The 113,909-nt window shown below is 59.6% G+C and carries 103 protein-coding genes, 1 tRNA gene, 1 other RNA gene and 1 pseudogene (1 of these 106 cut by a window edge); 45 read left to right on the top strand and 61 right to left on the bottom strand.

The annotated features are described in order from the left end of the window. The 6 genes from AC6I6X_RS15530 to AC6I6X_RS15555 all read right to left on the bottom strand — a co-directional run. Positions 1–44 carry the start of a precorrin-3B C(17)-methyltransferase gene (locus AC6I6X_RS15530; protein WP_497931457.1) on the bottom strand. It extends 844 nt beyond the left edge of the window, so 44 of the gene's 888 nt are visible here — the first part of the coding sequence; the start codon lies at positions 42–44; the stop codon falls past the left edge of the window. Then, positions 41–1,039 (bottom strand): cobalt-precorrin 5A hydrolase, encoded by a 999-nt coding sequence (gene cbiG, locus AC6I6X_RS15535; protein WP_497931458.1) that lies wholly within the window; start codon positions 1,037–1,039, stop codon positions 41–43. The genes AC6I6X_RS15530 and cbiG overlap by 4 nt, the downstream gene beginning before the upstream one ends. Positions 1,040–1,156: 117 nt before the next feature. Beyond that, positions 1,157–2,053 carry a cobalt-precorrin-4/precorrin-4 C(11)-methyltransferase gene (locus AC6I6X_RS15540; RefSeq protein ID WP_497931459.1) on the bottom strand — a complete coding sequence of 299 codons (897 nt, stop codon included), beginning with the start codon at positions 2,051–2,053 and terminating at the stop codon, positions 1,157–1,159. After that, positions 2,050–2,868, bottom strand: coding sequence for a cobalt-factor II C(20)-methyltransferase (locus AC6I6X_RS15545; protein WP_497931460.1), 819 nt, complete (start codon positions 2,866–2,868; stop codon positions 2,050–2,052). The genes AC6I6X_RS15540 and AC6I6X_RS15545 overlap by 4 nt, the downstream gene beginning before the upstream one ends. Then, entirely contained in the window at positions 2,865–3,488 is a 624-nt protein-coding gene (gene cbiT / locus AC6I6X_RS15550; protein WP_497931461.1) for a precorrin-6Y C5,15-methyltransferase (decarboxylating) subunit CbiT, read from the bottom strand. The genes AC6I6X_RS15545 and cbiT overlap by 4 nt, the downstream gene beginning before the upstream one ends. A 124-nt stretch (positions 3,489–3,612) precedes the next feature. Then, positions 3,613–4,920, bottom strand: coding sequence for a cobyrinic acid a,c-diamide synthase (locus AC6I6X_RS15555; protein ID WP_497931462.1), 1,308 nt, complete (start codon positions 4,918–4,920; stop codon positions 3,613–3,615). A gap of 182 nt (positions 4,921–5,102) precedes the next feature. On the opposite strand from AC6I6X_RS15555, the gene AC6I6X_RS15560 reads away from it, so the two are divergent. After that, positions 5,103–5,273: a hypothetical protein gene (locus tag AC6I6X_RS15560; protein WP_497931463.1), complete on the top strand. Its 171-nt coding sequence runs from the start codon at positions 5,103–5,105 to the stop codon at positions 5,271–5,273. A gap of 109 nt (positions 5,274–5,382) precedes the next feature. Here the strand turns inward: AC6I6X_RS15560 and AC6I6X_RS15565 are convergent, their stop codons facing one another. Genes AC6I6X_RS15565 through cobN form a run of 3 tightly spaced genes read right to left on the bottom strand, consistent with a single transcriptional unit; the run spans position 5,383 to position 10,845 of the window. Further along, positions 5,383–6,174 carry a cobalt-precorrin-7 (C(5))-methyltransferase gene (locus tag AC6I6X_RS15565; RefSeq protein ID WP_497931464.1) on the bottom strand — a complete coding sequence of 264 codons (792 nt, stop codon included), beginning with the start codon at positions 6,172–6,174 and terminating at the stop codon, positions 5,383–5,385. Then, positions 6,171–6,914, bottom strand: a complete 744-nt coding sequence (locus tag AC6I6X_RS15570) for a precorrin-8X methylmutase (protein ID WP_497931465.1) — start codon at positions 6,912–6,914, stop codon at positions 6,171–6,173. Before AC6I6X_RS15570 ends, AC6I6X_RS15565 begins: the two co-directional genes overlap by 4 nt. Further along, complete coding sequence (gene cobN / locus AC6I6X_RS15575; protein ID WP_497931466.1) at positions 6,907–10,845, bottom strand: cobaltochelatase subunit CobN; 3,939 nt, start codon at positions 10,843–10,845, stop codon at positions 6,907–6,909. The genes AC6I6X_RS15570 and cobN overlap by 8 nt, the downstream gene beginning before the upstream one ends. 34 nt (positions 10,846–10,879) lie before the next feature. On the opposite strand from cobN, the gene AC6I6X_RS15580 reads away from it, so the two are divergent. From AC6I6X_RS15580 to AC6I6X_RS15605, 6 genes are all read left to right on the top strand, one after another. Next, on the top strand, positions 10,880–13,051 hold the full coding sequence (locus AC6I6X_RS15580; RefSeq protein WP_497931467.1) for a VWA domain-containing protein: 2,172 nt from the start codon (positions 10,880–10,882) through the stop codon (positions 13,049–13,051). A gap of 52 nt (positions 13,052–13,103) precedes the next feature. Beyond that, a complete protein-coding gene (locus tag AC6I6X_RS15585) occupies positions 13,104–13,265 on the top strand; it encodes a hypothetical protein (RefSeq protein WP_497931468.1) in 162 nt (53 codons plus the stop codon). Positions 13,266–13,423: 158 nt separating this feature from the next. Then, the gene (locus tag AC6I6X_RS15590; RefSeq protein ID WP_497931469.1) at positions 13,424–15,034 is read left to right on the top strand and encodes a uracil-xanthine permease family protein; all 1,611 of its coding nucleotides are present in this window, start codon (positions 13,424–13,426) and stop codon (positions 15,032–15,034) included. An 89-nt stretch (positions 15,035–15,123) separates the two neighbouring features. Next, complete coding sequence (locus AC6I6X_RS15595) at positions 15,124–15,951, top strand: alpha/beta fold hydrolase (RefSeq protein WP_497931470.1); 828 nt, start codon at positions 15,124–15,126, stop codon at positions 15,949–15,951. A 171-nt stretch (positions 15,952–16,122) separates the two neighbouring features. Continuing rightward, on the top strand, positions 16,123–16,782 hold the full coding sequence (locus AC6I6X_RS15600; RefSeq protein WP_497931471.1) for a MaoC family dehydratase: 660 nt from the start codon (positions 16,123–16,125) through the stop codon (positions 16,780–16,782). Between the two features lie 81 nt (positions 16,783–16,863). Beyond that, positions 16,864–17,013 (top strand): hypothetical protein, encoded by a 150-nt coding sequence (locus AC6I6X_RS15605; RefSeq protein ID WP_497931472.1) that lies wholly within the window; start codon positions 16,864–16,866, stop codon positions 17,011–17,013. A 137-nt stretch (positions 17,014–17,150) separates the two neighbouring features. Here AC6I6X_RS15605 and AC6I6X_RS15610 read toward each other — a convergent pair whose 3' ends face one another. Further along, positions 17,151–18,470 (bottom strand): TIGR00341 family protein, encoded by a 1,320-nt coding sequence (locus AC6I6X_RS15610; RefSeq protein ID WP_497931473.1) that lies wholly within the window; start codon positions 18,468–18,470, stop codon positions 17,151–17,153. A gap of 181 nt (positions 18,471–18,651) precedes the next feature. Continuing rightward, positions 18,652–20,055 (bottom strand): FAD-dependent oxidoreductase, encoded by a 1,404-nt coding sequence (locus tag AC6I6X_RS15615; RefSeq protein WP_497931474.1) that lies wholly within the window; start codon positions 20,053–20,055, stop codon positions 18,652–18,654. 259 nt (positions 20,056–20,314) lie between these two features. Between AC6I6X_RS15615 and AC6I6X_RS15620 the strand changes: the two genes are divergently transcribed. Continuing rightward, on the top strand, positions 20,315–21,046 hold the full coding sequence (locus tag AC6I6X_RS15620; RefSeq protein WP_497931475.1) for a hypothetical protein: 732 nt from the start codon (positions 20,315–20,317) through the stop codon (positions 21,044–21,046). 71 nt (positions 21,047–21,117) lie between these two features. On the opposite strand, the gene AC6I6X_RS15625 is transcribed toward AC6I6X_RS15620, so the two are convergent. Both AC6I6X_RS15625 and AC6I6X_RS15630 read right to left on the bottom strand, forming a co-directional pair. After that, on the bottom strand, positions 21,118–21,951 hold the full coding sequence (locus AC6I6X_RS15625; protein WP_497931476.1) for a ZIP family metal transporter: 834 nt from the start codon (positions 21,949–21,951) through the stop codon (positions 21,118–21,120). 215 nt (positions 21,952–22,166) lie between these two features. Then, on the bottom strand, positions 22,167–22,901 hold the full coding sequence (locus AC6I6X_RS15630; RefSeq protein ID WP_497931477.1) for a helix-turn-helix domain-containing protein: 735 nt from the start codon (positions 22,899–22,901) through the stop codon (positions 22,167–22,169). Between the two features lie 89 nt (positions 22,902–22,990). Here AC6I6X_RS15630 and AC6I6X_RS15635 point away from each other — a divergent pair, with 89 nt between their 5' ends. Together AC6I6X_RS15635 and AC6I6X_RS15640 are read left to right on the top strand one after the other, a co-directional pair. Further along, entirely contained in the window at positions 22,991–24,103 is a 1,113-nt protein-coding gene (locus AC6I6X_RS15635; protein WP_497931478.1) for an MBL fold metallo-hydrolase, read from the top strand. A 3-nt stretch (positions 24,104–24,106) separates the two neighbouring features. Further along, the gene (locus AC6I6X_RS15640) at positions 24,107–25,396 is read left to right on the top strand and encodes an MFS transporter (RefSeq protein WP_497931479.1); all 1,290 of its coding nucleotides are present in this window, start codon (positions 24,107–24,109) and stop codon (positions 25,394–25,396) included. Positions 25,397–25,624: 228 nt separating this feature from the next. Here AC6I6X_RS15640 and AC6I6X_RS15645 read toward each other — a convergent pair whose 3' ends face one another. From AC6I6X_RS15645 to AC6I6X_RS15660, 4 genes are all read right to left on the bottom strand, one after another. Beyond that, positions 25,625–26,257, bottom strand: a complete 633-nt coding sequence (locus tag AC6I6X_RS15645; protein WP_497931480.1) for a putative quinol monooxygenase — start codon at positions 26,255–26,257, stop codon at positions 25,625–25,627. 65 nt (positions 26,258–26,322) lie between these two features. Then, on the bottom strand, positions 26,323–27,312 hold the full coding sequence (locus tag AC6I6X_RS15650; protein ID WP_497931481.1) for a sulfite exporter TauE/SafE family protein: 990 nt from the start codon (positions 27,310–27,312) through the stop codon (positions 26,323–26,325). Between the two features lie 2 nt (positions 27,313–27,314). After that, a complete protein-coding gene (locus AC6I6X_RS15655) occupies positions 27,315–27,560 on the bottom strand; it encodes a DUF7512 family protein (protein WP_497931482.1) in 246 nt (81 codons plus the stop codon). Beyond that, complete coding sequence (locus tag AC6I6X_RS15660) at positions 27,553–28,986, bottom strand: FAD-binding oxidoreductase (protein ID WP_497931483.1); 1,434 nt, start codon at positions 28,984–28,986, stop codon at positions 27,553–27,555. The genes AC6I6X_RS15655 and AC6I6X_RS15660 overlap by 8 nt, the downstream gene beginning before the upstream one ends. Positions 28,987–29,135: 149 nt before the next feature. On the opposite strand from AC6I6X_RS15660, the gene AC6I6X_RS15665 reads away from it, so the two are divergent. Together AC6I6X_RS15665 and AC6I6X_RS15670 are read left to right on the top strand one after the other, a co-directional pair. After that, a complete protein-coding gene (locus AC6I6X_RS15665) occupies positions 29,136–30,047 on the top strand; it encodes a helix-turn-helix transcriptional regulator (RefSeq protein ID WP_497931484.1) in 912 nt (303 codons plus the stop codon). A gap of 374 nt (positions 30,048–30,421) precedes the next feature. Next, entirely contained in the window at positions 30,422–31,432 is a 1,011-nt protein-coding gene (locus AC6I6X_RS15670) for a tyrosine-type recombinase/integrase (RefSeq protein WP_497931485.1), read from the top strand. Here AC6I6X_RS15670 and AC6I6X_RS15675 read toward each other — a convergent pair. Next, on the bottom strand, positions 31,429–32,583 hold the full coding sequence (locus AC6I6X_RS15675) for a tyrosine-type recombinase/integrase (protein ID WP_497931486.1): 1,155 nt from the start codon (positions 32,581–32,583) through the stop codon (positions 31,429–31,431). The two genes, AC6I6X_RS15670 and AC6I6X_RS15675, sit on opposite strands and share 4 nt — an antisense overlap. 183 nt (positions 32,584–32,766) lie before the next feature. On the opposite strand from AC6I6X_RS15675, the gene AC6I6X_RS15680 reads away from it, so the two are divergent. Next, positions 32,767–33,018 (top strand): hypothetical protein, encoded by a 252-nt coding sequence (locus AC6I6X_RS15680; RefSeq protein ID WP_497931487.1) that lies wholly within the window; start codon positions 32,767–32,769, stop codon positions 33,016–33,018. 305 nt (positions 33,019–33,323) lie between these two features. After that, a complete protein-coding gene (locus tag AC6I6X_RS15685) occupies positions 33,324–33,515 on the top strand; it encodes a hypothetical protein (RefSeq protein WP_497931488.1) in 192 nt (63 codons plus the stop codon). Positions 33,516–34,028: 513 nt separating this feature from the next. Here AC6I6X_RS15685 and AC6I6X_RS15690 read toward each other — a convergent pair. After that, the gene (locus AC6I6X_RS15690) at positions 34,029–34,409 is read right to left on the bottom strand and encodes a hypothetical protein (protein WP_497931489.1); all 381 of its coding nucleotides are present in this window, start codon (positions 34,407–34,409) and stop codon (positions 34,029–34,031) included. 183 nt (positions 34,410–34,592) lie between these two features. On the opposite strand from AC6I6X_RS15690, the gene dcm reads away from it, so the two are divergent. Next, positions 34,593–35,789, top strand: a complete 1,197-nt coding sequence (gene dcm / locus AC6I6X_RS15695) for a DNA (cytosine-5-)-methyltransferase (RefSeq protein ID WP_497931490.1) — start codon at positions 34,593–34,595, stop codon at positions 35,787–35,789. Here dcm and AC6I6X_RS15700 read toward each other — a convergent pair. The 8 genes from AC6I6X_RS15700 to AC6I6X_RS15735 all read right to left on the bottom strand — a co-directional run bounded on the left by AC6I6X_RS15700 (position 35,776) and on the right by AC6I6X_RS15735 (position 40,084). After that, entirely contained in the window at positions 35,776–36,213 is a 438-nt protein-coding gene (locus tag AC6I6X_RS15700; protein ID WP_497931491.1) for a hypothetical protein, read from the bottom strand. The two genes, dcm and AC6I6X_RS15700, sit on opposite strands and share 14 nt — an antisense overlap. A 130-nt stretch (positions 36,214–36,343) precedes the next feature. Then, positions 36,344–36,697, bottom strand: coding sequence for a hypothetical protein (locus tag AC6I6X_RS15705; protein WP_497931492.1), 354 nt, complete (start codon positions 36,695–36,697; stop codon positions 36,344–36,346). Further along, entirely contained in the window at positions 36,694–36,945 is a 252-nt protein-coding gene (locus tag AC6I6X_RS15710) for a hypothetical protein (RefSeq protein ID WP_497931493.1), read from the bottom strand. Before AC6I6X_RS15710 ends, AC6I6X_RS15705 begins: the two co-directional genes overlap by 4 nt. Next, on the bottom strand, positions 36,942–37,199 hold the full coding sequence (locus tag AC6I6X_RS15715) for a hypothetical protein (RefSeq protein ID WP_497931494.1): 258 nt from the start codon (positions 37,197–37,199) through the stop codon (positions 36,942–36,944). The genes AC6I6X_RS15710 and AC6I6X_RS15715 overlap by 4 nt, the downstream gene beginning before the upstream one ends. Positions 37,200–37,201: 2 nt before the next feature. After that, positions 37,202–37,567, bottom strand: coding sequence for a hypothetical protein (locus tag AC6I6X_RS15720; RefSeq protein ID WP_497931495.1), 366 nt, complete (start codon positions 37,565–37,567; stop codon positions 37,202–37,204). Continuing rightward, on the bottom strand, positions 37,568–37,735 hold the full coding sequence (locus AC6I6X_RS15725) for a hypothetical protein (RefSeq protein WP_497931496.1): 168 nt from the start codon (positions 37,733–37,735) through the stop codon (positions 37,568–37,570). It abuts the gene before it with no gap. A gap of 202 nt (positions 37,736–37,937) precedes the next feature. Next, positions 37,938–39,434, bottom strand: coding sequence for a carboxypeptidase M32 (locus AC6I6X_RS15730; protein WP_497931497.1), 1,497 nt, complete (start codon positions 39,432–39,434; stop codon positions 37,938–37,940). A 170-nt stretch (positions 39,435–39,604) separates the two neighbouring features. After that, positions 39,605–40,084 (bottom strand): hypothetical protein, encoded by a 480-nt coding sequence (locus AC6I6X_RS15735; RefSeq protein ID WP_497931498.1) that lies wholly within the window; start codon positions 40,082–40,084, stop codon positions 39,605–39,607. A gap of 643 nt (positions 40,085–40,727) precedes the next feature. Between AC6I6X_RS15735 and AC6I6X_RS15740 the strand changes: the two genes are divergently transcribed. The 3 genes from AC6I6X_RS15740 (at position 40,728) to AC6I6X_RS15750 (ending at position 44,137) form a co-directional block, all read left to right on the top strand. After that, positions 40,728–41,738 (top strand): tyrosine-type recombinase/integrase, encoded by a 1,011-nt coding sequence (locus tag AC6I6X_RS15740; protein WP_207287778.1) that lies wholly within the window; start codon positions 40,728–40,730, stop codon positions 41,736–41,738. 119 nt (positions 41,739–41,857) lie between these two features. After that, positions 41,858–43,387 carry a hypothetical protein gene (locus tag AC6I6X_RS15745; protein WP_497931499.1) on the top strand — a complete coding sequence of 510 codons (1,530 nt, stop codon included), beginning with the start codon at positions 41,858–41,860 and terminating at the stop codon, positions 43,385–43,387. Between the two features lie 219 nt (positions 43,388–43,606). Continuing rightward, complete coding sequence (locus AC6I6X_RS15750; protein ID WP_497931500.1) at positions 43,607–44,137, top strand: hypothetical protein; 531 nt, start codon at positions 43,607–43,609, stop codon at positions 44,135–44,137. 132 nt (positions 44,138–44,269) lie between these two features. Here the strand turns inward: AC6I6X_RS15750 and AC6I6X_RS15755 are convergent, their stop codons facing one another. The 5 genes from AC6I6X_RS15755 to AC6I6X_RS15775 form a co-directional block, all read right to left on the bottom strand. Then, positions 44,270–44,740 (bottom strand): hypothetical protein, encoded by a 471-nt coding sequence (locus AC6I6X_RS15755; protein ID WP_497931501.1) that lies wholly within the window; start codon positions 44,738–44,740, stop codon positions 44,270–44,272. Positions 44,741–44,766: 26 nt separating this feature from the next. Then, positions 44,767–44,997, bottom strand: a complete 231-nt coding sequence (locus AC6I6X_RS15760) for a hypothetical protein (RefSeq protein ID WP_497931502.1) — start codon at positions 44,995–44,997, stop codon at positions 44,767–44,769. Positions 44,998–45,143: 146 nt separating this feature from the next. Continuing rightward, on the bottom strand, positions 45,144–46,331 hold the full coding sequence (locus AC6I6X_RS15765) for a tyrosine-type recombinase/integrase (protein WP_497931503.1): 1,188 nt from the start codon (positions 46,329–46,331) through the stop codon (positions 45,144–45,146). Continuing rightward, positions 46,328–46,945 carry a hypothetical protein gene (locus tag AC6I6X_RS15770; RefSeq protein ID WP_497931504.1) on the bottom strand — a complete coding sequence of 206 codons (618 nt, stop codon included), beginning with the start codon at positions 46,943–46,945 and terminating at the stop codon, positions 46,328–46,330. The genes AC6I6X_RS15765 and AC6I6X_RS15770 overlap by 4 nt, the downstream gene beginning before the upstream one ends. Before the next feature lie 585 nt (positions 46,946–47,530). Continuing rightward, the gene (locus AC6I6X_RS15775; RefSeq protein ID WP_497931505.1) at positions 47,531–49,549 is read right to left on the bottom strand and encodes a hypothetical protein; all 2,019 of its coding nucleotides are present in this window, start codon (positions 49,547–49,549) and stop codon (positions 47,531–47,533) included. Positions 49,550–50,026: 477 nt separating this feature from the next. Here AC6I6X_RS15775 and AC6I6X_RS15780 point away from each other — a divergent pair, with 477 nt between their 5' ends. Both AC6I6X_RS15780 and AC6I6X_RS15785 read left to right on the top strand, forming a co-directional pair. Continuing rightward, positions 50,027–50,377: a DUF7344 domain-containing protein gene (locus tag AC6I6X_RS15780; RefSeq protein ID WP_497931506.1), complete on the top strand. Its 351-nt coding sequence runs from the start codon at positions 50,027–50,029 to the stop codon at positions 50,375–50,377. Between the two features lie 117 nt (positions 50,378–50,494). Next, positions 50,495–51,364 (top strand): hypothetical protein, encoded by an 870-nt coding sequence (locus AC6I6X_RS15785; RefSeq protein WP_497931507.1) that lies wholly within the window; start codon positions 50,495–50,497, stop codon positions 51,362–51,364. A 124-nt stretch (positions 51,365–51,488) separates the two neighbouring features. Here AC6I6X_RS15785 and AC6I6X_RS15790 read toward each other — a convergent pair whose 3' ends face one another. After that, positions 51,489–51,821 carry a DUF5789 family protein gene (locus AC6I6X_RS15790; RefSeq protein ID WP_497931508.1) on the bottom strand — a complete coding sequence of 111 codons (333 nt, stop codon included), beginning with the start codon at positions 51,819–51,821 and terminating at the stop codon, positions 51,489–51,491. A 1,250-nt stretch (positions 51,822–53,071) separates the two neighbouring features. Here AC6I6X_RS15790 and AC6I6X_RS15795 point away from each other — a divergent pair. Then, entirely contained in the window at positions 53,072–53,791 is a 720-nt protein-coding gene (locus AC6I6X_RS15795; RefSeq protein ID WP_497931509.1) for a DUF2270 domain-containing protein, read from the top strand. 389 nt (positions 53,792–54,180) lie between these two features. Here the strand turns inward: AC6I6X_RS15795 and AC6I6X_RS15800 are convergent, their stop codons facing one another. The 5 genes from AC6I6X_RS15800 to AC6I6X_RS15820 form a co-directional block, all read right to left on the bottom strand. Continuing rightward, complete coding sequence (locus AC6I6X_RS15800) at positions 54,181–55,197, bottom strand: DUF7972 family membrane protein (protein WP_497931510.1); 1,017 nt, start codon at positions 55,195–55,197, stop codon at positions 54,181–54,183. After that, the gene (sp36, locus tag AC6I6X_RS15805) at positions 55,194–55,400 is read right to left on the bottom strand and encodes a Sp36 family protein (protein WP_012945603.1); all 207 of its coding nucleotides are present in this window, start codon (positions 55,398–55,400) and stop codon (positions 55,194–55,196) included. Before sp36 ends, AC6I6X_RS15800 begins: the two co-directional genes overlap by 4 nt. Before the next feature lie 650 nt (positions 55,401–56,050). After that, positions 56,051–57,310, bottom strand: a complete 1,260-nt coding sequence (locus AC6I6X_RS15810) for an inorganic phosphate transporter (protein ID WP_497931512.1) — start codon at positions 57,308–57,310, stop codon at positions 56,051–56,053. Positions 57,311–57,978: 668 nt separating this feature from the next. Beyond that, positions 57,979–58,767: a serine integrase family protein gene (locus AC6I6X_RS15815; protein WP_497931513.1), complete on the bottom strand. Its 789-nt coding sequence runs from the start codon at positions 58,765–58,767 to the stop codon at positions 57,979–57,981. Next, entirely contained in the window at positions 58,760–58,948 is a 189-nt protein-coding gene (locus tag AC6I6X_RS15820) for an AbrB/MazE/SpoVT family DNA-binding domain-containing protein (RefSeq protein WP_207287792.1), read from the bottom strand. Before AC6I6X_RS15820 ends, AC6I6X_RS15815 begins: the two co-directional genes overlap by 8 nt. Positions 58,949–59,204: 256 nt before the next feature. On the opposite strand from AC6I6X_RS15820, the gene AC6I6X_RS15825 reads away from it, so the two are divergent. Continuing rightward, entirely contained in the window at positions 59,205–59,960 is a 756-nt protein-coding gene (locus AC6I6X_RS15825; RefSeq protein ID WP_497931514.1) for a rhomboid family intramembrane serine protease, read from the top strand. A 20-nt stretch (positions 59,961–59,980) separates the two neighbouring features. On the opposite strand, the gene AC6I6X_RS15830 is transcribed toward AC6I6X_RS15825, so the two are convergent. Continuing rightward, complete coding sequence (locus AC6I6X_RS15830) at positions 59,981–60,175, bottom strand: hypothetical protein (protein WP_497931515.1); 195 nt, start codon at positions 60,173–60,175, stop codon at positions 59,981–59,983. 376 nt (positions 60,176–60,551) lie between these two features. Between AC6I6X_RS15830 and AC6I6X_RS15835 the strand changes: the two genes are divergently transcribed. The 4 genes from AC6I6X_RS15835 (at position 60,552) to AC6I6X_RS15850 (ending at position 63,764) form a co-directional block, all read left to right on the top strand. Next, complete coding sequence (locus AC6I6X_RS15835; protein ID WP_497931516.1) at positions 60,552–61,463, top strand: hypothetical protein; 912 nt, start codon at positions 60,552–60,554, stop codon at positions 61,461–61,463. Between the two features lie 132 nt (positions 61,464–61,595). Next, entirely contained in the window at positions 61,596–62,447 is an 852-nt protein-coding gene (locus AC6I6X_RS15840; RefSeq protein ID WP_497931517.1) for a ParA family protein, read from the top strand. A gap of 2 nt (positions 62,448–62,449) precedes the next feature. Next, positions 62,450–62,830, top strand: coding sequence for a DUF8115 family protein (locus tag AC6I6X_RS15845; protein ID WP_497931518.1), 381 nt, complete (start codon positions 62,450–62,452; stop codon positions 62,828–62,830). A gap of 154 nt (positions 62,831–62,984) precedes the next feature. After that, a complete protein-coding gene (locus AC6I6X_RS15850) occupies positions 62,985–63,764 on the top strand; it encodes a hypothetical protein (RefSeq protein ID WP_497931519.1) in 780 nt (259 codons plus the stop codon). Between the two features lie 264 nt (positions 63,765–64,028). Here AC6I6X_RS15850 and AC6I6X_RS15855 read toward each other — a convergent pair whose 3' ends face one another. The 4 genes from AC6I6X_RS15855 to AC6I6X_RS15870 form a co-directional block, all read right to left on the bottom strand. Beyond that, positions 64,029–65,186, bottom strand: a complete 1,158-nt coding sequence (locus AC6I6X_RS15855; protein WP_497931520.1) for a BREX system ATP-binding domain-containing protein — start codon at positions 65,184–65,186, stop codon at positions 64,029–64,031. Next, positions 65,186–66,082 carry a hypothetical protein gene (locus AC6I6X_RS15860; protein ID WP_497931521.1) on the bottom strand — a complete coding sequence of 299 codons (897 nt, stop codon included), beginning with the start codon at positions 66,080–66,082 and terminating at the stop codon, positions 65,186–65,188. The genes AC6I6X_RS15855 and AC6I6X_RS15860 overlap by 1 nt, the downstream gene beginning before the upstream one ends. Continuing rightward, complete coding sequence (locus tag AC6I6X_RS15865; protein WP_497931522.1) at positions 66,079–67,113, bottom strand: tRNA-guanine transglycosylase; 1,035 nt, start codon at positions 67,111–67,113, stop codon at positions 66,079–66,081. Before AC6I6X_RS15865 ends, AC6I6X_RS15860 begins: the two co-directional genes overlap by 4 nt. Before the next feature lie 97 nt (positions 67,114–67,210). Then, the gene (locus tag AC6I6X_RS15870) at positions 67,211–70,108 is read right to left on the bottom strand and encodes a DUF6884 domain-containing protein (protein WP_497931523.1); all 2,898 of its coding nucleotides are present in this window, start codon (positions 70,106–70,108) and stop codon (positions 67,211–67,213) included. A 161-nt stretch (positions 70,109–70,269) separates the two neighbouring features. Here AC6I6X_RS15870 and AC6I6X_RS15875 point away from each other — a divergent pair, with 161 nt between their 5' ends. The 3 genes from AC6I6X_RS15875 (at position 70,270) to AC6I6X_RS15885 (ending at position 72,468) form a co-directional block, all read left to right on the top strand. After that, positions 70,270–71,262 (top strand): endonuclease/exonuclease/phosphatase family protein, encoded by a 993-nt coding sequence (locus AC6I6X_RS15875; RefSeq protein ID WP_497931864.1) that lies wholly within the window; start codon positions 70,270–70,272, stop codon positions 71,260–71,262. 331 nt (positions 71,263–71,593) lie between these two features. After that, entirely contained in the window at positions 71,594–71,947 is a 354-nt protein-coding gene (locus AC6I6X_RS15880; protein ID WP_097007352.1) for a DUF7344 domain-containing protein, read from the top strand. A 233-nt stretch (positions 71,948–72,180) separates the two neighbouring features. Next, the gene (locus AC6I6X_RS15885; RefSeq protein WP_497931524.1) at positions 72,181–72,468 is read left to right on the top strand and encodes a hypothetical protein; all 288 of its coding nucleotides are present in this window, start codon (positions 72,181–72,183) and stop codon (positions 72,466–72,468) included. A gap of 1,086 nt (positions 72,469–73,554) precedes the next feature. Here AC6I6X_RS15885 and AC6I6X_RS15890 read toward each other — a convergent pair. Genes AC6I6X_RS15890 through AC6I6X_RS15920 form a run of 7 tightly spaced genes read right to left on the bottom strand, consistent with a single transcriptional unit; the run spans position 73,555 to position 92,236 of the window. Then, on the bottom strand, positions 73,555–75,531 hold the full coding sequence (locus AC6I6X_RS15890) for a hypothetical protein (RefSeq protein WP_497931525.1): 1,977 nt from the start codon (positions 75,529–75,531) through the stop codon (positions 73,555–73,557). Next, entirely contained in the window at positions 75,524–80,974 is a 5,451-nt protein-coding gene (locus tag AC6I6X_RS15895) for a DEAD/DEAH box helicase (RefSeq protein WP_497931526.1), read from the bottom strand. Before AC6I6X_RS15895 ends, AC6I6X_RS15890 begins: the two co-directional genes overlap by 8 nt. Before the next feature lie 26 nt (positions 80,975–81,000). Then, positions 81,001–86,529, bottom strand: coding sequence for a DEAD/DEAH box helicase (locus AC6I6X_RS15900; RefSeq protein ID WP_497931527.1), 5,529 nt, complete (start codon positions 86,527–86,529; stop codon positions 81,001–81,003). Positions 86,530–86,531: 2 nt separating this feature from the next. Beyond that, complete coding sequence (locus AC6I6X_RS15905) at positions 86,532–87,368, bottom strand: hypothetical protein (protein ID WP_497931528.1); 837 nt, start codon at positions 87,366–87,368, stop codon at positions 86,532–86,534. 1 nt (position 87,369) lies between these two features. Then, entirely contained in the window at positions 87,370–90,447 is a 3,078-nt protein-coding gene (locus AC6I6X_RS15910) for a hypothetical protein (RefSeq protein ID WP_497931529.1), read from the bottom strand. After that, the gene (locus AC6I6X_RS15915; RefSeq protein ID WP_497931530.1) at positions 90,444–91,373 is read right to left on the bottom strand and encodes a hypothetical protein; all 930 of its coding nucleotides are present in this window, start codon (positions 91,371–91,373) and stop codon (positions 90,444–90,446) included. Before AC6I6X_RS15915 ends, AC6I6X_RS15910 begins: the two co-directional genes overlap by 4 nt. Further along, positions 91,370–92,236 carry a hypothetical protein gene (locus AC6I6X_RS15920; RefSeq protein ID WP_497931531.1) on the bottom strand — a complete coding sequence of 289 codons (867 nt, stop codon included), beginning with the start codon at positions 92,234–92,236 and terminating at the stop codon, positions 91,370–91,372. Before AC6I6X_RS15920 ends, AC6I6X_RS15915 begins: the two co-directional genes overlap by 4 nt. 436 nt (positions 92,237–92,672) lie before the next feature. On the opposite strand from AC6I6X_RS15920, the gene csa3 reads away from it, so the two are divergent. Then, the gene (gene csa3, locus AC6I6X_RS15925) at positions 92,673–93,326 is read left to right on the top strand and encodes a CRISPR-associated CARF protein Csa3 (protein ID WP_497931532.1); all 654 of its coding nucleotides are present in this window, start codon (positions 92,673–92,675) and stop codon (positions 93,324–93,326) included. A 270-nt stretch (positions 93,327–93,596) separates the two neighbouring features. On the opposite strand, the gene AC6I6X_RS15930 is transcribed toward csa3, so the two are convergent. Beyond that, positions 93,597–93,671, bottom strand: a tRNA-Arg gene (locus tag AC6I6X_RS15930). A 152-nt stretch (positions 93,672–93,823) separates the two neighbouring features. On the opposite strand from AC6I6X_RS15930, the gene AC6I6X_RS15935 reads away from it, so the two are divergent. The 4 genes from AC6I6X_RS15935 to AC6I6X_RS15950 all read left to right on the top strand — a co-directional run bounded on the left by AC6I6X_RS15935 (position 93,824) and on the right by AC6I6X_RS15950 (position 96,355). After that, positions 93,824–94,009, top strand: coding sequence for a DUF7511 domain-containing protein (locus AC6I6X_RS15935; protein ID WP_497931533.1), 186 nt, complete (start codon positions 93,824–93,826; stop codon positions 94,007–94,009). Positions 94,010–94,116: 107 nt separating this feature from the next. Further along, positions 94,117–94,980 carry a geranylgeranylglycerol-phosphate geranylgeranyltransferase gene (locus AC6I6X_RS15940; protein ID WP_497931534.1) on the top strand — a complete coding sequence of 288 codons (864 nt, stop codon included), beginning with the start codon at positions 94,117–94,119 and terminating at the stop codon, positions 94,978–94,980. Positions 94,981–95,160: 180 nt separating this feature from the next. Beyond that, the gene (locus AC6I6X_RS15945; RefSeq protein ID WP_497931535.1) at positions 95,161–95,790 is read left to right on the top strand and encodes an RAD55 family ATPase; all 630 of its coding nucleotides are present in this window, start codon (positions 95,161–95,163) and stop codon (positions 95,788–95,790) included. Between the two features lie 148 nt (positions 95,791–95,938). Then, the gene (locus AC6I6X_RS15950) at positions 95,939–96,355 is read left to right on the top strand and encodes a CoA-binding protein (RefSeq protein ID WP_497931536.1); all 417 of its coding nucleotides are present in this window, start codon (positions 95,939–95,941) and stop codon (positions 96,353–96,355) included. An 81-nt stretch (positions 96,356–96,436) separates the two neighbouring features. Here the strand turns inward: AC6I6X_RS15950 and AC6I6X_RS15955 are convergent, their stop codons facing one another. Next, positions 96,437–96,613 carry a hypothetical protein gene (locus AC6I6X_RS15955; RefSeq protein ID WP_497931537.1) on the bottom strand — a complete coding sequence of 59 codons (177 nt, stop codon included), beginning with the start codon at positions 96,611–96,613 and terminating at the stop codon, positions 96,437–96,439. Positions 96,614–96,777: 164 nt separating this feature from the next. On the opposite strand from AC6I6X_RS15955, the gene AC6I6X_RS15960 reads away from it, so the two are divergent. Then, positions 96,778–97,305: a hypothetical protein gene (locus AC6I6X_RS15960; RefSeq protein WP_497931538.1), complete on the top strand. Its 528-nt coding sequence runs from the start codon at positions 96,778–96,780 to the stop codon at positions 97,303–97,305. A 134-nt stretch (positions 97,306–97,439) separates the two neighbouring features. On the opposite strand, the gene AC6I6X_RS15965 is transcribed toward AC6I6X_RS15960, so the two are convergent. Beyond that, positions 97,440–97,724, bottom strand: a complete 285-nt coding sequence (locus AC6I6X_RS15965) for a HalOD1 output domain-containing protein (protein WP_497931539.1) — start codon at positions 97,722–97,724, stop codon at positions 97,440–97,442. Positions 97,725–97,783: 59 nt separating this feature from the next. Then, positions 97,784–98,431 carry a helix-turn-helix domain-containing protein gene (locus tag AC6I6X_RS15970; protein WP_497931540.1) on the bottom strand — a complete coding sequence of 216 codons (648 nt, stop codon included), beginning with the start codon at positions 98,429–98,431 and terminating at the stop codon, positions 97,784–97,786. A 127-nt stretch (positions 98,432–98,558) separates the two neighbouring features. Between AC6I6X_RS15970 and AC6I6X_RS15975 the strand changes: the two genes are divergently transcribed. Then, complete coding sequence (locus AC6I6X_RS15975) at positions 98,559–99,221, top strand: bacterio-opsin activator domain-containing protein (protein ID WP_497931541.1); 663 nt, start codon at positions 98,559–98,561, stop codon at positions 99,219–99,221. A gap of 81 nt (positions 99,222–99,302) precedes the next feature. Then, entirely contained in the window at positions 99,303–99,644 is a 342-nt protein-coding gene (locus tag AC6I6X_RS15980) for a DUF7344 domain-containing protein (RefSeq protein WP_497931542.1), read from the top strand. A gap of 24 nt (positions 99,645–99,668) precedes the next feature. Here AC6I6X_RS15980 and AC6I6X_RS15985 read toward each other — a convergent pair whose 3' ends face one another. After that, complete coding sequence (locus AC6I6X_RS15985; RefSeq protein ID WP_497931543.1) at positions 99,669–100,649, bottom strand: PLP-dependent cysteine synthase family protein; 981 nt, start codon at positions 100,647–100,649, stop codon at positions 99,669–99,671. 106 nt (positions 100,650–100,755) lie between these two features. Then, the gene (locus AC6I6X_RS15990; protein ID WP_497931544.1) at positions 100,756–101,112 is read right to left on the bottom strand and encodes a DUF5798 family protein; all 357 of its coding nucleotides are present in this window, start codon (positions 101,110–101,112) and stop codon (positions 100,756–100,758) included. 208 nt (positions 101,113–101,320) lie between these two features. Here AC6I6X_RS15990 and AC6I6X_RS15995 point away from each other — a divergent pair, with 208 nt between their 5' ends. The 4 genes and pseudogenes from AC6I6X_RS15995 (at position 101,321) to AC6I6X_RS16010 (ending at position 104,766) form a co-directional block, all read left to right on the top strand. After that, a complete protein-coding gene (locus AC6I6X_RS15995; RefSeq protein ID WP_497931545.1) occupies positions 101,321–101,692 on the top strand; it encodes an Hsp20/alpha crystallin family protein in 372 nt (123 codons plus the stop codon). A gap of 141 nt (positions 101,693–101,833) precedes the next feature. After that, positions 101,834–103,378, top strand: a pseudogene (locus AC6I6X_RS16000) (AAA family ATPase); the annotation flags it as partial. A 77-nt stretch (positions 103,379–103,455) separates the two neighbouring features. Then, positions 103,456–103,767: signal recognition particle sRNA (gene ffs / locus AC6I6X_RS16005), an RNA gene on the top strand. 159 nt (positions 103,768–103,926) lie between these two features. Then, positions 103,927–104,766, top strand: coding sequence for a universal stress protein (locus AC6I6X_RS16010; protein ID WP_497931546.1), 840 nt, complete (start codon positions 103,927–103,929; stop codon positions 104,764–104,766). 180 nt (positions 104,767–104,946) lie between these two features. On the opposite strand, the gene AC6I6X_RS16015 is transcribed toward AC6I6X_RS16010, so the two are convergent. The 3 genes from AC6I6X_RS16015 to AC6I6X_RS16025 form a co-directional block, all read right to left on the bottom strand. After that, entirely contained in the window at positions 104,947–105,861 is a 915-nt protein-coding gene (locus AC6I6X_RS16015) for a mechanosensitive ion channel family protein (protein ID WP_497931547.1), read from the bottom strand. Continuing rightward, a complete protein-coding gene (locus AC6I6X_RS16020; protein ID WP_497931548.1) occupies positions 105,858–106,106 on the bottom strand; it encodes a YhbY family RNA-binding protein in 249 nt (82 codons plus the stop codon). The genes AC6I6X_RS16015 and AC6I6X_RS16020 overlap by 4 nt, the downstream gene beginning before the upstream one ends. Positions 106,107–106,212: 106 nt before the next feature. Further along, positions 106,213–106,491 (bottom strand): ribonuclease P protein component 4, encoded by a 279-nt coding sequence (locus AC6I6X_RS16025; protein WP_497931549.1) that lies wholly within the window; start codon positions 106,489–106,491, stop codon positions 106,213–106,215. A gap of 595 nt (positions 106,492–107,086) precedes the next feature. Here AC6I6X_RS16025 and AC6I6X_RS16030 point away from each other — a divergent pair. The 4 genes from AC6I6X_RS16030 to AC6I6X_RS16045 all read left to right on the top strand — a co-directional run bounded on the left by AC6I6X_RS16030 (position 107,087) and on the right by AC6I6X_RS16045 (position 112,491). Next, entirely contained in the window at positions 107,087–108,940 is a 1,854-nt protein-coding gene (locus tag AC6I6X_RS16030; RefSeq protein WP_497931550.1) for an ABC transporter substrate-binding protein, read from the top strand. Continuing rightward, the gene (locus AC6I6X_RS16035; RefSeq protein ID WP_497931551.1) at positions 108,940–109,803 is read left to right on the top strand and encodes a phosphatase PAP2 family protein; all 864 of its coding nucleotides are present in this window, start codon (positions 108,940–108,942) and stop codon (positions 109,801–109,803) included. Before AC6I6X_RS16030 ends, AC6I6X_RS16035 begins: the two co-directional genes overlap by 1 nt. Positions 109,804–109,894: 91 nt before the next feature. Beyond that, a complete protein-coding gene (locus tag AC6I6X_RS16040) occupies positions 109,895–111,649 on the top strand; it encodes an ABC transporter substrate-binding protein (RefSeq protein WP_497931552.1) in 1,755 nt (584 codons plus the stop codon). After that, positions 111,649–112,491: a phosphatase PAP2 family protein gene (locus tag AC6I6X_RS16045; protein ID WP_497931554.1), complete on the top strand. Its 843-nt coding sequence runs from the start codon at positions 111,649–111,651 to the stop codon at positions 112,489–112,491. The genes AC6I6X_RS16040 and AC6I6X_RS16045 overlap by 1 nt, the downstream gene beginning before the upstream one ends. Before the next feature lie 76 nt (positions 112,492–112,567). On the opposite strand, the gene AC6I6X_RS16050 is transcribed toward AC6I6X_RS16045, so the two are convergent. Both AC6I6X_RS16050 and AC6I6X_RS16055 read right to left on the bottom strand, forming a co-directional pair. Continuing rightward, entirely contained in the window at positions 112,568–112,975 is a 408-nt protein-coding gene (locus AC6I6X_RS16050; RefSeq protein ID WP_497931555.1) for a hypothetical protein, read from the bottom strand. 36 nt (positions 112,976–113,011) lie between these two features. Then, positions 113,012–113,764, bottom strand: a complete 753-nt coding sequence (locus tag AC6I6X_RS16055; RefSeq protein ID WP_497931556.1) for a DUF2797 domain-containing protein — start codon at positions 113,762–113,764, stop codon at positions 113,012–113,014. Between the last annotated feature and the right edge of the window lie 145 nt (positions 113,765–113,909).

Raw genomic sequence — 113,909 nt, forward strand, 5'->3', positions numbered from 1 at the left:
GCCGTCACGCCCGTCGACTCGGCGTCGGTCTCGCTCCCGCTCATCGGCCGATCGCCACCGTGACCTCGTTCTCGTAGCTGAACTTCTCGAGGACGAGTTCCTGCTCGGCCCCGCCGGCGATCGCCGAGGCCTCGGAGACGCCGGGCCAGCCGATCAGTTCCTTCGATCTGGAGGGGGTCGGCCCCTCGTGGTCGAGCAGCGTCTCCTTGTCGAAGGTGACCACGCCCAGATCGAGTTCCCGGGCGGCCTCGAGCAGCCCTTCCTCGTCTTCCTTTCGGGTCGCTGTCGCGACGAACTCGACGTCCTCGAGGTCGTACTCCGTTCGATCGAGTGCTTCGTCCCACGCGGCGAGGAACGCGTCCTTGCTCGCGCCGGAGACGCTCCCCGTGCCGAGGACGCACCCCTCCTGCTCGTTGCGCTTGAGGACCGTCACGTCGTCGCCGACGAGGACGGCTCGCGGGCCGTCGAGTCGCGCCACGGGACCGAGATCGTCGTCCAGCACGGCGAGGTTCGTCTTGACCGTCGAGTCGCCGTTGACGACGTGGGCGTCCATCGCCTTCGCGCGGGACTCGACGCCCTGCTTGCCCGCGGCTTCCGAGGCGGTGGTCATCGCCGGGACGGCACCCATCGTCGCCAGGTCCTGTGCGACCTGGTTCGCGCCGTGGTGGCCGCCCGTGATCGGGATCGCCCAGGTGAGTTCCTCGTCGACGACGCAGATCGCGGGATCCTCCCACTTGTCGTCTAACAGGTGGGCCGTCTTGCGCATCGCGATCCCCGAGGCCATCAGGCCGACGAAGCAGTCGTACTCGCCCCAGTGGTCCTCGAAGACGTCGCCGTGGTACTCGAGGATCTCGATCGCCTCGTAGCGATCCGCGAGTTCCGCTTTGATCTCCTCGGCGGTGTCCATCTTCCGGCCGAAGGAGACGATCGCGATCTCCTCCGCGACTTCGCCGTCCGAATCCGGCGTCGAACAGTGGCCACCGTCGGAATCCGATCCAGTATCGTCCGTCGTGTCCGTGTTCTCGGTATCTGAACTCATTGTTCGACCTCCATCGCATCGAAATTGTCCCGTCCACGTTCCACGGCCCCGTCCAGTCCACCGACTCGACCGAAGTGGGGGCTCTCGCCGTGTTCGCGGTGACTACGCCGGCGCATGCTAGTCGTCACCTGCCTCACTCTCGCTCGCGTTCTCCGGCGAACCTCGATTCGCCCAGTCGCCGTAGAGATAGGAGCGTTCGTAGCCCGCTCCCGTGACCGCGTCGCCGATGACGACCAGCGCCGAGGCGCGATAGCCCGCCTCCTCGACCCTGTCCGCGATGTCCCCGATCGAGCCGACGATGACGTCCTCGTCCGGCCAGGAGGCGTGGTAGATCACCGCGACCGGCGTCTCGGGGTCGTGGCCGTCCGCGAGCAGTCGATCCATCGTGTCCCGGACCGCGTGGGTCCCGAGGTAGATGCAGGTCGTCACGTCACCCATCTCGACGAAGTCGGAGATGTGGTCTTCCTCCGGACTCAGGGTCTTGCCCTGCGGCCGGGTGAATGCGACGTGATTCGACACTTCGTTGAGCGTCAACTGGGTCCGCAGCGTCGCGCTCGCGGCGAACGCGGACGTGACGCCGGGGACGAAGTAGGTCGGGACGCCCTCGTGTTCCAGCGCATCCATCTGCTCGAGTGCGGCCCCGTAGATGGCCGGATCGCCGCTGTGCAATCGAACGACGTCGTCGCCGTCCTCGTAGGCGTCCCGCATCAGCGGGACCAGTTCCTCGAGGTCCTTGCCGACCGAGTTGACGAGTTCCGCGTGGCCGCAGTACTCCTCTATGAGTTCGCTGTTCACCAGCGATCCCGCGTGGACGACGAGGTCGGCGTCCTCGAGAAGTTCTTTTCCCGCGACGGTCAGCAAGCGCGGGTTCCCGGGGCCGGCACCGACGAAGGGGACTCCCTCCTGGTCGTCGCCGGCGCTGTGCTCGAAGATCCGATCGTCGAGTTCCTGGCGCCGGCGATCGCCCTGGGAGTCGATCGCGTCCTGCGGATCGGTCCCCGTGTCGTCGGTCATCGGTGGCCCCCACAGTCGCCGCCTTCGCAGCCCTCGGCCCGCTCGAGGTCGATCAGCGTCCCGCCGTCGGTGACCGGTTCACCGCTCGCCGTCGACTGGTCCTCGCTCGAGGAGTCGGCGTCGTCGGCCTCCCGCTGGAAGGCGGCCGTCGCCTGTTCGACTTCGAGATCCGCCTTCTCGGCGTAGGCCAGCGTGTAGTAGTCGCGCTCGTCGATTTCCTCGGGGTCATCGGTGACGATCGTCTCGCCCTGCTCCATGAACAGGCGGCGGCCGTATGTCACCTCGTAGCCGGCCTCGACGAGTCCCTCGTGGGTCGCCGGCGCGTCGGTGACCTTGAACAGGATCAGCCGATCGGGTCCCGTGGGACTCGCCCCGTTCGCGGCCTCGCGGAGGGAGAGCCCCGCACCGGCCTCGATCTCGACGCCGAGCGCGGTCGCGAAGGCGGTGACGGCGCTGACCCCGGGGACGATCTCCAGGTCGACGTCGGGATGGAAGGCGTCGATCGTCCGGCGCAGGTGACCGAACGTCGAGTAGACGTTCGGATCGCCGAGCGTGACGAAGGCGACGTCGCCCTCGCGCGCGTTCGGGGCGATCTCGGCGGCGGCCTCCTTCCACGCCGATCGCAGCTTCTCCTCGTCTTTCGTCATCGGGAAATCGAGGTCGCCGATCGCCGACTCGTCGACGTGTTCGAGCGCCACGGTCCGCGAGAGGCGACCCGGCGAGTAGACCACGTCCGCGTTTTCCAGCACCTCCTTCCCGCGAACCGTCACGAGATCGGCCTCTCCGGGGCCGAGTCCGACGCCGTAGAGGGTCATCTCCGGCTCACCTCGCTCGCGTCGCCGCTCACGTTACCGCCATCGGTTGCGACTTTCTCGCTGTCTTCGTCCGTGGTCGCGCTCCCGACAAGCATGTACACCGGATTGTCCGAGTCGAAGCTCGTCGCGCCGGCCAGTTCGTAGCCGTGGCTCACCTGAAACTGGACGACTTCCTCGAGAATCCCGCGCTCACGGAAGGCCTCGGTCGCCTTGCCGGCGACCTCGAGCCGCGAAACGTTCATCACGACCCGATCGATCCCGGTCTCGACCGCGTGGTCGAGCACGGCCTCGAAGTTGCGACTTCCGCCGAGAAAGAGCGCGTCGGCGTCGTCGGGGAGGCCGGCGGGCGCTTCCGCGTTCCGCAACTCGACGTCGGCTCGCACCGACTCCGCGTTCGCCGCGAGGTTTCGCTCGGTCGTCTCGAGGCGCTCCGCCTTTCGTTCGAGCGCGGTCACCCGCCCCGCTCGCCGTGCGGATTCGATCGTGATGGCCCCCGTACAGGAGCCGACCTCCGCGAGGTGATCGTCGGCCGCGAGCGCGAGTTTCGACTGCACGACGGCGCGGACCTCCGGCTTGGTCGGCCCGGCCTTCGCGTCGTGTGGAAGCGCGATGGGTCGCATCACCCGGTGGAACAGAGTCCTGGCCTAAAACAATTTTGGTTGAGGTAGAACAACTACGATTGCCAAGTTGAGATTGGAGTAGGACAAGTGTCGTTGTCCAGCGCCGGCGATCCGGGACCCGCGTTCAGCGTGCGATCGTTTCGAGGAAGCGATCGAACGCGCCGCTCTCCGGATGGACGTGGGCGTAGGTGCCGAGCGACGCGTACTCGGTCAGGCCGTCGTGATCGCCGTCGATGCCGTCGCCGCGGACCGTCTCGAAGGCGAACCGGGCGTCGCCGTCCACGTCGGCACTCGAGTAGTGGAACTCGTGGCCGCGGATCGACTCCCCGGCGCGGGCGGTCAGCGTTCCGCGGGTCGCCTCGAGTTCGACGTGATCGAGCGCCCGGTACCGATCGTGCATCCGTACGTCGGCCGGCAGAATGGCGGCCATCTCGCGCCGATCGCCCGCCGCGGTCGTCAGCGACTGGCTCATGGCCATCAGGCCACCGCACTCGCCGAGAACGGGGAGTCCCTCGCTGGCCCGGTCGCCGAGTTCCGCGAGCGTTCCCGCCGCTTCGAGGCGCTCGGCGTGCAGTTCGGGATACCCGCCGGGCAGGTAGACGCCGTCACAGTCGGGAACGGGGTCGCCCGCGACCGGCGAGAACGTGACCAGTTCGGCCCGCTCGCGAACGCGCTCGATCGTCGCCGGATACCGGAAGCAGAAGGCGGCGTCGCTGGCGACTGCGACCGTGGCGTCGACGGAATCGGGATCGGCCGCCGACGCCGCGGACTGTTCGGCCTCGCTCGCCGCCTCGACGAACCGTTCTGTCGCGAGCGAGTCGGCAGCCTCCCGAAGTGCCTCCCGGGGCAACGCCGCCTCGTCGCCCATCTCGAGACCGAGGTGGCGATCGGGAATCTCGAGGTCGTCGTTCGGCGGAATCCTCCCGAAGTACTCGATTTCGGACGGCAACGCCTCGCGGATCCCCTCCTGGTGGCGGCCGCCGTGGGCGCGCTGGGCGACGACGCCCGCAACGTCGACCTCGCGGCCGATCCGGGCGGCGTACTCCCGGAACCCGAGGGCCGTCGCGGCGACGCTCTCCATCCCCGCCGCGGCGTCGACGATCAGCACCACGGGGAGGTCGAGCGCCTCGGCGACCATCGCGGTGCTCGAGCCGTCGCCGTCGTAGAGGCCCATGACGCCTTCGACGACACAGATATCGCCCTCGCCGCGGGCGTAGTTGCGCCGCAGGCCGTCTTCGCCCTCGAGCCACAGGTCGAGCGTACGGGAAGGCCGCCCGGCGATCGCCTCGTGGTGGCTGGGATCGATGAAGTCCGGCCCCGCTTTGGCGGGCTGGATCTCGTAGCCGGCGTCCTGAAGGGCCTGGATAACCGCGAGCGTCGCGACGGTCTTGCCGACGCCGGAACTGACGCCGCCGAGGACGAACCCTCTCATCGGTCCCACCGCGGGAACCGTTCGAGTCCCGCGATCCGTTCGAACAGGGAGGTCCTGCTGGGATCAACCATTACACTTGAGTTACGACAAGTAGACTTGAATCCACCGGTGCCACCGATCGCCGGCGCCGCGACCACCACCGAGTCGCTTACCCGTTCGAATCGGTTACGTGCATCTCGGCAATGACCGAGGAAACCGACCACGACACCGAGTACCACCTTCGGGAAGCGTTGCGGCACCTCGGAGCGGCACAGGACCGGAACGAACTCCGGAAGACCAACGCCGTCGCGATCGAAGAGGTCTCGCAGACCATCGCGACCGTCCTCAGCGAACACAGCCAGGACGAGGCCTGACGACAGTTTTTTGCGACGCCGCTCGAGCGCCCCAGAGACGTCTCGGGGACGTCTGCGTCCCGATCAGTCACACCGATCGCGACCGGTCCCCGATCGTCGCGTCGACGCACTACGGCCGTACAGGCTGTCGAACCGCGAGCACGACTAGATCGGAAAACGGCGTCTCCTCCGGCCCGTCTCCGCCGGCGTGTGCGGCCAGTTCCGCCAGCGTGAACCGGTGGATCTCCTCGTCGTCGTGGGTCAGCTTCTCGAGCACCAGCGCCTCGAGATCGGGGTCCGCGCCGTTGTCGAGCAGGAACGCCGCGATGTCGCCCGGCATCCGATCGTACGGCCGCGGGAGGACGAGCAGGTGTCGATCGTCCACCGCCCCTGCGAGCCTGTCCATGTCGGCCTCCAGGTCGCCGCTCTTGTGGAGCGTGACGAACTCGGTGTCCTCCATCGGCGTCCGGGCGCGGCTGGCAGCCACCTGAAGCGAGGAGATGCCGGGGACGACGCGAACGGGAATCTCGGGATTCTCACGTTCGACTGCGTCCTGGACCTTCCCGACGAACTGGTAGCCCGAGTGGTTGGGGTCGCCCATCGCGACCGCGGTCCCCGACTCGCCAGCGGCGACGCGGTCGCCGAACTCCGCCAGCGCCTCGGCCTCGTCCCTGTACCCGCAGGTCAGCAGGTCGGCGTCCGTCCGATCCTCGACGAACTCCACGACGGTCGTGAAGCCGACGACGACGTCCGCCTCGCGGATCGCCCGCTCGCCGCGAGGGGTGAGGTACTCCGGATTCCCGGGCCCGACGCCGACGACGGAGACCGGATCGTCGATCTCGGCGACGACGTCGGGTTCCGGTTCGGCGGCTGCGAACGTCGCCGGATCCGGCCCGCTGTCGAGGTCGTAGTCGTCGCTCATTCGTCCGCCCCACCGCGTTCGAAAGCGAGGTCGTCTGCGAGTTCGCCGGTACGGAGATCTTTCGCGACGTGGATCAGCTCGTTCGTCAGCGCGGCGGCGAGACCGCTCCCGCCGCGGCGGCCGACGTGGGTGATCGCCGGGACGCTGTACTCCTCGCTGACCTCGCGGATCCGCTGACGACTCTCCTCGGCCTTGACGAAGCCGACCGGGTTCGCGACGACGACCGCCGGTCGCGTGCCCTGTTCGATGCAGTCCGCCAGCGCCAGCGCCGCCGTCGGCGCGTTCCCGATCGTCACGATCGCACCCTCGAAAGCGTCCTCGCGGTCGAGTTCGAGCATCGCCGCGGCGGTCCGGGTCATTCCGGTTTCCGCGGCGAGTTCTTTCCCGTGGCCGATCGCCTTCGAGACGTCGCAGGTATGTCCCCGGCCCGTGACGCCGGCTTTCACCATCGTGATGTCGGTGATGATGGCCGCCTCGTCGAGGACGGCCCGCGCGCCGGCACGGACGGGGGCGTCATCGTCGTCGCCGCGGTCGTCCGCGCCCGTAAAACGGATCAGGTGCTGGAACTCGATGTCGCCCATCGAGTGGACCGACTTCTGGCGGATCCGATCCGCGAGCGTCTCGTCGGGGACGAACTGTCTGACGATGTCCATGCTCGTCTCGGCGATGTCCATCGCGTTCTGCGTCGTCGCGCCGAGGTCGGCGTACTCGCTGTCGAACTCCTGGTCGCCGTCAGTCATCGGTCGTCACCTCCGCGCCGACGGCCTCGTTGGTCGTCCGCGCCTCCAGATCGCCCTCGACCTCGAGGTTCAGGTCCCGCAACCGGTCAACGGTCTCGTCGTCGGCCTCCCACAGGTCGCGCTCGATCGCCTCGAGCAGGGCGTCCGTGATGGACTCGAGCGCCCACGGGTTGACGTCGCGCATCCAGTCCTGCCGGTCCTCGTCGAAGGCGAACTTCTCTGCGACGTCCTCCCAGAGGGTGTTGCTCACGACGCCGGTCGTCGCGTCCCAGCCGAGCGTCACGTCGACCGTCGTCGAGAGGTCGCCGGCGCCCTTGTAGCCGTGTTCTTCCATCGATTCGAGCCAGTCGGGATTGAGCACTCGGGCGCGCATCGCCTTGCGGACCTTCTCCTCGTTCGTGTAGACGTCGACGCTGTCTGGGTCAGACGAGTCGCCGACGTAGGAGGCGGGTTCCGCGCCCGAAATCTCGCTCACGGCGGAGATGAACCCGCCGTGGAAGGCGTACCAGTCCGAGGAGTCGAACTCGTCCTGTTCCATCGTATCCTCGATCTTGACCGTCGCGTCGACGTTCGAGAGGCGGCGCTCGAAGGCGTCGTGGGCCGCCGAAACTCGCCCCCTGGAGCCCATCGCGTAGCCGCCCCACTGGACGTAGACCGACGCGAGGTCGGAGCGATCGTCCCAGTTGCCTTCATCTACGGCCTTGTTGGTCCCGGCGCCGTACCCGCCGGGTTTCGTCGTGAAGACGCGGTGTGTCGCGGCGTCGCGGGCGTCGGATTCGTCGAGTCCCGCCTCGTCCTGCAGTTCCTCGGTCGCTTCCTCGACGTGCTTCTTCACGTAGTTCACCTCGTGCGGTTCGTCGAGATCGACCACGGCGTCGACCGCGTCGTGGATGACGCCCGCCGCGGCCGGGAACGCGTCCCGGAAGAGCCCGGAGACGCGGGTCGTCACGTCGACTCGTGGTCGGCCGAGTTCCTCGATCGGAATCGGCTCGACGTCGTCGATCCGCCCGGCGTCAGTCCAGACCGGTTCGACGCCCATCGTCGCGAGCACCTGGGCGATCGTCTCCCCGCGGGTGCGGACCGTCGGGGTCCCCCACGCGACGACGCCGATCTCTTCGGGGTACTCGTCGGTCTCGGACAGGTGGCGATCGAGCACCCCTTCCGCGACCTCGCTCCCGACCTGCCAGGCGGCCTTCGCCGGCACCTTTCGCGGGTCGAGCGTGTAGAAGTTCCGCGCGGTCGGCAGGAGGTCGACGCCGCCGCGGGTCGGCGCGCCGGACCCGCCCGGCGGCACGTACGCGCCCGAGAGGGCGTCCGCCGTTCTGGGGATCTCGTCTTCGGCTCCCTGGACGCGGGGCTGGGCCTCCTCGCAGATGTACGCGAGGACCTCCCGCAGGTCGTCGTGAGCGCCCGATCTCGCCCTAGCGTCGCCGATCGTCTCGAGGTCGACGACGAGCAGGTTCATGTTGACCTCGTCGTCTGGACCGGCCTCGCGCTCGGATTCGGGGACGTCGAAATCGTGTTCGGCCAACGTCTGGACGAGGTCGAGACTCGTCTCGTGGACCACGTCCGCGGCCTCGGCGTAGGTCATGCCCAGGTCCGCGTCGTACTCACCGGGCGCGTTCAGCATCTTCTCGTAGTCGACGCCCAGCGCGCCGGCCACGCTCTCGCGCAGGCTCGGCGCGCCGGGGTTCTCGAGTCGGGTGAGCGCGACGAGGTACTTGACGAGCCGATCGTCGGCAGGCGGCTCGGACATCGTGTGTAGTCCCAGCCGGATCTGAGTCGTCTTGACGTCGGTGAGGTACTCGTGGATCCGTTCGACGAGGTCGTCAATCCCGACCTCGTCCCCATCGACTGCACCTTCGGCCAGCGTGGAGCCGGCTTCGTCCGGCCCACGGACGTCGGCTTTCTCGTCGATGGTTCCCTCGATCCCCAGTTCCACGGCGAGATCGAGTTCCTCAACCGTCTCCCGGATCATGGCCTCGAGGTGTTCGCCATCGTCGGCGCGGGCGTCTTCCATCCCGGCCTCGCGGTACTGGTTGGCCAGTTCCTCGAGTTCCGCGAGTTCGTCGTACGTGCCCGCCGATCGCATGACGGGCGTGAGGTAGTCCACGATCGCGGCGTACGATCGGCGCTTGGCCTGGGTCCCCTCTCCGGGGTTGTTGACGATGTAGGGGTAGACGTTCGGGAGGTCGTCGACCAGCTGATCGGGCGCGCTCGCGCCGTTCAGCCCGACGGTCTTGCCGGGAAGCCACTCGAGGCTCCCGTGGGTCCCCAGGTGGACGACGGCGTCGGCCTCGAACTCGTTGCGGAGCCAGCCGTAGAACGCGTAGTAGTCGTGTGGCGGCTGGAGATCGGAGTCGTGGTAGACCTTCGAGGGATCCATCCCGAACCCGCGCGGGGGCTGGACGGTGACGAGGACGTTACCGAACTCGACGCCCGGGATCGCGAAGGGCCGATCCGGAACCTCGCCCCACTCCTCGATCACGTTCTCCTGGAACCGATCGTCGGCCTCGTCGAACCACGCCGCGTAGGTGTCGGACGAGACGACGTCGACCGATCGGTCGCGGACGTCCTCGGGGGCGACCCAGCGATCGTCGAGTGTGAGTTGTGAAGTGAGCGTCTCGACGAGGGACTGGCCGCTCTCGGGCAGCGTACCGCCGAGATCGTACTTGCGGGACTCGAGTTCCGCGAGCAGATTCACGGTCGATTCGGGGCTGTCGAGACCGAAGGCCGTCCCGATCCCGTCGTCGCTCGGCGGGTAATTGTGCAGGACCACGGCGACCCGCTTGTCCTCGTTGGGCGTGTGGCGCAGCGTCGCCCAGTTGACCGCGAGACGGGTCGCGTGGTCGATCCGATCCTCGATCGGGAAGTGGTGTTTCGGCGCGCTGCCGATGCCGGCCTCGTCGTCGGTGCGTTCTTTCCCCGAGATCGGGTGGGTGATCACGTTGCCGTCGAACTCCGGCAGGGCGACCGAGAGGGCGAGTTCGAACCCCATCACGCCCGTATCGCTTGCTTCGTAGCGCGATCGCGATCGCATCGTCGTCACCGTCTGGAGGACCGGCACGCCGAGTCGATCGAGAAAGACGTCCTCCGCGGAGTCGCCCTCCCCGCTGGCGCTCCGGCCGCGCTCGTCCATCGAGAGCGAGAACATGAACGAGGAGAGGACGGCGTCGACGATCGGCTCGCCACCGGCGGTGTCACCGCCTCTACGCGGCGTCTCGGAGGCCTCGCTATCGTCGAGGAGCCAGTTATCCACCACCCACTCGGCGTCCTCCTGTTCGTCGGTGTCGGTCGCCGGGTTGCAGAAAATGGGGAGCGCGTTGGCCCCCTGTTCCTCGAGCGCCCGGACCTGCGCGTCGACGTAGCGGGTGTTCTCGTGGGTCCAGTGCGATTCGTAGAACCAGATCGCCACGGTCGGCTTCCCTGGATCGTGGGTCTCGAGCAATTCCTCGTACTCGATCCCCGGATAGTCGGGGTGGTAAACGCCCTCCGTAGGGAGTTCCGCGGGTTCGTCGTACGCGAGGTCCCGGCCCTCGTACTCCGATGCCAGAAATCGACAGCAGTTGGCGACGTTAATCGTGCCGCCCCGTTCGAGGTACTCGTAGACCCGGTCGCGATGCGCGTCCGAGACCGTCGTATCCTCGAACGCGAACGCGTCGCCGGTCGACTTCACGATCAGCGGCACGCCCGCGTCGGCGAGCGCGCCCGTCGCGTAGTCGTAGCCGGGCATGCTGTCTTCGGCCCCGTGCAGCCAGCAAATCGCCGCCGTGGCGTCGGTCAATTCGTCGACGAACTCCTCGATCGCGGCCTCGTCGTCGAGGTCGCTCTCCGAGCGAACGACCAGGTCGACGTCCTCGAGACGCTCGGCCGCCCGGCCGATCGAGCCGAGTTCGTTTGCCGTCGCGGTGTAGATCCCGATCCGTGTCATCGAGTTTTTAAACCTCTGTTGTATTAGCGCAAGTATGGTTGTAAACGCCGGGGGCAAAAAGCTATCGTCACTCCCATTTCCGGCGATCGTCGGGCAAGCGGAGCTAAAGCGGGTGTTGCTGGCCGTCGCGGCCAACGCCGACCTCGACGGGGCCCTGATCGTCGGCGAGAAAGGAACCGCGAAGTCGACCGCCGTGCGGGCGCTGGTCGATCTCCTGCCCGAGCAGCGTGTCGTGGCCGACTGTCCCTACGGCTGTTCGCCGACCGACCCCGGGTTGCAGTGCGCGGAGTGCAGCGAACGCGACCCAGACGAGATGGCCGTCGAGACGCGGCCCGTCCCGCTCGTGACGCTCCCGCTGGGAGCGACCCGGGATCGGGTCGTCGGCACCCTCTCCGTCGCGGACGCACTCGCAGGGGAGGCGGACTTCGATCCCGGCCTGCTCGCCCGCGCCCACCGCGGAATCCTGTACGTCGACGAGGTCAACCTGCTGGACGACCACCTCGTCGACGTGCTCTTAGACGCCGCCGCGTCCGGCACCAACACCGTCGAACGCGACGGCGTCAGCGTCTCCCATCCCGCGTCTTTCACCCTGATCGGCACCATGAACCCGGAGGAGGGCGACCTCCGGCCCCAGCTTCGCGATCGGTTCGCCCTGCAGGCAACCGTCGAGGGCTGTCGCGAGATCGACGATCGCGTCGAGATCATCGATCGGGCGCTCGCGCGGGACGACGCGACCGGCGACGGCCCCGATCCGGACACCGCGTACACCGACGAGGTCGAACGGCTCCGCGAGGACCTGGCCGCGGCCCGCGATCTGCTCCCGACCGTCGATCTCCCGGCCGAGTTCAAGGAAGAGATCGCGCACCTCTGTCTCGAGGCCGGCGTCGACGGCCACCGGGGGGACGTGGCGACGGCACGCACGGCCGCGACGCTGGCCGCGCTCGACGGCCGGACGACGGTCATCGAGGGAGACATCCACGAGGCCGCGACCTACGCGCTTCCTCACCGCCTCCGGAGCACGCCGTTCGAGGACGAACCGGACCTCGACGACCTCCTCGAGGATCGCTTCGACGGGGACGACCGCGAGGGCAACGGCGACGATTCGCCGGACGCCGAACCTGCCGATGACGAGGGAGGTGACGCCTCCGGCGACGATCGGGAATCGGACTGGGACGGCGGAGACGGTGGAGACGAACCGGACCGATCGGACGACTCGACCGACGGATCCGACGACGAAGCCGGCGAATCGACTCCCGACGGCTCGCCGGGACCCGATGGACCGGCTGACGGGACGCCAGCACCTGCGGATGGCGACGGTGAGGCAGACTCCGGCGATGGGACGAGCGAACAGAGTAGCGACGGGGCCGGCGACGGCGAATCGGACGACACCGCGACCCCGATCGTTCCCGGCCAGCAACGTGCCGGGATCGGCGACGGGCGAGCGCCGGACCTCGACGGGGGGGAACTGAACGCGGGCGACGACGACGGGACCGGATCGCGAGCGACCCCGACGCCGAGCGTCGACAACCGCGGGGCGCGGGTCCGGACCGAACCCGCGACCGGCGACGGTCCGATCGATGCCGCCGCGTCGGTCCGATCGGCCGCGACCCGGGGCGAGACGCGGGTCGAGAACGCGGATCTCCGGCAGTCGGTCCGGGCCGGCGAGACGTCGGTAACGATCGTCTTCGCCGTCGACGCGAGCGCCTCGATGCGGCCGGCGATGCGGACCGCCAAGGGCGTCGTCCTCGACTTGCTCCGGGACAGTTACCAGCAGCGCGATCGGGTGGCGTTCGTCGCCTTCGCCGGCGACGGGGCCGACGTCCTGTTGCCGCCGACCGACAGCGTCACGCTCGCCGCGCGCCACCTCAAGGACCTGCCCGCCGGCGATCGGACGCCGCTGCCGGCGGGACTCGAGACAGCGGGTCGCGTGATCGATCGGGCCGGGACCGACGCCGCGGTTGTCGTCGTGGTGACCGACGGGCGGGCGAACGTCGCCGACGGGAGTCCGACCGAGGCGACCCGCCGGGCGGCACGCGCCCTCGCGACGGACGACGCGCACGTGGTCGTCGTCGACGCGGGCGACGACTCGCGGGCCGGACTCTCCGAACTCGTCGCGAGCGAGACGGACGGGGAACGCGTCCCGCTGTCGGCGCTGTCGCCGGAGACGATCCGGTCCGCGGCCGATCGAGCGGCGTCGGACCGGTAGCGGCGTTCGGCGGGTGACGCCGGCGTAACCTGCCTATGCGGGGAGATCGGTTATGTCACCCTCGGACCGGATTCGCAGTACCGCCTCTACCCGTGCCTGTCCGGACTGCTTGCACAGCGGTACCGTCGAAACCGCCCGGAGAGCGATCGACAGCGTCCTGATGCGGGCGTTCGAGTGTGATCGCTGTGGATTCGTCTGGCACGTCGTCCGCTGATCGGCCTCGTGCCCCGGAGTTCGCCGCGATTCGCACCGCGATTGCCGAATCCACTAGTTCGCCCCGAAGCTATCTTTAACGTGTCAGCTGGGATACGGTCCGACGATCGCGGATCAACACCCCTATGAGCGGCCTGCGCCGTTATCCGACAACTGAGCATGACAGAGGACGCAACCGGCACGGGCGCGGCCGGTGACGACATCGAGTACGGGATCGACGACAGGCCACCGGTGGGGGAATCGATGGTCCTTGGAGTCCAGCACTACCTGACGATGGTCGGTGCCAACATCGCGGTACCGCTGATACTGGCCAGTGCGATGGGGATGCCGCCGGGGGTGACCGCCCGATTCGTCGGGACGTTCTTCGTCGTCTCCGGGATCGCCACGCTCGCCCAGACGACGTTCGGGAACCGGTACCCGATCGTCCAGGGCGCGCCGTTCTCGATGCTCGCGCCGGCGCTGGCCATCGTCGCCGTCGTGACCGCCGGCGGCGTCTCGGGAGGGCCGAGCTGGGAGGCCGCGCTGTTGCAGTTACAGGGCGCGATCATCGTCGCGGCGACTGTCGAGGTCGCGATGGGCTACTTCGGACTGGTCGGGAAGCTCCGCCGGTTCCTCTCGCCGGTCGTCATCGCACCGACGATCGCACTGATCGGGCTGGCGCTATTTAACGCCCCCCAGATCACGACGGCGAACCAGAGCTGGCCCCTGCTGGCCCTCACGCTCGGCCTGATCCTCCTGTTCTCGCAGTACCTCGACGTCAAACACAAGGCGTTCCGTCTCTACCCGGTCGTGCTGGCGCTCGTCATCGCCTGGCTCGCCGCCGCCGCGGTCTCCGTCACGGGCGTGATCGGCGGGACGCATCCGGGCTACGTCGACCTCGGACAGGTCGCGGACACCCGGCCCCTGCTCCCGATCTACCCGCTCCAGTGGGGGATGCCCCAGGTGACGACCGCCTTCGTCGTCGGGATGTTCGCCGGCGTGCTCGCCTCGATCGTCGAGAGCATCGGCGACTACTACGCGGTGGCCAACATCTCGGGGTCGGGGGCGCCCAGCGAGAAGCGGATCAACCACGGCATCGGCATGGAAGGGCTGATGAACATTTTCTCGGGGATCATGGGGACTGGCGGTTCGACGTCGTACTCCGAAAACATCGGCGCGATCGGGCTGACCGGCGTCGCCTCGCGCTACGTCGTCCAGATCGGGGCCGTCATCATGCTGTTCGTCGGCTTCGTGGGCTACTTCGGCCAGTTGATCGCGACGATCCCGGACCCGATCGTCGGCGGCCTCTTCATCGCCATGTTCGGCCAGATCGTCGCCGTCGGGATCTCGAACCTGCGCCACGTCGATCTGGACTCCTCCCGGAACACCTTCATCATCGGCTTCGCCCTCTTCGTCGGACTGGCGATCCCGGCGTACATGGGCAACTTCGAGAGCACGCTCGCGTTCCGCGACGCCGTCGGTCTCGAGGGGGCGATCGCGCCGCTCGTCGAGGCGGTCGCCGGAACCGCGCTCGCCGGCTGGATCGAGGCCGCGGGACAGGCCGTCGTCGACACGATCTTCATCATCGGCTCGACCGGGATGGCCGTCGGCGGCCTCGCGGCGCTCGTCCTCGACAACACGATTCCAGGGAGCCGCGAGGAGCGCGGTCTCGCGGAGTGGGACCGCATTACTGAGAACGACGACGAGTTCAATTCGTTCTGGGACCGCTGGATCGACGCCGAGTCGACTGCCGAGACCCGCACCGATCCCGACACGACGCACGAGCGGTAATCCTGGACGACGGCGGTCTCGATACCCGGTTCTCACTGGCGTCGCGTGCAACCCGTCGTACTTTACCCGTCCAGCCCCCAGAAGAGGTAATGGCAGAACTCCCGCGCGACGACGCTACCCTCTGGTACGAGACTGCAGGCGACGGTCACCCGATCGTGTTCGTCCACGGGGGCTGGATGAACGGCGACGCGTGGACGAGCCAGGTCGGGCACTTCGAAGACGACTATCGCGTCGTCACGCTGGACGTCCGCGGCCACGGACGAACTGGCGCGACCGCGACGGACCGGTACTCGATCGAACTCTTCACCGACGACCTCGAGGCGGTGCTCGACCACCTCGCGATCGACGACCCGATCCTCTGTGGTATCTCGCTGGGGTCGATGGTCGTCCAGGAGTTCCTGGATCGACACCCCGATCGGGCGGCGGGTGCGATCATGGCCGGAGCGGTGCAGTCGATGCCGCCGATCGATCTGCCGTCGGGACTCAAGGCGGGGCTATCGCCGATGCCGATGCTCTCGACCTCGCTCGCGATGACCGGCCCGAAGACGACCTTCCGCTCCATGCTCGGGTCGATTCGATCGACGACGGGGAAGCCGTGGCTGGCCGTCTCCCCCGAGGTCCGCGAGGCGGCGATCGACTGCGTCGACGACGTCTCCCGATCGGAGTATCGGAAGGTGTTCGACGCGCTCTACCGGTACGAGCCACCCGCGTTACCGCACGTCGGGACGCCGACGCTCGTCGTCCACGGGGAGCACGAGGCACCGGCGGTGAAACGGCAGGGACGGGAGATCGCGGCGACCGTCAGCGACGGCACCTGGCTCACGATCGACGGGGCGGCCCACCTCGTCAATCAGGATCGACCGCAGGCGTTCAACGCCGCCAGCGCGACGTTCTTCGAGGGGCTCCCCCTCGCGTGACGATCCAACCGGAGCACACCGCCCGCGGAGCCGATACCGCCCGTCGCCCGCAAGGGCGTCCAAACTGCTTTGGGGTCGCACAAAAGGAGATCGGCGTCCAACGATCGGTCGGTATCCGACTCGATCGGAACGACCGATCGATCGACCGTTCAGCCGCGGCAGGCACCACCAATGAGCAGTCACTCACCGCACTCCGGCGACGTCGATTCGACCGCGATCAACGAGCACTGGGCGAACATCTCACAACACGTCGTCAACAGCTACGTCGAGGCCAACAACGCCGTCCTGGCGGCGATGGGGATCTCTCCAGCGAGGTCCAGGACCGACGACGAACGGGACGCGTCCGTCACGGAGGAGTCCGGATCGGTCCCGTCGGTCGCCTGCAGTGACGAGACCTGGACGATGGCTCGATCGGTCTCGTCCGTGTCGGAGCTCGACGTTGGCGATTCCGTCCGGTTCAGCAAGCCGATCGCGGAGGCCGATATCTCCGCGTTCGCACAGGTCAGCGGCGATACGAACCGCCTCCACCTGGACGACGACTACGCCGACGCGACCCGGTTCGGCGATCGGATCGCCCACGGCACGCTCGTCGCCGGCACGATCAGCGCCGCGCTGGCCCGGTTCCCCGGCAACACGATCTACCTCTCGCAGGACCTCGAGTTCCTCGCCCCGGTCGCCGTCGGCGACACCGTCACCGCCGACTGTCGGATCGTCGAGGCACTCGGCGACGACCAGTACCGGCTCGAGACGACCGTCTCGAACGGCGAAGACGAGACGGTGATCGACGGGGAAGCCGTCGTCATCATCACCGAGTCGCCCGACGCGGAGTGACGACGATCGAGTGACTCCTCAGGGGGCGATCCCGACCCTGCCACCCCCAGCGTTATTCCCGTTCCGGTGGAGCCATCACTCGTGCCCGCGTCGATCGTCTGTTCGACCTGCGGATTCGAGCACCGGATTCCGGATCGCCCGCTCGATCGGGACCGCGGCGGGACCGGCTGTCCGTCGTGTGGCGACCGAGGGTTCACCGTCGAGCACAGTGGACTCCGGTGGCATCCCTGATTCGAACTGCTGAGCATTTTACCGGTCTCGGCGGGAGTGTCTCACGGCGAGCGGTGATACCGCCACGCGAAGACGAAGATCGGAAGCCGACGGGAGTTGTCGGAAGTCGACAGGGGTTCGAGGGCGAGGGGATCTCGCTACCGATCTATCTCGGTGTAGTGGACTACCACCTCGGCCCGCTGGGACTCGACGAGCGGCCCGGTCGGCAGGTGAATCGCCGACTCCGCGCGGACGCTCTCTCGGGACTGGAGTTCGTCGCCGATCGGCGGCGGATCGGTTCCGATCGGATGACCGACCGTGACGACGACCCGTTCGGGCTGACGGGGCGGAACCGGATCGGTGTATTCGATCGCGACGTCGACGAGCGTGAGGTCGGCGTACGCTGGCGCATCGAGGACGGCAGCGACGTCGTCGGTGACCGCCTCCTCGTACGCCCCGGCGCGGTAGGTGTCGTACGACACGCCGCCGAGAAATCCCGAGAGGGCGACGATCGCGACGGCGAGGACGACGGCGCGTTTTTTCGTGGCGACGGCGGCTTCGTCCTGCTGGAACCAGTTCTCCGGCCGATACCCCTTGTACCAGAGGACGGCGAGGCTGGTGACGTTGATCGTGAGGATGTTGATCAGGACGAGGACGCCCGCGGCGAGGGCGACCTTCGGGAGGCCCCACGCGATACCGATGCCGACGACGCCCAGCGGCGGAACGAGCGCCGCGGCGATCATGACGCCGACGAGGGCAGCCGACGTGCCGGCGGTGAGCGTCCATGCACCGGCTACGCCGGCACCGATCGCGATGACGAGCGAGAGCACGTCGGGACGTAACCGTCCCTGTATCTCCGAGATCGCGAAGAGGTCGATCATCGGCGAGACGAGCCCGGTCGACCTGACGACGAAGGCGAAGGCCGCGGCGGTGAGGACGCCGACGCCGAGTCCGATCGCCTGGAGCCTGATTCCACGACGAAACAGTGTTCGATCGTTGATGACCGTGCCCACGCTCGCACCGAGTGCGGGTCCGATCAGCGGGGCGATCACCATCGACCCGACGACGACCGCCGGTGAATCGAGCAACAGACCGGCTGTCGCGACGACCACGCTCATGATCGTCATGACGAGATACGTGCTGAATCGCGGAGTGAGGTCCTTCGCCTGCGCCTGCATCTCCTCGCGAGAGATGCGCGCGGTGGTCTGGGCGTATCGCTGCTCGAGGTCGTCGAACCGTTCGGAGATGACGGTTTCCGCCTCGATGATCACGGTGTAGGAATCCTCGTCGATCCCCGTCTCTCGGACGTCGTCGAGGACGGATTCGACCGCGGGCGCCGGAAGCGGGAACGTGACGACGACCGAGGGCTCGCTCCGACTCTCTTCTTCGGTGAGAGTGTAGTCGATGTCCTCGTCCTCCAGCACCTCCTCGACGGCGTCGCGCTTCCCTTTCGGGATCAGGATCTCCACGAGGCGCATACGCCCACCTCCACGAAGGCGTGGAAAAACGCCGTCCCGGCAGTGAACGGGTTCACTGCTACCGATCGATCCATCGATCCGTCGTCGACGAGGGAGCCGAGACGATGCTCCCGACGGAGTGCTGTGTTCGCGTGCTCGATTTCGGTCCGTTCGAACGGCGTCCGACTGCCGAGACGGGTTCCTACTCGTCGACGTCGCTCCGACCCGCGATACGCTCACGTAACGGCTTCCCGACGCCACCGGACGGAGCGAGGACGCGCCACGCCACGCCCGGCCGCAACAGCGTACTGGGCGGCTCTTCCATCATGAGTACGCACACGAACGCGTCGGTGACCGCGCCGTCCGTCTGAGCGGTCCGGAACAACCGCTTCAGATACCAGTTGAGGACGGCCGTTCCGCGTGGCTTCCGGCCCTGCGTCTGCGGGAATCCGAAGTCGGCTCCGATCGCCATCGCCCACGCGACGTCGACGATCGCCGCGGCACGGCGGAAAAAGCGCCCCGCGAGATCCTCCCGGCCGCCCTCTGCAAGCGCGTGGTGAAGCGCCAGGCCCTCGAGTGCGGCGACCGACATCCCTTGGCCGTAGATCGGGTTGTAGCTGGCGATCGCGTCGCCGGTGACGACCAGGCCCTCGGGGAGCCGATCGAGGTCCTCGTAGCGGTACCGGCGACTGGCCGGAAACGGATACCGGTCGACGTCCTCGGAGAGCCACGAGCGCTCCTCGATGAGGGCCGTCAGTTCTGGCGTGGGAAGGCTCGCCGCGAACGTCGTGAACGCCGCCGGATCCGTCGGCGGACGATCGCCGTGCATGCCGTGGAGGTTCACCAGCCAGCGATCGCCCTCGACCGGCATCGCCGCGCCGCCGCGGGTTCGAGGTGCCTCGGCCAGCACGCCGATCGTCCGGCGATCGTCGGGGGGTCGCTCGATAGCGATGGTACTGTAGACCAGGTCGATACGCACCTCGTCGACGGGCGGCGGCGCGTAGCCGTGGCGCTCCAGCCAGGTTGGCGTCCGACTCGCCCGTCCGGTTGCGTCGACGACAAGGTCTGCAGCCAGAGCCTCGCGTTCGCCGTCTCGGTTTCGGATAGTTACACCCTGGACGGCGGTCGCCGCATCGTCGGTGACGTACCCGAGACACTGACACCGAGGCCGCACGTGAACCCCGTCGAGTCGAGAGACGCGTCGCCGGACTACCTGTTCGTACAGCGGTCGCGTCGCCAGGAAGAGCCGGAACGGGGTCGTCCCGCTGGCGAGGAAGCCACCCTGACTGTACTGGCGGAGGTCCCGCTGGCCGTCGATCGAGACGCCGCCGGCCGCGAGCAACTCCTCCGTGTAGCCCGGAAAGAGGTCCTCCAGCGTCGCCCGCCCGGCCTCCCAGAGCAGATGGGGGTGGCCGGCCTGGGGAACCCCGCTTCGGGCGACCGGTTCGTCGGGGAGCGGGTCCTTGTCGACGATCGTGACCGTGTCGAACGCGTCCGACAGGACGCGAGCCGCGACGAGACCGGCCATCCCCGCTCCGACGACCACCGCTCGCCTCCCCACCCTGGAGAATCGGTCGTCGTATCGCGGAACGGTTGCAAGGGTCATCGGTATCCGGTTGGAGATACCCCGCGCAGGTGAATAACCGTAGCATGTCGTGCTTTCACTAAAGTCGTAACAGGCGTTCAGTTCCTATCGCAGACAGGCCACTATTTCCGACGGCTCGCGCCGAAATACCGCAGACGTGAACGCTGCTAGCCATATAGCGTTAAATGTTAACATACAACACAACCAACTACCACGTAGCGTTCTCTCCGAGACGTCGACGGCGACGAGGGGAGTCGAGATGAGCGCGCTGGAGGACACTATGCCAACAACCGCAGACACAGCTACCCGATCGACGCCGAACACGAGCGCGAGAATACGGGCGGGCGGTATCTGGCTCGCGATCGGATCCGCGCTGCTCGTAATCGGCTTCGCCCTCCACCCACCGCCCGCTCCCGATCCGGCCGAGTTCGTGGCGACCATCGCCGACGCGCCGACCCGGTGGGTGACGGCACACGCGGTAACGGCGATCGGTCTCTCCGCGTTCGCGATCGCAGGGTTGCTCATGCTGACGGCCGGGTCACGGCTCACCCGGACCTGGTGGACGACGACGGCGTGGGCCGTGCTGATCGTGAGCGCACTCCTGGTCACGACGGCTGCCGTGGTCGAGGCGACCGTGATCACCGACGCCGCCGTCGCCGGTGAGACGACGACGTTCGAAACGTGGTCGGCGTTCGCCGAGGCATACAGCGCCGTATTCCTCGGTTTCCTCCTGGCGGTCGCGGTGATCGCCGGCAACGAGGCGCGCAGTGAGTCCCAGACGACGCCGACCTGGGCGTCGTGGATCGGTGCCGTCGCGGCGATCACGGCCTTCGCAGGGATGATCCTCGTCTTCGGAGTCGGGATCGCGCTGGGGGGCCTCGTCTGGATCGGAGCCACGATCGTGACGGGGCTGTGGACGGCCTGGTTCGGCGTCGGCCTGGTGCGCTACGAGGCCGACGACTGGACCGCGTCCGAGGAGCCACGAACCGGAAGCCCTGAGCCCGTTCACTGACCCGATCGCGTCCGTCGCGTTTTCGACGGGCACCCGCGATCTCGGTTTGGTCCACATCTACGCGGCGGACGTCATCCCAGACTGATGTCGAGGTAGAGCATCACGATCACGCCGGCCATCACGCCGAGGGTGGCGATTCGCTCGTGACCGCGGGTGTGGGTTTCGGGGATGATCTCGTCGGAGATCACGAAGAGCATCGCCCCCGCGGCGAAGCCCATCGCGTACGGCAGTAACGGCTCGACGGTGCTCACTGCCAGTGCGCCGAGGACGGCGAGCGGGATTTCGACGATCCCCGATCGCAATCCCGCCAGGATCGCGTAGAAGCGTCGATCCAGTCCGGCGTTGATCGCGGCCACCGAGACCGCGAGCCCTTCCGGAACGTTCTGGATTCCGATCGCGATCATGAGCGCGATCGCGTTCTCGACGTTCCCGGACCCGAAGCCGACACCGACGGCCAACCCCTCGGGCATGTTGTGGAGGGTGATGGCCAGGATGAACAGCACGACGGGCACCACCCGCTCGTTGTCGAGGGGGAGCGACGTACTGGGGTCGGCCTGATCCGGCCGCGTGCGTCCGGTAAGGAGATAGTGGGCGTGCGGGACGAGCAGGTCGGCCCGATCGAGAAAGAGCGCACCGAGCACGATGCCGACGAGCGTGGGAACCGGATCGCCGCCGGAGTACTGTTCGATCCCCGGGATGATGAGACTCGTAAAGGCCGCGGCGAGCATCACGCCCGCTGCGAACCCGAGCGCGCCGTCGAGCGCCCGCTCGGAGGGATCCTTCCAGACCAGCACCACCGACGCGCCGAACAGGTTCAACGTCGCGATAACTATCCCGCCGACGAGACCCTGGATTACCGGGTCTTCGCCGGCGATCCGAACGAACAACTCGACTACAGAGACCATGCGCTCACCTTCCCGGTCGGTGGACGGTCGTCGTCGCGTCGGCGCTCACCAGCACCCATCTCCGTGGTATATACCGACAGCGACCAAAAAAGCTCACCGATCATCGAGTACGAGTGTGCACGAACCGGCGGGTCCGACCGCTCACGAACTGACCGGCAGGTCCGACCGCTCACGCGCCGACCAGCGAGTCCGGTTGCAGTTCGAACCACTGGCGTTCAGTCGGCGCTCTGCTCCGGCGCTCCCGCCCGATCGACGTTCAGCGGGTCTCCCGTTCCGGTCGCGGTCACCAGCCGCAAGAACTCTCCGGCGTTCGTGAGGAGTTTGTTCTCGGCCTTCCGGAGGTGCTCTTCGTACGTCGATCGGGCCACGGAGGTCCGATCGGCCAGGTCGCGAAGCGAGGTCTTCCGGGGCTGTTCGTAGTAGCCGCTCTCGAGAGCCAGTCGGAGCGCCGCTCGCTGTCGATCGGTCAGCCCCTCGAAGAGCCGATCGACCGGGGCCAGCATGCTGTGGGGGATCGCCTGTTCCGCGATGGCGGTCTTCGAGAGCACGTCGATGTTTCGATCGGCCTCCAGGTCCCGGATCAGTTCCCGAACGTCGGCCTCGTCGAACGCGATCACCGTGTAGTGTTCCCACCCCTGGCGGTGGATCGTCGGCGGCTGGTAGAGGCAGTTGTACTCCTCGAACCGATCGATGATCGACCCCTCGAGCGAACAGAGACACGACTGCGTGACGACGTGGAGGCCGGACTCGTCGATCGATCGGTGCAATATCGTCCCCAGCCCGTCGATCTCGTCGAGCAAGTCGTCCGTCGGCGTCTCCGGGGACGTGATCTCCAGCACCTGGCAGTCGCTCAAGTACCACTCGCGAATCGTGAGGTCCGGGTGCCGTTCCGAAATCTCCCGGTAGGGGCACTCGTGTTTCACCCGGAAGGAGGCCTCGTACAGGCTCATACACGACCATCGGGCCGCTAGCCAGTTAGGTGTGCCGGTCATGACCGGCACTACCCATATCCAGAGATACCCCTTATGAGCGAACACCGATGGCAGAAGTGAACCCAGACGAACTCGGCGCACGATTGCAGGCCGACGAGGACGACGTTCTCGTCCTCGACATTCGGCACCAGGAGGAGTACGACGACTGGCATATTCCGGACAGCGTCAACGTCGACGTCTACGACGAACTGACGGACGATCCGGAGGCGGCAACGGATGCCCTCGACGACCTTCCGGAGGAAAAAGAGATCGTTACTGTCTGTGCTGCGGGAGTCGTCTCGCAGACGGCGACGGACGTCCTGCGAGAGATGGGGTATGACGCCGTAACGCTCACCGACGGGATGAACGGGTGGAGTCGCGTCCACCGAAGCGCTCCCGTCCGGACCGGCCTCGACGGGACGCTCGTTCAGGTCGCCCGTCCAGGGAAGGGCTGTCTCTCTCACGTCCTGATTTCGGACGGCGAAGCCGCCGTGTTCGATCCCTCCCACTACCTCGACGAGTACGATGCAATCCTCGACGAGCACGACGCCGACCTCGTCGGTGTCTTCGACACGCACGCGCACGCCGACCACGTCTCCGGCGGTGCGGAACTCGCCGAGCGTCACGACGTTCCATACTACCTCCACCCGAAGGACGCGCTCGCGATCGACGCGACTCCGGTCGAAGACGGGGAGACGATCGAAATCGGGACCGTCGACGTCGACGTGATCCACACGCCGGGCCACAGCGAGGGGAGCGTCTCGTTCGACGTCGACGGCGAGGCGCTCGTTACGGGCGATACGCTCTTCCACGAGAGCGTCGGCCGCGTCGAACTCGGTGTCGAAGCCGGTATCGAAGACTCCGACGTCGAAGGGAATGCGGCGACGCTCTACGAGAGCCTCCAGCGCTTGCTGGACCGGCCGGACGACGCGGTCGTCCTCCCGGCACACGACCCCGGCTCACCCGAGCCACCGGTGACCGCGACGCTCGGTGCAGTCACAGAGCAAAACGAGGACCTCGGGCGTGACCGCGAGGAGTTCGTCGCGACGCTCGCCTCGGACATCCCGGACCATCCGCCGAACTTCGAGCGCGTCAAGCGCACGAACGTCGGGCAGGAGGACGTCCCCGACGAAGAACTGTCCGAGCTCGAACTGGGTCCCAACCGCTGTGCGGCCGAGTAATCCATGAACGGGCAACCTGACTTGAGACAGGGCATTCGCGAACACCTCGGGCAGTTCTCGCTGCACGTCCTGCTGGTGTTCGCGACGGGACTGACGATCGGGTCCGAGCGCACGGTCGTCCCCATCCTCGGCGAGGACGTCCTCGGCGTCGAGTCGTTCCTGGTCATCGGCTCGTTCGTCGTCTCGTTCGGCTTCGTCAAGGCGCTGCTCAACCTCTACGCGGGCAAGTGGGGCGAAGAGTACGGGCGCAAGCCGGTGCTCGTGCTCGGCTGGCTCACCGCGCTCCCGATCCCGATTATTCTCATCTACGCGCCCAGCTGGAGCTGGATCACGATCGGGAACATCCTGCTGGGCATCAATCAGGCGCTGACCTGGAGCATGGCGATCAACGCCAAAATCGACCTCGCCGGGCCCGACCAGCGCGGCCTCGCCGTCGGCATCGACGAGGCGTTCGGCTACACCGGCGTCGCCGCGGGCGCGTGGATTACCGGCGTCATCGCCGGCCGGACGAGTCTCCGGCCCGAGCCGTTCTACTTCCTCGCCGCCGTGGTGGTACTGGCGACGCTCATCTCGATCTTCCTCATCAAGGAGACGGTCCAGTTTGCACAACTCGAGGGCGACGACGACCACCACGATGCGAACTTGCCGTTCGGGGAGGTGCTCAAGCGAGCCACCTACGGCGACCGGACGCTGTTCGCGGCGGCGCAGGCCGGCCACATCGAGAACTTCGTCGACACGCTGTTCTGGATCGCCGTCCCGCTTTACCTCACGAGTCAGGGGCTCGCGATCGAGGCCGTCGGTGTCGTCGTCGGCGTCCACAGCGCGATGTACTTCCTCCAAATCGGGACTGGAGGACTGGCCGATCGCATCGGGCGTCGGCCGCCCGTCGTCGTGGGGATGTTCATCGCCGGTGCGGGCGTCCTCGGCATGGTGTTCGTCGACAGCTACCTCCCGTGGGCGCTCCTGGCCGGCGTCTCCGGCCTGGGGATGGCGCTACTCTACCCCAACCTGATGACCGTCCCCGGCGACGCCGCCCACCCGACCTGGCGATCGGCGGGCATGGGCGTCTACCGGATGTGGCGCGACGCCGGCTACGGCGTCGGCGCGATCGTGATCGGCCTCTCCATGCAGTTCGTGAACGCCGAAGCCGCGTTCTACCTGACTGCGATCTCGATGTTCGTCTCCGGCGCGATCGTGTACCTGTGGATGGAGGAAACCCATCCCGACTTCGGCACCCACGAACCACCGGCCCCAGCCCCCGAGGATCGGTCACGAGCACCCTCTGACGATTGACGGTCTCGCCGACGTCTTGTCGGACGTCGATCGATCGGAAAACGGAGGGCGCTGCAGGCTCCGGTTCGACTATCGAACGAATCGTCCTTTGAAGCACGAGACGGCCAATATTGGCCGTCTCAAAAATGGTGGTTCTGTTGGGAATTTGCGTGGAAACATCCGTGAGGAGCGAACTCGTCACCCAACCCCGCACTCGAACCGTATCTCACCGACCGTCCCCTCTTCGACTCAATCGTCCGGAACGCGATCGACACCTCGGTGATGGTCGTGGACTGATACACGTCCAGTTCCCAACTCCGTCGCTTTGTTCCTCAATCGTTCGATGAGATCCTCACGTAGGCGGCCGTACACGTCGATGGATTCGAGGTCGATGAACTTGCCGATCGGGGGGAACTTCGGGCCCGCGACCTCCATATGAAATTCCAACGAGTCCTGGTCAGCGTGCATATGCATCACGGTCATCCGGTCCCCGTCGGCGCTGAAGTAGACGTCGTACGCCAGTATCTTCGGCTCGTTGGCCTCAACGAAGTCCACCAACTCCGCCATCGCCGGTTTGAGTTCGTCAAACTTCCCGTCGCGCACCACAGATCGGTCGATATACACGATGGAGACCGTCATCTCGCTCCCCTGTGTTCGACGCTGCAACCGCGTCGTGTCGCTTCCGTGTTGATCGCTACTGTTGTTTCCATAGAACTCCTCTAATCGTTGCGCCCAACACAGCGAAGTCTCCTTCAGTACCAGGACGCCGAAGCAGGCGCTGTTGGCCGTTACGACGCGTATAGTGTTAGCCGTTACCATGGGGCAGACAGTAGTTACTTTAATCCCGATGAAAACACACAGCGATATCGCTGCAGAAACCACGGCAGGCCGACGAGCAGCCTGCCGTTTAAACATCATAGTAGTATCAGTCGAAGTCACACCAGTCGTTAGCGGGTCCGTGGTGACCTCCGTTGGCGATTCTTCCTGAGCGAGTCGATCCACAGATGGACAATCGCACCACTGACCAGAACTGAAGTTCCAAAGATGAGAACTGCACTCACCGTCTCGAGCGTCTCGACCCCGTATACGATACTCACCTGCTTACTCGCGGTGGCGACAGCCCCCGCGAGTAGCACCACTGCGAAGTATCCTTTGGTGTCAGCCTCGTTTACGAGACGCGTCGCGCTTGCACCGATGCGAGCGCCGAGAGCGCTCCCGACGAGCAACGCGGCGACGACAGGGATATCGACGGCGTTCGACTGGGCGTAGACGAACGTCCCGAATGCACCCGGAATCGTGATCTGGAAGATGCTGGTCCCAGCAGCGATTCCAGTGGGAATGCCGAACCCGTAGACCGTGACGGGGAGCAGAAGAAATCCTCCACCGACGCCGAGACATCCGGAGAGAACGCCGATACCCGACCCGACAACGAGGATAACCCACGCTGAGACGGTCGCACCGCCGGGTAACGACACCATCGGTGGGAGCTCGATGGCCCGAACTTCGGTAGCGATTCGGCCGGTTCTCACATCGGTACCGTCAGTACGAGCATCTCGGAGGACGAAGAGTCCGGTAAGTCCAAGAAGGCCAACGTACACCGCGCCGATGACGACGTCAGCGCTACCGAGGTCCGCGAGGAGGAATACGACCCGGGTGCCGACCTCGATGCCGAACGTCATCCCGAGGATCATCACCGCCGCCAGCGTGTAGCAGACCTGGCCGTGATCGCGGTGTCTGAGCGCACCGATGACACTGGTGCCGAAGACGAACGCGAGTCCGCTCCCGACAGCCACCGGTGCCGGATATCCGATCACCAGCAGCGCTGGCGTCACGAAGAACGAGCCTCCCATCCCAAAGAACCCGAAGAGGATGCCGATGAGCAGGCCGAATCCGACGAAGAGGCTGACACTCACGATACCAAGACCGAGGATCTCCACGGTCAGGCACTCACGAGTATTTCGCGGGCGGCCGGACTAGCAACGCGCATCAATATCCCGTATCCAACGTACAGCACGAGCGCCTCCGCCAAGACGAAACCGACCGTGGCAGCAGCCTGTCCAAATTCACCGAATACTGAAGCGACCAGCAGGACGCTCAGCGGCACCACAAATATGCTCGCCGGAACGACTCGGGCTGTCGATAACCGCCACCCGACCGCCACGAATCCGTCGTTCCGACTACTCATGGCATGCTTCGCCGTCAGTTTGAGCGCTTCCGGACGGCGTGATGTTCTGGTTGAGACTGAACAGGTTCGTCGGGTCGTACTCGTCCTTTAGCGCGACCAACCTCTCGTACGTCGGTCCAAACGTGGTTCGCATCGTGTCCTCGCCCCCTTCGAGGAATCCCGGGAAGTTCAAGTAGACCGACCCGTCCGAGAACTGGCGCATGTCGTCGAGACAGTCGCGTACCCACTCGACGTTGGCGTCGTCGTCCGCCGGGCGCTCCCAGTTCGCTTCGACGCCAAGCAGGAAGGGCGCGTGTCGCCCTGCGAACGCACTCTCCTCGACGTCAACCAATTCGATTGCGCCTCCCAACTGCCAGACATCGATCGTCGAGAGCGGTGACGGTGCCACGTCGGTCCAGTAGGTGATCCGATCGATGGCGGACTCCGACAGGCCGTCGAGGTACAGCGACTTCCAGTAGTAGCGCATCCCGTCGGGGTAGTCCTCGTCGAAGAGTTGCTGAAACTCCACGTATGGCATCGTCCCGCTAAAGTCGGCGATCGGTTCGGCGATCTCTCGCATGGGTGCCAGTACCTGTTCGCCGTCCGCGACCGAACCCGCGTAACAGCCCGCGATTGCGATCTTGAGTTCGTCCACAGTGTCCACCGCGAAGAGTTCCTCGTCGGGCATCACACCTGACAGGGTGAGCAAACTCACTTCCGGGGGCGCATCCTCGACGTAGTCGCGGTAGGCTTCCAACACCTCGACCATCCGGTCACCCGAATAGAACACGAGGCAGATCGCCACGTCCTGGCCGACCGGGTGGAGATCGAACTCGAAGCCGGTGACGACCCCGAAGTTGCCGCCGCCACCGCGAAGCCCCCAGAAGAGTTCCTCGTGCCTGTCGGTGCTGGCGGTCAGATAGTCGCCGTCTGCCGTGACCAGATCAATGGATGTGAGGTTGTCACAGGTCAAGCCGTACTTGCAGCGGAGATGACCGATACCACCACCGAGCGTCAGTCCCGCGACTCCCGTCTCCGAGACGGCCCCACCAGGCGTTGCCAGCCCGAAGGCCTGGGTTTCGTGATCCACGTCTGCCCACGTGGCACCCGCCTGGACCCACGCCGTCCGCTCGTCAGGGTCTACCCGCACGCCCCGCATCTCCGAGAGGTCGACGACGAGCCCGTCGTCGCAGACGGCGGTCCCGGCGACGTTGTGGCCGCCACCACGCACCGCTACCAGCATGTCGTTCTTGCGGGCGAGGTTCACCGCACTGACGACGTCGCGGACGCCACGGCACCGGGCGATCAGGGCCGGATGCTTGTCGATCATCCCGTTCCACACCGCCCGAGCGTCGTCGTAGTCAGCGTCGTCGGGGCGAATCAAATCGCCGTGGAATCCGGCTTCGAACTGTTCCATCTGGTCGGCTGGGATGGCGTGTTGTGCCATACGACAGTGGACGACTTCACGGGTGTTGGCCTCACTCATCGAGTAGTGTTCGGCGTCGAGAGTACCGTTTCAGGTGGCGAGACGAATTCCGGGGCGTGTACGGGATAGAGTTACTATCAGTGACGGCCTCTATCGAGTGAGTGAGTCACATGGCGCCTGACCAAGACGACCGATCGGACGGGGATAATCGTCCACCACCGGGTTCGCCGGTCCTGGAGGCGATTCTGGAAAACGAGCGGAACCGTCGCTTCCTGGGCCAGCGTCTTGACGCCGCGGGCGACCGCGTCGATGCGGACCTGCTCGGCGACATCGTCAGACACGGCCCGGTTCTCGAAGTCCTATTGGAAGAGCCGCTTGATCGCCGAGAGATCGAACAACGACTCGACGTTTCGCGGGCGACGAGCCACCGCTATACCCAGTGGCTCGACGAGCAGGGCTTCGTCGAGAAGGTCGATGGCCGATTCCAGTTGACCTGGCGCGGCGCAGTCATCGGCGAGGAGGTCCTCCGGTTCGAGGCGAACGTGCGAACCGCACACAGGATGACGCCGCTTCTGGACGCGGTCTGTGAGGATCACCGGGACTTCATCCTCGAACCGTTCGTGGACGCAAGGGTCACCGTCGCCGAACCCGACGACCCCTACAGACCAGTCGAGCGGTTCCTCACGCTCGTCAACGAGTCGGAGACCTTCCGAGGGTTCAACACGACGCACATGGCACCGCTGGTCCTCGGCGAGTTCCACCATCGAGTGTTCGACGAAGCCGACACTGAGATCATCTACCTGCCGCACATCGTCGAGAAACTCTTCGAAACGTACCCCGAACGCGCCCGGGAAGCGATCGATCGTGGGCACCTGGCCCTCCGGACGCGTGATGAACTCCCGTACGGTCTCGCGCTGTTCGACGAACGAGTCGGCATCGGCGGCTACGATGAGACCACCGGCCTTATGCAGGTGTTCGTCGATACGGACGATCCGATCGCGCGCGAGTGGGCCGAGCGCGTCTACACCTCGGTTAGAGCGGATTCCAAATCACTCGAAGACCAGTCCGAGCTGATCCGGTAACACGCTCTCGTGTGAGTGAATCGTTCCCTGAGTGGATCCAGTATACGTAGCACGAACTATTTGACAGGAATTGAAAGCGATCTGGATTCCGCGGTAACCGACGATCGACTTTCTGGCTTGCGACCAGTTTGGCCGTCCGCGAATTCCCGTGCCACCCACCCGTCCGCTCGATCGTCGAACGCAAATCAAACGCGCGATCGGCGGCTCGTTTATAAACGATGTGCCGCCGTCTTGCGAATGTGATCCGTTCGGAAAACGAATGGGCGCTGCAGGCGTCCGCAAACGGGTCTAACACAGACGAACTAACAGACACGTACTCGGGTACCTAGTTCCGGTGGAACCCGCTGTACGTGCGCTTCGCGGGACAGATACGGATGGATAATCTCGAACCCATTACCCCGACAGAAGCGCTCGAATTGTACATCGAATACAGGCGGAATGAGGTCTCGGCGGCCACCCTGCGGTCACACAAATCGCGTCTCGGCCACTTCATCCGCTGGTGCGAACGGGAAGACCTCGAAAATCTGAACGACCTTACCGGGCGGCGTCTCCACAGGTTCCGCATCTGGCGGCGGAATTTGAACGGTATCTCGAAGGTCACCGAGAAGACCCAGATGGACACGTTACGCGTGTTCGTCCGGTTCCTCGAAACCATCGACGCCGTGACGACGGACCTCCACACCAAGGTACAGTCGCCCAACGTGACGCCGGACGAGAACACGCGCGATGAGATTCTTCGGACCGACCGTGCCGAGGCGGTACTGACGCACCTCGAAAAGTACCAGTATGCCTCTCGCGAGCACGTTACGCTGGCGTTGCTCTGGCACTCGATGATGCGGCGCGGCGCTGTCCGGGCCTTGGACCTGCGGGACTACCATCCCGACGAGCAGTACATCGAAGTCCTGCATCGGCCCGAGACGGGAACGCCCATCAAGAACAAGACCGAGGGTGAACGGATGGTCGCGCTCTCGGACCAGATGTGCGAGTTGCTGGACGACTGGATAGCGACGGTACGGCCCGACGTGATGGACGAGCACGGACGCGAACCCCTGATTACTACGGCACAGGGCCGGATTCACGTCACCACGGTTCAGCAGTACGTGTATCGCTTCACCCGCCCCTGCATCTACGCGGAGTGTCCCCACGACCGCAACCCCGACGATTGTGAGGGGGCACGGCGGGACAGCGCATCCAAGTGTCCGTCGAGCGTCTCACCGCACGCCATCCGGCGCGGGGCGATTACGTTCTATCTGGAATCGGGGATGCCAGAGAAAGCGGTCGGTGACCGCGCTAACGTCTCACAGGAAGTGCTCGACCAGCATTACGACCGGCGGAGCGAACGCGACAAGATGGAACAGCGCCGCGAGTTCTTGGACGATATTTAGGCCTGCGCGTAGCCCGGCTTCACGCTGTGGGCCAACTCCATCAGCTTCTTCCGGGCCTGCATCTTCTCCTCAGGGGTGCGCTTGTCGTAGTGCTTCTCGATAACATCCTCCGAAACGTCACACCGAGCACTCACGACGGCCATCGGAACCTCCGACCGCAGTTCCTGCGTGATGTAGCCGCGACGAACCGGGTGTCCCGAGAGGCTTGACGGGCACTTCGACGCATCACACGCGCGCCCCGCCGCCACGCAACCGCCCGGGCCATCGGGGTTGCGGTCGTGCGGGCACGAGCCGAGGTACTTGCAGGGACGGGTCCACTTGTAAACGTAGATGCGAATCGTGGACGTTGCCAACCGTCCGTGCGTCGAGGCGAGAAGCGGACGGCGACCGTAGTCGTCGGTCACGTCGGGGCGCACGTCTTCGAGGTAGTCCTCGATGACCGTAGCGGTCTCGCGGGGGATGGATACCTTACGTTCGCTCCGCTCGTCGTTCTTGAGTTCAGTTCCCGTCTTAGGGCGGTGGTGGAGGTCGAGGTACGGGTCGTCCCCTCCTCCGTGGAAGTCATCGACATCAAGCGAGTGAAGCGCCCCCGTCCGCATCCCCGTGGAAGTCAGAAGGGTCCAAACTACGTGGTCAGCGGACGCGTACTCGTACTTGCTGAGCCAGTCCATGATGCCCCGGGCGGCATCGGTCGCCAGCATCTCGTCGCGGACATCTTCACCTCTCTTGAGCGAGGGAGACTGTACCTTCTCGTGGAGGCCAGTAGTCACAGCGTCGAGACCTTCGAGAGTCTCGATGAACTTGCGCAGGATGTCCTGCTGGGTCTTCTCGCTCTTCTTCGCGAGCCGGTTCACCGTCACGGGGGCTTCTTCGCGACGCCAGACGCGGTAGTTGTGGAGCATCTTCCCCGTGAGGTCGTTTACGTTCTCGATGTCCCGCATCTCACACCAGCGGATGAAGAACCCGAGACTGGACTTGTGCGAATTGACCGTACTCGACCCGAGTTCGCCGTCCCTCGCCTCGAAGTACTTCTCAACGGCCTCGCTCGGGGTGAGGGGCTCCAAATCGTTCTTGACACTCTCGCTAGTCTTTTCGTCTATCAGTTCGGCCAACGCCGCGAGGTCATCTTCAGTGAAGTTCGAATCTCTCATTTTGGTTTGGAGGTCGGCGCGTCGGGCCCTGTGGCGCGTTCCTACTTCTGACAACGAAGATATGGTATTTGAACGGCAGGATGGTCGTGAGAGTAGCGGTATAGATGGAAAGTTACCATTAATGTCATCTCTTCTTCGGTATATGTAGAAAATTGTATATGCTGGATTTTCGAATTTGGGCCTATGGCAGTACGTGACCAAGTATGGATGGCGGTCATAGAACGGCTTATCGAAGACGGGAAGTTCCGCATCGGTGAACTCGATATAGAGGAAGGGAAACGTCACACTGCTCGGCGCGTCCTTCGTTTTATGGAGAGCGATGAAGTGCAGTTCCTGACGCGTGACCACAACCGGGCCCAGATATGGCGTGCAGGACCAAAGGCGAAGGAGGACCTGAACCTCTCTATGCGTGCGCAGGTACTCGCTGACGAGTGACCGTAGCTCTCACCGATGTTCGCATCGGTCGTTGTGACGCGCAAGGTCAACGAGCTTCTCACCGCGACCTACGTACACCTTCATCCAGCAATAGCGACATCGCACCCAGCCCGGGTCCTCGTCGCACTCCTCATAGTCAAGAGCGGCGAGATTGAGTTCGGATTCCATACGGGGGAGACGCCGACCGGCCCTAACCGTCCCGTTTCCGTGCAAAGAATTTCGGGTCGAATGAAGATACGCGCTTGATTACCGCGTAGGTCGTCATCAACAGTGTGTCTCGCGAAATCAAGTACAAGGTCGGAGCGATGACTGTCACGCTGGTCGAAGCGCCCGGGGACGTGCCGAGGCCGTGGGATTCTGTCGAGTGCGAATGCGAGGAGTTTGCGAAGAGCCAGCGGAACGTGATGTTGCAGACGACGGACGAAACGAAGTGCCGCCACATCCGGGAAGCCGAACTCTATCACATCTACCGTCAGCGAGTCAGCCCGATAGAGTAGCACCTAACAGAGAGTCGGATGTCCTAACAGGGATTGTTAGGTATTGAGGAGTTCCTTTATATAGCCTTACAGTACCAGACCTAACAAAGTTGTTAGGTCGGATATTGGTGGTTTTGTTCGCGTGAGGGTAGAAAAACGGGTTTAGAGAGATAGGGTCGGCTCTAACGGAAGCACACTAACACAACTTCACTTGACTTTTTAACAAGTCAAGGTTACGTTGACCCCTCGTTCAGGGCGGTTTTCGGGGCTGACCTAACAAACTCGGGTGGTTCGCACCTAACAACTTTGTTAGGAGCGGGAGGGCTTGTTAGGAGGGTCGATGGGCTTCCGTTCCCATCCACTCAGCCGTGTACTATCTACTACGGACACTCCCTGTAAATATGTTTAGTCAGTTAGTGTTTCGAGTTCCGACCAGTTCTGGAGCTTGTTCGGAGGCGGTCAGACTGTTTACCGTACTGCGGTTCTGAACACGCGTTCTACGTGGATAGTCGATAAAACTCGGGAGTATGTAGACTACTCCTCGTTGGAGACTGTGACGAGAAGCCGGTCGATACCTTCATCTAGCGATGTCGAGTGCGCGACTCGGCTTGCCATCCCTCCCCGGGGAGGTTTGAAGAAGACTGTTTCGTGGTCGAGCGCGGTAGTACGGAACAGTTCCGGCTCGATGCTGACGGTGAAGAGGCGGTCATCGAGACGGACAGCACGGGCGCGTTCTGCGACTGCATGAATGCGGTCGGGGTCCGCATCGGTTTCCGCGTGAATGGAGAGTATCAACTGGCCGTCCAAGAGCGGTTCTTTGAGGGCGAGTATGCTGACGACGCCACTCTCGATGAGGTCTGTTGCGAGGGTGTGGAACGATTCGGCGGGGCTTTCAGGATGGTTTGCGGTTGCCATCAGCTATCCCTACGAAGCTGGCATATATAATTCTTGTCGGAATATATTACTTACCATATAACTATAATATAGTGCTGTTTATATAGTAGAGTGCTCTGCCGCCATGTTGTAATTAAATCACGGTGTATGGAGGGGTTCAGAGATACCCGGAGAGTCTAAGAGTCAGTCTACCAGACGGTTTGTATGGCCCCCAAGGTTCTCGATTTGTTCTGCGGCGCGGGCGGCTTCTCCCTCGGTTTCCAACGCGCGGGGTTCGAGGTGGTCGGAGCCATCGATTATGAGCCAGCGGCCCTCAAAACGTACCGATTGCACCACGATACGCTCGCCGTCCCCGCAGACCTCTCTCGTTTGCTCGACGATGGCGGCCCAACCGGAGCGGACCTCATCGACCTCGTTGGTCTTACTCCGGCTGACGTGGACATGGTGATTGGGGGGCCGCCCTGTCAAGGATTTAGCCAGAGTAGCAATCGAGACCCCGACGACCCGATTAACGACCTCGTATGGACGTTCCTCGAAGTTGTTGAAGCCGCCGACGCACACGCGTTTGCGATGGAGAACGTCCCCGGGCTCCTCGAACACAAAGGTGGCGAAACGATGGCCGCGCTCGTCGAGTGCGCCGAATCACTTGGATACAGGGTCGCGTACGAGATTCTGAATGCGGCAGATTACGGAGTTCCACAGAACCGCCATCGGGTCATCTTCCTCGGGGTCAAGGGTGGAGAACCAACGCATCCAGAACCGCTGGGTGGTGAGCCAATCCCCGTACAGGAGGCGCTCAGTCGGGTTACTGGAGAGGTGTTACCAGATAATGAGTGGACAGACCATAGGCCGACGACAGTTGGGAAAATAGAGCAACTAGAGGTGGGAGAGAGTCTCCACGGAAAGCACCGTCAAGTGCGGCTTGACCCAACGAAACCAGCGCGCACAATAACTGCATCTAATCGTCACATTCACCCGTTTGAGGACCGGGAATTGAGCATCCGCGAGTGCGCCGTGCTCCAGTCGTTCCCGCCGACGTATGATTTTGCCGGGTGGGAAAACCGCGACGCTCGAACGCGGCAGGTAGGGAACGCGGTTCCGCCGAAGCTTGCAGAACATATCGCGTACGCTCTGCTGAAATCCCTCTGGGAAGTAACCGACCGCATTCCTACCGATTCTGTAAGAACAAGTTCGAAGCAAATTGCAGGCCCTACTGGTCGGCTCACGGAACGAGAGGTGGAAACTACGCTGTTGCGGGCTGGAGGGTTGACGTGGGAACAGGTGGGAGACGAGATGGGGGTTTCGTACAAAACTGCGTCCACACACTACTATCGGGCAAGGGAGAAAGCGGAAACGGCACGTGAGACGCTTGCGGCATTCGAGCGTCTCAATCAGGGTTAACTCGACTAACTTCTGCCCACGTCTTTGCCTCCCATATCGGTGTTTCAACGTCATTCAGCGGATGTTCTCGAATCCACTGGTAGCAATCCGGGCAGACGGGTGCGAGGCCGTCGGCGGCGGGATGTTTGAGTGCCCGGGCGATGTTCGCCGGGACGACTTCGGCGCATTTCCAGAGGGTCCCATCCTCAACGCGGTCACACGTACAGCGGGCTGTCGGTTCACGTTCGACCGGTCCGGCACGAGTTTCCCACACTCGCGCACAATCAGCGCAGAGGTGGAGGGATGCGTCGGCCACGGGGTCTTCGTCGTCGGGGACGACCCGGGCACTCTCGCCAGTACAATCGGCCCCACAAAGCGCGCGCCTGTCGTCGTAGAACCGGATGTGTTCAGGTACACCACGAACGAGTTCGAGAGATACGGTCATCGGGACACCCGGCGAAAACGTATCTCTGATTCCCGAGCGGCGTGTCGCTCATGCGGCACGAACCCCCGGAGTATCTGTGTCAGCGCGACAGAAACGGGTCTGTGTAGGACTGCTTTCATCGGGAGTCGGGTCATTCGTCGTCTTCCCACGGGATTGGGAGGCGCTCTTCACCCGGCTCTTTGGGGTCGGTCGTGAAGGCGTAGGCGTAGATTCGGGACAAGAGGGGATGGCCGGTCTCCCGGACGAGAGCGATGGCGTGGTCCAGCGCGTTCTGATACTCGTCCATCGGCCACTTGTGTTGTAGGTGGAGCACCCCCCGACCGAGATGTCGCTCGTAGACCGCGTACTGGTCGTCGGGACGGAGATACGTGATTTCGATGACCGCATCCAACTCCTCCTCGGTCGTCTTGATGTCCCCGGGCACGTCATCGTCGGAGATGTCTGCGTGGATGGCGACTCGTCGGTAATGGTCGTCGTCGCTCATCCTTCGGTATCCTCGCGCGACACGAACTCCACATCAAACACGGTCTCGCAGTCAGGGCAAAACACCGCCGTCTCTGTAGCGTACCGCCGTCGATGCAACTCGGGGTCGTACTCCTCCCAGACTTCCCGGGACGAAATCGACAAATCGCGAGAATCTACCAGTTGCAGGCGCGAGGGGTATTCCTCGTCACCACAGCGCGGACAAATCCAGACGACGTGTTCCCATAGGGTGGTTTCGATGTCGCTCATTCCTTCCCCTCACGTTTCTCGAACCGAATGTCGAAATCACACCCGCAGTCAGGGCAGATAACGACTGGCGTAGTCAGACGGTTCGCGGCGTCGTAGGCGGCCTCATCGAACCCCTCGTCGTCGGGCCAAATATCGTCTTGCGAGACCGAATGGTCACGGTCGTCGAGCGGTCCCAGTTCGCCCCCGCATTCTGGGCAGTCCCACTTAACGAGTTCCCAGCGCGCCGTGCGGCCCCGGGGAGAATCATCAGTCATAATTAGAGAATCACCCTGAAGACGAAAAGCTCCGGCCACGTCAGGAGACCGAAGATAATACCCGCGACGTAGGGGACGAACAACACAACGGCCCAGAGGAGGACGGCCAGTCCGCCAACGAGCCCCGCATCGGCGCTCATCGAATCCCATGCTAGCCCGACTGCCGTCGGATAGACGAAAAACAGGTTAAGGAGATGCGGGCCAATCTCGTCTAAAACCTCTTGCGGCGAGAAGGTGGGGATGAGGTGCGCCATCATCCAAAACATCCCCGTTCCGAGGCTTCCCCAGATGGCGATTTTGGGGGTGAAATAGCCTATGACGAACACCCCGATGACGCCGACGACGAGCACGTAGAGAATCTCCAACATCTACACCAACGCCTCCGAGTAGAGGCAGTCGTCGCAGTGCGCGCCTATGTCGAGGTCTCCCCGGGCGTCACGAACGAGGGCCGGGAACCAATCTGTACTACCGCATTTGGGGCACGTCCCGTCGAGTGCGGTCTCGCGGCTGATATACTCGACATCCTGAACGTCCATACGTCTCCCACGTAGAACGCGGATAACAGAGCACTATCTTCGCACTGACATAACCTTCTCGGGATTAAGGCACGCTCAGCTATCCGTTGATGCGCCTATCGCAAAGCGGTAATCTACATTTGAGGACAGTGGTTAGTAGCGCGGTTTCTCTATTCAGACTCCACTACGAAACGCAGTCAGCTATACCGTTGAATAGGTGTACCTATAAATCGTAGAGGTCAGTGTACTTATCTGAGACATACTCGATGAAGTAGTCCGCTGAGAGGTCTTCCCCGGTCCCTTTTCGAATCAGTTCGGGCGTGGTGTAGCGCTGGCCATGCTGGTGGACGTGCTCACGTTGCCACTCCAGAAGTGCGGCGAAGTCTCCCTCCCGAATTAACTCATCGATGTCACCAATATCGCGTTCTAATGCGGCGGCAACCTGTGCTGAAAGCACATGCCCGAGGGTGTACGTCGGGAAGTACCCGATATTACCTATCGACCAGTGAATATCCTGCAGACAGCCCTCCTCGACAGTTTCCGGTCTGATGCCGAAGTATTCCTCAGTCCTGTCGTTCCATACGGTTGGAACCTCGTCAACCGTAATTTCTCCGTTAATCAAGTCACGTTCGATTTCGAACCGCAGTAGAATGTGTATCTGCCCTGTGAGTTCGTCAGCTTCTACCCAGAGCGGGTTCCGTTCTCGAACGGAGTTAACGCTCTCGTAGGCCTCCTCTGGAGTTGCATCGATGTCCGGGAATCGCTCCGTAACAGTCGGGAGGAACGCATCCCAGAACGCACGATTTCCGAATACGTGACACTCCCAGAAACTGGACTGCGATTCGTGCACGAAGGTTCCCCGGGCTTCCCCGAGTGGTGTCCCGAACTCGTCCTCTGGGAGGCCCTGAGCGTAGAATGCGTGACCGCCCTCGTGGGCTGTTGTCCAGAGTGTTTGATACAAACTCCTATCCGTCCATGTACAGATTCGTGCATCAGACGGAAGTCCGAACGTGAACGGCATATCGAATGTGTCGAGCCGCCCTCTGCTCCAGTCGTAGCCGAGTAAGTCAAGCAGGTCACGAGCCACCGCTAACTGCTCGTCATCGTCGTAGTCACCGTGTAAGGCGTCTGTGTTGAGTTCGACCTCGCTTTCCTGAATCTGTTCGAGCAGTGGGACGAGTTCGTTTTCGAGTTTTAGCAGGGTTCGCTCAATCGTGTCGTAATCAACCTGAGGGAAGAAATCAGCCACGAGCGTTTCGTATGGGTCAGCATCAGGATTAATCGCATTCGCATACTCTCGCTTTTTCTCGACAATCGCTTCGAGGTGCGGGGCGAATACACTGAAGTCATCACAGTCCTTGGCCTCATTCCACGCCGGTTGTGCCTCGGACGTGAGTTCCGATAATTCCTCCTCGATTTTGGCCGGAACGCGGGTCGCTCTATCGTATTCACGCCGAATCTCACGAGTTACTGCCTGCTCTTCCTCTGAGAGTTCGTCTCCGTCAAGTTCGTCCAGCAGTTCACCGAATTCTGAATCGGTGATTCGATTCTGCGCGAGTGAGGAGAGGGTGGACATTTGTTTGCTCCGGGTAGACGTACTACCTTCGGGCATCATCACGTACTGGTCCCATTCGAGAACGCCTTTCGCACTCTGAAGGTGGTTGAACTCTTTATATTTTTCAAGCAGTCTATCATACGACTCCTGTGTCGTGTTTGCCATATATCATCATACTTCCCAAGGCCCGTTAATAAGTCTGCTACTTTGACCGAGAATTGACGGGCAGGAAACATGGAATAGTCGTGATTAGTGGTTATACTTCATTAACAGCGGTCGCAGGCCTATGTCTGGATAAAGATACCGTCCTACCAACTCTGAACAGCACTCACCTTTCACTGAGCGTCGCGGAGGTACGCGCCCACGTCGATGCCCCGGTCCTCTAGCGCCGCCCGAAGTGCCCTCAGATACATTTCGGCGGTCTCGTCCCACTCGTACGCATATGCTTCGAGGTCGTCCAGATGTTCCTCTAAGGCTTGGAGTCGCTCTTCAAGGTCGTCAACACCCGGTCGCGACGCCGACAGCGCGTCAAGCCGACGCTTGTGCCGGTCTATCTTCTCCCGCATAGCGCGTATCTCCGCCTCCAAGTCCACGGTATCCCTGTCCCCCCGGGTGTCGTCACGAAGGGGTCTGAACAGTCCTCGCTCGATTTCTCGACGTGCGGTTCCGGTAAGGTGGGCGACCTTTGGCGGGCTTCTCTGGCCGAATCCCTCATCTGCATAAGTCACTTCGATGAGATTTAGTTCTTCCAACCGCCTGAAGCGGTGGTTGGCCGCATCCCGAGAGAGTCCAGTTCGTTGTCGAATGTCGGTCATCGATGCCGCTCCGCCGTAGTATTCGACTGCGCGAAGAAAGCGGAGTCCTTTGTTATCGACGTGGCGAGCTACATCTGAGGTCATATTGCAGACTCGTCCTGTGAGCCCAAAGGAGCATCCCCACCACGGAATAGCCGTGTAAGGTCGGTGTATGAGCTACAACGTGTAGAAACCTTGATTTACCCATTCCAGCACGACCAGCGACCCCTTCCAGAAGGCCTTCCCCATCAACTACCTCAGTCTCCGGGTGCTGGAAGAGACTGCCGCTACTTCACGTACTGTTCATCGAAGTGGGAGGCGGCGCGCGGTGACCGCGTGGCTTGCTTACTCATCCGTTCCATGCGAGCCACCGCGTATCTGAACCAAACCTGCGGGTTTATATCGATGGACTGTGACGTTGGCACCAGCGAATCGCACGACGGCGGTGACCACCGTTACGAAGTATAACGAACTCTTCCGCGAGAAGGAGGGGGTTCTTTATATACAACCCTACGCCGTCTGTTGGTTCCTAAACGTTAGATTTCGTGATGGGCGCTGCAGGCTTGCTTTCGACCGACGAAAGCATCGGCCTCTCACGGTTTCCACCGTATGAGGCGCATCCTGTGAAAGGTTCCTGATAGGTTCTGGATCGCCACCACGAACCATGAGTCTGGAACCAATCGAACCCGACACCGCGTTGGAACTCTACCTCGCGGACAAGGACAACGAACTCGCCGAAGCATCGCTTGAAGCTCACGAGTACCGACTCGGCCACTTCGTCCGCTGGTGCGACCACCAGGACATCGAGAACCTCAACAATCTCAGCGGACGGCAGCTCCAGCGCTACCGCGTCTGGAGGCGAGATGAGGGCGACCTCTCGCCGGTCTCGGAGAAAACCCAGATGGATACGCTACGAGTGTTCATCCGGTGGCTCGAAACTGTTGATGGCGTTGAGCAGGATCTCAGCCAGAAGGTCCTCTCACCGGACATCACACCCGAGCAGAACTCTCGCGACGTGATGCTCGATACTGATCGCGCCGCTAAAGTTCTGGCCCACCTTGAGAAGTACCACTACGCGTCTATCGAGCACGTCACGATCGCGCTCATGTGGCATACGATGATGCGTGTTGGGGCGGTCCACGCTCTCGACCTGAAAGACTATCATCCCAGCGAGCAGTATGTCGAAGTTCGCCACCGTCCCGAAGCCGGGACACCAATCAAGAATCAAGGCGATGGCGAACGGCTGGTTGCCCTCTCCAACGACCTCTGCAAACTGCTCGACGACTGGATCGATAATCAGCGTCGCAACATGACTGACGATAACGACCGAAGTCCACTGTTGACGACTGCTCAGGGGCGACCGTGCAAGACGACGCTCAGAGCATACGTCTACCGCTGGACGCAGCCCTGCCGATACGATGGGGAATGTCCGCATGATCGTGATCCTGACGAATGTGAAGCTACTGATCGCGATCACCTCTCAAAATGCCCGTCATCGGTCAGTCCGCACGCGATTCGTCGTGGGAGCATTACACACAGTCTAAACAGCGATATGCCAGATAAAGTCGTGAGCGATCGCGCTAATGTAAGTCAGGAGGTCATCGATACGCACTATGACCGTAGAACTGAACGAGAACGGATGGAACAACGACGTGATTACTTAGACGATCTATAGAGAAGTTCTACGGTTATCGCACAGAACTACGACCGGTGCATAGAGAAAGCGTTCATTGGCCGGTCGTACGAGACATAATAACTTATCTTACCTGGCTGGTTATATACAAGTCATATATTATGCCCACTCAACTGACTGGGTTTCTCGACAGTTACGATATTCTCGGGAAAGCAGTCCCAGGGGTCGCTTGGTTCTTTGGACTTATACTACTCCTGCCTGCTGAGCTATTTTCATTCGGCTCGACAGCATCTAGTGGGGGAGACGTAACATTTTCGTTCAGCCGTATTGTCGGACTTCTTGCGGTTGCAATCATTGCAGGGTTGATATTTGGACAAGGAATCGATACTTTAGCTCGTCTCACAGAACACATTGTCGCCTGGGTCCGACGTCAGATTGGTGCTGTCGCAGCAATTCTCATATTGGCAAAGGATCTTATAGTGAATTGGGCACTATACTTTGTTGAATCTAACCTCCCTTCTTTTGACGAGAGACAACAACAAGCGACACTTGCTGTCTTACTCGGCATTACTCTTGCTGCTATTATCACTGGAGTTCTACAAGCCCTCATGATTCTTAGTGGTTTTTTCTCTCCTGAGAGAATTTTACTAGTTGCCTTATTATTTATTATTATTGCAGGAATCTCCGTGTATATTACGCATAGATATGGGATAGAATCACGCATCGTAGAGGCACTCTCTGCTGATCTTGATGAGGAAGTTCCTGCATTCGTTCCACGAACTGTACTCAAACAAACGCAACAGAAGGTGATCACACTGATTCGTATCTTAAATACTGGGCTCACATCTCATCGTGAACTATTTGAATCTTATCTCTATACGACAGGGAGCTACTATCTTACTCCAAGAGATCCAGATGAGATAGGGTACAATCACCTTGAAGCAGTTGCTGAATCGTACTACAGTGTAGAATTTGACGAATTCGGTCCTGAGGCAGAAGATTCTTCATTCTCTGATCTGTATCCATTCTTCCGAAGTAAACTGGATTCTGAGGGGTTAACACGAGCAACAGGGTTTCAAGCCCGATATTCATTTTGTCGCAGCATGTGGTTAACCACTCTTGTCTTCTTTCTCGCTTTTGGGGGTGTCTATACCCGGGCTAATGAGATTGATACCTCCTCAGCCACTGACACTATCTTCTCGATTTTTCCTCTACAAGCTGTTAGCGAAGTATTGGCAATTGTCTTTATAATCACTCTCTCAGCTACCCTTCTTGGTCAATCCTTTGAGAGACTCTTTAATGGTGTTCCACTTATCCTGACATGGGGTGCCGCTGTTGGAATTGGAATTCTCGCAATCAACTCACTTCTCGGCAAATGGTTGGCTGAATCACTCTTGATTCTATTCACGGTTTCTGTAGAGTACAGTGTCGGGCTCAGTCTCGATTTATTCACTCAGATAGGGGAATTCTGTACAGCGCTCTTTGGCTATGCTTCCCCGCCAGAGCCACTCGTGATTGAAATATTCGGTGATTCATTACCAGGGATCATCTTTTTCATTGGTCTATCGGCAGTCGCCTTCTTCAGTGCGACCAGTTCCTACAAAGCAAACTATGTTGAGTATCTTATTACCGACACTTGGGAAAGTCTCCGAGAAGATGACGGGACCACAGATGATGACGGGACCACATAAGACAATGAGTATCCAGCTACTAGATCGACAACCCTCGATAAGATACTTTAGTGATCACAGCGGTATCCAAATCCATGAGCACATATGGACGAACCAGGGGCAGAAGACAACATGTTCGTGTGTCGAAAAGCTATTAGGGCATACTGGTGAACTTCGAAGTACCTGAAAGAGCGTGAGGACATCGCTAGCAAAACATACGCTGATACTCAGACAACAAAAATGAGTACGCAATCAAGTGGTGAAAGTGCTGCTTTAGAACGGTCAGTCAAAAACCCGAATAGCAATTGTGAATATGCAATTAAGACTCGACCCGCAGTGCAATATGTCCTCGCGAAATCTAGTGACAACTACGTCTCTGAGCGACGTGTTCAAGCAATTCTGTTCTCTGCCGAGGTCAATTGGCAGTCGAATAATGACTATTCACTTCTTGATGCAACCTTCGAAAAAATCCGGCGAGGAGTCTATTCCAAGGAAATTCGGAAAGCGTTCCAATCTTTAGAGCTCCGAAGTCGTCGTGCATATCATGACGGTTATCAGACGCGAAAATTCGATACCCGACCAGTCGATACTCCTGACCAGAATGAAGTCGATGGAAAGGAAGTGGAAGAAGCATTTGACATGCTCGACGCTGTATTAGATGATGTTAGGGATGTTCCAGAGGACGATATTATGGGCTGGTGCTTGAACTTAGAGGATGTGAGATCGCTCAACTCTGGTACGGTAATTACGCTTGACTCACTGTCTGCTTAGACCTACGAACGTACTGCCACGAACAAGTCTCTAGGTCTCTCGGTCTGAATTGAATGGGGTTTCTGAGGTTTAATCACAGGTCTTGGCTGTATTGAGTACCTAGGTGAAGCAGTCACAACAGAACTCGTTAGATCAGCCTACTGCCTCGATCGTCTCACTCTCGCTGATTCTCTCGTAGTAGAGCTGACCGTTCTCGAACGCAGTCACACGGTAGTAGCGATGTTTACGGTTGTTGTGGCTGCCTCCACTAATCTTGATGATGTCTTCCTGTTTGAGGTCAGAGACATCCATGTGGTACTCGCCATCGATCTGCTGTTTGTCGAGCCAATCGCCATCGACGCCGTACTTGTCGTGCAGACCAGTGACACGAAGAATCCACGGCTTGACGGCCTTCAGGTTGGGATGGGCACTCAGCTCTCGCCAACTGACCCACTGATCGTTGACGAGATCGATAGTACGGCTATCGGCGAGATCAGCATCCTGCATTCGATTTTCGAGTTCAGTCTCGATTTCGTCGTGAATCGTTTCGAGCTGTTCATCTGATAGCTGTTCGATGTCGAGTTCGTCGGCCCAGTTGTCACTGTGAGTGTCGTCAGCGGTCATATCTTGCTAAGGGTGATTTCGATGAGTTAGTTGGATTCCTGCTGAGCCTGCTTCACGTCCCTGTACTGGCTCAGGAGTTCTGGCTCCCGGTTGAGCAGTTCCTTGAATGTGTCGAGGCCACGCTTCTCGAGATAGCGGTGAACGGCGTCAGCAAACTCTATAGCGGTGTGAGCCTCTGCATCCGGATTGTGATCTCGAGCCTCAGAGTAGACCTGCCCAGGGACTACTAGCGGCTCGTTCCAGTCATCTCGGAGCATCACCAGATGTGCTCGGAGGGCCGTATCGAATAACGTTTGATCCGACTCTCCGACTGGCTCTCCCAGGAGATCGGCTTCTAGACGGACGAGTTGAGCCATATCAGAGCCTGAACCGTCTTCTTCCGAAGGATACCCACGATCCATGGTTAGCTCAGATACCCTCCCTGGCTATCGCCGTAGACTTCTTCGTAAATTTCCTGACGCAGTTCGCGTCGATCCGTCTTGTCACGCTGATCGTAGTGCTTTTTAATGACCTCTGGGCTGACGTCGCAGCGATCAGCCAGTATTTCGATCGGGATGTTGTTCGACCTCTCAGCCGTTAGATAGCCCTTTCTGACGTTGTGAGTCGGTTGGGAAGACGGGCAGTTGGAGGCGCTATCGATGGTTTGTGCATCTTCGCATTCGTCTGGATCACGATCGTGCGGGCAGTCCTTGCCGATCTCGCACGGCCGGGTCCACTTGTAGATGTACTTACTAATCGTCGACTTTGCCATCCGGCCGTGCGTGGTGGTGATCAAGGGTTCACGACCGTGGTCATCAGTTACTTCGATCCGATTGTGTTCGATGTAATCATCGATGACCTCAGCGACCTCTTCGGGGATATTAACTTCTCGTTCTCCGGCTTTCTTATTCTTCAGAGTTGTTCCCCGATCAGGACGATGGTGAAATTCGATGAAGAGTTCGCTACGATTGGTATGAACATCTCCAATGTCAAGTGAGTGGACGCCGCCTCGACGACAGCCCAAGGCGCCGAGCAGAAGCCAGATGACGTGTTCGGTTGTGGCATACTCGTACTCTTCCAGATGCTGGATGATCTCATTCGCGCGGTCTTTCGACAGGTGTCCTTCCCTTACTTCGTCTTCGTAGCTGAGTTCGGGAGTCTGGATTTTGTCGGCTAAGCCTGTTTCGACTCCCTCGATGTCTTCAAGGAACCTGAGGAAATTCCTCATCAGGTACATCTCGTCACGCATCGTCTTGGGGCTGAGCGTCTTATATGACGACTCAGCTCGGCGCCACGCTCGATATTCGCGCATGGTCCGGCCGGTAAGCGCGTTGAGATTGTTGATACTCTCTAACTCACAGAACTCGACGAAGAATTCGAGACTTCGACGATAATCCTGAACCGTCGTGTCTACGAGATCCTTACGACGATCCTCAAGGTACATCTCAACTGCCTCCTCAGGAGTGATCGGTTCAAGGACAGTATCGGCAGAGAGTTTCTCGTGGATGGCGTTTAATTCAGACTGTAGTTCTGCCAACTCCTGGCTATTCTCCTCAGTAGAGGCATTATTAGACTTCTTTTGATTTTCGACAGGAGAGGAACCGGTACTCATTCGTCATCACCCCCCTCGCGTTCTTCGTAGAGCTTGTCTACATATGCCTCATACCCCTGTCTGATTTCTTCAGGGTATTGTTCCAAAATGCGGTCTCTATCTCTACAGAGTCGCAACTTATCATAGAATATTTTCTCATCCAAATACCACTTTGATGAATCATCGGGGTCTTGAAATACATGCCCTTCTGACTTCAAGTCCGATTTGTATCGACGGATTGTCTGCGAATTTGCACCCGCTACATGCTTGATTGCCCGTTCAACGTACTCACTTTTCACATATTCTCCATTAAATGAATTGTCATGTAGTCGTGAGGCGATCTCATTCAGTTTCTGCATCGTTTCGGGAGTGCTATCGCTATCACCCGATGTCCGTGTATGTACACCATCCTTCTGATCAAGGAGGGTCTTCACTTCCTGAAGTTCTTCAAGAAGAATGTCGAGGTTCGCTTCGATCCTAGCTGCTCGGTCGTTATCCATGTATTCGCGCAATGCGTTTTCTGTTTCCCTACCGAGGGCACCCGGACGACCGTCACGATGCTCTCGTGCAAACGAACGGAACCGATCTGCGACGGACCCATCGATTCGAACATTGAATTGCTCTCGATCGCTCATTAACTACCACCTCGGAAGCCACAGGTAGTCGACTCGAGTTTGATCAGCGGTTGTTCGCTATCACTGTGATAGCAACACAGTACCTTCTGGAACGCTTTCAGCTCTATACAGGCTAGAGAGAGCATTCTATTATCAGATCGAGACCGTCGCTGTCCCGGAGATAGCTGAGAATATGTTGTGGCATCCACCATCGTTGCAGAACGACCGACTACATACACACATGTCTTCGGCGTTGCTATCAAGGAAGTCGGCTGTTCGAAGATAACTTGATTGCTTTCAGCCAGAACATCTCGTTTGATCGCTCTATACGTCTCTACCGGGGTCTGAGTCGTTACAGGCATCTCTATCTCGGAAGGCCGCTTTCACCGACCGAATCAGCGATGATCGGAACACCGCTGCCGCCCGGGGCGCGACGCTTCCGCCCCCTCACTTGGGGGCGTCGCGCCCCGGGTATCAGAAGTAGAAACTACGGAACTCAATCTGTAGTTGAAGACGCCGCCTCTCCCCCTCCATTATAGTAATAGTTGAAGTCCCAATCTAATAGTTCTAGAATTGGCTACTTCTGAAGAGTTAGCACACAACTCACTAAACGGCGTCGGACGACAGGATCCAACTGTAGTCGTCCTTAGCGAGAACGACCTCTCCACCAATCTTCGATACGAACTCGTCTCCATCCCACTGGAATAAGTCTGCCCCACCGCGACCCGCATTTTCACGCACGGTGATAAGATTACGATCGTGAAGTCTTCTTAGAGTCTCCCGAACGTGCTCTTCACTAATTTCTCCTATGTCATCTCGACTCTTGAGTAGTTCGACGAGAGTATTCACAGTCTGTTGGGAGAGTGGTTTACGGGAATCAGTGTGGCTGGCGTGAATGAGAGTCTCCACGATTGCGGTCTGCTTTTTGTCTGTCTGTATCTCGATTTCAGTAGTAGGGGAAAACCAAGCGGGGACAGCCTTCGTGTTCACGTAAATCGTCGAACCACCGTCATTGATCACTGATTTGTGTCGCCCGAACCGGAGAACCGCCTGAATGACCTGGTGATGAGTGAAATACCGAAAAACCTCCTCGCCGATGCCTTCGAACGACTTCTCTATTCCTGACCCTTCTGAAGACGTCGGTTGACCGCAGAGGCCGCTCCACAGTTCGACAATATCGTCTCCTGGATACGGTGTCCCGGAAACAACCCCTAGCCTCTCTTTCTCGAACTCATTCGAGCTACGAACTGTTGCGTAGTTCTTTGCAAATGGGCTGAGATCGGTTTCACTATGTCCATTCTTTACATACTTCTCGATTAGTCCTCGCCTTTCGTACTCCTCCAGTGCCTTTTTTGTAGAAATGAGTGTGAAACGGCCCTGTTCAAGCGCCTGTACTGTTCTGAATCTCTGTTCATCTCGGTTACTGATTCGCCCACCTGCGTAGTGGTGCATTCCATCCCCAATCTGAACGAGGGTCATATTGAGAGCCGAATCGAGGTACGTAGCCAAATCTTCCCGTGGAATGATCGTTTCGTGCTGGAACTCCTCGTCAGCACCGAAAACGAGATTCCACAACTCGAGAGAGGGAAGGGCATCTAATCCGATAACCTGTGACGCCCCTTCCAGGAGTGGTGGTTTCAGAACGTACATTTCCCCAGTGTTCCGATCACGGACGCATTTCCAGTTTCTTCGTACACCAGTTTCAGTCCATTCGTCGTAGAGTTCCCGATCGTCGGTTGGAGGGGCGCGTTCTATACCTGGACTGAGTTTCTCCATACAGAGGGTACTGAGCGTCAGAAACGGCGCGATAAGGTTGGCTGCATCATGGCGGTATGTAGACACGTCCAGAAAATCGAAATCACGTGCAGCACGTTGGCTTGCCCCGTTTTCTTTGAACCAGTCCAATGCCTCCTGTCTCACCTCGCTGTCGTGACGTTTCACAATGAGATCGGTTAGGTCATTTAGTTCAGCTGGGAAATCTTCATCTTCGTCAGCAATCCGTTCAAGAAAATGTCGTACGATGTCGCCGGGGTGGTCAGGACTTCTCTTCGTTTCTGGAGATGGGTAACGTTCCAGAAATGGATCGGGATTGAATTCGTCGAGTACGACGACACGACCTTTCACGTAACTTGGCCGCTGGCTGTGCTTATGATGCCCTACCAGAAGGTCGATTTCGGACAGTTCGCGGTCAATTTTCCGAAGCCGCTGGATGTATTCACACCGGCCCTGGCCATCGTTACAGGGGGTATCTGCTACACTTGATGGGAGCGAGTGAACTTTTCTTCCCGAGTAACCCTTGTTGTATAACTGGGCCACAGAGGCTTCATCGCCCGAATTTTCGCCTCTAAAGGTAGGGCAATGACGATGAGGACTGGGAATAACCTCGTATCTGAGATTGAGATCGTCACACAGCTGTCTCGCCTCTTCGTACAAATCCGTGCGACCTGCAAGATATGTGACTGGCTTATCAGACGAAACAGCGGCTTTAATCGCAGAAGTCGTTTTACCGCTATTGGGCGGAGCTTCGATTAGAACGGGCTTTGCTTTGTCGTAAGCATCATTAACAAGTTTCTCCGTCGCTGTCCGAACCTCGTGGATGCTCTTCCGCTCTTGTGTAGATAACATAGAGACAGATCCTTCCCTACTGAAACCGGTTAGTCATTTCCAGTTTAGTCTGTCGTTCGATGTTCTACAAACACAGACGGAAGATGATATTGATAACAGCAGTTCTGTCCCCGGAAATTGATGATGGAATGACCGTCTGGATACCTACCACCAGCGGGAAAATCAAGAACGGGAACTCACAGAGAAACCTCCGGCGAACAGAACGATGAGTACCTTCGCTGACGGGTGAAGATAGAAGTTGTTTCGACCCCAGTAGCGCAAGATACAATTGCTTATTTTATACAAGGACACAGGATTACTCAGACCGCACGACTGGAACGCTGTCGGATCAAAACCCGCGGTGGTGCGCGGGTTGTCGTGCGGTCCGCTTGGAGGCAAACCGCATGATCGAATCAGACGCTGCGAGACTAAAATGTCTCGCTCGAGTCGAGAGGCATCGGACTATCATTGCAGACGAGTCAGACTGGGAGGTCACCCATGCCAGATAGCGACGGCACGATCAAGTGGGGAGACCTTCTGAGTAGTCGACGACGTGCCCTGATCGCCATGGTCCTGCTTGAGAACTGTGGTGGCGATCCGATCGACGTAGGAGAACTCGCTACGGAAGTAGCAAGACTCGAATCCCAGACTCAAGGACCCGTCGACAAGAAATCCCGTCAATCAGTTTATACAACGAGCACTCAATACCATCTCCCGAAGCTTGACTCGGCGAACGTCGTCAAATACGACTCCACCACTGTTGCCCCTGGGGAGTACCTTCGTCGCTACTACGCTTTTGCAGTTCTCCTGCCTGGATCTGGGATCGAGTCACGCCCGTTAAGTCCGTGACTAAAGAGACACGGGATCTAACAGAGAAAACTACCTGTAGAGCACATCTACGTGTATTATAGAGACCTCGATTTTAGCCAGCATATAGACTAATACCATGGGTTTGTAGACTGATCCGTGATCGAATCATTGGAAGAATCTCCCGAACGATTACCTACTGTATCAGAGTTCGAATCAGCGATTAAGTCACTCAAAATGGCTATCAAAGACCTCCCGACGAGTGCTCCGTCATTCCAAGATCAATCGCTTGACTTTGCCCAACTTCGTGATGGAACTGGAGGCTCAGCTCAGACTTGGCAAGAGATTGAGTCAGTAGTACGCTCTCAATTTGACCATCACCAACTGTATTCCGTTGATGGGGACGGGGCAGTGAGGCTAGCGAGAGCTATCGGCCGGTCACCAGAAGCCAAACAACCGATCATCAATCTGGAGGTCGAATTTAGGGAGAACGGCAAAGTGAGTGTTGTGTCGAGCTACTACCTTGATGGAGAGGAATATCCGTTCTTTCTCGGTGAACCCTCCTCAGCAACTAACGCGGCAGTGGTGGCAGCAGAGCTAACTGCATATCTCACTTTCATTACGGCAATCAAGAAAGGAGAAGAGAACCACTCATCGCCTATCTCGATCTCTGGAAGCGCTCCGAAAGCACACCAGCAGATGCGAAACGAACTATATACCGTGTGCGAGCAGATCGACCCAGTAAGAGAGGTAGCGATGCGACTCAAACATCGACCAGAGTGGCGGTACTTGGATACGCCTATGGCTCAGCGATCTTCTAGTGATACCCATTCGACGTCATGTCGAACCGATGGTGGAGAGTCAGTACAGTGTCTCATTTGCGGCGACGTACCTGTCCAAGGTCCGACGCTGAAATATAAAAATTGGGAGGGAAAGCTGATGTTCTGCGAGCCATGTCTCAGACTCGTCAAAAAATCGATCGAAGAAGAGCAAACGATACTAGAGGCGATCTCTGATGATTTAGGGTAACGTATAGGAATGGCGTGCTGAATACAGGGCGCGTATCTCGCACAGAATTATTTCCTGATTCGACCAGATCGGATCGGTCAACACAGGCGGTCTAATTTGTGAGATGAGTGTCTTGGGGATTGTGCTATCGGCCTATGAGTCCCAGTATCCGTCTGCGAACGTCCTCGGCTGAGTCATATGTTTGGTCATCAGTTGAAGAGAGTACCTCCTCCAGGGGTTTCTTGCCGCCCTGAATTTCAAGTTCATAATCGCCATAGGCCTCAACCAACTCAGTTGTCGTGGTTGGATAGTCGTGCGATTTGAGCGCTTCATCAAGATCACCAAGCCGCACGCTTTCGTCATCAAACAGCGGTTCCTTTTCATCGCCGCGGACTTTAGCCTCCTCTAATTCTCGCTCACGCTGGCGATTCTCTTCACCATCTGCTTGCTCATCTCGACCCTGTTTATCATCTGCCATATACAACAGTAGGAGATCCAGACGAATATAACTCTCGGCGGTTGGTTCGCAGGCACATTCTATCGGCTAATTCAGGATTCATTTGGAGAAAATAACGTAGCCCTTGTGCTGACTACATCCTCTGTATCTCGCACGGTATTCCTGACAGGTATTGAGTGATTCTACGAGCGGAGTGATACGTGAGGTCTCTATCTCTACCACCTCACCCATATCCTTTGCAGCGACTACGTGGCTGAATCATAAGAGCAGTAGAGGTGCGAATCCTGTCTGTTACTCAGTTCATCAATACAGGTGTTCTCAGTCAAAATGTTCCCCGTTTAAGATTGTGAGAGACCTTAACAGAGTCAGGGGGTAATTCATGATCACTAACGACGATGTGTTTGACGCGTTGGCGAATCTCCAACGCCGCCAATTGTTAGTCCGCTTGCTCCACAACGATTCGCAATCTGTCCCGCAATTATCCAGCGCGTCCCAAGAGGTATTACAGGCTCACGAACAATTTCTCCAAGAGTACCTGTCTGGATCACAGGAGATTTCCAAGGCGGACAAGTGAATATCCGTACTCACCACGTCCATCTGCCCAAACTGTCCGAGTACCACTACATCAAGTGGCATCGAGACGCCCAGCTTGTAACGAAAGGCTCTGAATTTGGCGATGTACGGCCCATGCTCGAAGTAATAGATGACCAGCGAGATGGGCATCTAGTACGAGAAGAACCGATAATTGTCCATAAATGAACGGTCACGCAGAAGCAGTAGACTCTCCATATTCTCCGACCAATGGATTCCGGAACTGAACGCTGTGTCCTTCGTCTACCTTGATCACTCTGCTCGTGATCCTTCCAGAATTATGTTTCAGCAGAAATATTCTGGTCCCAACCAGATCGTGCGGGTGTTATCCCGCTCTGTAATGGAAGGAGTTGGATTGTAAAACTCTTGTTTCAAAAAGGCTGGACCGGTCAGTGGGATACCTGTATCGACCGATTCGAGCAACGTCGATTCCAACCACCTTCTGTGACCGATTTGCGCCCTGTATGCAGCACGCTCGCAGAAACATACCCAGTTTCTGTTAGAAGTCGCGTGCTGACTACAGAGCATTCGTGCAGCACGACGACTACACTTATTTCACGCTGAAATCTGTGAACCATCCGCATACTACACGTGCGTACTGTTCGATATTCTCCAGTACATGACACTCAAAGTACGCCGTCACCATACCTGCTTATGGAGCGAGGAGATGTCTCTCCTCTATGACCGATTCGAGTAACGACGAGTTCGACCCAACAGCACCAGACCAACGGGAAATCGGCCGCGAAATGGTTGACGACAGTACGGGACTCGGTTCGGTGATGGCCCACGCCTATCGCGGAGAGATAGACCGAGTGGGGACGTGGCGGCAGCGCCTTGACCAGACGACGACGTGGGCGGTGACGCTGATGGCAGCAATCTTGACGTGGGCGTTTTCGAGTGCCGATAACCCACACTACCTCTTGCTGATCGGGATCGTTGTCGTCACCATCTTTCTGGGCATCGAAGCACGGCGGTATCGGGACTACGATGTCTTTCGCTCTCGTGCTCGAGTCATCCAAGAGAACTTGTTCGCAAACGCCCTCGATCCGTCCCAGGGCACTGAGAATCACGACTGGCGAGCGGAACTGAGTAGGGACTATCGCAGGCCAACGCTGAAAGTCTCGGTATACGAAGCACTCGCAAACCGACTCCGGCGTGTGTATCTTGCTCTGCTCAGTGTCCTATTGGTCGCGTGGGTCTTCAGGATTACAGCGTTCACACCGCGCCAGGACTGGCTGACAACCGCTGGAATCGCCCGTCTCCCTGGGATTGCTGTGATTGCCGTTGTGGGCGTGTTCTACGTCGCACTGCTGGGCGTCACCTTCTGGCCCCACGAGCGCCATGCCAAGGGTGAATTCCGTGAAGGAGACCCGGACGACTGGAAAGAGACAGACCGATAAATCCGTTCTCTGTACTGAGCTATCACCACCTTCGCAAATCAAGCCAGATGTCGTGCGACGTTCGCGCCTTGTATGCAGCACGCTCGCAGAAACATACCCAGTTTCTGTTAGAAGTCGCGTGCTGACTACAGAGTGTCCATCGGTCATTCCAGTGGATTAAGGCCGACGAATCGTTTCGGGGCTATATTTTCGATGTTAGAGACTTCTATGGGGTTGGGGAATTTCCCAAAGGCATTCAACAGCGCCTGTGACCATCTCCTCGTGGAGGACGGTATTGGAACTGTAGTGGGACGCGAGCAATCGACGCCCGTTCTGAGAGTGACTAATCTCAGTACCCTACGAAGCGTCCACATCCAACCGTGTCTGAGGTTTGAGTTCTGCGTCGGATCTTAGCGTTGTGATTCGCGGAGGATCAGCGGCTCGATGGCAAGAGTCCGTTTTGCTATGGTGACGATGCGAAGGACGTACGAGACGAACAGCATGAATGGAACGAGCGTCACCGCAAACGCACCGCCCACGACGAGGATGATGTGATCGAGACCGAGTGTGCTTCCTGGGAACGTCCCCGCATCGACGATTGCGACCATGATACCCGCAACGGCCAATGCCGGGACTGCAGCATAGAGAATCATCTGAGACAAGTCGATGAGTGCCCACTGGAAGTACAGCGTCTTGATGTGTTCGCGCGCCGGACCAAACAGAGACAGCGCTGTTTTGAGGTCGTCAAGCAAGCCGCGTTCTTCCTCATTGAGGCTCTCTTCGTATTCGTTCGCTATACGTTCGACTTGGAAGATTTTCCAGCTATAATTGAAATTTAGTGCAGCGAATAACACATCGAATGAGCCGAATTGCACATCCTCAAGTTGGTCACGCACCGTGTCAGCGTTCCCAGTGACGCTTTCAGCGAATTCATCGACCTCTTCTCGGAGGTTCTCATTATCATTCTTGTCAATAGACCCTCGAAGAGCCGTCGTCCGTTGTGCCGTGATTCCGATGATTTGCCGGAGGAATTCGGATGGATCAGCAGGACTCGGAGATCCAATTAATTCTTCAGTAAAGTCCCGGACATCCATCGAACTGGACATACGCTCGCGTTGATCGCCAAGCGGGCCGTTCTCTTGGGAGAGGACGAGCTGACCGATCGTGACGACGAGTGTCGTCCCAGTCACGATGACCGTGATCATCGTCGAGAACATCGTGTCGATCATGTCGCCAGACTCTATTTGCTGTGAAAACGGTGGATCGAGGACAGCGACGGTGATGACGAATGCGACGAACATGGCACTGGTCAGGAAGCTGGAGACGAGAAAACGGTTCGCGCGAAGCAGCAACCAGAGTTTAATCCGACTCTCGCCTGAGCGCTCACGCATCGTGTTGGCCGTACTGATGTCGGTCTCGTCAGTCATACTGGCTCACCCGATTGGGCAGGTCGCTTGAAAACGAGGTACTTGGTGCCGCCACCCTCGTAGTCGATCGTCTCCACAAACTCCCAGCCCTCTGCACCGAGTTGATTCAACTCTGCTTTCGGATCCTCTGCTTCTTTTTGGGTCTCATCGCGCGGTGGGCGAAGCGTCTCGTACTCCCAGCGGGTCACTTCTGATTCGGACATCACTACTAGTAGGTATTACAGCCCTCTATACCCATCCACCACCGAGGTAGTAGGAACATTTCTGATACGGAATATGGTTTGCTTGGACGGCCAGCAGTACAACGCGCAAGCACTCGGACATCAAAGCGGACAATGGATGGCGAGCACTCCCTCACGCCGCCGGGACGTTCCGACGATAGTCTTGGATTCGATACGAAGCAGTCCTGCTCGGCAAACTCATCGGTGCGTTCGCGCTCGTTAGTCTCGTCCCGTACACTCTCGTATTCTTGCTCGGTGCTCAGAGTCCAGCTGCGATACTAGCAGTGATCGGCCAATTTATCCTCGCCGTCGCTGCGGGGATCGTACTTATGTATGTCATCGCTCGTGGGAAGCACCTGTCCGACGACTGAATCGCATCGTGTTCACCCACCGTTTGGAGCATTCCTACAAGAGTAATCACGAAAACTTGGTGACCGATATGCGTCCTGTAATCAGCAGGTCCTGATCGAACTCCCGATCGCTGTCAAGAGTCGCGTGCTGACTACAGAGGATCAAGTCAGCACAGCGGTCTTGATATCAAAGACGCCAACCCTTACCACTCGCGCACGATTCTTGTAGATGGGCGGTGCCTCTGACCACGACTGAGGCCGATGGACAGACGAGGTGTTCTCTTAGCCGAGGAGTGAAAACAAGGCATAGGACCCCACGAGCGACATCATCGGCGTGATCACCCAGAGTGTCACGACGCGAGCTGCCGCTGCGTGGTGGAACAAGCCTTCGGCGGACAGTTCCTCTGGGTCTTTTTCGCCGATGCTAGACACACGATCCCCGGATGCGTGCTGCCTGTCCGGGTGAGGAGTCTCGCTTTCAGCGAGTTCGCCCACAGTCGGGCCCGAATTGACCCCCTTGTTGCCTTCAACTGGGTGAAGTTTGAGTGCACCAGTTGTAAACTTTGGAGCGGATTCATCGGCAGGGGACTGTGTGACTATTTCTGCGAGCGTCCGCGCTCGGCTTGCACGGCCCCACCCGAGTCCAATAATACAACTGGTCGTACTCACGGCGAGACTGGCTGGAATTCCGAGCCACGATAGGACGGTGATAATCGTCGCACCCACGGTCGAAACAATGAGCGCTGCCAGAATCGGCATCTTAGTAATATCGTTGCCAACGGTCGCCAGCGTCCGCCGGGCAATCGTGAAGCCGCCCACGCTGATGGCCCCGATTGCGAGGAGAATCGCCGGGCTGGGGTCAAGGGAACCGTTACCGACAAGCGGGGCGACTGCGTTCGCCGCGTTCGAGGCCCCGGCACTGAACCCCATGTAGCAGGCAATTGCCACCACAAGCGCCGACCCGATCAGATCCCGAGGCGAGACGTTATCGTTGACCGATAGCCGTGGGAGCCTCCCCTGGGTATCGATTGCGATCAACGGGTTCGTAAGGCGACCAAATTCGAATTTGGCGTCAAGGTGCGGGTACAGATATCTGCCGATAAACACACCTGTGAAGACGGCGATCAGTGGGGCGACGATCCATGCCGACAGGATGGTAAACATCAGCGCAGTGTTGAGCGTCCCCGTTGCCAATCCGAGTCCGACGATTGCTGCGACGGCTGTCATCGAGGTTGACGCCGGGACACCGTAGAGGTTCGAGATCAGGAGTGCCAGCCCGGTAAAAAAGAGGACACCAACGCTCGTTTCGGGTGTAAAGGCTGCTGCATCGACGATTTCGGTACTCATCGTCGTGATGACCTTCCGCCCAATCGTCCACGCTCCGAGGAACGCAAACACGGTAAACAGTGCCCCGGCAGTGACTTTTCTGACGGCCCGGCTGCCAACTGCCGGACCGAAGGCAACACCGGTTGATGACCCGCCGATATTGTACCCGACGAACACCGCCACCAGCAATCCCACGAGAATTAGTAATTCTGCCACGTGCGTATGCCCGGTTCGCACGCGAAAAAATAGTGCCGTTTCGCTGCTGAACTGTTGGCTACGACCGATAGACCAGTAACACGAAGATTTAGCACTTCACAACTGAAGTCCCACTAGTCTCTACCGATTCGTCTCCACACGGGTTGCTCAAAGATCAGTGACCGATATGCGCGGTGTATCTTGCACGGCTCTGGGAACCTCTCTTTGAACTGATGAAACTGTCCGTGGTCAATACGCACGCTCATCCTTGCGGCTGATTCGGGCAGATGTGCCTGCACAAAAGATCCTCTCGGTGCTGACTACATCCTCTGTATCCAGAACGACCGTTAAAACAAACCCCCACATTAGGATTTCAACGGGGATGGTTATTACTACATACCAGGGGAATGAGCGATGCTACTCGTCACTACGATCGTCGTTGGGAGACACTGAGTCGGCCGCCTCAATGAGCGACTCTCCGAGCGCACGCATCCCGTCAGCGTCAGTACGCACGGTCACCTGCCGATTCTCACCGTCACGAGCCGCGTTAAGAACAACCGCGACGTCTGCCGATGAACTCCCAGCAGGTGCAACTACCCGTGCTTGCGATAACGTTGGTCGAGAATCCTCACTAACGAGTTCGGTCCGGTCAATCACGGACATGAGCTTCGGAAGTGTCTCGTCGTAGGTCACGCTGCCTCACCCCCACTGGTGGCAGACAGGTTGTCTCCCTCATAGTCGTCAATTGCGTCGCCCGGAGCGGCGTCAAGGAGCGCACGTGCGGTACCGCCATCGCGGCATGACCGCGCTCGGTCCTCAACGTGGTTGACCCACCGCTCGATCGCTCCGCGGGAGAGGTCAGTCTCGTCTGCGATCGAACGATATGACACGCCGTCGGCGCGCATCGCGAGCGCATCCACGACGGTGTTGAATTGCTCACTTGCCACCAGATACTCATGCGCGTCGTCGAACTCGAGACCAACCGGTGGCCGGGAGTTCCACATTGCTCGCTGTTCGCGGTCGTTCACGGCCTCACGAGCCTTCCTGATCTCCTCGCGTTTGATCGCAGTCTCGACCGTACGGCGAACACCGTGTTCCATACTGTCGACATCAACGTCTCCAGCGACAAACGCGAACTCGGCGCCGCCCGAGGCAGCTGCACGCCGCCATTCCGCGAAAAAGTCGTCGCGGGCCAGTCGGGAGTCGTCCCAGGCGACCACGTAGTCGTACTCTCCAGTTCGCACCCGATCAATCGCGTTCAGGATCTCGTCGTTATCGTCAATTCTCGAGTCGTCCTTGTCCCGTGATAGTATGCTAAATCCGGTGTGGACACCTAGGTCGACGACATCGCATTCATCGGCAAGATCGCTCGCGAGCGCAGGTACCTGTTCGCGCTGGAGGCGGAGGCTGGCACCATCCTCGTCGCCTTGCGATCGTCGAATGACCGCGAGCGCCTTGCTGGTGGTAGCGTCACTCATCGGTGATTGTGATTTCGAGTGTGTTCCCGCTCTTGATGTTCCACTCAACACGGGCTCCCGCGAGGTCCATCGCCTCGGCGATGCCCTTAGGAACAGTCGTTCGATACTGCTCAACAGTTCGGTCTTCTCCGTCGGAGTTGGTGGTGGTACTCGTGGTCTTCGTAACGGTCGTCTTGGGCATCAGTAGTTAGTGCTAAAGGTTGCACTACACTTAGTGCTAATTACTGGTGTCTCGGAACCCCCGAGTAGTGGGACACACTGGGCAACCACCTACCACCAGTTCCTATGTTTCCAACCATTCTGACTAGAGCCATCATCGCGGCTCACTTCCTCAAGTATGGTAAGTAGTTCAGGACTTGTTGTTTCACCTAATAATCTCAAGAAATGTCTTTTATATGTGGCTCAAAAAGAAGTCTCTAACTACACTGGAAACCAGTATGGCCGATCAGGAAGAATACCGTGATGCAGCCTCCAAGTCCCTAGCTCAGGCTAATGAAGCTGAAACCTGGAGAGAATGGGTCTCCATCTACAGGGATTTTTTCAAAGTGATTCCTGGCCAGGTCAGAGACCGAGACACCCCTGTAACTGCCATCCTGATTCTAATCACCATAACCGTCTTCACACTCCAATCAGTCCTCTACCTCTACATAACCGAGAGTTTTCCCATCGGAATCCTCGTCATCCTCACCCAACGCAGCGCCCTAACAGGCCTGACCGCCTACCTCTTCGTCGACTTCCCGTGGATAGCATGGCCTCTCGCAGAATTCCTCCACAAAGGAGTAGGCCACTTCGTCGCCAATATCGCTCTCCTAGCGCTGTTCGGGAAAATAATCGAATCTCGATTTCAGACCCGTTACTACATCCTATGGTTCGTTGGAGTCGCGATAATCGTCAAACCCATAGATGCACTTATCACTCTTTCAACGAGCCCGAAACCAAATGTCGCGGTATACGGTATCAGCGACTTCGTCTACTCTCTTGGGATCTACACTGTAATGACAGTATACAGTTCTGAACACGGAGATGAGATAGAATATCTGGGGATGGTGGTAGGAGTGGCTGCTATAATCCAGATCCTCGTTCAAGCGACGACGGCGGTACACCATATGTCAATACAACCCCTAAACACCGCTCACCTGTTTGGCGGACTCCTGGGAATAGTAGTATTTGGTATCGTCAGGAAGCACGAATAGCGGGATCGAACTGGCAAGTTCTACCAAACAGTAGTTTCTGTCCGTCCTTGTGTGTCGAAGTCTTTGACGTCTACGGCGATCGCCTTATCTGGAGTCGCGAGTCCATCCTCCTGATTGACGGGTCGGGCAGGAGCCTGCTTGCACACTTCGACCACGTCGTAGGAGATACCGCGGTTATCCAGGAACTCAAGGGCCAACTCAATTGGGTCGTTCATGAAGCCGTCACGATGGATTGCAATATGGTCGGGCGCGTTGCCGCGGCGCTCTTCGTACCCTAACAGCGACTGCCTGGCGATCCGGCAGAAGGCCGGTGTGAGAATGCGTTCCTATCGTGAAACAAATAATGGTTGGGTAGCTATCACTCAATCACGATAGTTCAGTACGTCCTGAATCATGCCATTCACAGCAACCCGCGATGACGAACGTGTTCTTCCCCACGAAGCAGAATCTTCTGATGCGCTAGTCTGTCCCATCTGCGATGACGCGATGAGTGTTGTTGACGAGCATCGGCGACGCGGTAGTTTCGTTGCTCGGCACTTCCGTCATCAGACTAACGATGAATGCTCAGGTGAGTCAATTCCGCATCTACGAATGAAGGCGATCGCCTTCTCGAAACTCGTAGCCACCTACCCTGATGCGGACGTCAGTATCGAGAAATCAGTCGGTCCACGCCGGGCAGATGTTCTCGTCGAATTTCCAGAACCACGGTCTCCTCTCGGGAAGGGAATCGCCGTCGAGGTTCAGCACCGGAACAACTCGAAAGACCTCTTTGCGACTGACCAAGATTACTACGACGAAGGTTTCAGTGTCCTCTGGCTATCCGAACAGCACTATGCCGAGTACGACGTCGCTATTGATCATGTCCAGCCCGTTTGGCCGAAGGCTCTTCCTCAGCTTCGAGGGTACGATGGGCTATCATGGCCAGTTATAGACGAGCCTTCGACTCCTGAGATCCAAATTCCACTCCCCCCTGACTACCTGGATCACCACCAGTCATCGATTCGCGACGCCTTCGAACGGGGGCAGCGCCAGCGGTCAAACAGGTCTTGGACGACGCATCAGCAAGTGTGGATAAGTAAACCACATCAACCCACCAACCGATCTCTGCAATTCGCTGAAGCACCTGCTGGAGGGTTCTACCTGAAGCTGAGTAAAGGCAAGAAAGGACAGCGCCCCGAATTTGTCCACGTTCCGCTTAGGGAAGGTGACATCGACAGTTTTCAGCATGCCCCAGATGTACTCAATTCGGCACTCGAAAAAAAGCTGGTCGAGGGAGAGTGGCAGGATCTGGATGTTTGCTGGATCAAAGCGTACGCTGATCCCATAACGGCCTGGCTGAAAGTCATTTCTACCCCTGATAACGACTATCTCTTAGAACTGGGAAAGAAGGATGCGAACGGACAATCAGATCGGGTAAAAACGGCGTTTACGCCCTCAGAGAGGTTTCACTACCGCTTTCGTGACTTCTTCAATAGCCTCGAGCCGTACCTCTCAAAAGAATAACTTACTCCGGACATTGATAGCCCAAGACGAGCCGAGAGTTCTCGATGCTATTTATTGACGGTTTGCTTAGGAATGTCTGACAAGGGTTTATCCTATAGGAGATCCTATATCTGTCCATATAGGAATACATAAATGAGCGTGAGAGCGGCCAGCTTCCTCGATAAAGGAGGAACAGGGAAGACCACTAGTATCGCACATCTCGGCGTTGCACTCTCTGAGCAAGGACATGACGTCCTGCTAATCGATCTCGCCGGCAAACAGGGAGACCTCGCGAAGACATTCGGCGTCTGGCAGGACGTTCAGTCCGCTATTGAGAATGACGACGCCTGGCCGAACATCTCGACAGTTTTCGACGACGCGTGGGAGACGATCGTCGAAAAGCTCGGCGACGAGGCTGTTGAGGAACTCATCGTGCAGACCGACGAGAGTGTCGATCTAATCCCGGCACATCCTGGACTGGATACGCTTGACGCGGAACTTGCGAACATCGACGATGCTTCCGATCGATACTCCCGGTTTCAGCGCTTTCTCGACGATTACGTCGACCCGATCGGATACGACGTCGTACTGATCGACCTTCCAGGCATGACGACGAACGTGACCTACAACGGGCTTTGGGCAGCACAGAACGTTCTCGCTCCCGTCGAGATGGGGCCGTTTGAAGCCGAACAGGTTGGAGCGTTACGTGACGATCTCGCGAAGGTCGAGGCCAACTTCAACATCAGTGTCGACTTGGCGATGGTCCTTCCGAACAAAGTTGACTCACGTACGAAACTCGCTGGCGAGTATCTTGACGCCTATCGTGAGGAGTACCCTAGAGCAATCGCGCCAGAGTACGTCCCCTCTTCGCAAGACATCCGGAACGCAACCGAACAGGGACAGTCAATCTTTGCGCTGGACAATCCGAGTGGAACAGCCCGTAAAGCACGTGACGCATATCGTACCAACGCTGAAGCGCTCATAGAACGCGTCAGTGGTAACTAACCATGGATGACGAAATTGAAGAGCTGAAACAGCAGACCAGCCAGGGTGACCGATTAGACGAAGCGAGTACAGAACAGAAACGGAATGACCTCAAAACCGCGATTCTTGAAGAACTGGAGAAAATCGACGAAGGAGATCAGCAGAAAGTCGTCAGTGTCTGGGACGGGCCGATGGCAGCATTAGTTCGCGCTCTCGAGAACCATCCCGAGCATCTGGATGACGTTGGTCATCGTCTTCAGGACGAGCTCGATGTCGACCAGGAGGGCGTTGATCGGAGCGAGGTTATTCGGCTTGCGCTTCGGCTTGGACTTCGAACCGCCGCACCGGAGGCTATGAAAGCGACGCGCGAGGCGGTCAGCGATAAGGCGACAAAAAACCTATAGATACCTCTATATCGTATCCTATAGGAAAACCTATATCCACATATTCTCACCGTATATTGCCTCTCACCACATTCTAACTATAGATACAAGTGATCGGAGAGGATCTGTCAGTGGGCTAGGGTATTTACCTGACCAATCAAAATCTCCACTTACGATGAGTCAATCAAATACATCACCCCCCGCTGACGATCACGGCTTCCATGATGGTGGAGGCCCCCTCGAGCTGCCGGTGGAACTCGACGCAACCAAGATCGAGAACAGGTTTGTAAACGAGTCGGAGTACAAAATCCAAGGCCAGATCCCAGTCCAGCAAGGATCCGACCTTGAGGTGGACCTGTCTGCTCTCACCAGTACCGCCGGTTGGTACGTTGATCCTGACGCCGCCCTCTACATTCGGGGGACGGGTTACACGCAGGGGACGATAGACAGCTACTACGTCAAAATTCAACAAGTCACGACGCAAAGACCGCGTATCGTCCCGATCGAGTCAGCAAAGGTCCCGGTCGCCAGCATGGACATCGAAAAAAGTCTGAGCGATGTCGGTGTGTCGGCTTCCATCCCTGGATCCGCCGTCGTTGACCTCGTCGATCGCTACGTCACTAGCGCGACCGAAGTCATCACACAGAAACTGCTCAACGGTCGTGGTGGGATTGTTAACCTCCTCACTCAGGCTGACGGCACCCGTGTCAGCATTGACATCGAGAAACCCTACGCTGGATGGCAACACGACGTGCAGCAAATCAAAAACGACCACGATCTCCAAGCGCTTGATCCCAAAAACCACGAACACGTGCGCGCCATGGTGCAGGCCGTTCTCGGTGCCACTTGGGGAGATAGCGAGTATGAGGCGAGAATCGAAGTACCCGACCCAGACATCGATCGCCTCTATGAACTCGCAGACGACGAGAGCTACGAAGCTCTTACTCGAGTCTAACCGCTACGCCTCTTGCTGATCTACGGTTCTATTGGGAGAAATCGATCTTGGTGAATCGAACAAATGAAGATGGGTTTCCGAAATATACGTAAGTGTATGCATGTATCGGATCATGCGGTCTGGCTGCCGTATTGATGTCAGAGTGCCCATGAACCTAGCGGGATGTGTTTCTCCTTCCGAAACTGCCCATCCTCGACGCGGTTCAAAATGGCTTGAGGGACAGAAACCCCATAACTAGTGGAGGTACGTTCGGTAGGCCCCGTTTCACATTGATTCTTGAACGAATTCGGGTGTGACCCGCTCTCGGTTTTCCTTAACAGCGGAGTCCAACACGCGGCTACAGATAGCTAGGGCCTGACGAACGTTACCCTGTGAACGTTGTAGAATCACGTCCAATGCTTCATCAGTAAACGGGTCTATCGAAGAAGTTTCGGTCAGCCCAGTGCGTTCTCGACTGAGGTAGTCTGATACCAGGTCGTTCAGATGCTCGTTCGTGAGCGGTTTTAGGGCAACCTCCTCTCCGATTCTCTCGCTGAAGGCATGATACTCACTCATGACGTCTTGCCAGACTTCGGGGGCACAGCCAAACAACATACACAACCCGGAACTATTCTGGTCCATCAAATGTCGAATACTGTTGAGCGTAGCCTGCTCGTTTTTCGGACTGAGACGCGCGATACTCTCGAACTCGTCGACGAAAACGAATATGCCAGTGTAACCGAGTTCGAGTAGCATATTCTTGAAAGCGGTGAACGCCCGGACGCCCATCGTATCGTCATCGAGTGCGCTGTGGATCTCCATCTCCTTGCGCTGCTCATATCGGATGCCCTCTGCGGTCAACCACTGCCAAGCATAGAGGTTGGTGTCTTCGTACACCATGTGTACGATCGCACGAGCAAAGTCGGCAAAGTGAGTCACATCGCTTAACCGTCGAACCGCTTCCGGGACGAGCTCAGAGAGAAGGACGTCTCCCTCATCGATGAGCGATTTCATTGCGCTCGCGCTAATTGGATTCGCATCTGTGACGTCACGAGCAACCGAGGCGAGGTACTCGTAGGCCAACTCTTGGACTTGATTGAAACCTAGGTCGTACACGAACTCATGATAGATGTCGAGAAAGCCCTCTCCCGGTTGAGCGACGTACCCAACGACGACATCGTCCCGGTCCCGTAACAGAGAGCGGGTATATTTGAGCGTATGTGACTTTCCGTTGCCGTATTTCCCAGTGATAACGAGATGCTTGGACTTTCCAGTCGAAAGCATCGTAGAGACTGTGGAACTGATCTTTTCGGAGACGTGCTGTTGACCACAGTATATTTCGGGATCCTCTGCGGGAACCGGGCTGTACGGAAACGGATTGGCCTCAAGGTCATACTGTGAGTAATCTTGCTGTTCGTCTGAAATGTCGAATGCGTCGGCCATTATGTATCCTCCTGGTGGAACGTAACGTCGCGGTCGTGGACCGCGAGGTAGTAGTATTGTTTGTCGTACAATTCAACGCCAGACATCACCTGCTGTGTCGACTGCGACGTGGAGACTAACGTTCCCTCATCTGCCACGGAAATCCGCTTGATCCCGAGAGCAGAATCTTTAGCCTCCGTATCCATCGGAGCACCCGAGAGCTCGAGTTTGCCGACATTTTGCTGGCAAAGAGCGACTAGTGCCTCGTCGAAACCCGCACGTGAACAACCAATTCGTTCACAGACTTCCTCCCGAAGTTGCGGTATCGACAGATAGCGCTGTCGCAAATCTACGCCTGCTGTCTGTTCGAGGTGGTCATAAGCGTCAAGCACCACGAAAGGGAAGTTGTCCGGAATGCTGGATTGGCTGGTCAAATAGTAGCTCCCAGTGAAGGCATTCCGCTGAACGCGGCCTAATCGTTCGGCCCAGTCACCGACGACCTCTATGCCGGTCTGGTTGAAGGAATAGGGTGTATACTTCTGGTCTTCTTCCAGACTCTCCAGAAGGGTATCGAGGTCTGTCGGTTCGAGCTGCTCCAGAACCTCGAGAAATGTTCCGTAGTGGGGGCTACGAGTCGCGAGGATTGAACTCACTTGCTGCCAGTTCTCATTCCGAATCGCCTCTAAGAAGGCTTCGCCGATAGCGGTGGTCCCGTAATAGGAATCGTCATCTGATTCGCGTTCGTCCAGCAGATCGATTCGTTTTGCTTCCAGAATCGTTTCTCGCGCTCGCCGATGACTTACATCGAGGGCAGTTTCGAGATACTCTGTCGTTTTTTCATCGTCTTCACAGGCGTGTGTGAGTTCGACTAAACGGCTCAGTGTGACTGGACGGATCGTCGCACGTTCGTCACTCATGTGAGCCTCCTCACTTGCTGTTTTGCGGTCTCGTAGGCACGCTTAGTGACTTCGTTGCCCTGGAATCGAAGGTCGAGATAATTCTCGACGTCTCGATCGGACTCAGCTATGTATTTGAATCGCCGAAGCTCCGTTGCAAGTGCCCAGAGATTATGCTGAGTGAGCGCGGTTCGATCTTCCCGGATGTCTTCTAAACTCCGTTGCCCACAGATCGGACAAGGGCAAGGCAATCGATCTAAGTCCTCGATGTTGTGGAGCTCTTCCCCTCCAAAACCAGGTATCAAGTAGTTACGATTGCCGGCACTTCTGATGAACGCCGACGAGTCGAAACTATCGACACCGAGATAAAGTAAAAGTGGTTGATAGACTAATCCACCGAGCCCATAGACGTGTAGATGTTTCTCCGTCGCATTTCTTGCAGCCAGTACCAGCTTTGTTACCTTTTTGTAGTCCGTCCGGATCGGGACCATACTACCGAGTGCGTATCCGTCAAAATCCCCGTGGTTCTCCAGGTACTGGATATTGTTCCGAATCGTTTCTGGATCGTACCCGTGAACGCTTGCAAAGAGTAGAGCATCGCCAGTATGGAGATCACTTGCCTCGAGAGCAAACTCGATGCTTCGGTCGATACGCCGTTGATTCTTTGCTGCACGGTTTTCTCTGGACAAAGGGATGTCAATTGTCCCGTGTATGTCGCTATCTAATTTCTGTTGAGTTTTGATCGTCTTTTCCGGCGTAGTGTCGATCTCCTGTTCCGAAAAATCGAATCCACCGCTATCAGCGAAGATGATGGTGTCTTCTGGAACGTCCATCTCTTCGCGGAGGGTCACACCATTCGTTAGCCGATTCCACATCGGGTCCCGGTTCCGTATCGATCGAGCGTTAATCATCGCCGCGGAAAACTCCGGGATAGTGCCGACGTACTTGGGAGTGTTATCACTCGATCGCTTCCCCACGTTCCTAACTGGGAAGAGAACTGGTGTATCCAGTTCTCCGTGGGGAAGATCGAGTTTCCGTTGTCTGTACAGCATCCCTCCCGCTCGGATATGCTGTTATCTTACTTAGATAATGGGGCGATAGAGGATCAGAAGAGGTGAAGTATAGAGGTCCGCCTTAGTAATTTCTCGTCTAATACTTCTCGAAGGCCATCTGAGTAGGTTCCTCTTCTACACGACGACAGAGGCCCTCAATCGCTTCAGGTTCCAGTGATTCGACACTGTCTATACGGTGTGCGAAATTCTTCATATAGTGTCCTTTCAACCCTACTACGATTGTGCCGTGGTTTTTCGCGTCTTCTGTGCGGGCAGGCACTGACACGATATTATCGAACTGGTCGTCGACGAGTTCCCGGTTGAAGACGACTCCAATACGGTCAGAACGAACGTTCTGGACCATATTATCGATGTCAATGCTGGTGTAGTAATCCTTCCCGAGAGTGAAGAAGACTACATCGTAGTCTGACTCGTTCAGCACCTGCTCTAAGTCGGCCTGAATGCTGAGTTGTTTAGATCGCTCCCTGATGTCGGCAACGCCCATCGAGCTGAACGTCACTTCGTATGGCGGCAACGGTTCGTCCTCGGAAACGAGGCCGAAGCCTGCACTTATGAAGTACCGCTCGACATCGTGACCTTCTCCTTTGAGCCGTCTAACCGCTTCCTTCACGAACTCCTGCTGTCGGCCCGTGTAGAGATCCTTGGCGTTGATTGCGGGAACATTATCGCGCTCCAAGAGCTCTTCTCTCGAGAATTGGAGCGTCTCTTTATCATCGAAGACGGGTGCACCTTCGGGGATGTCCTTCGAGCCAGAACATTGGTCGATAACCAAAATGTCGAGCCCATCCTGGACGTTGATTTTGGGTGGGTGAGGCAGGAAGTCATCCCCAGCTATGTAATTCTCTCCGCACGCTTCCAAAGCATTCTGGCGCAGTTTCGATGGATCTTGGAACGTCTGGATTGTGCAGTTACTTTCCTTCACGGCATCTACGATGTGCTCGTCGATTTCTCCGTCAGGTGTGTGGAGGAACACCTTCTGGTATCGCTCTGCTTGCTGACCAAGGTTTTCAGCCATGCGACTCCGGGCAAGCGAAACGCCGGTGGGGGTCTTGTCCCACCACTCTCGTACACCGCCGGCGTCCAAAACGCCAACTTCGGCAACTGGGAGATCATGCACCTGCTGCCAGAAGTCAGGATGCTCGGCTCGAAGGTAGTCCTCGATAGTTTCGTAGCCGTTCAGAGATGCCGTACCTCGAGTTCCGATGAGGATTTTCGGTAGCTCGTCGGTGAACTCGTCGTAGAACCGTCGGGTGTTATGGAATCCACGTCGACGGTTGCGGTCGTTACCACGGAAGATACAGACCTCGATACTGTTCTCGGTACAGATCGAGCAATCGCACTTCTCCCAAGGTCGGTTTTGCAGTGTACGCTGGTACTCTTCTAAGAGGTCTTCGTCGCCGATCCACGTCGCGTAATCGTGAACGACGGTCCAAATCGCGTCATAAGTAGTTTCAGGATCGTCGTTTTCGGTAGTCATACGCGGGAAAGGCTCGAACTCCTGCTGTGCGACGGTTAGTAGATCAGAATACTCTTCGAAGCTAACCGGGTCCTCGGGATCGTCTTTCCGAAGAAGCTTGACCAGCTTTCCTCGAAGATTGTCGCTGAAACTCGCTTGTAGCTCTCGGGCGTACTCGAAATCGTCTCTAAAAGCGGTTTCGACTTCTTGGAGTAGCGAAGCGTCGTATTGCTCGTCGTGACGGTGTTCACGCAGATATTCTCGAGTGGCTGGAAGGACCTTTTCTGCTTTCTTTTGCCACTCATAGAGCGCGTCAACGATGGGTTCCTCAGAATCGAAGGCTCTCAACGCAACTAGCGTCTCGCGGCCTCGAAGGGACTTCTCCACGGCCTCTGCAAGAGAATCGCGGTTAGATGGGTAACGTACCCGAATCGCGTCGTATCGCTCGTTGTTGTCAAGCCGGTAATTCTGCCCTCCTGTCCATGCCGAACGGAGCATACTCGCACTATCGAAACTGGTCATCCCCGATCGACCGACCGTCTCGAATCCTTCGCTCTTCGCAAACCCGAAGACGTGCGAGTCAATGCGAGTGTTATTCTCGCGTTCAAACTCCTTTACAGACTTTCCGACGCCCTTCACGATTTGCCTGACGTCATGGATGGGACTGCCAGCGACGCCACCGATACCGAGATAATCGTATCCAATGTCGAGCACTTCTTCCGTGGCCTCGATATACGTCTCGGGGTTCCAGCCCTGGATCGCTACCATTAGCCGGAACGGGTAGTTACCTCGGTGGTACAGGTCGTACATCTCCTGAGCGTTCCGGAGAGTAAGCTCGTAGCGGAATGCTGCGTCGTCCTCTCGGTACACCGCTCTGGGATCGCGAGCCAATCGCGCAAGTACCGTATCGACGTCACCCTGGAAGTCTTCTGGAGCAAAGGCCTCGACCTCCTTCTTCGATTGAGTACAGATGGTCGGTTCGTACTCCTCGACGTAAGTAGGCCATTCGTTGGGCCACTCGTCGACCATCAAATCGACGACGTCAGTCAGTGCGTCTGGGATGTCACTCTTCTTGAAATCGGTATGGAAGGCGCGTTCGTCGAGGTACAGACGACCCTTGTCTTTCCCCGAGCCCAAAACGAGGTGATCGATAGTAACGCCGACTGTGACCTCCAGCGTTTCGTAGAAGTCGAGCATCTCGGCGTTCCCGTACGGAGGGAACGGGAGTGACTTGTAGCCCCACGCGCCGCAGTCGCTGATCGTAGGAAGCCATTCTGGAACGGACAACACCGGGTCATCGTAGACCCCGTACTCGGCGAGACGATTTGCTTTGCGAGTCGTCTCTTCGACTTGTTCACGCGAAATTAGCACGCCATCGATCGGGGTTGTGTCGCGCTCGAAAATGTCCCAGATGTAATCTAGATCCCGCTCCTGACGGTCGAGAGTAGAGAGTTCGTCGTGTCGGAAATCGTAGTGGGAATCGACCGCGTCGTCCCACTCAGGAACGTAAAATCTCACAGATTCTATTCACCGTCTTACGCTAAGTTGGTTCCTCCTTATGAATCTCCCTTTCCGCTTCGTCGAAGTGTAGTTCCGGAACGGATGAAAATATTATCACGTTAGGACGTACCCGAGCCCGAGGTGGGTTTTTCTGGTCTTGTTGAACCCCACAGCAGGTGATGGAGATTAGCGGTCGTGCTGGAATACAGCGCGCGTATCTCAAACGCTGGGATTGGATTATAATTCTAGAGCCAGACATAGACGGTATGGAGGTTTTTTCGTGGAACGTCCAGGGTGCGTTTCCGCCGGCCGGATCACCTGACCGAATTGACAAGCAGATTCGGTTCATTGTGGAGAATGCCGACTGTCCCGATCTCCTGATGCTCAACGAAGTGACGACTAACCGGCGTGAACTCTGGTATAACAAACTGGAGAGCATTGCCGGGTATGCGGAAATCGTGGATACCTTGGATTGGAGTCGCAAACTCGGAGAGCTTGACATTCCCCCCTTCCAAGATTTCAACGGGGTGAACGGGAATCTCATTGCGATACACGAGGATAGTGCTCTGGAAGACCTCAGTAGGCAGACGCCAAGTATCAGTGAGCCCCCGTTTGGTGACGCTACCCGCAAGCACTGGGATACAAATTTCCCTGAGAAAATTCTCAACGCAGAGGTTGATTTCGGTGACACAACGATTGATCTCTGGAACGTACGGACCGTGCCTGGGAATATGTTCGGAGAGGAGAAGATCAAGATTCTGGAGAACGTATACAATCGCATTCTCGCGAAAGAGACCGGGCCCCGAATACTCGCAGGGGACTTCAATGCACCCAAGGCTGAGACCGAGGACGGTGAGGTGATTCCGTGGCGAAGCGAGAAGGACGATGCACTATCGGAGCGATGGCAGGCCGCAGAGTGCAACATTCTGACAGGTCTAGAGGATGTTGGGATGGTAGATGTCTTTCGAACAATCTACGGTTACGGTGATCTCGATACACTAGACATCAGTCATCCTACGGGAGACCGTGATACCCTGACGGGGAAACGATTCGACCACGTGATCGCATCAGAGAGCCTGAATCCTGAGGACTGTTATTATGACGCTGATGGACTCGAATGCAGTGATCACGCTCCGCTTTTTGTCCGATTTTCGCCTAACTTCTCTACCTGAGACTGCTAACGGTAGTGAGGATAGCCCCTCTATCCAGCATACGAGTTCTATCAACTGGGGGAGGTTTTGACAGAACCCGGTTTCTCTAAGAGAGGCGAACCCCAAAGCTTGGTTTGTTGGTCACTGAGCCGATTTACCTACGGTTAAGACGGTTCTCGACCTACACGTTTTTGACGCGCGGTGGTCCACAGAAGTGGGCCCGGTGGTGAAGACACCGAACCCGCGCTGTCTGGAGCAGACAGCATGTACATAGTCGAGGACGATTCGCAAAAGTCCGACGATGGAATAGTAGACGCAACTATCGCATTGCCCTCAACGGAGGTGGAGAAGAATGGCAGCTAAGAGTGACGTCGACACCCAACCGGCTTCGGTTCACAAACTCCTCGGCAACGAACGGCGTAACCTGCTCATTCGGTACCTCTCTCTATTCGAGGAGAACGCCTCTGTAACAGTCCGTCACATCGCAAGGGTCATTCGAGGGATAGAGACCGGAACTCCGCCCACGCAGGTCAGTACAGGCGATTACGAATCAGCCTACAACGGACTGATCCAAACGCACCTCCCGAAACTCAGCGCGAGGGGCTTGATTGAGTACGATGAATCAGCGAAGGAGGTAGTGGTAACCTCCCGTCTCCAGAGGTACGCATCGATCTCTGTGCTCGCTCAACTCGCCATCTCGGTCTAAGGTCACCTCTTCAGAATAAAGTAAGTCACCAGTCTACGCGGCCAATATCTTTATCTCTTGACCGCATTTGATCCAGTGGACGACGGCCTACCGCGTAGTGGGATGCGCGGTATGCTCTGGAATTACGTCGTCCCCACCTGGGAAGCTTGGGAGTTGCCATCCTCCATCGGTGGCACGAACTTCCCTTTTGAAATAGTGACACAGCACCGCCAAAGTAGCCGGTATTAATTTGTGTGAACACAGAACACCCGACCATGCCAAGAATCTCTCAGTCAACCACGCTGGAACAAGTTGAACACATTCTCGGGAGTGGATCTGGGATCCTTGATTTTGCAGTTGAAGGAGAGAATGACTACTACACGTGGGAGGATAGTGAAGATGCGAATTGGGAGATAGAGGACGTTGACTGCGTCAAAAACGTTGAAGAAGATCGATTCATCATGTTCCCTGAAGGAGGTTCATTCACCTGTGAGATCAAAACCGAAGAGGATGAGAGTCGAGTTCGCTGCTGGTGCGAGTAACCGGTTTTGTACGAGTTGACTCTGGTGAATCACTGAACAGCGGCGACTTTCGGTAGGAAATCCCATCGTTCAAGGCGTCACGCTGGAACGCTCTTGAATGCAACTTCGAAGGATCCGCGTTGGCGCGCTAATTGGACGGTTTCACAAAGACTCCAAGACACTAGAACCTGATGCGGTATGGCGATCCTCCCGAACCTACGAGTTACTAATAGCAGTGGGATCTGAAAACGCAGAGATGATAGATAGAGTTCAATTTAGCAGGCATTAGTGCATGTGTATTTATATAAATCTGGCAAGTATCCTAATACCAGAATTTTCATACAATACCTCTTGCCACGTCCCCCAATTCTCAAGGAATGTGTGCAACCTGCCCACATTAAGATAATAAATCAAAGTATTTTGAGCACGTATTGAATTTGAGTTATAAAAGTTATCTTATGAGTGGTAGGTTACCTAGCACATGTCTGATTTCGAATATAGGGTTTCGGATTCCGTCTTGCGATTTCTGGAACTATGTGGGCAATTTGCCCACATTATAGTAAAAAGTCTTTCACAAGGTGCATCAGGCGTACTGTACAATGGTAATATTATTTATAGTACGAGAGGTGATACACAGAATATCATTTGGATGATTTCAGAGTCGTCTCGATGGCCTGCGATTTTTAGATCGATGTGGGCAGGTTGCACACATTTGTGTCATCCCGAGAAGCTATATTTACCGCCATCACAAGCCATTCGAGCGTTTCGGTGAGAAATAAAATTCTGAATACTACTTTGGCCTCTATAATATTCTTAGAAAGTGTGAGGTCAGCAATGGTGAGATTCGACGAAAACTCTCACACTTTCTCTCGCCGTTAGATAGGATATTATCGGATCTAACGCGCCAATATAGCAAAAAGTGGAGTCGTGAGGGTGGTTTTGAGTCCGTAAGAACCCATGCCTATGAGCCATTAAGGCGACGAACCGAGTGAGCCAACTTGAGAAGAACTTCAGCCGCCAGTTGGGCTATCTACATATTCGCACTACTTGTATACTAGCATATGTTTCTGAAGCAGAGATCCAAATGCGCTTGTTAGGCAGGACAAGCTAGCTATAGTACGTTGGTACTAGCTGGTGATCGGGAATCTCTTGCAACCGCTCAATCGATAATTCGTCAGCCACCGAGATGTCCCATACGATGTCGAAGAATTCGATCGCGGCATCGACAAACTGCGTTCGTTCGGTATAGATCCCACATTCGGGATTCCAGTCGTAACTGTTTTCCATGAAATTCGCAGACCCGAGGAGCGCTGCCCCTTCCTCCGGTGCACCGACCGTCTGGAGTTTGCCATGAATCCCGATCTCATTGAGGTCGCGGAAGTCCATATCGGGCGTCACACGCTGATGTTCCTTGAACCGCGAATAGGTACGCACCGTCACTCGATCACGATGTTCTTTGATCTCGCTCAGCAGGTTTCGTTGAAGCCGCCGCCACTCCCAGGGTTCCTTCGTATGGCGAGTGAGCAAACGCAACTCGAAGCCATGTTCGAGAAGACGACGAATCTGGGCCACATACTCATTGAACGTATCGTCGTCGAACGGTGTCATGATGCGCAAAACCTTGTCCTCGATGTCGCGCTCGAGGCCGAGGCTGAACAAGCGGTCGGTCATTGCAGTGTACGATTCCAGTCCCGACGAGCGCCTCTCATGCCAGCGGCGGAGACGCGCCCGTTCTCTGCCGAGTCCTCGTGAGTCTCCGACGTAGGCGTCCATCTTCTGTTCTCCGAGAGCGTCCGGATCGACGAGCGTGTAGGTGAAGTAGGTCGGCGCGATCGCCCCGCTGTCGATCGACTCGTAGTCTTGAACCACCATCGACTCGGTCGCAACGGGGTCTGGTGGGAGTGACACCGTCTCTTGAGAGAGGGTGTCGATACGACTCTGAAGGTCCGAACAGCGTTCTACGAGGTGTTTCGTGTATTCGTCTCGTACAGCCTCGACATCGACAGCTTCTGGTACGGTCTCAAATTCGACGAGGCCATCGCTGACCTCACACTCCACTCCCGGAACTGATGAAAGTGCTTGGTAGAGAGAGTACGGTGTTACGCTCGGCCACCGCTCAGTAACGAAGTGCACGTCGAACGTCGCCAGGACAGGGTATGCCGCAACAGTAGCGACGACTTTGAGAGCTGCCTCCCGTTCATCAGCGCTAAGATCCGCATCTTCCGACACATCGTCGAGTCCGACCGACTGGTCCGTGTTGACTCTCTCTAAGTCGGCCTCAGTTGATGGCACCAGCAGTGACCGTACCTGGTCGAATTCGTCCTTGTATTCCTGCCGCTGGTTACGGACTGCGTCTTCGACTTCCGTTTCATCGACTGTGATCGCTTCCGTATTGGCGAGGTTTGCTACCTCGGCCATCTCCAGTTCTCCCTTCGTCGGAGTTGTTCCAATCAATCGCTGCACGAGGTCTTCTAGACAGGCTGCGTCCGCAGACTCGAAGACGCAAGAGAGGATGTCGCGATAGGATTCTGCAACAACGGTCTCAGTAGACATTGTCTGCTGGGCCGACAACGAACTGCCGATCCGTTCTCGATTGAGGTCGACGCTGTCGGGATAGATAGTCATGAACCCGAGTGACCCTAAGAGGGGAGCGAGAACGGTCTCATCCCACTCGTCGGCGAGCAGGCTGTCGAGTTCGCGTCTCGGGACGTTGCCCTCCTCGATCTCGTTGCACGAGCGAAGTACCATCTCAGCTGGCTGAAGCCGAGCGACAGTAGCTGTTCGGATGAACGGCTGTGGCTCGTCCGAGATTAGCACTACCATTCCCAGTAGGGAAATGGTGCCGTTGTCGACGAGACCGAGTTCGTCGAGCAGCCACTCGTGTATCGAGATGACGGGATCGCGGCCTCGTTCGTCATTCGTTCTGACAATTTCAGTCCGAACGTGCGGTTCGAGCCGTTCCTGTATCGACTCCCCAGTTGCTTTTGCAGCGAGTGCAGAGTACATGCTCTCCGCTGAAAGCGCCCAGAGGCGCTCAGGCGACTGCGTTCGGAGTTCGTTCGCGGCGTTGAGTGGCTTACTCATCTTTCCTCGATTCGAGGTGAAGGTCGTGAGACAGCAGGTCTAGCAGTTCGTCCTTCGCAAACGATTCGGGGTCGTTCTGCTCTACACACCCATACTGGTAGAGGCAGAACGGACATCCGTTCTCACAGTTGCACTTCGACTCGTCCGGCGAAAACGCCTCACGCATGAGTTCGACGGCGCGTTCGAACTTCTCCCCATCATCTTGGGTCAGCAGCACGGTGATACCGCTTCCGCCCTCGTCGGAGTCGTAGACCAGCGTTCCTTCGTCCTCAATGGATTCGGGAACCTGCCTGACGCTAACGCCACCGATGTACTGGAGTGCGACTCGGAGGCCGTGAGCGAAGCCGTGTTCGAGTTCTTCACTATCGAAGCGTACTCGGGCCGCCTTCGTAGAGAACTTCGTTGCAGGCCGGACAGCCTCGCTCTCATCGACGGGATGTTCGACGTTGTTCGTACAGTATGCCGAGTCTCCCGTTTTTGCGATTGCTCCGTTACACCCCTCGACACCGCACATCTCGAATACGTTCGGTAACGGATCCGCTCCACCGTCCTTGTAGGTCGCCCAGTATTTGCTCGCCGAGGCGAGTAGCGTGACGTCACCGTACTCGAACTGTCCGTGGACGGTCCCGTTTTCGTCGACGATGTCCCGGGAGAACGTCGCTTCGAATGAATCGCCTGCATCGGTTTCGACGGGAGCGTACGTGCTCTGGGGTTCCGTATCGTTCTGGTAGACCGTCGAGGGTTGAAGTTGCTGGGTACTCGGCGTCGAACTGAGCGGGAGATCGTGCTGGTACGCAATTACTCTTTCCGGGACCTGAGTGACAAGCGGCTTCAGTCGCGTCCCGCACGACTCGCAGTTGGAAGTGTCGCTATCGTACTCGGAAGCACACGTCGGACAAATAGCCGCATCTTCGAGGTCATCAGTGATGCGTGCGGATTCCAGCGGCTCCCAGTACACCTGTGTCACGACGTAGGTCTCGCTGTCGTAGAGATACGCAGCGCCAGGATGGAGTTCAGAGAGAGCGATGCGGCGCTCGCGTGACCCGTCGCTGACGTGCTCGAAGTCTTCACCGACGAGTTGGTAATCGACCGAGCTACCAACCGACCGCAATCCGAACGCAGCAGGACTCTCCCGGTTCAGATAGCTACCGAAGTCCATGTCCTCGAGTCGGTCGAGATAGTCGTTCAGTTGGTCGAGTTGACGCTCGACCTGCTCTCGCTGTTCTCGTAGGCGGCGCTTTTCGTCGCGATCGCGAGTGTTCCGTTCTTCTCGTCGTAGATCGCTTACTTCCTCGTCAAGTTCATCGATGTCGTCGTAGATGTCGTCTTGCTGGTCGCGATAGAGATCGGCAATAGTCTCCTCGAAGCTCTGTTTGTCCTCGGTTCCGGCGAGGATCCCTTCGACGATGTCCCCATGCTTATCGAGAACCGACTCGACGACACCGTCACAGTCGTTACGCTGACACTCCCCGCCGTAGCCAGCGGCGTGCTTTCGACCACACGCTGAACAAACGCTGAACGACAGGAGGTCCTCCAACCACTGCTCGATTTCGTCCCGGTTCTCGTCGAGGAGCCTCCGAAGTGCTTCGAGTGGAGCATCATCGTTCCAACTCTGAACCTGGAAGTTCGTGGACGAAAGCACCCCGGTGAACGTCATCACGTCGTTCGGTCGGGGCTCCGTTCGCGGTACTGGCTCGTTGTCACAGACGATGAGGTCTTCGAGACCGCTCTGTTCGCGGCGCCATGGGACCCATCGGGTCGTCGCAGCCCAGTCGAGGACGGCCCACGAAAGCGACTGGTGGAGCACTTCGTGGTTCACCTCGTTGAGCGGAACCTGCTGGGGGTCGGCCGCGATGAGTTCCTCTGGGTGTTCGTGGTAGTAGTAATCGATGGGGTTCCGCTGGCTGACCGAGTGAATGAGGGAATTGCCCGAAGCCCGACCCGCACGTCCAATTCGCTGAAGATACGAGTTGGCGTTCGGCGGGGTCCCGTACAGGAGGAGCGTGTTGAGGTCGCCGATGTCGACACCTAACTCCATCGCCGGCCCAGACGAGAGGAAGTGTGGATACCGCCCCTGTCGGAACTGGTACTCCAGTTTTCGCCGCTCGTCGCGATCGGTCTCACCGTAGTACGCCCGCGCGAGCAACATCATCGGGTCGGACGTCGAAACCTGTTGAGCAGTCAGGGAGTAGTGGGAGTGAGAGAACTCCGACCGGTCCTCTATCGTCGTTCCGAACTCGATGACATCATCCGGTGCGAGCCCTAGAGTGACTTCGAGCGAGGTCGCGTATTCCTCTCGGCTCGGACTGTAGTTTGTCGGCGTCACGTTGTCGACGACAGCACATTCGACCGCATCTTCGTCGACCATGACGTACCGACTCCCCTCCTCTTCGACGCGACGTAGAATACCGCGATCGACGAGGGAATCGAGATGATCGTGTCCGTCCTCGGTCTCGTCCACCAGATTTGGCTCGTAATGGTGGTTTTGACCGATTGCCTCTACGAGTAACTCACGTTCGCCCTCGCTGAGTTCGTCAATTTCGGTGTCCAGCCGAACGTCGACCAGTCCCTCGTCGCTAAGCTGGTTACTGCGGTAACGCTGACTGTACTTCCCTTCAAAGACGCGAGACACTAATTCTTCCGTCAGGTATTCGTCGACCGACTGGTCGTAGCCGGTCAGATGTTCGTACATCCCCGGGGCGTTACCGTCCTTACCGACTAATTGCCCTTCGTACTGGTGAGCATCGTCTACTCCACACTCTACGACGTCGGACAGTGTTGCCCAACCCGATTCGTCGGCCTCCGAACTGACGCTATCTACGAACAACTGGTCGAAGAAGAACGACTCTTCGGGTTCGCGGAAGTTCCGCTCGAGTTCCTTCATGTCGGACTGGCTGTCCGCGAACGAGAGCATCTTCGATTCTCCGAAGGTACTGGGATCGTCGCGATCCGCCAGTGAACGCAACAAATAGCGCCCGCTCGTCACAGCAGCATTAGCCGGACCACGGAGCATCGAGTCGTATCGCCGGTTCTTCGCGTAGGTTTCTCGCCGATCTTCGTGGTAACACGGCAGTCCGCCGGGGAAGTTACTCGCTTCCCTAATTCGTCCGTTATCGTCTACCATCCGAAAGTTCCCGTAGCCCTTCGCCCGGCGGCTAATCTCGGGATCGTCGCAGTTGCAGTTGTGTGGGCCGTTAGGAAGGAACTCGTGCCCGCAGGACTGACACTCGTCGACCATGTTGATGTCGAACAGCGCGGATCGAACGAGTTTCCGTTTATTGCAGCTGCACGATGCGGGTGGATTACCGAAATACACTTCGTCGCACCCGGGGTCGCTGCACGTCCATCCGAGGAACCGTTTGGGCGTGAGCTCGCCGTCACAGTCGTCCGTAGTGCACTCCTGACCCTCCGGATCTTCGTAGACTTCTCCACACTCGGTGCAATACTGAACATCCTCGTCTGCAAGCGGCTCTAACGAAGTGGAATGGCAGGAATGACATTCGGGTTCCCGTGCTTCCTCAACCGTGAGTTCGCCGTCACAGTCTGGGTTGGTGCAGACGTGCTTCTCCATCGAATCGTCGAGGACCATCGCGGCGTCGCAGTCGGGACAGTCATGCTGGTGGTCAATCTTCTGACGCTCGCCACAGTCCGTACACTCGTAGTACGGTCGCCAGTAAATCCGAACCATCTCCGGTGTTTCGCCGTCGACGGTTTCACACTGACATTCTCTTCGTTGGAAATACTCGAAACGGCCCTCTTCCGACGTGACGGTATGAGGTGCGAGACGCTCACAGTTCGGGCAGAACCACGATTCAAGCGACTCTTCACCACACTCGTTGCACAGTGAGAGTTTCGTTACGAAGTGGTGGTCGCACTCAGTACAGGACGACTGCGGGGTGTCGTAGACAGTCCCGCAGTTAATGCACGTATAGTAACCGTCGAGCGGCCAACTGAACAAGTGTGCGCGGCGCTCGAGAATACCCGACACCTCGCCGATAGTCATGAAGTTCGCTACGACTGTCTCCGCCTGGGACTCGGAAAGCCCAGTCTCGTCGATCAGGCGGTCCCGAAGACCGACTGGCCGAAGTGGGGTCTCACGGAGCGCCGCGTAGATCCCGCGGACGAACTCAAGGGACCCACCTTCGTCCTCGACTAAATGTTCGTAGAGCGCATCATCAACGTCCTCACTACCATCCTTTACGGCAGCGGCGTCAAGTGCTTGCCTCGCGGCATCGGTGTCCCCGGCACGTAACTCCTCTTCACTCATTTCTGCCGAAACAAATTCGTCGGGGATGTCGACGGGGAACGGTGCGTCGAGGGTACGCTCGTCTTCTTCGACAACTTCGATGTCAGGGTCGACGAACGGATTGATGCGCTGGAAGACCGTCCGTTTGTTCTCCACGGTCGCCGACGCACCGACGATGGTGAGATCGTCGTCTGCCTCACTCTCGTACCCGTTGAGTTCCTGCCGCTCTCGAATATACCGGCGCATGAGCGTCGACGTGAACGAACCGAAGAGCTCGGAATACTCGTGGATCTCATCGAACACGAAGTATTTCGGCTCGGCGACGAAGCGCTGCTGTTCCTCGTCACCGTTGACGTTGAAGAGCCTGTAGTTGATCGTGTCCGGGTTCGTCAACAGGATGTCCGCTGGCGATTCGACGATGGCGTCACGAGTGACCTTGATGAAATCGAACGTGAGGTCGTCCTCGTGTTCCACCATCGGTTCGACGACGAACGAGTCGTCGTCACGCTGCCTAACCGTCAGCGACGAATCACACTCGTCGCACGGGCAGTCGAAGTATTGGAACGTGGTCTGGAGGTACGCGAGTTCGTCGGGGTCGCGACGCTTAGTGTCACCGTCGTAGATACCAACGGTCACTTGCTCGTCCGATGATCGATCTCGATTGAGCGTGAAGAGGTAGTCGATCAATCGCTTCAACTGGTCCTGTGCGAGTGCTTTTGTCGGGTATGTGAGGACGCACTTGACGCTGTCTGGTGGATGGTCGTCGTGCTGACCCGCTTTTGCCTCAGTAATGAACTGAAGGATAGGGATGAGCCATCCCTCGGTCTTTCCCCGACCCGTACTTGCGGTCAGGAGCGTGTGGTGGTCCTCGAGAACCGATTCGACCGCTGACTCCTGAAATTCATACAGGGATCGGAACCCGGCCTCAGAGAACGTTTCGGTGACATCGTCGTGGAGGCCTTGGTTCCTGGCGAACGTCTCCCAAGAGGTGTCGCTCATCCGTGGAAGGTCCAGCACCTGGAGGAAGGGGCCCTTCGTCCGGATGAACTCAGGAAGGTCCTCCTCCAGTGACTCGCCAGACCCGTCGTGGTACCGCGAGACGAGGTTCTTGACGGCTCGCTGTGGTTGGGAGCCGGCGTAGTGTTCAGCGTACGATTCGCGCATCGAGTTCGCGAGTTCGAGTGGGTCGAAATCCATCGGTGGCAATTTGTGTGGGATGTTGGTCAGTCGGTGAGCTGTTCGTCGATTTCGTGGTTCGTGATCGGCTGAATGATCACGCTACCGTTGGCGAGAATGTCTCGAAGACGTTCTCGGTCGAACGACCGCTGGTCGTTCCTGACGTCACAGCCGTATTGGTAGAGACAGGACGGACACCCGTTCTCGCAGTCACAGTCGAACTGATCGCGCATAAGCCCGACTGCACGGTGGAACGCCCGGAACTCTCCGTCCGTCCGTTCGAAGAGGAGTCGCGCGACGTCGGACCCGCCCTCTTGAGACTCGAAGACGTCTACGTGATCCTCGCCGACATATTCGGCGAGGTCACGAATGTTGACGCCGCCGAGGTATTGCAGCGCGACTCGGAGGCCGTGAGCCAACGTGTGCGACAGGTCGCGGTCGTTGAGGTCAACTCGGACACCCTGAGTGTCGTACTGGTATCCAAGGCGAATGAACTCGGAGTCAGCACCGCGGCCGTTAGGGAAGTGGTCAGGGTCGGCGCTGCACCGACGCTCGTCGTCATCGTCACGATAGATGACGCCAGGACAGTTCTCTTCACCGCATACCTCGAAGGCTGTCGGCCTCGGATCGACCTCACCGGACTTGTACTTCGTCTTGTAGCTCTTCGTGTGCAGCAGAACCGAGTAATCGCCGTACTCGATCGTCCCGAGAGGATCGCCATCGGCATCCTGGAGTTCGAACGTCCGTTCAGAGTCGAACTCGAGTATCGACGTCTCCCGCTCGGCGTACGTGTTCTGGATCGGTTTGTTCGGTTCGTCGTGGAGGTAGCGCGCTTCGTCACCTTCTGCGGTCAGTTTGAGGTTGTCGTGGTAGGCATCGACCGAATCGAGTACCGCCAGTCGGCGTCGCTTGAGCGGTACATCGTTATCGCAATCACACCCGTCAGCGTCGAGGTCGTGCGAGGTGTGGCACGCCGGGCAGACGAGTTCCTCGGCCAGGTGATCTCCGTCGACGGCTTCGCTCACGGTATCCCGGAGGTCCGAGCTAGCCTTGTCGTCGAGTCGGACGCGCGAGACGGTGTACGTCTCCCCACCGTCAAGGTAGGCGGCACCGGGGTGGAGTTCTGAGAGCGCCATCTGCATCGCGCGGCCGCTCCCCTGATCGCCGACGTTCCGGCGGTTGTACCCTTCATCGACCAGAGACAGACCGGCCGTCGTGGCGACGCTCCGCATCGAGAAGTCGTATTTGCTTTCACGGGACTCTCTGAGGAAGTCGAAGTAGCTCGCGCCACCCAGATCAGAGAGGTAGTCCTCGAGAACCTCGATGCGGTCCTTGAGGCCCCGGCGTTCGTGCATGATGCGTGCCCGTTCGTCTGACCCGGCCCGCTGCTGGTCACGACGCAACTGAGAGTTACGTCGTTTCAGGTCGGACAACTCACTTTCCAGTCCCTGTTTGTATTCGCGGTATCCAGTGATGTAGCGCTCGTCAAAGTTCGCGAGAACGTCGTCGACAAGGTGGCCGAACTCGCTCTGAGCGTGTAGGATTTCTCCATCGCAGTCACTGTCGGTACACGTTTCGCGGTCGTCGTCAGTAGCATACCGTCGCTCACATTCTTCGCAGTAGCGGTAGTCGAGGAGAGATTCAAGGTAGTCGGCGATGTCTCGTTCATAGTCGTCGACGACTTCGCCGAGTACGTCGAGTTTTGAGTCGTCGCTACCGAGCGACAGCGTGTCGGCACCGAGGGACATCACGTGGGTCAGTTTACTGGCATCGTCACGTTCGCTCTCGTCGAGCATGCTCCGACGGTGATAGGTATCTCCACCATCGATCGACCGCGCGCGACCGTGTCGACTGACGTCCCACGGAATAGTGAAGTTAGCCGCCACGTAGTCGAAGATTCCCCACGACAGCGAAACGCGTAGGACCTCCTCGTTGTGTTCGTTGAGCGGTACTGGAGTCGGGTCGGTGTCGATGAGTTCGTCCGGATGGTCGTAGTAGTAGTAGTCGATCGGGTTGCGCTGACTGACCGAGTGGACCATCGAAGAATGGGAGCTACGCCCTGCACGCCCGACCCGCTGGAGGTACGCGTTCATGTTCGGCGGCGTCCCATACAGCAGGAGTGCGTCGAGGTCGCCGATGTCGACCCCGAGTTCCATCGTCGGTCCCGAAGAGAGGTGGTGGGGGTAGTTCTCCTCGCGGAAGAGGTACTCTAACTCCCGACGCTTGCGCTTATTCGTCGCACCGAGATACTCCTCAGAGATGAGAATCCGCGTCTCTGAGTATTCGGCACGGTGGGCACGCTGTGTGAACCGGGGATGGGAGGTCGAGGCACGTTCGGCGAGCGACGTTCCGGACTGAACAGTGGACTGCGTATCCAGACCAAACTGGTGCTGGAGCGTCGTGTAGTACCGCTCAGTATCAGGGTCGAACCGAATACCATCACCGTCGCCCGCAACCGTAACAGCGAGCGCCGACGGATCGAACGAGACGTAGTCATCAGAGTGTCCGTAGGAGAGGATATTTCGGTCGACCAGTTCGTCGACGACTGCTTCGGCGGGCCTGTCGGGACTCGGATGGTCGAAGTTTGCGACACGATAGTCATTGCCCTCGTCGGCGAGTTCGCGGACGATAGCGCGCTCATCACCATCGAGTTCGTCGAGACCTGGGGCAAAGCGGACATCGAACAGTCCTTCTTCGGTGAGGGAGCCATCCCGCTCGCCCAAACGCTGGCTGTAGGTGTGTTCGAGTGCGCGTCGGGTGAGTCGATCCCGAAGCGCGTCATCGTCGTCCCAGCGCTTTCGGGGCTGATCTTTCAATCGTGACTTCAGGTCAAACTCGACACTCCTCGCGACTCGCGGCGGTTCCAGTGCATCGTTTACCTCGTCGACGATGTTCGCCGCATCCTCGAGGACTTGATTAAACGGTGTCCAGTCGTTCCCGTCATTTCGGGACGATGCACTTTCGATTAACAGTTGATCAAGAAGGGTCTCGACCTCTGGTTCCGAGAAGTCACGACTGAGCTCCTTCATGTCACGATGAGAGTCAGCGAACGACAGGAGCTTCGCCGCCTGTTGACCCTCCTTGTCGGCGACGCGGCGCAACATGTACTGCGAGGTGGTCACCGCGAGGTTGCTCGGACCTCGCATCAGTTCGTCGAACCGGCGGTCAATCTCGTACCGGGCATACGGATGCGGACACGGGACAGCCGACGGCTGCGAACTCATCGTGTGAATCCACCCATTGGTGTCAATCGTTTTGTAGGCCTGATGGTGACCGGTCCGCGGATGGATGTCCGGATCGTCACAATTGCAACCCTCGTCGCCGAGGAATGCCGTCTCACACGAACGGCAGTGTTGGTCGTTGTGAATCTCGAAGAGTCCGCGCTTTACAAACGACGATGAGCCACAGTCGCATTGATCGGGGGTATCATCGAAGAGGACCCGACTACAATCGTCGCTCCCACAGACCCAGGGAAGGAACCTCGTCGAGGTGAGTGAGGAACCACAGTCGACACACTGGTCAGGGGCCTGCCCGGGGTGTTCGTAAGTCGCGCCACATTCTGGGCAATCGAATCGACTCGCAACAGTAGCTAGTCCGAAGTCGGTCCCGTCACAGCTGTCGCAGACTCGCTCAATCTCATGAGCCGACTCACATTTCGGATTAACGCAGGTGAACGTCTCATCGTCGGTCCTGACGGTCTTGGAACCGCACTCGGGACAGTCACGGGTCGTCGTTCGCTCGGTTCGGTGTCCACAGTCGAGGCACTCGAGGAACGGCTGGAACGTCGTACGAACCATCTGGACGACATCGTCGCGCGCTTTCTCACATCGGCGGCAGACGTGTTCCTCGTCTTGGTCGATCGTCCCGTGTTCGGTCGGCGTGTACGGCTCTAGTTGGTCGCAGCTTGGACAGTACCATCCGACAAGGTGTTCGTCGCTACAGTGTCGGCAGTAGGTAGACCGCGTGACGAAGTCGAATCCACACTCGTTACAGTCGTCCTGTGGGGAGCGGTACGTTGCGTCACACGATGGACACGTATAGAAGCCGTCGATCGGCCAAGAGAACACGTGACTTCGGTTCTCCAGCATGCCGGAAAACTCACCGAGGGTCCGGACGTTCGACACTAGTTTCGATGCTTCATCGGTGTCGAGATTCAGCGTCGTCGCTACCTCGTCGTGTAGCTGGGACCGTGTGAGCGGCTCGTCGTACAGCAACTGGTGAACGTAGCGAACGACCTGTGCGCCGGGATCATCCTCGACCTCGGTGAGATGGTCGAAGAGAGCGTCGCTCGCTAGCGTCTCCCGGCGGTCACGGTCGTAACTCGATGCATCCTCCAACGTGTAGTCGAACGCATCGAGGCCCGGAACAACGTCGTCCGGCGCGGCCGTCGCACGCAGAATGCAGTCGACGGACAGACTGTGCGACGTTAGCTCTTCCGGAACCTCGTCCGGAACCTCCCCATTGAGGTCGCGTGGTGACTCACTCACCTGTTTGACGTCGACGGCACCGCTAACCTTCTGGAACAACTCGACGTCGTTCTCGACGGTCGCACTGCTCGCAATGAGTTGCAAGTCGTCGAGGCCGCGCTCCTCGCGGAGCGACTGGATTCGCTTCATCAGCGTCGACGTGTAGCTCCCGAACAGGCCGTCGTAGGTGTGGACCTCGTCGAAGACGAGGAACTCGGGTTCGTAGACGAACCGCTCGTGTTCGTCTTCGGCGTTAGTGTTGATGAGTCGGTAGTTGATCGTGTCCGGGTTGGTGAGCAGGATGTCAACGCCGTTCTCGAGGATGTCGTTCTTCGTTAGCCGCAGGAAATCGAGCGGAACGTCGTGCGGATCATCGTCTTCACAGTGCGCTTTCTCTGGGATGAGTTTGAACCGAGCGCCGGTGTTTCGGATCCGAACACCACCACCGCAGTCTTGGCATTTGTCGAGTTCGTCATTGTACCCAGGGCACTCGAAGTGACGGAAGGTCGCGTTGAGGTACCCTTCGGAGCCTGATTCGCCGACATTCCGCGGGGTATCACCGTCGTAAATACCGACGGTGATCTGCTGTTCTGACCGCAGATGGTTGTTGATGAGGTAGAGGTACTGGAGGAGACGCTTCAACTGGTCCTGCGCAAGTGCCTTTGTCGGATAGATGAGCGTAGCCTTGACGCTCGTGTCGTCTCCCCCGTCACTGTGCCGTTTGTCTTCGAGGATGCGGTTGAGTATGGGAATGAGCCACGCTTCGGTCTTTCCTCGTCCCGTCGCGGCAGTAATGACGGTATCATCTCCCCCGAGAATGGCCTCGATACTACGCTCCTGAAAGTCGTAGAGCCGCTCGAAGCCGATTTTCGAGAAAGCCCGGCGGATGTGTGGCTCGAGACGTGCCGACCTGGCGAACGCGTCCCACGAACGGCCGCTCCAGTTCGGGATGTCGAGTGCCTGAAGGTAGGGGCCGCGCATCCCCGTGATGTCGTCCTCGCCGTCCGCCAGGCGATTAGCGACGCTACGCGCAGCTCGTCCCCCACGACCGATAAAGTAGTCGTGGTATGCAGCTTGCATTTCTTCCGCGCTGGCGACGGGATCCTTCATCGTTACAGGTTGAGTTCCACCGCAGACTCCAGTTCATCCACGCGCTTCATCTCCTCGAGCGAGTCGAGCGAGACATCAGCCAACGTAAGCTGTTGGGACTTACTGAGCGTCTTTACGTCCTCGATTGTGGAGTCTGAGAGGTCGTGTTTCTCTTGAAAGTCGTCGAAGCTCTGGAGCGATTGATGTTTCTCCCAGTCGCTGGTGGCGTTATCCCACTTTGACACGAAGCTCGTGGCGCTTCCGCTCGAGTCCATCAACTCTCGCGTAAGCAATGTGTGCATGTGGTTGAGTGTACGCGCGAAGTCCGAGTCCTGCCCACCGAGGATCTTCTGGAGTTCTTCCGCTGCCGCGACCTTTGTACTCCAATCGTTGCGCTTGCTGTCGAGTTGACTCTCAATGGTCTCAGTGACGTTCTTTACCTGCTTCTTCGCCGACCGAATCTGCTCGATATGGGTCTCGACGTCCGGTGTCAGCTGGACTTCGAGGTCGCTCTGACCGTCTGCGCCAAGATCGTCGAGTTCCGCGTCTCCTTCGCCCATATCGTCGCTCTGGACGTTCTCGAGTAGATCCTCTTGAGTCACTTCGACCGCTTTCTCCGCCACCTGAACCGCACTACTGGTCATCGATGGCGCAGAACCGTCGAAGGCCTCCTCAAGCACTTTCTTGTAGTATTTCAGGTCTCGAAGGCGCTTAGCGAGTTCATCGAGTTCGTCGTTCACCTCGCTGATGTTGTGCCGTGCGACCGAGACGTGATACTGCGTGTTCTGTGCCTGCTTGTGTTCTCGAGCCTTGTCTTCGAGAGCGTCAACGGCCGTCGGTAGTGATTTCGATTCGGTCATTTTACAGATCCTCCGTCAGAGAGACGATCGACTGGCGCTTCTGCTCGTAGTTACTGTACTCGCTGAGTTGCTTGATGCGATGTTCGAGATCGGCCCCGGTGGCGTGTTCCTGATCTTGGAGATCGCTGATCAGCGAGTCGAACGCCTCGTATATCTCCCACGCTCCCTGTTCGTCTTGGCTTCGGGCGAAGTCATGAAGTCGAGCGATGAACGTCACACCGGTTGCATCACCCATGTTACGGAATTGCTCGACGTCATCACGGAAGGCCGTGAGTTTCACTTCCTCCGGCGATTCGGTAAGCAGTTCGTAGGCGTCCTCGTAACTCGACTTGATCGGAACGTCCATCGCTCCTGCGCACTGATACAGCGTCTCGAACCACTCTGCAAGCTGGTTGACCGTATGGCCGCTGTCGTACCACCGTTCAACGGGTTCAAGCGCCCCTTGGATGTGTGATGCGTCGTCGTCGACCGTGAGCCGCTGGAGTTCTGCTGCGTAATCCGAAATCCGATCGAAAAGACTCGATACCTTGGTATTAGCGTTATTTCGCGTCGTTCCGACTTTGTACGCGTCAGCGAGTTCGTCGGTATCGATGACCATCGCAGCGTCGACGTGTGCCTCGAGGTCTTCGGCAACCTCCCTACGTGCTTCAGACAGGCGCTCATAGTCTACGACGTTCGATTTGAGGAGGAAGAACCCTTCGATGAGGTCACTAATATCCACCGACGATACGGTGAGGTCGGTGAACGCCTGTCCAAACGCGCTATCTCGATCGAAGTTTTCGACGATCGGTTTACCGTACGACTGGTTGCTGTTGTACTCCTCGAAGACGATTTCTGTGGGGATCTGATCGTCGTCGACCTCAACACCACGGGCAGCGTTGATAAGGAAGAACTGTGCGAGGACCAGCGTTTTCTCTATCGTGAGTTCCTCGGGAAGACAGTCCTCGATCTCTTCGCGCATTTCATGCTGGAACTGGGCGACGTTGGTGTCTGCCCACGCACGGAGCTGATCGAAGTTCGTCGTCGTCGGGTCGAACATATCGAACAGTCCGTACTCCAGCATCGGAGTGTAGAGATCGGCGTGTTCTGCACCCCATTCGAGTTCGATGTCGACGCTAGCCTGGCGTTGTTGGTCTCCCTGAATGGAGACCGGAATACTGTCGCCGCGAGCGTAGTAGATCCCACCGACCGACCGCGTCGAGGAGTTCGGATTACTCAGGCGCGTAGGGTTGTGCCATCGTTCGAGAACGGCGACTGCGCCGTCGTGGAGCGTGTCCGAACTGGGATACTCTTCGCCGCTCGTGACCCAGTCTTGGAACTCCTGGAATTTGCGCTGTCGCTCGCGTTCTTCCTCGCTCAGTTCTGGTTCGTCGATGACCTCAACCTGCTCGTCTTCTGGATCCTCGTCGTCTGTTGCTTCTTCTCCTTCGTCGACCTCAGAAGAGTTGCTTTCTTTGTCGTCTCCGTCGTCCTCAGTATCGACCTCGTGATCCGGTACCGGCGGGTTCTTGATCTTATCGAGTACCGCACTCCCCTTGCCCTTGTCGAACACGACGTAATCGCCTTTCACAGCGGCAGTGTCGTCGTCCGGTAGTTCGATACCGAATGTTTCGAAGATGCCGACCTTGACCCCGACGCCGTCCTCGACAGGTACTCCGTACCAGCGGCTGACGTCTTGGTAAATTTGGTCGTATTTCATGTCGATCTCGAAGGTCGGCGTGTCGACGAACGAGTTCGACTTCATCGCTTCGTAAGGTGCCCACGTCGACTTGAGACAGTGCTTTACCACTCGAAGAAGCAACAGTCGCGGCGTCTTTCGGTTGCTTCCCTCGTCGTTTAGCTGTCGATAAGCGACGTGTATGAAGCGCTCGTTAAACGGGTATAAACCGTCGAAAGCTTCTGCAACGTCTTGAGGTGCATCTGCCGCATCAGAATTCCGTTTGATGGCACCTAGATACGATCGGGCGAGGGCTACCGAAGCATCGTCGTCGAGGAAGTACGCCTCGCCGTTCTCGTCGGTCATCGTCAGGTACCCCTCGGATCGCCCTTGCATGTACGTCGCTGCGTCTTCGCGAGCGAGGGCGTCGTCGATGTTGTCCTGCTCCCAGCCGATCGTCCAACCGAGAACGATGTCGTAGCTGCTACTACTAAGTTCGAAGATGTGATCCAGGAGTTGCTCTTTCAGGACGCTGAACGTCGTGAGGTCCTCACAGATGAGTACCGGCCGGATACCGCGCTCCTGATACATCTCCGAGTATTGCTGTAGCTGTTCCTTGAAGTCGCCCACGAGATTGCGGGAAAGGTATTCGTGAGCCTCGTTCTTCAAGACAGAGTACAGAACGTCTTTGTTCTCCGTGAGCTTCGTACTGAAGCTCAGTTGCAGGCGTAGAGTGCGGAAATCTGCGCGGGTTAGCAGATTGAAGTCGGGATTCTCGTCACGAGACTCGAGAGCTTCCTGATACTCCCTGATGTTCTTGGCGAAGATTTCTCGCAGGTCGCTATTATCGCCTCTGCTCTCGGTCAGTTCCTGTATTTCTTGGTCTGAAAAGTGTTCGGTCGACCAGATACCGCGCATATACTCGACGATGGCGCTCGCCGCATCGGCGGGGTCGAGATCGTCGATGTTTCTGACATCAGTATCGACGTCGAGTGGTTCAGTGAGGACGTCGATGATCTGATCCATTCGGGTCTGGCTACGGGAGACGTGCAAGGCGACGTAATCTTCGACGCCATCGTCATCCTCGCCGTAACCATTGATCTGATACTTTGTCCACTCACAGAGCTGGCTTTTACCCGATCCGGGTTCACCACGGAGGATGAAAATACGGTTCGGGTCGTCGATATTCGACGCAGTAATCGCGTCGAGTACGTTCTCTTGGGTAACGAAGTCGCCCGAGATACCGAGTGGGGTCAGCGTGTCTGCGTAAATCCGATCGATGTCGACGTGGGTCTCTCGGAACTGTTCGGGCGTCTTCTTCTTCGTATGGGCTTCCGACGTGATGAAGTGGTCGACTTCCTCGTCGTCCCAGTATTGGGGCATCTCTCCGCTGGCCGGTGAATCTTTGATTTGTTGGCTCATTGGTGAGTGAGAAGTTGGTCGAGAGGGTACTGATACGCCGTTTCGTCCGGTCGAGAATGAATCGAAACGTGCGTCACGCTTCGTCTGTTTCCGCGGACGTCATCGTCGAGGTCTGCTGGTGGCACTTCTACCTGGTTCTGCGCGTCGCCGGGTGCAGACAGGGACAAGACCCCATCTTCCGCCATGTTACGGAGGACGTCAGCGATTGCAGGGTGAAGCCGCGGCGTTCCAGTTCGTGCCTTGTAGACGGTGAACAAGTTGTCGTTGATCCAGTTGAGTGCGCGTCGGAATTCACCGTTTTCAACTGTCTCTCCGTCGTAGCCTGCGTCCTCTCCCGAACTAGTTGGGGCGAGTATGAGCGCGTCGTACATCATTGCCCGACAGGGGCTCAGCACGAGACCGTCCTCGGTCTCCGACACGAGACCCAGTTGCTCGCACAACGTCACCCACATGTCGATCTTCTCGTCGGTCCAACTGAAATCGTAGTCAGTCTCGCGCTTCAGGATGGTTCGAAGGTTGTCTCGGCCAGCGTTCACCGTTCGGCTCCCCTCACTCAATAGGGCACGGTGAACATCCCCAAAGTGGGACTGACGACCGTCCTGCTGATTGCAGTGGTATAGCAACTGTGCTTCGAAAGGGAGGCCCTCGAAGTGCCGCTCGTTAATGGGTTCGACCGTATCTTTGATGTCTCCGGTCGGACTCTCGACGAGATCGACCGCATTCAGGAAACGAAGTGACCCTTCGACGTGATCGGTTTTCACCTCACCGCCGGTGGCTGGTCGACCGAATTTGCTCGTGACTTCCGAGACACTGGTGGTCCCCTGAAGTGAGCCGTAGATGTGTTTTAGCTCCGGTGCTCGCACCGAGATGAACCCGGTGAGTAGTTTGTCCGGCTTGTTGGTCGCCGGTGTGTATGTTGTACTCATATGTCCTCCTGGTGGCGATAACGATAACTGTCTAATCGATCTTCCTCGAATTCTACACGTTCGAGCATGTCGAGCATGCTGTTCGCGACTTTCTGCGTGGGCCCGCGCTCAGTCCACGAACGGAGCGCCTCTCTGATGCGCTCGGAGTAATCTTCCAGTACACGGTCTACGTCCTCTCGAATGAGGTAGTAGAGGGGTGCCCAGGCGGGACTGTCAGCCGGAATCTGCGTGTAATCGAAGAGTACCGGAATCGAGCCTGCCTCGAGACCCTCCTGTTTGTGATGCGCAGAAATCTGATGGAAGAACAGATTCTGCGTTGTTGATAGCGGTAGATCCGAGTTGAGGTTGTACTGTATGTACCGCTTCAGCAGTCCTTTGTAATCGGTGACCGTGCACTCGAACTCGTCGATGAACGACTTCCCCGGTTTCTTCGTATGACGGGGCATCTTCGGTGTACTCGTATCAGTGACGAGCACATATGGCAGACCTTCCGGGCGCTTCCGCAGCAGCCGCCGAATAACGTCTTGATCGTCGAACGTACTGTCTTCGTCCCGTAGTTCTCCCGTCAGCATCTCTTGGCTGACGTAGTGAACTAGTGGAAACTCGACACCATCCACCCCATTCTCTCGGAGATCCTCGTTCGGAAACAGTTCGTACTCGACGAGTCGCAACCCGTTGTCGTATATTTCGGGATGCGAGACTCTATCGAGGCCGAATTCGGCGAGGAACGGCAACGATCTGAGTTGCGCACGTGCTTGGGAACCAGTCTTTGCTAGTTGCGGATCCCGAATCACGAGAAACGAATCTCGTGTTCCGATGAAGTCCGCTAATGCTGGCGTCTCTGAGTCGGGTGGATCGTGCATCGTTCTGGTGATCGCTTGGGAGTTGGTTTCGGCGTCGGTGTGGGATGGACGCCGTCTGAACGCACCCATTGACCGTAGCTATCGCTACGTCGTTCTCGGCCTTCTCAGACCGTGAACGCAGGATGCGAACGCATAGCAGTCAGAGCGGAACCCTCATAAAACTGTCGGATAGATTATGATTCCATAGATGCCTCTACTCGCCCCGTCGGCGAGATGAGCGAACACTTCACACTCTCTGTCGAATCATCATATAATTATTGGCGATGAAACAGTTAGACGTGAGTTGCGATAATGCGATACGGTAGATCGCGAACTAAACCAAGACATCGGATGTGCCAGTGATTTCTGGACCCTTCTCGTCGCTCCTGTTCGAATATAGTGCGCACTGTTGCACTATTCCGGAACAGTAACGATGCTTCGAGCAGATGCTATCGATATGCGCACATACCTCGCTCCATTGGGATTCGATAGTCGACGCGTAGTCAGACCAGTTTTGAGTGAAGGTATAGAGACAGGAGATCAAGTCGTATTACTGCAACCCGCAAGCAGTTCCGATCGAGGAGAGGATGCTTTTCAGGAAGTTCAAAATGTCCTGACGCAAGTAGTCCCGGACCTAGACTTAGAAACAGAGCATCTACCGTACACAGATTTTGTCGAGACAACGTTATACTGTGCTGATCTCATCCAAGCATCGGAAGGTGAAACCATCGTTATTTTGGGTGGTGGTGCGCGGGAATTACTGTTGCCACTAACAGTCGCGACATTCACTAGTGGTGAAAATATCGATACAGTGCTCCAAGTAGGCGATATAGATAGCAGTGTCCGACGGTTACCACGCTTGAATCTCCGCGGGGAAGTTTCGGACGCTGAAGCGACCCTTCTCGCCGACGTCCACGACCTGGATACAGTTTTATCAATAAGTGAAATAGCAGATGAGCTTGATAAGTCAAAGAGTACAATCGCACGCCATATCAATAGTCTAGAATCTGCGGGCTTCGTGCGGACTATAAAGAAAGGGAGAAGCAAAACGGTCGAAATCACCGACAGTGGTCGGATTTTCCTAAAGACAAGAGCTGCTAACGTTATCTGAAACGATCCGCTCTGTCCCTTCTGGCGGCATTATCACTACCTTGGAGAAAAGGCATCTTTGTGATATTTATTCCAGACCAGCATTGAATTGTGTCCTAGGAAAATGGTCAGAACTGAGATTTATGTCCCTGGGCTGTCCAGTAAATGCTGGCGAATCGCAGGACAGCAGGGACCCCCGTTCGATAATCGAACGAAATCAAACGCGCGATCGGCGACTCGTTTATAAACGAGGTACCGCCGTCTTGCGAATGTGATCCGTTCGGAAAACGAATGGGCGCTGCAGGATTTGAACCCGCGGCAGCTTGGTCCGAAGCCAAGTACTCTGTCCAGGCTGAGCTAAGCGCCCGCACCCGTGTTTTCCCCCCGATCCCGTATAAGTCACTCGATTTGGATCGGTTTCGCCAGCCGTCGACACACCGATCGAGCCACGCCACTTCTCACGAGATGAAAACTGCCTTCGGGGGTCTTTGTGCTGGCGGGAGGAGTGGCGCACGTGCCATGACGGTGAACGAAGCCCCGAAGCCGGAGGACGGTCAGCGGAGAACGGCACCGCTCGAGTTGCTTTCCGACGACGACGAAACGGTCTGGACGGCCGTCCCCGTCGACGCGAGCGGCGACGAACGGGTGACGAAATGGCTCTCCGTCGAGACGGACGCCCTCTGTGATCTCGAGGAGTGGCGATAGCTCCCGGCTGCTCGATCCTCTAACTGGTGTGTCGCACGTCTGTGAGCGGGGGACGTGTGCAGCGGCGGATCGTACCGTTTAACCACGACGACTGAGCACCCACGGGTATGACAGCGGGGGAGACGATTCGCGGGTTGCTCGAGTTGACGCGGCCGGTGAACGTGATCGCGGCGAGCGCGCTGACGTTCATCGGGGCGTTCGTCGCCGGCGGCGTGACGGCCGAGCCGATCGCCGTCGCGGCTGCGGTGGGGGCGACGGCCCTGGCGGTCGGTGCCGGGAACGCGATCAACGACTACTTCGATCGGGAGATCGATCGGATCAATCAGCCGGATCGGGCGATTCCGCGGGGAGCGGTAAGCCCGCGCGGAGCGCTCGCGTTCAGTCTCGTGCTCTTCCTGGGTGCCGTCGCGCTCGCGGTGACCCTTCCTTCGCTGGCGATCGCGATCGCGACGATCAACTTCGTGGCGCTGGTGGCCTACACGGAGGTGTTCAAGGGATTGCCGGGCCTGGGCAACGCGCTCGTCGCCTATCTGGTCGGTAGTACGTTCCTGTTCGGCGCGGCCGCGGTCGGGACGGTCGGGGACGTCGGCGCGGCTGCCGTGCTCTTCTTGCTGGCCGCGGTGGCGACGCTGACGCGGGAGATCATCAAGGACGTCGAGGACGTCGAGGGCGATCGCGAGGAGGGACTGAACACGCTCCCGATCGCGATCGGCGAGCGACGTGCGCTCGTCCTCGCGATCGCGTTGCTCGTTCTCGCAGTACTCGCCAGTCCGATCCCGTACGCCCTCGAGTATTTCGGTATCGCCTACTTGCTGGTCGTGGTGCCCGCCGACGCGATCATGCTGTACGCGGCCTACGAGAGTTTCGACGATCCGACCGCCGGCCAGTCACACCTGAAGTACGGGATGTTCTTCGCGGCGCTCGCGTTCATCGTCGGGCGGGCCGCACTCGCGGTTCCGTCGATCGGGTGAGTGACTGGATCGGGACGCTCGGCCTACGGCGCGGCAGGAATCGATGGGGTCGTGACTGCCGAAAGATACCTAATGAAAAGTATTATAAGCAGGATACTGCATCTACATACCATACGACGGTGTGGGTAGCGGTACCAGCAGCGGCGGACGCAACGCTGTCGATGGATGTGTGTATCTGGCATGTATGACCTCGCAGACGTCCTCCCCGACGCCGAACTCGATCCCGGGACGAACGTACTCATCGCGGGTCCGCCACTGACGGGGAAACGGCGAATCGCGCTCGACGTTCTCGCAAGCGGTGCGGACCGGGGGGACGGGTCGATCGTCGTCACGACGAAAGACAGTGCCGACAAGGTGCTCGAGGAGTTCGCCGGGCACGTTACGGCGGAGTCGTTCGACGTCGGCGTCGTCGACTGCGTCACGAAACAGCGCGGCATCGGCACGGTCGACGACGATCCGCGGATCAAGTACGCCTCCTCCCCGGTCGACATGACCGGGATCGGGATCAAACTCTCCGAGTTCCTCCAGGAGTTCTACGAGACGCGAGGGCACACCGAGAATCGCGTTCTCTTGCACTCGGTCTCGACGCTGCTGATGTACTCGGACCTCCAGACTGTCTTTCGATTCCTCCACGTCTTTACGGGGCGCATCCAGAGTGCGGACGCACTCGGCGTCTACGTCATCGACTCGACGGCACACGACGACCAGACGATGAACACGCTCAAGCAGCTGTTCGACGCGGTCATCGAGGTCGAAGAGAGCGATGACGAGACCGACCCCGAGATCCGGACCGCCGGCCTCTCCACTTAAGCGCTGTCTCACCCCCCAGTGCGACGATCGATCCGGCGCCTTCCCCGGGCTGAAACGACTGCCAGCAGCAGCGGGCAGGGAGGTCGCACCGTCTCGAGTCCTGGAACCGATCCCGGAACGTTTCCCGATCGAGGCCGAAGAGAGGAGTATGCCAGTCGACTCCGACGCCGTCGTTCGAGAGATCCTCGAGTCGCGAGTGAAGACGATCGCCGTGGTCGGCCCTTCGAGGACGCCTGGGAAAGCGGCCCACGACGTCCCGAAATACCTCCTCGAACAGGGCTACGACGTGATTCCGGTCAACCCGTACGCGGACGAAATCTTCGATCGGCCGGTCGCGGATTCGCTGTCGGACGTGGACGAGGAGATCGATCTCGTCTGCATCTTCCGGCCGAGCGAGGAGGTTAGCGGGATCGTCGACGAGGTACTGGCGCGCGACGACGTCGACGTGATCTGGACCCAGCGGGGGATCCGCGACGACGAGGCGGCAGCCCGCGCGGAGCGGGACGGGAGAGACGTCGTGCAGGACCGCTGTATGAGGGTCGAGCACCGGCGGCTCGGGGTCTGAGATCGGTCGAGCGGCGCAGGACTCGTGAGCGATAGTAGCCGCTGAAACGAGTTCCGCACTGCTCGCGAAGCCGTCCTGCGATCAGGTGTGCATCGACTTTCGGTGGCTACTATGGCCGCCGAGTGGCGCCGCCACGATCGCGGTCTGAGCCCGGCGCAGGAGTTCGTTGGCCGTACTCGAGGCACAGTCGAAGGTATCGACGATCTCCTCGTAGCTGGTCCGTTGCGGGTGATGCTGGGTGACGTCGGTGATCCGCAACGGTCGCTTTCGTCCGACTCGTCCGTAAGGGTTCAGACGGATCGATTCGGACAGTTACGTCCCGGTAGCGACTCCGTCGAGCAAGCCCCGCCCGCAATCGATGCCAGTTAACCGTTCGCTTTCACGGAATTAGTGTTATTCAGTTCGACCGACGATCGACACCTATGAGTGTGAATAACAACCAACCTCTCGAGGGAGTCGAAGTCCTCACCGGCGGGCTCACCGCGGGGCTCGCGGGCGGCATCGGGATGGGGCTCGTCCTCCAGCTCGGACCGAACGTCTTCGAGATCCTGGGAGCACTCATCGGTTCGTCGACGATCGTCGCCGGGTGGCTCGTCCACCTCGCGTTGAGCATCCTGTTCGGGATCGTGTTCGCGACGATCGTCTCGCGTCCCGCACTCGGGGAGTTCGTCGGGACGTTCGAGAGCTACGTCGGGGCCGGGATCGCCTTCGGGGCGGTGCTCGGAATCCTCGCGGGCGGGCTGATCCTCCCCGTCGCGGTCAGTCTGGCTGGCGTGGCGGTGATCCCGCTTCCGTACCTGCCGTTGCCGGGACTGGCCGCGGAACTCCTGGGCGCGGCCACCTTCGCCGTCGGCCACCTCGTCTACGGCACGATCCTCGGGGCCGTCCTCGCCACGATCGTCGGTGCCGTTCCGACGCGGTTCGCCGATCGGACGGTCCCCCACGAGTGAGAGGCTCCACGAGCGGGTGTGGCTGCGGGGTCGCCCACGGCGAGGAACGGTGACGCCGCGACAGCGAACGGGGCGGAAAGCAGATGACGAGACGGCGAACGCGGGGACGAGCGGCGACGGAGAAGGGGACGGGCTTACGCGTCCGGGGCGGCGTCGGCGAGTTCGATCCGGCCGTCTTGGTCAACCGCGACCTGGTAGCCGGCGTAGCGAAAGCGTACGATGCCGATCGCGTCCTCGCGATCGAACAGCGCGTCGAGTGCGGTGGGATCGATCGCGTTGTAGAGCGGCCCGAACTCGTCCGCGAGTTCGATCGCGTCCGTTTCCGATGCCGTCGCGACGGCGTCGATCACTGCCTCACTTTGGGACCGCTCCGTGGCGGCGCTTGATTCGCTCGTCAGTTGTGGATCGAAGCTAGACATTTAGCTATCACTCTTACTGTGGCGACTGGTGAAACGAACCGGGTTGGGTTGTAAACCTTTTAAATCGGGTCGGAATCCGTCGCGATCGTGTTCCGGAGGAGATTGGCCTGTCCTCGACGGAGCCGGGCCGACAGCGCCTGGTCCGAGATGTCGAGCGAGGCGGCGATGTCCGAGAGCGTCGCGTCGCGGGGGACGTCGAAGTAGCCCGCCTCGAGCGCGGTCCGCAGCGCCGCTCGCTGCCGGTCGGTGAGGCCGAACCGATCGCCCTCTACGGGCTCTTCCTGGTAAATTCGCTGGAGGCGGAAGGAAATCCCTTTCTCCCGGCAGACGTCGCGGTAGGCAACGAGCGCCTCCCGCGATGGGACCCTGGCCCGAATCTCGGTCTCTTCGAAGCCCGTGACGTCGAGAAACGTGATATCGTGTTCCGCCGCGAGCGGGTAGGTCAGACTCTCCATTCCCCGACCGGACAGCGTCACCCGGTACAGTCGCCGATCGTCCATCTCGTCGATCATCGAGTACGTGTCGACGGTTTCGTCCGCCTCGAGTCCGGATTCGAACGCCTCGAACGAGTCCCCGAACGCCCAGAAGATCACCTTCGCCGGTCCAGTCGCTGGCTGGCTGATATCTTCGATCTTGCGCCGCTCGATCTCCGTCGATGCCTCCCGGAGGATCGGCGACCCCAATACGAACTCGACGATCAGGGTCATAGAGTCACTCGCAACGGCACGGCAGTTACCCTTGTCGGTCTCCGCGGATCGGCCGCCGTCGGGACGGTCAGTCGGATTCCCCGTGTCGATACCGCCCGTTTATCACCGCTGCCTGCCTGTAGGCCCCATGAGTCTCTTCGCCGAATTTCACGTGCCGTCGGACGTTTTCGCCCTCTACCGGACGTTACAGGCGGCGCCGGAGACGACCGTCGAGATCGAACGGGTGGTCGCGGCCGAGGAGGTCCTGACGCCGTACTTCTGGGTCTCCGGCGGCGACCTCGCGGCGTTCGAGACGGCCGTCGCCGGCGACCCCACGATCGAGGATCTCCACCGACTGGACGAATTCGATCGAGCCACCCTCTACCGCGCGAACTGGACGGAGAACGTCGAGACGATCGTCTACGCGTACACGCAGGTCGGGGCGACGATCCTCGAGGCGACCGGGGCGGGCGACCGATGGGAGTTACAGATGCGGTTCGACGACCGCGACCGCCTCGATCAGTTCCAGACCTACTGCAACGACGAGGCCATCCGGTTCCAGTTGACCCAGCTACACGAACTCGCACAGCCGCGAACGGGCAGGCAGTACGGCCTCACCCGGAAACAACACGACGCCCTCGTGACCGCGTGGCAACTGAACTACTTCACGTCGACGGACGTCTCGCTCACCGACGTCGCGGCCGAACTCGGTATTACCCAGCAGTCGCTCTCCCAGCGACTCCACCGTGGCTATCAGTCGCTGATCGAGGAGACGCTGATCGTCACGCCACCGGCAGAAGAGGGCACGTAGGAATACCGATCGGATCCCCTCTACAAAAAGGACTGTAGTAACAGTATATTCCCTCATCCGTCACCCCAGTGTACGAATCCCGTGAGACGAGAGTCACTACCGCTGGATACCGCGTTCGATCTCTGCCAGAATCGTCGTCGCAGGGGGCTTCTCGCTCTTCTCGCCGACCGCGACCGACAGGTGACTGTGCAGGACCTCGCGAAAGATCTCGCCGTACGGGAACGCGGTGGACCGATCACCGAGGTTCCCGGTGAGGCCGTGACCGAGATCCACACGATACTGTACCACGTTCACCTGCCGAAACTGAGCGCGGCGAAGGTCGTCGATTACGATCACGAGCGCGGCCACGTCGCGTTGACGAGTCGCGGAATCGAACTGGAAGCGACGCTCCGTGCGATCGGCGACCCGGAACCGCCGGCGTAAGCGTTTTTCTCCGGTGGCACCCGACTACGACGTCCACTCCTCGAACGAGCGGTAGATCCCCTTCGAGAGGTAGCGCTCGCTCGAATCGGGGAAGACTGTGACGACGGTATCGTGCGGCGCGTCGATCGTCCCCGCGTCGATCTTCCTGGCGACGCGTTTCGCGGCGACGCTCGCCGCGCTGGCGCTCGACCCGACGAGGTGGCCCTCCTCGCTCGCGAGCCGTTTCAGTTCCTCGTGGGCGAGCCGATCGGGGATCGCGTAGACGTCGTCGACGAGGGCGGGATCGAAGAGTTCGTTCGTCTCGAGATTGTGCGTGCCGATTCCCTCGATCTTGTACGCGCCTTCCTCGCGACCCTCGCCGATGGCTTCGCCGTAGAGCGACCCTTCCGGTTCGACGGCCGCGACGTACGTGTCCGGGTTCCGTTCGAGGGCGTAGCGAGCGATCCCCATGAGCGTCCCCGCCGTCCCACAGCCGGCGACGACCGCCCCGACGTCGCCGTCGAGGACCTCGTAGATCTCGGGTCCGGTCGTCGCGTAGTGTGCCTCGGTGTTCAGCGGGTTCGAGAACTGCTGGGGGACGACCGCGTCCTCGAGTTCGGCCGCGAGTTCGTGGGCGCGTTCGATCGCGCCCCCCATCCCGTCCTCGGTGGGCGTGTTGATGATCTCGGCGCCGAGGGCGGCCATCAGCTGCTGTTTCTCGACGCTGAACCGCTCCGGCACGACGAAGATCGCGTCGAGGCCGAGCTGTTCGGCCGCGATCGCGAGCCCGATTCCCGTGTTCCCGGCGGTCGGTTCGACGATCGTCCCGCCGGCCGGGACGTCCCCCCGTTCCAGCATGCGCTCGAGCATGTAGCGGCCGATGCGGTCCTTGACGCTCGCGCCCGGATTGAACGATTCGAGTTTCGCGTAGATCCTGACGTCGCCCGGCGCGTCGTGGAGTCGAACGAGCGGCGTCCGACCGATCGTCTCCAGCACCGAGTCCAGCGGTCGCTCGTGGGTCGCCATCGTCCTGGCAAATGTTGCCCCGGTTGTTAGCTGTTACTGATGCGTCCAGCCCTGGAACGGGACCGATCGTCGCCCGGAACCGGCCAGCAGTGGCGCGACGACCGTGTTACTCCGCGCTGGCCTCACTGGTCTCGCTGGCCTCGCTGGCCTCGTCAGACTCGTCGGTCGTCGCAGCCGCGGCGTCACCTTCGCCCTCGTCCTCGGCCGCGAGTTCGTCGGCCTCGTCGATCGCCGCCTGGGCGAGAATCTCCTCGCCGTCGAGGCCGTGTTCGTCGGCGATCGCGAGCAGGAGCGCTCGCTGTTCGGTCAACTGGTGGTCCATGCGGGAGACCGTGTCGTGGGTGTCGTCGACCTCCTCTTCTAAGTTCGTGATCCGCTGCTGGAGTTCCTGTACCTGCCTGTACATCGCCTCGGCGTGGTCCGAGAGCGCCTGAATCTTCTTTGCCGTACTGCCGAGTCCCATACCCGGGAAGTGTATCGACTGACTAATGGGCCTTTTCCTCCGTTCGACTCGATCGGGAGAGAATCGGCAGGGAGACCGCCGGTCGAGCGTGCACAACTCCCGGGTGGCCCGCATCCGTGATATACTGTGTCTAGCTACCATGCCCCATGATCCGGCAAATTTATTACGAACCGCATACAATCGCCAAATGGAAACGAGGTGACCAGCAGTGGTGCTCCGACCGACACCAAGCACCTGGACCCAGGGCCTCGACATGCCCTCTCGCCTGTTCGGTGACCAGGGAAGTACCGACTACGAACTGTACGAGGAGGACGACGAGTTCGTCCTCACGATCGACATGCCGGGCTTCGAAACCGACGAGATCGAGGTGACGTGGGACGACGGCGTCCTCAACATCGCGGCCGAACACGTCGACGACGAACGCGGCCGGAAGAAGACCTACCACCGGCGGTTCCGCTTCCCCAAGGACATCGCCGAGGACGAGATCCGGGGCGAGTACACCAACGGCGTCCTCGAGGTGTCCCTGCCGATCGAGGGCGCGACGACCCGCGGCAAGGAGATCCCGCTCGAGGGAGAGTGAGCCGTGACTCGCGGGCCGGCGATCGCCGGTCCGTCTCCCGCCCGCGGCCGTCGCCCCGTCGCTCGTCCGTAGTCGCCCCGGTGAACCGTCGCTCGGCAACCGCCGGTGAACCAGCCTAACCGCGTCGACGCGTCGGATTCCGGCCCGCCGGGAACCGGCAAGACGCTGATCGCTCGGGCGGTCGCCAACGAGATCGACGCGCACTTCCAGACGATCTCCGGCCCGGAGATCATGTCGAAGTACTACGGCGAGAGCGAGGAGCAGCTCCGCGAGGTGTTCGAGGAAGCCGCCGACAACGAGCCGGCGATCGTCTTCATCGACGAACTCGACTCGATCGCGCCCAAGCGCGAAGACGTCCAGGGCGACGTCGAGCGCCGCGTCGTCGCCCAGTTGCTCTCGCTGATGGACGGCCTCGAACAGCGCGGCGAGATCACGGTCATCGGGACGACCAACCGCGTGGACGCGATCGATCCCGCGCTTCGACGACCTGGCCGGTTCGATCGCGAGATCGAGATCGGCGTCCCCGACGTCTGGGGCCGCGAGGAGATCCTCCAGATCCACACTCGCGGCATGCCCCTGGCCGAGGACGTCGACCTCGAGCGGTACGCTGAAAACACCCACGGATTCGTCGGAGCCGACCTCGAGAACCTCACGAAGGAGGCCGCGATGACCGCGATGCGGCGGATTCGGCCCGAACTCGATCTCGAGGGTGACGAGGAGATCCCCGCCTCGATTCTGGAGGAGATCGAGGTCACGACCGACGACTTCAGGCACGCGCTGCGGGGGGTCGAACCCTCCGCGATGCGCGAGGTCTTCGTCGAGGTCCCCGACGTCACCTGGGACGACGTCGGCGGCCTGGAGGCGGCCAAGAGCCGACTCCGCGAGGCCGTCCAGTGGCCGCTCGAACACGGCGACGCCTACGAGCGGGTCGACCTCAGTCCCGCCAAAGGGGTCCTGCTGTACGGGCCGCCGGGCACCGGCAAGACCCTGCTCGCGAAGGCCGTCGCCAACGAGTCGCGGTCGAACTTCATCTCGGTCAAGGGCCCCGAACTGTTCGACAAGTTCGTCGGCGAATCCGAGCGGGGCGTCCGCGACGTCTTCGAGAAAGCTCGCGCGAACACCCCGACGATCGTCTTCTTCGACGAGATCGACGCCCTCGCCAGCGAGCGCGGGAGCGGCGTCGGCGACTCCAACGTCGGCGAACGGGTCGTCTCACAGCTCCTGACGGAACTCGACGGCCTCGAGGAACTCGAAGACGTCGTCGTAGTCGCGGCCTCGAACCGCCCGGAACTGATCGACGACGCCCTCCTGCGCCCCGGTCGGCTCGATCGCCACGTCGAGGTCGGCGACCCCGACGAGGACGCCCGCCGGGAGATCTTCGCGATCCACACTCGCGATCGGCCGCTGGCCGCCGACGTCGACCTCGACGCCCTCGCAGCGGAGACGCGGGGCTACACCGGTGCGGACATCGAGGCGGTCTGTCGCGAGGCCGCGACGATCGCCGTCCGCGAACACGTCCAGGCCGAGGCGGCCGGCGAGGAGACCGACGTCGAGGCGATCGAACTCACCGCCGACCACTTCGAGCGGGCGATCGAGGACGTGTCGCCCGACGCGACCGCGGCGTTCGAGGCCGGGAGCGGCGGGTTCGACGACGTGGTCGAAGGCGCCGGCGGCGAAGCCGAATGACGCCCACCGGACCCTCACCGCCGTTCCGTCGTGCGGTTATCGAGACGAAAGGTCCTTAAGTGCCGATCGCCTACCTATGGATGGATAGGTCGGGCAGTTAGGCCCTGCTCGTCACCCGCAGTATGGCCTTCAGCGGGGACCGAACACCGCGGGCGTCCGGTCAGACCGACCGGGGCCCCGGGAGCCAACGTGGAAGCCTCGTCCGTCGGGGACAGCGGTCCACGGTGGCCGTCCGCAGGGACGCCCCATCGTGGTTAGCCGGCGACAGCCCATCAGGCGCGGAAGCGAGCAGTGGACCGCCGGACACCTGTCGCTCGACGGGTCGCGGGGTGGAGGAGGCAACCGGGATTCCCCCGGCCGGAACGCCGGGCAATCGCGGCTTCCACACTCATACTTCATCGGTTTCACGTTCGAGAGCAACCGCTCTCTCGATCGGCGGCGATCGACGCTAACTCCCGACGACTCCCGTCCGCGATCGGCGGCGTTCGGAACGCTCGTCGGTGCCGTCTCATACTCCTTTCATTACCGTCGACCACGTGTTAACGACCATGTACGATGACGTGCTCATCGCGACGGACGGCAGCGACCTCGCCTCACGGGCGACCCAGCAGGGGCTTGCGATCGCCGACGAGGTCGGGGCACGGGTCCACGCACTGTCCGTCGCCGACGTTCCCGCGATCGCCAGGGACGCGACGCGCGAACGGGCGCGAGCGGAGTGTCGACAGTTCGTCGACGCAATCGCGGACGAGGCCGCCACGCGGGACGTGTCGGTCACCACGGCCGTCCGCGACGGGCGCCCCCACCACGAGATTCTGGCCGCTGCCGACGAGCGCGACGTCGATCTCCTGGTCCTGGGGACCCACGGCCGGACCGGCGTCCGACGGTGGCTCCTCGGCAACGTCGCGATGGGCGTCGTCCGCGGTGCCCGCCGGCCCGTGCTCACCGTCGGCCCGCGGGCGGTCGAGGATCCGCGGCCGATCGAGCGGCTGCTCGTCGCCACGAACGGCCGTCCCGGCGCGGCGGCCGCCGTCGGGCACGCGATCGAACTCGCGGCGGCGTTCGACGCGACGCTTCACGCAGTCTCCGTCGTGGACGACGTCGACACGTCGCTCTCCGTCGTCGTCGAGTCGTTCGAGGAGCAAGCCGAGGCGGCCACGGACGCGGTCGCCTCGCGGGCGGCCGATCGCGACGTCGACGTCGTCACGGCCGTCGAGCGCGGCCGCCCGCACGAAGGGATTACCGAGTACGTCGGCGATCGCGGAATCGATCTCGCGGTCGTCGGAACGGAGACCCTCTCGAGCATGGAGCGATTCGCCGTCGGGAGCGTCTCCCAGCGGGTCGCGGCGACGGCTCCCGCGCCGGTCGTCACGGTTCGACGGACGGACTGAGGCTGGGGTCGGGCCCCGCCCGGCGGTCGAACGACCCGTCGATCGGCCTCGCGCGGGATCGCGTCTTCGAGAACGTCGGCGGCTCCACTGCCGAGAGCGAATCCGATCGGGTCGCCGCCCCCTCGACGCAAAAACCGTCCGCGGTGTCGTGTGTCCCGATCGAGGATCGGACCCCGATCGTCACTCGGCTTGCTGTGGAATCGACTGGCTGTTCTCGAGCGCCAGTCCGCCCTCGAGCGTCCGGACGGGGTAGGGGATATCGATCCCTTCCTCGTCGAACCGGCGCTTGACCGCGGTCACGTACTCGCCCCTGATGCGGACGAAATCGGCCCGCGAGGGGTCCGCGATCCAGAACCGCGACTGGAGGCCGACGTCGGAGTCGCCGAGTTCCGTCAGCCGAACCGACGGGGCGGGATCGTCCATGATGTCGGGGTGGCGCTCGGCCTCGTCGACGATGACGTCCGTCGCCCGCTGGATGTCGTCGCCGTAACCGATCCCGAAGACGAACTTCAGGCGGAGTTTGTCCGCGTCGACCGGGTTCTTGACGACGCCGCCGGTGAGTTCGGAGTTCGGCACCGTCAGCAGTTCGTTGTCGAACGTTCGCACGCGCGTGACGCGGAGACTGATGTCCTCGACGACGCCCCCGTAGGTCCCGTCGTCCCACTCGATCCAGTCGCCGATCTTGAACGGCCCGTCGGTGTAGATGAACACCCCGGCGACGAAGTTCGAGATGACGTTCTGCATCGCGAGGCCGACGGCGAGCGCCCCGGCCGCGGCGATGCCGGCCATCGACACGAGGAAGTTCCCGAACCCGGCGAAGCCGAACGCGATCGCGATCGCGACGAAGACGACGCCGAACCGGGTGAGCATCAACAGCGGGTTCTGGGCGTGTTCGTCGAGTCCGCGCCTGTCCATCGCCCGGCGGACGAGCGGGAGCACGACGACGCGGCCGATCGTCCAGAGGGCGACGAGAGCGATGACGAACTTGATCGCCCCCTCCGCGCTCGCCGCCTGGGCCGCGGTGAGTCCCGCGTTCTCGAGCGCCCCCCCGATGGGGCCGATCTGGGGCTCCGCCTGCAGGAGGCCGGTACTCATCGGTACATCACGGCGGTGTGTCCCCGGGTGTCGACGAGTTCGGCCCCGACCCTGTCGGCGAGGTCGGCCGCCTTCTCGTCGGTCGAACTCCCCGCCCGGGCGGCCCGCAGGAACTTGACCTTCACGAGGTCCCGATCGGATAGCTGGTCGTCGAGTTCCTCCACGACGGATTCGATCCCGCTCTTGCCGACCCAGACGGTGACGTCGAGGTCGTGTGCCTGCCGCTTTCGCTCTGCTTCGTCCATGGACCCGGATAACGGTGCGAACCGTTTCAATCTTCGCGAAACGGAATGTCCTCGGTCGGCAGACAATCGTTCCGCTCGATCGCGCGGCCGGCACGTGGCGTCCCGGTCAGTCCTCGTACGGATACCTGGCCTGTGCACCGCAGTCGCAGGTGACGACGACGTGCCCGTTCTGGAGCCTGACGCGGGCGTTGTCCCCCGGGCGGAGGTACGCGTCGCACTCGTCGCAGGTGAACCGTCGGAACTGTTTTGGCAGCGTGAGTCGGTTTCGCTCCGCGACGCGGCGGGCCAGTCGAACGTAGTATCGCGCTCGATCGTGGTCCCCGTCGGCAGCCGCCGCTCGAGCGAGGGCGTGCAACCGCTCGATCCGCTCGGCGGCGATCGTCATGGGGATTCGTTTCGTCGGTTTCCCTATTGGTGTTGCGCTCCGCCGGCGACCTGCTGCCAGTATGGGGCCGCTACCAGACCCCGGCGTACCGCTTTCAGCGTCCTCGAACCGAGTCCGCACCGTCGACCCACGTCGGAGGGCGATCAGCGGTCCTATAGTAGCCACTGAAACGAGTGACACACCGATCGCACGGCAGTCCTGCGATCAGGTATGCATCGATTTTCAGTGGCTACGATAATCGATCCGTAACTCGAATCTCCCGGGCCGACGGACCGCGATCCGATTGTCGTAGCACCCGAAACGAGTGACACACTGATCGCACAGCAGTCCTGCGATCAGGTGTGCCTTGACTTTCAGTTGCGACTATCGTTCCGGTGACGTGGAGTTCGTGTCGCCGTTGGCGAGCTCGATCCGGTCACCGTTCGGTGCCGGTAATTAAGTAGTATCGCGGAGACAGTCGGCATATGAGATTGACTCCGAACGTGCGTCAACGTCCCGCATAGATAGATACCCGGAAATACACTCCCTGCCCCATGTTCGTGCGTAGGACACAAAATTGTTATATATCAAATGCGAATCAGTGGGATACACTGGAATGAATCGAAATCCAAGCAACCCCGTCGACGGTGTCAGTCGACGATCGGTCCTGGCCGCTGGCGCAGCCGGCCTCGCCCTCTCTACCAGCGGCTGTATCGATCGCGTTCGGAGCGTCGTCGACGACGCGGGAGCGAAGCAATTCTCGCTCTCCATCCTGACAGTCCCCGCGGACGGCGACAGGGAAAACGTCCAGATCGCCACCCACCTCCAGGAGAACCTCGAGGCGGTCGGGATCGACGTCTCCGTCGAGATGCGGTCCCGATCCGAGTTTCTGGAAACCGTGCTGATCGAGCACGATTACGACGTTTACGTCGGCCGCCACCCCGCCGACTACGATCCCGACTTCCTCTACGAGGCCCTCCACTCTGCGTACGCGAACGCGAACGAGGACGGCTGGCAGAACCCGTTCAGGTTTTCGGATCCCCGCATCGACGACCTCCTCGAGAAACAGCGCCAGACCGATGGTGAAGAGCGAACAGCGGTAGTGACGGACCTGCTCGAGGCGATCGCACGCCGGCAGCCGTTCGTCCCGATCTGCGTCCCGGACGAGATCCGGATCGCCAGAACCGATCGATTCGATGGCTGGGAGGACGGCCACCTCGCGACGCGCTCGGGCTACCTGGGGCTCGACCCACAGGGGGACACGGAGCAACTCCACGCCCTGGTCACCGACTCCCGTATGTCCCGGAACGTCAACCCGCTCTCGGCGACGCTTCGCGAGCGCGGGACGACGATCGACCTGCTGTACGACTCGCTGTTGACCGAACGCGACGGCGAACCGATCCCGTGGCTGGCCGAGGACGTCGAGTGGATCGAGGTCGAGGACGGATCCGCGACGGCGACGGTCACGCTTCGTGAGGGTTGTTTCTTCCACGACCAGAACGGCGACGACGAGGACGAGGACGAGGACGAAGACGATATCGCCTGGGAGGACGAACGCGAGGAAGTCACCGCCAGAGACGTCAAGTTCACCTACGAGTTCCTCGCGGACACGTCGCTGGGGCTGGCCGACGTCCCGTCGCCGGCACCGCGGTACCGGGGCCACGCCTCGGCGATCGACAGGGTCGAGATCGACGGCCGCCACCAGCTGACGATCACGACGTCGACCGGGACGGAGGTCGGGGAACGGGCGCTTACCGCCCCGGTCCTGCCGGAACACCGCTGGCGCGATCAGGTCGTCGATCGTGCCGATGGCGACGACTTCGAGGCGTCCCAGGCCGAGTGGGGGCTCGTCACGATGAACAACATCCCACCGACCGGAAGCGGACCGTACCAGTACGCGGACCACGAAAATCGCGAGCACCTCACGCTCGAACGGTTCGACGACCACTTCACGCGCCGGGCCGACGTCGACCTCCCCGAACCCACCGTCGAGGAGATCCGGTTCACCGTCGATCCCGGAAGCAAGTCCTCCGTCGAACGCGTTCTGAGCGGCGGCGCCGACGTCACGGCCACGATGCTCGGGGCGAGTTCGATCGCGAACATCCCCGACGAGCAGGGGGTTTCCCAGATCGAGTCCCCCTCGCGGATGTTCTACCACGTCGGGTTCAACGCGCGCCGGTCGCCGTTCGGCGACCGCCACGTCCGTCGCGCGATCGCCCGCCTGATCGACAAGCAGTACCTTGTCGAGACCGTGTTCGACGGCTACGCCTCGCCGCTCGCCACGCCGGTGACCGGCGAGTGGGTTCCGGACGACCACAGCCTCGCGTGGACCGACGAAGACGACGTCGATCCCGTGGTCCCGTTCGTCGGCTCCGACGGCGACCTCGACGTCGAGACGGCGCGAGAACGGTTCCTCGAGGTGACCGGCTACCGGTACGACGACGCGGGCCGGTTACTGAAACAATACTGATGCTCGCCGAAGTGTTGGCGCGGGTCCTCGCTGCCGTCGCGGTCATGCTGGTGCTCTCGATCGCCGTCTTCATCGGACGGGATCGGCTCGTAACGACCCGCCGAGAGTGGCGGTCCCGGCTTCGGACGAGCGCCCCGGTCATCGCCGTGTTACTCGTCGTACTGGGAATGAACCGCGTGATGCGGCAGGCCGGGCCGGCGATCTCCAAGGAGATCGGGATCCGCATGTCCGCGACTTTCTTCGAGACCGAGGGGAAGTTCGTACTGATCTTCCAGGATATCGCCTTCCCGGAACTGACGACGTACTTCTCGCTCGTGTACGTCTACGGCTACACGTTCCTGCTGGTGTTCCCCATCGTCGCGTACTTCGCGCTCTCGGACACGCGGCCGTTCCGGCGGCTGTTGACGGCCTACTCGCTCAACTACGCGATCGGCGTCGTCCTCTACATTCTCATCTTCGCGTACGGGCCGCGAAACTACATGCCCGAACTGGTCTCCGAGACGATGCTGTACGACAACAATCCCCAGTACAAGTTCCTCACCCAGGAGGTCAACCGGAACGTTAACGTCTTCCCCTCGTTGCACACGTCGCTCGCCACGACGGTCGCCATCTTCGCCTACCGGACCCGGAGGGAGTATCGGCGGTGGTTCCCCGTCGCGCTCCTCCTCGCGGTCAGCGTCGTCATCTCGACGATGTACCTCGGTATCCACTGGGCGATCGACGTCGTCGGCGGGCTCGTCCTCGCGGCGTTCTCCGTCGTCATGGCCGAGCGTCTCGTCGACCAGGGGGTGCCGACGCGACTTCGGGCCAGGCTCGCCGGTATCTGGGAGGCGGCGACCGCCCGACTGACCGATCGATCCTGACAACCTGCAGGTTGGTTCGGCCGATCGATCCCGCCACGAGCCAACACAATACTGTTATATCACCACCTGCGAAGTGCAACTACTGACCGAAATGACCGAGAGACGACCCGCCCGGAACGACGGCGGGCAACTCAGCCGACGAGCGCTGCTGGCGACGACGGGTGGACTGACGGTCACGACTAGTGGCTGCGTTCGCCAGGTCCGTAGCACCGTCAACCGGGACGATCTCGACCACTTGTCGCTCACGATCACGACCGTCCCCGCCGACGGGGACCGGGAGAGCATCAGGCTCGCACGGGAACTCGCCGCCGTGCTCGAGACCGTCGGCATCGACGTTTCGATCGAGATGCGATCGAACGAGGAGTTCCTCCGGGCGATCCTGGTCAACCACGAGTTCGACGTCTACGTCGGCAACCACCCCGGCGGCACCGACCCCGACTTTCTCTACGAGGCGCTTCACTCGGTGTACGCCGACGAGTCCGGCTGGCAGAACCCGTTCGGGTACGCGAACCTCCGCGTCGACGACCTGCTCGAGGCCCAGCGGACGGTCGCCGCGGACGAGCGGAGGGACGCGGTGACGGACCTGCTCGAAGCGGTCGCCCGCGAACAGCCGTTCGTCCCGATCTGCATCCCCGAGGAACACCGTCTCGTCCGGACCGATCGGTTCGACGGCTGGAACGAGGGCCACCTTGCAAGGGGACGCAGCTATCTCGGCCTTGATCCGGAACCGGACGTGGACCGGCTTCGGGCCGTCCACACCGACGCCCGCCTCTCGCAGAACGCGAACCCGCTCATGGCCGCATACCGCGAGCGGGATCCGTTCACCGACCTGCTGTACGACTCGCTGGCAACAGACCGCGACGGCGACCTGATCCCGTGGCTGGCCGACGCCTGGGAGTGGGACGACGGGACGCTCACAGTGACGCTTCGGGACGACTGTCGGTTCCACGACGGCGCGTCGCTGACCGCTGAAGACGTGGCGTTCACCTACCGGTTCCTCGAGGACACCGCCCTTGGCGAGCGCGAGACGCCGGCCCCATCGCCGCGGTATCGCGGCCTCGTCAGCGCTGTCGACGCGGTCGAGGTCGTGGAATCGTCCCGACTCGAGTTCTCCGTCGCGACCAACCGGTCCGTCGCCGAACGCGTACTGACCGTCCCGATCCTGCCGAAACACGTCTGGGAGCCCCGATCGGCCGCGGCGGACGTTCCCGGCGTCCGGACCGCAGAGGGGACGACCGAGGCCGTCGTCACGGACAACTGGCCGCCGATCGGGAGCGGCCCGTTCCAGTTCGACACCCGCGCCGAGCGCGACTTCGTGACCCTGGCGCGGTTCGACGACCACTTCACGCGTCGGGCGGACGTCGCGTTGCCCGAACCGACCGTCGAGACGCTACGGATCCAGATCGATCCCCGCAGCACGTCGGCGATCGAACTCGTCCAGACCGACGCGGCGGACGTCACGAGCACCACACTCGAAACGTACGTCCTCGACGACGTCACCGATACCGAGGACACCCGATTGCTCGAGTCGCCGTCCTGGTCCGTCTATCTCCTCGGGTTCAACGCGCGCAAGGCGCCGTTCTCCAACCCGCAATTCCGGCGCGTCGTCGCGTCGCTGATCGACAAGGCGTGGCTCGTCGACGAGGTGTTCGACGGCTACGCCGCGCCGACCGCGACCCCGGTGACCGACGAGTGGACGCCCGATTCCCTCGCGTGGGACGGCGAGGATCCAGAGACGCCGTTTCTCGGGTCCGAGGGGGAGGTCGACGTCGCCGCGGCGCGATCGGCCTTCGAGGAGGCGGGCTTCAGGTACGACGCGGACAACCAACTCCGGGTGAGACACTGATGCTTACGCAGGTACTCACGCGGCTCGCCGTGGTCGTGACAGCGATGATCGTCATCGGGGTCGCCGTCATCGTCGGCCGCTATCGACTCCGCGCTACCCGCACGGAGTGGCCGGATCGGGTTCGAGCGGCCGTGCCGGTCACGCTCGTCCTCGCGCTCGTCTTGTTGTTCAACAGCGTCGCGAGACGCGTCGTCCCCGAACTCTCGTGGATGATCGGGTGGAACGCGACCTGGACCATCTACGACATCGAGGGCCAGTTCATCCCGTGGCTGCAGTCGTACGCCTCGCCGTCCGTGACGGCCTTCTTTTCGTTCACGTACATCTACGGCTACGTCTTCCTGCTCGTCTTTCCGGTGGTCGCGTACTTCGCACTCTCGAACACCAGGCCCCTCCGGGAACTGCTGGCGGCCTACACGCTCAACTACGCGATCGGTCTCCTGCTGTACACGTTCGTCATCGCCTACGGGCCACGGAACATGATGCCCGAACTCGTCCAGGCGCTGCTGTACGACACCTACCCCGAGTACCAGCACCTCACGCGACAGGTCAACCGCAACACGAACGTCTTTCCGTCGCTCCACACGTCGCTGTCGGCGACGGTCGCGTTCCTCGCGTACCGAACGCGAGCCATCTACCCGAAGTGGGCCGTCGTCGCGATCGCGCTCGGGATCTGTATCGCCATCTCGACGATGTACCTCGGCATCCACTGGGCGACCGACGTCGTCGCGGGGATCGGACTGGCCTACCTCAGCGTCGACGCCGCGGGCTTCCTCGTGGGGCGGTGGTCGCTGTCCGAGCGCGTCGACGTCGAGAACTGGGTCGCGGTGCTTCGGCGGGGTTGAACCGCCAGGGTGGCGATCGGCCGCGATCGCCGAACGCGTCGCTGGAAACCGGGGAGAACTGGAAAACGGGACGGCCTTACTGGTCCTCGAGCGCGTCGGCGATGCGCTTGAGGGCGCGGGTCTGGTCGCGCATCTCGTCGCGGAGTTGACGGACCTCGCGGACGAGTTCCTCGTTGCCGCTCTCCTCCTGTCCGCGGCCGCCGGGGCCGCCGCCCATGCCGCCGGGGCCGCCGCCCATCATGCCGCCCATCATCTGGGCGAACGGGTTGCCGCCGCCGCCCATGCCGGGCCCGCCACCGCCGCCGAACGGGCTCTCCGGCGGTTCGCCCTCGCCTTCGCCCTCCTCGGCGCGCTTCTCGCGGATCTCTTCGACTCGCTCTCGGAAGGATTTCTCCTCGCCCTCTCCGTCGTCCGCTTCGCCGTTGGCTTCGCTGTCGTCCGTCATACCTCCGGGTTCTTCTCGGCCGGGGAAAAGGGTTGCCATGTCTCGAGTCGATTCCGCGAGCGGCCGATCGACGGGCTAGCCGAACGATCCCAGCGACGACTGAAGCCGCCGATCCGTCGCTCCGTCCTCGAGTTCGTAGCCCACGAGATCCCGCATGTCCACCGCGTAGGTCGTGCCGGTCCGCTCGAGCACGAGGAGGCGTCCCTTCACGCCGACGACCGTCCCCGCCGCCATCGTCTCCCGGACCGGCCGGGTGTCGCAGTCGATCCCGTAGTCGAACGCGTACTCATCGATGACGTCGAACTCGGAGAGGGCGTCGCGCCAGGCGTCCTCGTCGACCGTACTCGCGAGGGACGCGATTTTCGCGTCGGTCCGGACCCGATCGACGAGCCGGGTGGCGATCTCGGCCTCGATCTCTCGGGCGACGCGGCCGTTCGAGACGGTGTGAACGTGGGCCGCTCGATCGGCCCCCTGCTCGCGCAGGCGGGTCTCGAGTCGCCGGTGCTTGGTGACGCCGACCTTGAACGTGTCCGGCGCGAACGCCGCGACGTAGACCGCGTGCTCCTCGTAGCAGTCCATCTCGTCTTTCAGGCAGGTGCCCGTACAGCGGGCGCACACCCACGTGCTGGTGTGATAGTCGCAGTAGGGCGTGGCGGGGCGGTCACAGGAGACGTGTCCGTCGCCGTCGACGACGCCGGCGCAGTGGCGCGATCCCAGCGTGTACGAGAGGGTCGTCCCCGGATCGAGCGGGCGGCGGTCGACGGTCTCGCCGTCGCTCACGAGCACCGCGGCCCCCCTGGCGCTCGGTTCGTAGCCGACCAGTTGCACGACTGCGGGTAGGATCCCCCACCTGAAATACTGTGCGTTCTCCGGCGTCACGGATCGACGAGTGCGATCCGAGACCCGACGAGTCCGATGGTACTGCCCGTCTCGTCGATCACGGTCCCGGACCGGGGCGATTTTTACGTCCCAC

The organism is Halosolutus sp. YCN4, from assembly GCF_059736495.1.

Coding starts and splice junctions, on each gene's coding strand:
- cbiG (WP_497931458.1), bottom strand. CDS start 1,039: ATGAGTTCAGATACCGAGAACACGGACACGACGGACGATACTGGATCG.
- AC6I6X_RS15540 (WP_497931459.1), bottom strand. CDS start 2,053: ATGACCGACGACACGGGGACCGATCCGCAGGACGCGATCGACTCCCAG.
- AC6I6X_RS15545 (WP_497931460.1), bottom strand. CDS start 2,868: ATGACCCTCTACGGCGTCGGACTCGGCCCCGGAGAGGCCGATCTCGTG.
- cbiT (WP_497931461.1), bottom strand. CDS start 3,488: ATGCGACCCATCGCGCTTCCACACGACGCGAAGGCCGGGCCGACCAAG.
- AC6I6X_RS15555 (WP_497931462.1), bottom strand. CDS start 4,920: ATGAGAGGGTTCGTCCTCGGCGGCGTCAGTTCCGGCGTCGGCAAGACC.
- AC6I6X_RS15560 (WP_497931463.1), top strand. CDS start 5,103: ATGACCGAGGAAACCGACCACGACACCGAGTACCACCTTCGGGAAGCG.
- AC6I6X_RS15565 (WP_497931464.1), bottom strand. CDS start 6,174: ATGAGCGACGACTACGACCTCGACAGCGGGCCGGATCCGGCGACGTTC.
- AC6I6X_RS15570 (WP_497931465.1), bottom strand. CDS start 6,914: ATGACTGACGGCGACCAGGAGTTCGACAGCGAGTACGCCGACCTCGGC.
- cobN (WP_497931466.1), bottom strand. CDS start 10,845: ATGACACGGATCGGGATCTACACCGCGACGGCAAACGAACTCGGCTCG.
- AC6I6X_RS15580 (WP_497931467.1), top strand. CDS start 10,880: ATGGTTGTAAACGCCGGGGGCAAAAAGCTATCGTCACTCCCATTTCCG.
- AC6I6X_RS15585 (WP_497931468.1), top strand. CDS start 13,104: ATGTCACCCTCGGACCGGATTCGCAGTACCGCCTCTACCCGTGCCTGT.
- AC6I6X_RS15590 (WP_497931469.1), top strand. CDS start 13,424: ATGACAGAGGACGCAACCGGCACGGGCGCGGCCGGTGACGACATCGAG.
- AC6I6X_RS15595 (WP_497931470.1), top strand. CDS start 15,124: ATGGCAGAACTCCCGCGCGACGACGCTACCCTCTGGTACGAGACTGCA.
- AC6I6X_RS15600 (WP_497931471.1), top strand. CDS start 16,123: ATGAGCAGTCACTCACCGCACTCCGGCGACGTCGATTCGACCGCGATC.
- AC6I6X_RS15610 (WP_497931473.1), bottom strand. CDS start 18,470: ATGCGCCTCGTGGAGATCCTGATCCCGAAAGGGAAGCGCGACGCCGTC.
- AC6I6X_RS15615 (WP_497931474.1), bottom strand. CDS start 20,055: ATGACCCTTGCAACCGTTCCGCGATACGACGACCGATTCTCCAGGGTG.
- AC6I6X_RS15620 (WP_497931475.1), top strand. CDS start 20,315: ATGCCAACAACCGCAGACACAGCTACCCGATCGACGCCGAACACGAGC.
- AC6I6X_RS15625 (WP_497931476.1), bottom strand. CDS start 21,951: ATGGTCTCTGTAGTCGAGTTGTTCGTTCGGATCGCCGGCGAAGACCCG.
- AC6I6X_RS15630 (WP_497931477.1), bottom strand. CDS start 22,901: ATGAGCCTGTACGAGGCCTCCTTCCGGGTGAAACACGAGTGCCCCTAC.
- AC6I6X_RS15635 (WP_497931478.1), top strand. CDS start 22,991: ATGGCAGAAGTGAACCCAGACGAACTCGGCGCACGATTGCAGGCCGAC.
- AC6I6X_RS15640 (WP_497931479.1), top strand. CDS start 24,107: ATGAACGGGCAACCTGACTTGAGACAGGGCATTCGCGAACACCTCGGG.
- AC6I6X_RS15655 (WP_497931482.1), bottom strand. CDS start 27,560: ATGAGTAGTCGGAACGACGGATTCGTGGCGGTCGGGTGGCGGTTATCG.
- AC6I6X_RS15660 (WP_497931483.1), bottom strand. CDS start 28,986: ATGGCACAACACGCCATCCCAGCCGACCAGATGGAACAGTTCGAAGCC.
- AC6I6X_RS15665 (WP_497931484.1), top strand. CDS start 29,136: ATGGCGCCTGACCAAGACGACCGATCGGACGGGGATAATCGTCCACCA.
- AC6I6X_RS15670 (WP_497931485.1), top strand. CDS start 30,422: ATGGATAATCTCGAACCCATTACCCCGACAGAAGCGCTCGAATTGTAC.
- AC6I6X_RS15675 (WP_497931486.1), bottom strand. CDS start 32,583: ATGAGAGATTCGAACTTCACTGAAGATGACCTCGCGGCGTTGGCCGAA.
- AC6I6X_RS15680 (WP_497931487.1), top strand. CDS start 32,767: ATGGCAGTACGTGACCAAGTATGGATGGCGGTCATAGAACGGCTTATC.
- AC6I6X_RS15685 (WP_497931488.1), top strand. CDS start 33,324: ATGACTGTCACGCTGGTCGAAGCGCCCGGGGACGTGCCGAGGCCGTGG.
- AC6I6X_RS15690 (WP_497931489.1), bottom strand. CDS start 34,409: ATGGCAACCGCAAACCATCCTGAAAGCCCCGCCGAATCGTTCCACACC.
- dcm (WP_497931490.1), top strand. CDS start 34,593: ATGGCCCCCAAGGTTCTCGATTTGTTCTGCGGCGCGGGCGGCTTCTCC.
- AC6I6X_RS15700 (WP_497931491.1), bottom strand. CDS start 36,213: ATGACCGTATCTCTCGAACTCGTTCGTGGTGTACCTGAACACATCCGG.
- AC6I6X_RS15705 (WP_497931492.1), bottom strand. CDS start 36,697: ATGAGCGACGACGACCATTACCGACGAGTCGCCATCCACGCAGACATC.
- AC6I6X_RS15710 (WP_497931493.1), bottom strand. CDS start 36,945: ATGAGCGACATCGAAACCACCCTATGGGAACACGTCGTCTGGATTTGT.
- AC6I6X_RS15715 (WP_497931494.1), bottom strand. CDS start 37,199: ATGACTGATGATTCTCCCCGGGGCCGCACGGCGCGCTGGGAACTCGTT.
- AC6I6X_RS15720 (WP_497931495.1), bottom strand. CDS start 37,567: ATGTTGGAGATTCTCTACGTGCTCGTCGTCGGCGTCATCGGGGTGTTC.
- AC6I6X_RS15725 (WP_497931496.1), bottom strand. CDS start 37,735: ATGGACGTTCAGGATGTCGAGTATATCAGCCGCGAGACCGCACTCGAC.
- AC6I6X_RS15730 (WP_497931497.1), bottom strand. CDS start 39,434: ATGGCAAACACGACACAGGAGTCGTATGATAGACTGCTTGAAAAATAT.
- AC6I6X_RS15735 (WP_497931498.1), bottom strand. CDS start 40,084: ATGACCGACATTCGACAACGAACTGGACTCTCTCGGGATGCGGCCAAC.
- AC6I6X_RS15740 (WP_207287778.1), top strand. CDS start 40,728: ATGAGTCTGGAACCAATCGAACCCGACACCGCGTTGGAACTCTACCTC.
- AC6I6X_RS15745 (WP_497931499.1), top strand. CDS start 41,858: ATGCCCACTCAACTGACTGGGTTTCTCGACAGTTACGATATTCTCGGG.
- AC6I6X_RS15750 (WP_497931500.1), top strand. CDS start 43,607: ATGAGTACGCAATCAAGTGGTGAAAGTGCTGCTTTAGAACGGTCAGTC.
- AC6I6X_RS15755 (WP_497931501.1), bottom strand. CDS start 44,740: ATGACCGCTGACGACACTCACAGTGACAACTGGGCCGACGAACTCGAC.
- AC6I6X_RS15760 (WP_497931502.1), bottom strand. CDS start 44,997: ATGCTCCGAGATGACTGGAACGAGCCGCTAGTAGTCCCTGGGCAGGTC.
- AC6I6X_RS15765 (WP_497931503.1), bottom strand. CDS start 46,331: ATGAGTACCGGTTCCTCTCCTGTCGAAAATCAAAAGAAGTCTAATAAT.
- AC6I6X_RS15770 (WP_497931504.1), bottom strand. CDS start 46,945: ATGAGCGATCGAGAGCAATTCAATGTTCGAATCGATGGGTCCGTCGCA.
- AC6I6X_RS15775 (WP_497931505.1), bottom strand. CDS start 49,549: ATGTTATCTACACAAGAGCGGAAGAGCATCCACGAGGTTCGGACAGCG.
- AC6I6X_RS15780 (WP_497931506.1), top strand. CDS start 50,027: ATGCCAGATAGCGACGGCACGATCAAGTGGGGAGACCTTCTGAGTAGT.
- AC6I6X_RS15790 (WP_497931508.1), bottom strand. CDS start 51,821: ATGGCAGATGATAAACAGGGTCGAGATGAGCAAGCAGATGGTGAAGAG.
- AC6I6X_RS15795 (WP_497931509.1), top strand. CDS start 53,072: ATGACCGATTCGAGTAACGACGAGTTCGACCCAACAGCACCAGACCAA.
- AC6I6X_RS15800 (WP_497931510.1), bottom strand. CDS start 55,197: ATGACTGACGAGACCGACATCAGTACGGCCAACACGATGCGTGAGCGC.
- sp36 (WP_012945603.1), bottom strand. CDS start 55,400: ATGTCCGAATCAGAAGTGACCCGCTGGGAGTACGAGACGCTTCGCCCA.
- AC6I6X_RS15815 (WP_497931513.1), bottom strand. CDS start 58,767: ATGAGTGACGCTACCACCAGCAAGGCGCTCGCGGTCATTCGACGATCG.
- AC6I6X_RS15820 (WP_207287792.1), bottom strand. CDS start 58,948: ATGCCCAAGACGACCGTTACGAAGACCACGAGTACCACCACCAACTCC.
- AC6I6X_RS15825 (WP_497931514.1), top strand. CDS start 59,205: ATGGCCGATCAGGAAGAATACCGTGATGCAGCCTCCAAGTCCCTAGCT.
- AC6I6X_RS15830 (WP_497931515.1), bottom strand. CDS start 60,175: ATGAACGACCCAATTGAGTTGGCCCTTGAGTTCCTGGATAACCGCGGT.
- AC6I6X_RS15835 (WP_497931516.1), top strand. CDS start 60,552: ATGAAGGCGATCGCCTTCTCGAAACTCGTAGCCACCTACCCTGATGCG.
- AC6I6X_RS15840 (WP_497931517.1), top strand. CDS start 61,596: ATGAGCGTGAGAGCGGCCAGCTTCCTCGATAAAGGAGGAACAGGGAAG.
- AC6I6X_RS15845 (WP_497931518.1), top strand. CDS start 62,450: ATGGATGACGAAATTGAAGAGCTGAAACAGCAGACCAGCCAGGGTGAC.
- AC6I6X_RS15850 (WP_497931519.1), top strand. CDS start 62,985: ATGAGTCAATCAAATACATCACCCCCCGCTGACGATCACGGCTTCCAT.
- AC6I6X_RS15855 (WP_497931520.1), bottom strand. CDS start 65,186: ATGGCCGACGCATTCGACATTTCAGACGAACAGCAAGATTACTCACAG.
- AC6I6X_RS15860 (WP_497931521.1), bottom strand. CDS start 66,082: ATGAGTGACGAACGTGCGACGATCCGTCCAGTCACACTGAGCCGTTTA.
- AC6I6X_RS15865 (WP_497931522.1), bottom strand. CDS start 67,113: ATGCTGTACAGACAACGGAAACTCGATCTTCCCCACGGAGAACTGGAT.
- AC6I6X_RS15875 (WP_497931864.1), top strand. CDS start 70,270: ATGGAGATTAGCGGTCGTGCTGGAATACAGCGCGCGTATCTCAAACGC.
- AC6I6X_RS15880 (WP_097007352.1), top strand. CDS start 71,594: ATGGCAGCTAAGAGTGACGTCGACACCCAACCGGCTTCGGTTCACAAA.
- AC6I6X_RS15890 (WP_497931525.1), bottom strand. CDS start 75,531: ATGAGTAAGCCACTCAACGCCGCGAACGAACTCCGAACGCAGTCGCCT.
- AC6I6X_RS15895 (WP_497931526.1), bottom strand. CDS start 80,974: ATGGATTTCGACCCACTCGAACTCGCGAACTCGATGCGCGAATCGTAC.
- AC6I6X_RS15900 (WP_497931527.1), bottom strand. CDS start 86,529: ATGAAGGATCCCGTCGCCAGCGCGGAAGAAATGCAAGCTGCATACCAC.
- AC6I6X_RS15905 (WP_497931528.1), bottom strand. CDS start 87,368: ATGACCGAATCGAAATCACTACCGACGGCCGTTGACGCTCTCGAAGAC.
- AC6I6X_RS15910 (WP_497931529.1), bottom strand. CDS start 90,447: ATGAGCCAACAAATCAAAGATTCACCGGCCAGCGGAGAGATGCCCCAA.
- AC6I6X_RS15915 (WP_497931530.1), bottom strand. CDS start 91,373: ATGAGTACAACATACACACCGGCGACCAACAAGCCGGACAAACTACTC.
- AC6I6X_RS15920 (WP_497931531.1), bottom strand. CDS start 92,236: ATGCACGATCCACCCGACTCAGAGACGCCAGCATTAGCGGACTTCATC.
- csa3 (WP_497931532.1), top strand. CDS start 92,673: ATGCGCACATACCTCGCTCCATTGGGATTCGATAGTCGACGCGTAGTC.
- AC6I6X_RS15935 (WP_497931533.1), top strand. CDS start 93,824: ATGACGGTGAACGAAGCCCCGAAGCCGGAGGACGGTCAGCGGAGAACG.
- AC6I6X_RS15940 (WP_497931534.1), top strand. CDS start 94,117: ATGACAGCGGGGGAGACGATTCGCGGGTTGCTCGAGTTGACGCGGCCG.
- AC6I6X_RS15945 (WP_497931535.1), top strand. CDS start 95,161: ATGTATGACCTCGCAGACGTCCTCCCCGACGCCGAACTCGATCCCGGG.
- AC6I6X_RS15950 (WP_497931536.1), top strand. CDS start 95,939: ATGCCAGTCGACTCCGACGCCGTCGTTCGAGAGATCCTCGAGTCGCGA.
- AC6I6X_RS15960 (WP_497931538.1), top strand. CDS start 96,778: ATGAGTGTGAATAACAACCAACCTCTCGAGGGAGTCGAAGTCCTCACC.
- AC6I6X_RS15965 (WP_497931539.1), bottom strand. CDS start 97,724: ATGTCTAGCTTCGATCCACAACTGACGAGCGAATCAAGCGCCGCCACG.
- AC6I6X_RS15970 (WP_497931540.1), bottom strand. CDS start 98,431: ATGACCCTGATCGTCGAGTTCGTATTGGGGTCGCCGATCCTCCGGGAG.
- AC6I6X_RS15975 (WP_497931541.1), top strand. CDS start 98,559: ATGAGTCTCTTCGCCGAATTTCACGTGCCGTCGGACGTTTTCGCCCTC.
- AC6I6X_RS15985 (WP_497931543.1), bottom strand. CDS start 100,649: ATGGCGACCCACGAGCGACCGCTGGACTCGGTGCTGGAGACGATCGGT.
- AC6I6X_RS15990 (WP_497931544.1), bottom strand. CDS start 101,112: ATGGGACTCGGCAGTACGGCAAAGAAGATTCAGGCGCTCTCGGACCAC.
- AC6I6X_RS16010 (WP_497931546.1), top strand. CDS start 103,927: ATGTACGATGACGTGCTCATCGCGACGGACGGCAGCGACCTCGCCTCA.
- AC6I6X_RS16015 (WP_497931547.1), bottom strand. CDS start 105,861: ATGAGTACCGGCCTCCTGCAGGCGGAGCCCCAGATCGGCCCCATCGGG.
- AC6I6X_RS16020 (WP_497931548.1), bottom strand. CDS start 106,106: ATGGACGAAGCAGAGCGAAAGCGGCAGGCACACGACCTCGACGTCACC.
- AC6I6X_RS16025 (WP_497931549.1), bottom strand. CDS start 106,491: ATGACGATCGCCGCCGAGCGGATCGAGCGGTTGCACGCCCTCGCTCGA.
- AC6I6X_RS16030 (WP_497931550.1), top strand. CDS start 107,087: ATGAATCGAAATCCAAGCAACCCCGTCGACGGTGTCAGTCGACGATCG.
- AC6I6X_RS16035 (WP_497931551.1), top strand. CDS start 108,940: ATGCTCGCCGAAGTGTTGGCGCGGGTCCTCGCTGCCGTCGCGGTCATG.
- AC6I6X_RS16040 (WP_497931552.1), top strand. CDS start 109,895: ATGACCGAGAGACGACCCGCCCGGAACGACGGCGGGCAACTCAGCCGA.
- AC6I6X_RS16045 (WP_497931554.1), top strand. CDS start 111,649: ATGCTTACGCAGGTACTCACGCGGCTCGCCGTGGTCGTGACAGCGATG.
- AC6I6X_RS16050 (WP_497931555.1), bottom strand. CDS start 112,975: ATGGCAACCCTTTTCCCCGGCCGAGAAGAACCCGGAGGTATGACGGAC.